General features: G+C 57.4%; 115 protein-coding genes, 1 other RNA gene and 1 riboswitch (1 of these 117 running past the window's edge). Of the genes, 41 read left to right on the top strand and 75 right to left on the bottom strand.

Features of this window, described 5'->3' with window-relative positions; all coding sequences use genetic code 11:
• Window positions 1–158: 158 nt before the first annotated feature.
• Together rplL and rplJ are read right to left on the bottom strand one after the other, a co-directional pair.
• Window positions 159–533 carry a 50S ribosomal protein L7/L12 gene (gene rplL, locus ACR0NO_RS09955; RefSeq protein ID WP_008204003.1) on the bottom strand — a complete coding sequence of 125 codons (375 nt, stop codon included), beginning with the start codon at window positions 531–533 and terminating at the stop codon, window positions 159–161.
• Window positions 534–612: 79 nt separating this feature from the next.
• Window positions 613–1,131 (bottom strand): 50S ribosomal protein L10, encoded by a 519-nt coding sequence (gene rplJ, locus ACR0NO_RS09950; protein WP_170375385.1) that lies wholly within the window; start codon window positions 1,129–1,131, stop codon window positions 613–615.
• A gap of 435 nt (window positions 1,132–1,566) precedes the next feature.
• Here rplJ and ACR0NO_RS09945 point away from each other — a divergent pair, with 435 nt between their 5' ends.
• Window positions 1,567–2,526, top strand: a complete 960-nt coding sequence (locus ACR0NO_RS09945) for an aminoglycoside phosphotransferase family protein (RefSeq protein WP_170638389.1) — start codon at window positions 1,567–1,569, stop codon at window positions 2,524–2,526.
• A 66-nt stretch (window positions 2,527–2,592) separates the two neighbouring features.
• Here the strand turns inward: ACR0NO_RS09945 and rplA are convergent, their stop codons facing one another.
• Together rplA and rplK are read right to left on the bottom strand one after the other, a co-directional pair.
• Window positions 2,593–3,291, bottom strand: coding sequence for a 50S ribosomal protein L1 (gene rplA / locus ACR0NO_RS09940; protein WP_170375389.1), 699 nt, complete (start codon window positions 3,289–3,291; stop codon window positions 2,593–2,595).
• 1 nt (window position 3,292) lies between these two features.
• Window positions 3,293–3,742 carry a 50S ribosomal protein L11 gene (gene rplK, locus ACR0NO_RS09935; RefSeq protein WP_113791694.1) on the bottom strand — a complete coding sequence of 150 codons (450 nt, stop codon included), beginning with the start codon at window positions 3,740–3,742 and terminating at the stop codon, window positions 3,293–3,295.
• A 240-nt stretch (window positions 3,743–3,982) separates the two neighbouring features.
• Here rplK and ACR0NO_RS09930 point away from each other — a divergent pair, with 240 nt between their 5' ends.
• Window positions 3,983–4,954, top strand: a complete 972-nt coding sequence (locus ACR0NO_RS09930; protein ID WP_480723834.1) for a hypothetical protein — start codon at window positions 3,983–3,985, stop codon at window positions 4,952–4,954.
• Window positions 4,955–5,062: 108 nt separating this feature from the next.
• Here the strand turns inward: ACR0NO_RS09930 and nusG are convergent, their stop codons facing one another.
• From nusG to ACR0NO_RS09895, 7 genes are all read right to left on the bottom strand, one after another.
• Window positions 5,063–5,596 carry a transcription termination/antitermination protein NusG gene (nusG, locus tag ACR0NO_RS09925; RefSeq protein ID WP_117872965.1) on the bottom strand — a complete coding sequence of 178 codons (534 nt, stop codon included), beginning with the start codon at window positions 5,594–5,596 and terminating at the stop codon, window positions 5,063–5,065.
• Between the two features lie 211 nt (window positions 5,597–5,807).
• Window positions 5,808–6,005: a preprotein translocase subunit SecE gene (secE, locus tag ACR0NO_RS09920; RefSeq protein ID WP_050605011.1), complete on the bottom strand. Its 198-nt coding sequence runs from the start codon at window positions 6,003–6,005 to the stop codon at window positions 5,808–5,810.
• Window positions 6,006–6,106: 101 nt separating this feature from the next.
• Window positions 6,107–6,265, bottom strand: coding sequence for a cbb3-type cytochrome oxidase assembly protein CcoS (ccoS, locus tag ACR0NO_RS09915; RefSeq protein ID WP_170375394.1), 159 nt, complete (start codon window positions 6,263–6,265; stop codon window positions 6,107–6,109).
• A 5-nt stretch (window positions 6,266–6,270) separates the two neighbouring features.
• Complete coding sequence (locus ACR0NO_RS09910; protein WP_480723833.1) at window positions 6,271–8,448, bottom strand: heavy metal translocating P-type ATPase; 2,178 nt, start codon at window positions 8,446–8,448, stop codon at window positions 6,271–6,273.
• Between the two features lie 4 nt (window positions 8,449–8,452).
• Entirely contained in the window at window positions 8,453–8,911 is a 459-nt protein-coding gene (locus ACR0NO_RS09905; RefSeq protein WP_170375399.1) for a FixH family protein, read from the bottom strand.
• Window positions 8,912–8,913: 2 nt separating this feature from the next.
• Window positions 8,914–10,341: a cytochrome c oxidase accessory protein CcoG gene (ccoG, locus tag ACR0NO_RS09900; protein WP_480723832.1), complete on the bottom strand. Its 1,428-nt coding sequence runs from the start codon at window positions 10,339–10,341 to the stop codon at window positions 8,914–8,916.
• A gap of 99 nt (window positions 10,342–10,440) precedes the next feature.
• Window positions 10,441–11,319 carry a LysR family transcriptional regulator gene (locus ACR0NO_RS09895; protein ID WP_480723831.1) on the bottom strand — a complete coding sequence of 293 codons (879 nt, stop codon included), beginning with the start codon at window positions 11,317–11,319 and terminating at the stop codon, window positions 10,441–10,443.
• 99 nt (window positions 11,320–11,418) lie between these two features.
• Here ACR0NO_RS09895 and ACR0NO_RS09890 point away from each other — a divergent pair, with 99 nt between their 5' ends.
• Window positions 11,419–11,577, top strand: coding sequence for a hypothetical protein (locus ACR0NO_RS09890; protein WP_480723830.1), 159 nt, complete (start codon window positions 11,419–11,421; stop codon window positions 11,575–11,577).
• Between the two features lie 142 nt (window positions 11,578–11,719).
• On the opposite strand, the gene ccoP is transcribed toward ACR0NO_RS09890, so the two are convergent.
• The 4 genes from ccoP to ccoN are packed head-to-tail and all read right to left on the bottom strand — an operon-like array spanning window position 11,720 to window position 15,148.
• Complete coding sequence (gene ccoP / locus ACR0NO_RS09885) at window positions 11,720–12,583, bottom strand: cytochrome-c oxidase, cbb3-type subunit III (protein ID WP_480723829.1); 864 nt, start codon at window positions 12,581–12,583, stop codon at window positions 11,720–11,722.
• Entirely contained in the window at window positions 12,580–12,786 is a 207-nt protein-coding gene (locus ACR0NO_RS09880; protein ID WP_170375409.1) for a cbb3-type cytochrome c oxidase subunit 3, read from the bottom strand. The genes ccoP and ACR0NO_RS09880 overlap by 4 nt, the downstream gene beginning before the upstream one ends.
• Window positions 12,787–12,797: 11 nt before the next feature.
• Window positions 12,798–13,526, bottom strand: coding sequence for a cytochrome-c oxidase, cbb3-type subunit II (gene ccoO / locus ACR0NO_RS09875; RefSeq protein ID WP_170375411.1), 729 nt, complete (start codon window positions 13,524–13,526; stop codon window positions 12,798–12,800).
• Between the two features lie 14 nt (window positions 13,527–13,540).
• On the bottom strand, window positions 13,541–15,148 hold the full coding sequence (gene ccoN / locus ACR0NO_RS09870) for a cytochrome-c oxidase, cbb3-type subunit I (RefSeq protein WP_170375413.1): 1,608 nt from the start codon (window positions 15,146–15,148) through the stop codon (window positions 13,541–13,543).
• Between the two features lie 193 nt (window positions 15,149–15,341).
• On the opposite strand from ccoN, the gene ACR0NO_RS09865 reads away from it, so the two are divergent.
• Entirely contained in the window at window positions 15,342–16,181 is an 840-nt protein-coding gene (locus ACR0NO_RS09865; protein WP_170552559.1) for a universal stress protein, read from the top strand.
• A gap of 73 nt (window positions 16,182–16,254) precedes the next feature.
• On the opposite strand, the gene fnrL is transcribed toward ACR0NO_RS09865, so the two are convergent.
• A complete protein-coding gene (gene fnrL / locus ACR0NO_RS09860; RefSeq protein WP_170375417.1) occupies window positions 16,255–16,998 on the bottom strand; it encodes a transcriptional regulator FnrL in 744 nt (247 codons plus the stop codon).
• A gap of 61 nt (window positions 16,999–17,059) precedes the next feature.
• On the opposite strand from fnrL, the gene hemN reads away from it, so the two are divergent.
• Window positions 17,060–18,415 carry an oxygen-independent coproporphyrinogen III oxidase gene (gene hemN, locus ACR0NO_RS09855; protein ID WP_480723828.1) on the top strand — a complete coding sequence of 452 codons (1,356 nt, stop codon included), beginning with the start codon at window positions 17,060–17,062 and terminating at the stop codon, window positions 18,413–18,415.
• 214 nt (window positions 18,416–18,629) lie between these two features.
• Window positions 18,630–20,558 carry an elongation factor G gene (locus ACR0NO_RS09850; RefSeq protein ID WP_480723827.1) on the top strand — a complete coding sequence of 643 codons (1,929 nt, stop codon included), beginning with the start codon at window positions 18,630–18,632 and terminating at the stop codon, window positions 20,556–20,558.
• Between the two features lie 19 nt (window positions 20,559–20,577).
• Here the strand turns inward: ACR0NO_RS09850 and ACR0NO_RS09845 are convergent, their stop codons facing one another.
• The 5 genes from ACR0NO_RS09845 to ACR0NO_RS09825 form a co-directional block, all read right to left on the bottom strand.
• Entirely contained in the window at window positions 20,578–22,155 is a 1,578-nt protein-coding gene (locus tag ACR0NO_RS09845) for an ABC transporter ATP-binding protein (RefSeq protein WP_480723826.1), read from the bottom strand.
• Window positions 22,152–23,258, bottom strand: coding sequence for an ABC transporter permease (locus ACR0NO_RS09840; protein WP_170375425.1), 1,107 nt, complete (start codon window positions 23,256–23,258; stop codon window positions 22,152–22,154). The genes ACR0NO_RS09845 and ACR0NO_RS09840 overlap by 4 nt, the downstream gene beginning before the upstream one ends.
• Entirely contained in the window at window positions 23,259–24,353 is a 1,095-nt protein-coding gene (locus tag ACR0NO_RS09835) for a microcin C ABC transporter permease YejB (RefSeq protein ID WP_170460207.1), read from the bottom strand.
• 1 nt (window position 24,354) lies between these two features.
• Window positions 24,355–26,262: an extracellular solute-binding protein gene (locus tag ACR0NO_RS09830; RefSeq protein WP_480723825.1), complete on the bottom strand. Its 1,908-nt coding sequence runs from the start codon at window positions 26,260–26,262 to the stop codon at window positions 24,355–24,357.
• 171 nt (window positions 26,263–26,433) lie between these two features.
• Window positions 26,434–26,949, bottom strand: coding sequence for a c-type cytochrome (locus tag ACR0NO_RS09825; protein ID WP_170471271.1), 516 nt, complete (start codon window positions 26,947–26,949; stop codon window positions 26,434–26,436).
• 120 nt (window positions 26,950–27,069) lie between these two features.
• Between ACR0NO_RS09825 and ACR0NO_RS09820 the strand changes: the two genes are divergently transcribed.
• Window positions 27,070–27,903, top strand: coding sequence for a prephenate dehydratase (locus ACR0NO_RS09820; protein ID WP_480540211.1), 834 nt, complete (start codon window positions 27,070–27,072; stop codon window positions 27,901–27,903).
• Window positions 27,904–27,928: 25 nt separating this feature from the next.
• Here ACR0NO_RS09820 and ACR0NO_RS09815 read toward each other — a convergent pair whose 3' ends face one another.
• Window positions 27,929–28,396, bottom strand: coding sequence for an SRPBCC family protein (locus ACR0NO_RS09815; RefSeq protein WP_480540212.1), 468 nt, complete (start codon window positions 28,394–28,396; stop codon window positions 27,929–27,931).
• A 39-nt stretch (window positions 28,397–28,435) separates the two neighbouring features.
• Entirely contained in the window at window positions 28,436–29,419 is a 984-nt protein-coding gene (gene nudC, locus ACR0NO_RS09810) for an NAD(+) diphosphatase (protein ID WP_480723824.1), read from the bottom strand.
• A 185-nt stretch (window positions 29,420–29,604) separates the two neighbouring features.
• Between nudC and ACR0NO_RS09805 the strand changes: the two genes are divergently transcribed.
• The 3 genes from ACR0NO_RS09805 to rsgA all read left to right on the top strand — a co-directional run bounded on the left by ACR0NO_RS09805 (window position 29,605) and on the right by rsgA (window position 32,776).
• Window positions 29,605–31,452: a bifunctional 2',3'-cyclic-nucleotide 2'-phosphodiesterase/3'-nucleotidase gene (locus ACR0NO_RS09805; RefSeq protein ID WP_480723823.1), complete on the top strand. Its 1,848-nt coding sequence runs from the start codon at window positions 29,605–29,607 to the stop codon at window positions 31,450–31,452.
• A 39-nt stretch (window positions 31,453–31,491) separates the two neighbouring features.
• Window positions 31,492–31,590, top strand: an RNA gene (ffs, locus tag ACR0NO_RS09800) — signal recognition particle sRNA small type.
• Between the two features lie 157 nt (window positions 31,591–31,747).
• Window positions 31,748–32,776, top strand: coding sequence for a ribosome small subunit-dependent GTPase A (gene rsgA / locus ACR0NO_RS09795; protein ID WP_480723822.1), 1,029 nt, complete (start codon window positions 31,748–31,750; stop codon window positions 32,774–32,776).
• A gap of 43 nt (window positions 32,777–32,819) precedes the next feature.
• Here rsgA and ACR0NO_RS09790 read toward each other — a convergent pair whose 3' ends face one another.
• Window positions 32,820–33,677 carry an alpha/beta hydrolase family protein gene (locus ACR0NO_RS09790; protein ID WP_480723821.1) on the bottom strand — a complete coding sequence of 286 codons (858 nt, stop codon included), beginning with the start codon at window positions 33,675–33,677 and terminating at the stop codon, window positions 32,820–32,822.
• Window positions 33,678–33,836: 159 nt separating this feature from the next.
• Window positions 33,837–34,057, top strand: a riboswitch (cobalamin riboswitch).
• An 88-nt stretch (window positions 34,058–34,145) separates the two neighbouring features.
• Between ACR0NO_RS09790 and ACR0NO_RS09785 the strand changes: the two genes are divergently transcribed.
• On the top strand, window positions 34,146–34,553 hold the full coding sequence (locus ACR0NO_RS09785; protein WP_480723820.1) for a hypothetical protein: 408 nt from the start codon (window positions 34,146–34,148) through the stop codon (window positions 34,551–34,553).
• Here the strand turns inward: ACR0NO_RS09785 and ACR0NO_RS09780 are convergent.
• The gene (locus ACR0NO_RS09780; RefSeq protein WP_480723819.1) at window positions 34,550–35,053 is read right to left on the bottom strand and encodes a protein-tyrosine phosphatase family protein; all 504 of its coding nucleotides are present in this window, start codon (window positions 35,051–35,053) and stop codon (window positions 34,550–34,552) included. The genes ACR0NO_RS09785 and ACR0NO_RS09780 overlap by 4 nt on opposite strands.
• 169 nt (window positions 35,054–35,222) lie before the next feature.
• On the opposite strand from ACR0NO_RS09780, the gene ACR0NO_RS09775 reads away from it, so the two are divergent.
• Window positions 35,223–36,980: a DNA polymerase III subunit gamma/tau gene (locus ACR0NO_RS09775; RefSeq protein WP_480723818.1), complete on the top strand. Its 1,758-nt coding sequence runs from the start codon at window positions 35,223–35,225 to the stop codon at window positions 36,978–36,980.
• 113 nt (window positions 36,981–37,093) lie between these two features.
• Here the strand turns inward: ACR0NO_RS09775 and ACR0NO_RS09770 are convergent, their stop codons facing one another.
• Window positions 37,094–37,282: a hypothetical protein gene (locus ACR0NO_RS09770; RefSeq protein WP_480723817.1), complete on the bottom strand. Its 189-nt coding sequence runs from the start codon at window positions 37,280–37,282 to the stop codon at window positions 37,094–37,096.
• 83 nt (window positions 37,283–37,365) lie between these two features.
• On the opposite strand from ACR0NO_RS09770, the gene ACR0NO_RS09765 reads away from it, so the two are divergent.
• Both ACR0NO_RS09765 and recR read left to right on the top strand, forming a co-directional pair.
• A complete protein-coding gene (locus ACR0NO_RS09765) occupies window positions 37,366–37,710 on the top strand; it encodes a YbaB/EbfC family nucleoid-associated protein (protein WP_170328851.1) in 345 nt (114 codons plus the stop codon).
• A 61-nt stretch (window positions 37,711–37,771) separates the two neighbouring features.
• The gene (recR, locus tag ACR0NO_RS09760; RefSeq protein ID WP_480723816.1) at window positions 37,772–38,365 is read left to right on the top strand and encodes a recombination mediator RecR; all 594 of its coding nucleotides are present in this window, start codon (window positions 37,772–37,774) and stop codon (window positions 38,363–38,365) included.
• Window positions 38,366–38,434: 69 nt separating this feature from the next.
• On the opposite strand, the gene ACR0NO_RS09755 is transcribed toward recR, so the two are convergent.
• The gene (locus ACR0NO_RS09755; protein ID WP_170666037.1) at window positions 38,435–38,932 is read right to left on the bottom strand and encodes a lactoylglutathione lyase family protein; all 498 of its coding nucleotides are present in this window, start codon (window positions 38,930–38,932) and stop codon (window positions 38,435–38,437) included.
• A gap of 198 nt (window positions 38,933–39,130) precedes the next feature.
• Between ACR0NO_RS09755 and ACR0NO_RS09750 the strand changes: the two genes are divergently transcribed.
• Window positions 39,131–39,619 (top strand): hypothetical protein, encoded by a 489-nt coding sequence (locus ACR0NO_RS09750; RefSeq protein WP_480723815.1) that lies wholly within the window; start codon window positions 39,131–39,133, stop codon window positions 39,617–39,619.
• Here ACR0NO_RS09750 and ACR0NO_RS09745 read toward each other — a convergent pair.
• Entirely contained in the window at window positions 39,616–40,257 is a 642-nt protein-coding gene (locus tag ACR0NO_RS09745; RefSeq protein ID WP_480723814.1) for a ribonuclease T2 family protein, read from the bottom strand. The genes ACR0NO_RS09750 and ACR0NO_RS09745 overlap by 4 nt on opposite strands.
• A 130-nt stretch (window positions 40,258–40,387) precedes the next feature.
• On the opposite strand from ACR0NO_RS09745, the gene ACR0NO_RS09740 reads away from it, so the two are divergent.
• Both ACR0NO_RS09740 and ACR0NO_RS09735 read left to right on the top strand, forming a co-directional pair.
• The gene (locus tag ACR0NO_RS09740) at window positions 40,388–41,152 is read left to right on the top strand and encodes a DUF1013 domain-containing protein (protein ID WP_480723813.1); all 765 of its coding nucleotides are present in this window, start codon (window positions 40,388–40,390) and stop codon (window positions 41,150–41,152) included.
• A 52-nt stretch (window positions 41,153–41,204) separates the two neighbouring features.
• The gene (locus tag ACR0NO_RS09735; RefSeq protein WP_480675141.1) at window positions 41,205–41,594 is read left to right on the top strand and encodes a hypothetical protein; all 390 of its coding nucleotides are present in this window, start codon (window positions 41,205–41,207) and stop codon (window positions 41,592–41,594) included.
• 53 nt (window positions 41,595–41,647) lie between these two features.
• Here ACR0NO_RS09735 and ACR0NO_RS09730 read toward each other — a convergent pair whose 3' ends face one another.
• Together ACR0NO_RS09730 and ACR0NO_RS09725 are read right to left on the bottom strand one after the other, a co-directional pair.
• The gene (locus tag ACR0NO_RS09730; RefSeq protein WP_170375460.1) at window positions 41,648–42,679 is read right to left on the bottom strand and encodes a permease; all 1,032 of its coding nucleotides are present in this window, start codon (window positions 42,677–42,679) and stop codon (window positions 41,648–41,650) included.
• The gene (locus ACR0NO_RS09725) at window positions 42,672–42,980 is read right to left on the bottom strand and encodes an ArsR/SmtB family transcription factor (RefSeq protein ID WP_170375462.1); all 309 of its coding nucleotides are present in this window, start codon (window positions 42,978–42,980) and stop codon (window positions 42,672–42,674) included. The genes ACR0NO_RS09730 and ACR0NO_RS09725 overlap by 8 nt, the downstream gene beginning before the upstream one ends.
• 132 nt (window positions 42,981–43,112) lie before the next feature.
• Here ACR0NO_RS09725 and pdxR point away from each other — a divergent pair, with 132 nt between their 5' ends.
• From pdxR to ACR0NO_RS09690, 7 genes are all read left to right on the top strand, one after another.
• Complete coding sequence (pdxR, locus tag ACR0NO_RS09720; RefSeq protein WP_480723812.1) at window positions 43,113–44,573, top strand: MocR-like pyridoxine biosynthesis transcription factor PdxR; 1,461 nt, start codon at window positions 43,113–43,115, stop codon at window positions 44,571–44,573.
• 129 nt (window positions 44,574–44,702) lie between these two features.
• A complete protein-coding gene (gene xsc, locus ACR0NO_RS09715; protein ID WP_170642664.1) occupies window positions 44,703–46,481 on the top strand; it encodes a sulfoacetaldehyde acetyltransferase in 1,779 nt (592 codons plus the stop codon).
• A gap of 5 nt (window positions 46,482–46,486) precedes the next feature.
• Window positions 46,487–47,524 carry a phosphate acetyltransferase gene (gene pta, locus ACR0NO_RS09710; RefSeq protein WP_480723811.1) on the top strand — a complete coding sequence of 346 codons (1,038 nt, stop codon included), beginning with the start codon at window positions 46,487–46,489 and terminating at the stop codon, window positions 47,522–47,524.
• A 55-nt stretch (window positions 47,525–47,579) separates the two neighbouring features.
• The gene (locus tag ACR0NO_RS09705) at window positions 47,580–48,611 is read left to right on the top strand and encodes a YeiH family protein (protein ID WP_480723810.1); all 1,032 of its coding nucleotides are present in this window, start codon (window positions 47,580–47,582) and stop codon (window positions 48,609–48,611) included.
• Window positions 48,612–48,638: 27 nt separating this feature from the next.
• Window positions 48,639–51,458, top strand: coding sequence for a molybdopterin oxidoreductase family protein (locus tag ACR0NO_RS09700; RefSeq protein WP_480723809.1), 2,820 nt, complete (start codon window positions 48,639–48,641; stop codon window positions 51,456–51,458).
• 103 nt (window positions 51,459–51,561) lie between these two features.
• Complete coding sequence (locus tag ACR0NO_RS09695) at window positions 51,562–52,311, top strand: 4Fe-4S dicluster domain-containing protein (RefSeq protein WP_480540229.1); 750 nt, start codon at window positions 51,562–51,564, stop codon at window positions 52,309–52,311.
• Window positions 52,311–53,198 (top strand): dimethyl sulfoxide reductase anchor subunit family protein, encoded by an 888-nt coding sequence (locus tag ACR0NO_RS09690; protein WP_480723808.1) that lies wholly within the window; start codon window positions 52,311–52,313, stop codon window positions 53,196–53,198. Before ACR0NO_RS09695 ends, ACR0NO_RS09690 begins: the two co-directional genes overlap by 1 nt.
• Before the next feature lie 71 nt (window positions 53,199–53,269).
• Here the strand turns inward: ACR0NO_RS09690 and dapA are convergent, their stop codons facing one another.
• Window positions 53,270–54,142, bottom strand: a complete 873-nt coding sequence (gene dapA, locus ACR0NO_RS09685; protein WP_480723807.1) for a 4-hydroxy-tetrahydrodipicolinate synthase — start codon at window positions 54,140–54,142, stop codon at window positions 53,270–53,272.
• 134 nt (window positions 54,143–54,276) lie between these two features.
• Here dapA and ACR0NO_RS09680 point away from each other — a divergent pair, with 134 nt between their 5' ends.
• Complete coding sequence (locus ACR0NO_RS09680) at window positions 54,277–56,250, top strand: lytic transglycosylase domain-containing protein (protein WP_480723839.1); 1,974 nt, start codon at window positions 54,277–54,279, stop codon at window positions 56,248–56,250.
• On the opposite strand, the gene ACR0NO_RS09675 is transcribed toward ACR0NO_RS09680, so the two are convergent.
• On the bottom strand, window positions 56,224–57,093 hold the full coding sequence (locus ACR0NO_RS09675; RefSeq protein WP_480723806.1) for a DMT family transporter: 870 nt from the start codon (window positions 57,091–57,093) through the stop codon (window positions 56,224–56,226). The genes ACR0NO_RS09680 and ACR0NO_RS09675 overlap by 27 nt on opposite strands.
• The gene (mnmC2, locus tag ACR0NO_RS09670) at window positions 57,090–57,755 is read right to left on the bottom strand and encodes a tRNA (5-methylaminomethyl-2-thiouridine)(34)-methyltransferase MnmC2 (protein ID WP_480723805.1); all 666 of its coding nucleotides are present in this window, start codon (window positions 57,753–57,755) and stop codon (window positions 57,090–57,092) included. Before mnmC2 ends, ACR0NO_RS09675 begins: the two co-directional genes overlap by 4 nt.
• A gap of 55 nt (window positions 57,756–57,810) precedes the next feature.
• Here mnmC2 and ACR0NO_RS09665 point away from each other — a divergent pair, with 55 nt between their 5' ends.
• Window positions 57,811–58,845: an NAD(P)/FAD-dependent oxidoreductase gene (locus ACR0NO_RS09665; protein ID WP_480723804.1), complete on the top strand. Its 1,035-nt coding sequence runs from the start codon at window positions 57,811–57,813 to the stop codon at window positions 58,843–58,845.
• On the opposite strand, the gene ACR0NO_RS09660 is transcribed toward ACR0NO_RS09665, so the two are convergent.
• The 5 genes from ACR0NO_RS09660 to ACR0NO_RS09640 all read right to left on the bottom strand — a co-directional run bounded on the left by ACR0NO_RS09660 (window position 58,837) and on the right by ACR0NO_RS09640 (window position 63,145).
• The gene (locus ACR0NO_RS09660) at window positions 58,837–59,631 is read right to left on the bottom strand and encodes an HTD2 family dehydratase (protein ID WP_480723803.1); all 795 of its coding nucleotides are present in this window, start codon (window positions 59,629–59,631) and stop codon (window positions 58,837–58,839) included. The genes ACR0NO_RS09665 and ACR0NO_RS09660 overlap by 9 nt on opposite strands.
• 11 nt (window positions 59,632–59,642) lie before the next feature.
• Window positions 59,643–60,188 carry an NADPH-dependent FMN reductase gene (locus ACR0NO_RS09655; RefSeq protein ID WP_170552461.1) on the bottom strand — a complete coding sequence of 182 codons (546 nt, stop codon included), beginning with the start codon at window positions 60,186–60,188 and terminating at the stop codon, window positions 59,643–59,645.
• A 126-nt stretch (window positions 60,189–60,314) separates the two neighbouring features.
• Window positions 60,315–60,986: a YiaD family glycine zipper/OmpA-like lipoprotein gene (locus ACR0NO_RS09650; protein WP_170471320.1), complete on the bottom strand. Its 672-nt coding sequence runs from the start codon at window positions 60,984–60,986 to the stop codon at window positions 60,315–60,317.
• Window positions 60,987–61,112: 126 nt separating this feature from the next.
• A complete protein-coding gene (locus ACR0NO_RS09645; RefSeq protein WP_170375494.1) occupies window positions 61,113–61,805 on the bottom strand; it encodes a helix-turn-helix transcriptional regulator in 693 nt (230 codons plus the stop codon).
• A 701-nt stretch (window positions 61,806–62,506) separates the two neighbouring features.
• Entirely contained in the window at window positions 62,507–63,145 is a 639-nt protein-coding gene (locus ACR0NO_RS09640) for a hypothetical protein (protein WP_480723802.1), read from the bottom strand.
• Between the two features lie 441 nt (window positions 63,146–63,586).
• Between ACR0NO_RS09640 and ACR0NO_RS09635 the strand changes: the two genes are divergently transcribed.
• Entirely contained in the window at window positions 63,587–64,060 is a 474-nt protein-coding gene (locus ACR0NO_RS09635; protein ID WP_480723801.1) for a type II toxin-antitoxin system HicB family antitoxin, read from the top strand.
• A gap of 6 nt (window positions 64,061–64,066) precedes the next feature.
• Here ACR0NO_RS09635 and ACR0NO_RS09630 read toward each other — a convergent pair whose 3' ends face one another.
• Window positions 64,067–64,486: a hypothetical protein gene (locus ACR0NO_RS09630; RefSeq protein ID WP_480723800.1), complete on the bottom strand. Its 420-nt coding sequence runs from the start codon at window positions 64,484–64,486 to the stop codon at window positions 64,067–64,069.
• Window positions 64,487–64,906: 420 nt separating this feature from the next.
• Here ACR0NO_RS09630 and ACR0NO_RS09625 point away from each other — a divergent pair, with 420 nt between their 5' ends.
• From ACR0NO_RS09625 to ACR0NO_RS09610, 4 genes are all read left to right on the top strand, one after another.
• Complete coding sequence (locus ACR0NO_RS09625; RefSeq protein WP_480723799.1) at window positions 64,907–65,224, top strand: hypothetical protein; 318 nt, start codon at window positions 64,907–64,909, stop codon at window positions 65,222–65,224.
• A 91-nt stretch (window positions 65,225–65,315) separates the two neighbouring features.
• A complete protein-coding gene (locus ACR0NO_RS09620; protein ID WP_480723798.1) occupies window positions 65,316–65,528 on the top strand; it encodes a hypothetical protein in 213 nt (70 codons plus the stop codon).
• 266 nt (window positions 65,529–65,794) lie between these two features.
• On the top strand, window positions 65,795–66,091 hold the full coding sequence (locus tag ACR0NO_RS09615) for a hypothetical protein (protein WP_480723797.1): 297 nt from the start codon (window positions 65,795–65,797) through the stop codon (window positions 66,089–66,091).
• 30 nt (window positions 66,092–66,121) lie between these two features.
• Window positions 66,122–67,168 carry a hypothetical protein gene (locus ACR0NO_RS09610; protein ID WP_480723796.1) on the top strand — a complete coding sequence of 349 codons (1,047 nt, stop codon included), beginning with the start codon at window positions 66,122–66,124 and terminating at the stop codon, window positions 67,166–67,168.
• A 159-nt stretch (window positions 67,169–67,327) separates the two neighbouring features.
• Here ACR0NO_RS09610 and ACR0NO_RS09605 read toward each other — a convergent pair whose 3' ends face one another.
• Complete coding sequence (locus ACR0NO_RS09605) at window positions 67,328–68,122, bottom strand: SdiA-regulated domain-containing protein (protein WP_480723795.1); 795 nt, start codon at window positions 68,120–68,122, stop codon at window positions 67,328–67,330.
• A gap of 354 nt (window positions 68,123–68,476) precedes the next feature.
• Here ACR0NO_RS09605 and ACR0NO_RS09600 point away from each other — a divergent pair, with 354 nt between their 5' ends.
• A complete protein-coding gene (locus ACR0NO_RS09600; protein WP_480723794.1) occupies window positions 68,477–69,235 on the top strand; it encodes a DUF4956 domain-containing protein in 759 nt (252 codons plus the stop codon).
• Here ACR0NO_RS09600 and ACR0NO_RS09595 read toward each other — a convergent pair whose 3' ends face one another.
• From ACR0NO_RS09595 to ACR0NO_RS09520, 16 genes are all read right to left on the bottom strand, one after another.
• Entirely contained in the window at window positions 69,236–70,177 is a 942-nt protein-coding gene (locus tag ACR0NO_RS09595; protein WP_480723793.1) for a metallophosphoesterase family protein, read from the bottom strand.
• Window positions 70,167–71,600, bottom strand: coding sequence for a hypothetical protein (locus ACR0NO_RS09590; RefSeq protein WP_480723792.1), 1,434 nt, complete (start codon window positions 71,598–71,600; stop codon window positions 70,167–70,169). The genes ACR0NO_RS09595 and ACR0NO_RS09590 overlap by 11 nt, the downstream gene beginning before the upstream one ends.
• Before the next feature lie 19 nt (window positions 71,601–71,619).
• A complete protein-coding gene (locus tag ACR0NO_RS09585) occupies window positions 71,620–72,264 on the bottom strand; it encodes a hypothetical protein (protein ID WP_480723791.1) in 645 nt (214 codons plus the stop codon).
• Window positions 72,265–72,384: 120 nt separating this feature from the next.
• Window positions 72,385–72,558 carry a hypothetical protein gene (locus tag ACR0NO_RS09580; protein WP_170355752.1) on the bottom strand — a complete coding sequence of 58 codons (174 nt, stop codon included), beginning with the start codon at window positions 72,556–72,558 and terminating at the stop codon, window positions 72,385–72,387.
• Window positions 72,559–72,599: 41 nt separating this feature from the next.
• Window positions 72,600–72,905, bottom strand: coding sequence for a hypothetical protein (locus ACR0NO_RS09575; RefSeq protein ID WP_480723790.1), 306 nt, complete (start codon window positions 72,903–72,905; stop codon window positions 72,600–72,602).
• A 52-nt stretch (window positions 72,906–72,957) separates the two neighbouring features.
• Window positions 72,958–73,572, bottom strand: a complete 615-nt coding sequence (locus ACR0NO_RS09570) for a hypothetical protein (RefSeq protein WP_480723789.1) — start codon at window positions 73,570–73,572, stop codon at window positions 72,958–72,960.
• Window positions 73,573–73,702: 130 nt separating this feature from the next.
• Window positions 73,703–75,316: an alpha/beta fold hydrolase gene (locus ACR0NO_RS09565; RefSeq protein WP_480723788.1), complete on the bottom strand. Its 1,614-nt coding sequence runs from the start codon at window positions 75,314–75,316 to the stop codon at window positions 73,703–73,705.
• Between the two features lie 242 nt (window positions 75,317–75,558).
• Window positions 75,559–75,978 carry a hypothetical protein gene (locus tag ACR0NO_RS09560; protein ID WP_480723787.1) on the bottom strand — a complete coding sequence of 140 codons (420 nt, stop codon included), beginning with the start codon at window positions 75,976–75,978 and terminating at the stop codon, window positions 75,559–75,561.
• A 244-nt stretch (window positions 75,979–76,222) separates the two neighbouring features.
• Window positions 76,223–76,522: a hypothetical protein gene (locus ACR0NO_RS09555; protein WP_170380609.1), complete on the bottom strand. Its 300-nt coding sequence runs from the start codon at window positions 76,520–76,522 to the stop codon at window positions 76,223–76,225.
• Between the two features lie 141 nt (window positions 76,523–76,663).
• Entirely contained in the window at window positions 76,664–77,335 is a 672-nt protein-coding gene (locus ACR0NO_RS09550; protein ID WP_480723786.1) for an outer membrane protein, read from the bottom strand.
• Window positions 77,336–78,741: 1,406 nt separating this feature from the next.
• A complete protein-coding gene (locus tag ACR0NO_RS09545; RefSeq protein ID WP_480723785.1) occupies window positions 78,742–81,393 on the bottom strand; it encodes a PriCT-2 domain-containing protein in 2,652 nt (883 codons plus the stop codon).
• 232 nt (window positions 81,394–81,625) lie between these two features.
• Window positions 81,626–81,913 carry a hypothetical protein gene (locus tag ACR0NO_RS09540; RefSeq protein ID WP_480723784.1) on the bottom strand — a complete coding sequence of 96 codons (288 nt, stop codon included), beginning with the start codon at window positions 81,911–81,913 and terminating at the stop codon, window positions 81,626–81,628.
• Window positions 81,913–82,134 (bottom strand): hypothetical protein, encoded by a 222-nt coding sequence (locus tag ACR0NO_RS09535; RefSeq protein WP_480723783.1) that lies wholly within the window; start codon window positions 82,132–82,134, stop codon window positions 81,913–81,915. Before ACR0NO_RS09535 ends, ACR0NO_RS09540 begins: the two co-directional genes overlap by 1 nt.
• Window positions 82,134–82,439, bottom strand: a complete 306-nt coding sequence (locus ACR0NO_RS09530; protein WP_480723782.1) for a hypothetical protein — start codon at window positions 82,437–82,439, stop codon at window positions 82,134–82,136. The genes ACR0NO_RS09535 and ACR0NO_RS09530 overlap by 1 nt, the downstream gene beginning before the upstream one ends.
• Window positions 82,440–82,622: 183 nt before the next feature.
• Entirely contained in the window at window positions 82,623–83,165 is a 543-nt protein-coding gene (locus ACR0NO_RS09525) for a hypothetical protein (protein WP_480723781.1), read from the bottom strand.
• The gene (locus tag ACR0NO_RS09520; RefSeq protein ID WP_480723780.1) at window positions 83,162–84,310 is read right to left on the bottom strand and encodes a tyrosine-type recombinase/integrase; all 1,149 of its coding nucleotides are present in this window, start codon (window positions 84,308–84,310) and stop codon (window positions 83,162–83,164) included. Before ACR0NO_RS09520 ends, ACR0NO_RS09525 begins: the two co-directional genes overlap by 4 nt.
• Before the next feature lie 178 nt (window positions 84,311–84,488).
• Here ACR0NO_RS09520 and ACR0NO_RS09515 point away from each other — a divergent pair, with 178 nt between their 5' ends.
• Entirely contained in the window at window positions 84,489–84,680 is a 192-nt protein-coding gene (locus ACR0NO_RS09515; protein ID WP_170471344.1) for a hypothetical protein, read from the top strand.
• Window positions 84,681–84,682: 2 nt separating this feature from the next.
• On the opposite strand, the gene ACR0NO_RS09510 is transcribed toward ACR0NO_RS09515, so the two are convergent.
• Window positions 84,683–85,330: an RluA family pseudouridine synthase gene (locus ACR0NO_RS09510; protein WP_480723779.1), complete on the bottom strand. Its 648-nt coding sequence runs from the start codon at window positions 85,328–85,330 to the stop codon at window positions 84,683–84,685.
• 95 nt (window positions 85,331–85,425) lie between these two features.
• Between ACR0NO_RS09510 and ACR0NO_RS09505 the strand changes: the two genes are divergently transcribed.
• A complete protein-coding gene (locus ACR0NO_RS09505; protein WP_480723778.1) occupies window positions 85,426–85,836 on the top strand; it encodes a nuclear transport factor 2 family protein in 411 nt (136 codons plus the stop codon).
• Between the two features lie 2 nt (window positions 85,837–85,838).
• Entirely contained in the window at window positions 85,839–86,549 is a 711-nt protein-coding gene (locus ACR0NO_RS09500; RefSeq protein ID WP_480723777.1) for an SGNH/GDSL hydrolase family protein, read from the top strand.
• On the opposite strand, the gene rarD is transcribed toward ACR0NO_RS09500, so the two are convergent.
• From rarD to ACR0NO_RS09445, 11 genes are all read right to left on the bottom strand, one after another.
• The gene (gene rarD, locus ACR0NO_RS09495) at window positions 86,540–87,445 is read right to left on the bottom strand and encodes an EamA family transporter RarD (RefSeq protein ID WP_480723776.1); all 906 of its coding nucleotides are present in this window, start codon (window positions 87,443–87,445) and stop codon (window positions 86,540–86,542) included. The genes ACR0NO_RS09500 and rarD overlap by 10 nt on opposite strands.
• Window positions 87,446–87,699: 254 nt before the next feature.
• On the bottom strand, window positions 87,700–90,153 hold the full coding sequence (locus tag ACR0NO_RS09490) for a GcvT family protein (protein WP_480723775.1): 2,454 nt from the start codon (window positions 90,151–90,153) through the stop codon (window positions 87,700–87,702).
• A gap of 89 nt (window positions 90,154–90,242) precedes the next feature.
• Window positions 90,243–91,226: a GlxA family transcriptional regulator gene (locus ACR0NO_RS09485; RefSeq protein WP_480723774.1), complete on the bottom strand. Its 984-nt coding sequence runs from the start codon at window positions 91,224–91,226 to the stop codon at window positions 90,243–90,245.
• Between the two features lie 17 nt (window positions 91,227–91,243).
• Window positions 91,244–92,137, bottom strand: a complete 894-nt coding sequence (locus tag ACR0NO_RS09480; protein ID WP_480723773.1) for a homocysteine S-methyltransferase family protein — start codon at window positions 92,135–92,137, stop codon at window positions 91,244–91,246.
• 12 nt (window positions 92,138–92,149) lie between these two features.
• Window positions 92,150–93,202 carry an alcohol dehydrogenase family protein gene (locus ACR0NO_RS09475; protein WP_480723772.1) on the bottom strand — a complete coding sequence of 351 codons (1,053 nt, stop codon included), beginning with the start codon at window positions 93,200–93,202 and terminating at the stop codon, window positions 92,150–92,152.
• 97 nt (window positions 93,203–93,299) lie between these two features.
• A complete protein-coding gene (locus ACR0NO_RS09470) occupies window positions 93,300–95,747 on the bottom strand; it encodes a GcvT family protein (RefSeq protein ID WP_480723771.1) in 2,448 nt (815 codons plus the stop codon).
• Window positions 95,748–95,763: 16 nt separating this feature from the next.
• Window positions 95,764–96,144, bottom strand: coding sequence for a GFA family protein (locus ACR0NO_RS09465; RefSeq protein ID WP_480723770.1), 381 nt, complete (start codon window positions 96,142–96,144; stop codon window positions 95,764–95,766).
• A gap of 4 nt (window positions 96,145–96,148) precedes the next feature.
• Window positions 96,149–96,772, bottom strand: a complete 624-nt coding sequence (locus ACR0NO_RS09460) for a LysE family translocator (protein WP_480723769.1) — start codon at window positions 96,770–96,772, stop codon at window positions 96,149–96,151.
• Window positions 96,772–97,341: a helix-turn-helix domain-containing protein gene (locus ACR0NO_RS09455; protein WP_170375545.1), complete on the bottom strand. Its 570-nt coding sequence runs from the start codon at window positions 97,339–97,341 to the stop codon at window positions 96,772–96,774. The genes ACR0NO_RS09460 and ACR0NO_RS09455 overlap by 1 nt, the downstream gene beginning before the upstream one ends.
• A 125-nt stretch (window positions 97,342–97,466) precedes the next feature.
• Entirely contained in the window at window positions 97,467–97,919 is a 453-nt protein-coding gene (locus ACR0NO_RS09450) for a GAF domain-containing protein (protein ID WP_480540248.1), read from the bottom strand.
• A 75-nt stretch (window positions 97,920–97,994) separates the two neighbouring features.
• Window positions 97,995–99,167, bottom strand: coding sequence for a thiolase family protein (locus ACR0NO_RS09445; RefSeq protein ID WP_480723768.1), 1,173 nt, complete (start codon window positions 99,165–99,167; stop codon window positions 97,995–97,997).
• Between the two features lie 100 nt (window positions 99,168–99,267).
• On the opposite strand from ACR0NO_RS09445, the gene ACR0NO_RS09440 reads away from it, so the two are divergent.
• The 3 genes from ACR0NO_RS09440 (at window position 99,268) to ggt (ending at window position 101,882) form a co-directional block, all read left to right on the top strand.
• Window positions 99,268–99,606 carry an STAS domain-containing protein gene (locus ACR0NO_RS09440; RefSeq protein WP_480723767.1) on the top strand — a complete coding sequence of 113 codons (339 nt, stop codon included), beginning with the start codon at window positions 99,268–99,270 and terminating at the stop codon, window positions 99,604–99,606.
• Window positions 99,607–99,620: 14 nt separating this feature from the next.
• On the top strand, window positions 99,621–100,076 hold the full coding sequence (locus tag ACR0NO_RS09435) for an ATP-binding protein (protein WP_170701174.1): 456 nt from the start codon (window positions 99,621–99,623) through the stop codon (window positions 100,074–100,076).
• 228 nt (window positions 100,077–100,304) lie between these two features.
• The gene (ggt, locus tag ACR0NO_RS09430; protein WP_480723766.1) at window positions 100,305–101,882 is read left to right on the top strand and encodes a gamma-glutamyltransferase; all 1,578 of its coding nucleotides are present in this window, start codon (window positions 100,305–100,307) and stop codon (window positions 101,880–101,882) included.
• Between the two features lie 25 nt (window positions 101,883–101,907).
• Here the strand turns inward: ggt and hspQ are convergent, their stop codons facing one another.
• Window positions 101,908–102,234, bottom strand: a complete 327-nt coding sequence (hspQ, locus tag ACR0NO_RS09425) for a heat shock protein HspQ (protein WP_170375556.1) — start codon at window positions 102,232–102,234, stop codon at window positions 101,908–101,910.
• An 80-nt stretch (window positions 102,235–102,314) separates the two neighbouring features.
• Between hspQ and ACR0NO_RS09420 the strand changes: the two genes are divergently transcribed.
• Window positions 102,315–103,196: an AEC family transporter gene (locus ACR0NO_RS09420; protein WP_480675203.1), complete on the top strand. Its 882-nt coding sequence runs from the start codon at window positions 102,315–102,317 to the stop codon at window positions 103,194–103,196.
• 61 nt (window positions 103,197–103,257) lie between these two features.
• A complete protein-coding gene (locus tag ACR0NO_RS09415) occupies window positions 103,258–103,839 on the top strand; it encodes a transglycosylase SLT domain-containing protein (protein ID WP_170375559.1) in 582 nt (193 codons plus the stop codon).
• Window positions 103,840–103,849: 10 nt separating this feature from the next.
• Here the strand turns inward: ACR0NO_RS09415 and ACR0NO_RS09410 are convergent, their stop codons facing one another.
• The 4 genes from ACR0NO_RS09410 to ACR0NO_RS09395 form a co-directional block, all read right to left on the bottom strand.
• Complete coding sequence (locus ACR0NO_RS09410; protein WP_170642640.1) at window positions 103,850–104,446, bottom strand: outer membrane lipoprotein carrier protein LolA; 597 nt, start codon at window positions 104,444–104,446, stop codon at window positions 103,850–103,852.
• Window positions 104,447–104,485: 39 nt separating this feature from the next.
• A complete protein-coding gene (locus tag ACR0NO_RS09405) occupies window positions 104,486–107,419 on the bottom strand; it encodes a DNA translocase FtsK (protein WP_480723765.1) in 2,934 nt (977 codons plus the stop codon).
• Window positions 107,420–107,433: 14 nt separating this feature from the next.
• A complete protein-coding gene (locus ACR0NO_RS09400) occupies window positions 107,434–108,615 on the bottom strand; it encodes an aminotransferase class I/II-fold pyridoxal phosphate-dependent enzyme (protein WP_480723764.1) in 1,182 nt (393 codons plus the stop codon).
• A gap of 109 nt (window positions 108,616–108,724) precedes the next feature.
• Complete coding sequence (locus tag ACR0NO_RS09395; RefSeq protein ID WP_480723763.1) at window positions 108,725–110,053, bottom strand: amidase; 1,329 nt, start codon at window positions 110,051–110,053, stop codon at window positions 108,725–108,727.
• Window positions 110,054–110,140: 87 nt separating this feature from the next.
• Here ACR0NO_RS09395 and ACR0NO_RS09390 point away from each other — a divergent pair, with 87 nt between their 5' ends.
• Window positions 110,141–111,367: an FAD-dependent monooxygenase gene (locus tag ACR0NO_RS09390; protein ID WP_480723762.1), complete on the top strand. Its 1,227-nt coding sequence runs from the start codon at window positions 110,141–110,143 to the stop codon at window positions 111,365–111,367.
• A 25-nt stretch (window positions 111,368–111,392) separates the two neighbouring features.
• Here the strand turns inward: ACR0NO_RS09390 and ACR0NO_RS09385 are convergent, their stop codons facing one another.
• Window positions 111,393–111,578 (bottom strand): Trm112 family protein, encoded by a 186-nt coding sequence (locus tag ACR0NO_RS09385; protein WP_170375578.1) that lies wholly within the window; start codon window positions 111,576–111,578, stop codon window positions 111,393–111,395.
• Window positions 111,575–111,765 carry the final stretch of an LON peptidase substrate-binding domain-containing protein gene (locus ACR0NO_RS09380; RefSeq protein ID WP_170552397.1) on the bottom strand. 451 nt of this gene lie beyond the right edge of the window, so the window shows 191 of its 642 coding nt (coding positions 452–642); the start codon falls outside the window, past its right edge — the gene reads right to left on this strand; the stop codon is at window positions 111,575–111,577. Before ACR0NO_RS09380 ends, ACR0NO_RS09385 begins: the two co-directional genes overlap by 4 nt.

Raw genomic sequence — 111,765 nt, 5'->3', positions numbered from 1 at the left:
GTGGCCACCGTCCCGAAGGCGGCCTCCCGATCCGAAAACCGTGTCTTAGAAAACGCCCCACGAAATGAGGCCCTTTCTAAGACAGGTTCGGCTGGACCCAGATTCCTCCGGACCCAGCCAAATTTTTCGGCACATCAGCGATGCGCCAGAGACTAAGCTTAGGCCAGCTCGACTTCGGCGCCAGCTGCTTCCAGCTTGGCTTTGACGTCTTCTGCTTCTGCTTTGTCTACGCCTTCTTTGATCTTGCCGCCGGCTTCGACCAGTTCCTTGGCTTCTTTCAGGCCCAGGCCGGTGATGCCGCGAACTTCTTTGATGACGTTGATTTTCGATGCGCCGGCGTTCTTCAGAACGACGTCGAATTCGGTTTTTTCTTCCTCAGCTGCACCGCCGGCGTCGCCACCAGCAGCCATGACAACTGCGCCGCCTGCTGCGGGCTCGATGCCGTATTCGTCTTTGAGGATGGTTTTCAGTTCTTGTGCTTCCAGCAGGGTCAGACCCACGATGCTTTCTGCGAGTGCTTTCAGATCAGCCATTTTATCAGCTCTTTCCGTTTACAGTGTGTGTTCCAACGTCAGGGGGTATCCCCTACGCAGATCATTCAGTGCCAACCGCTTACGCAGCTTCCGCCTTCTCTTCGATGGTGGAAAGGATGCTTGCGATGTTGCTTGCAGGTGCGCCAATTGCACCGGCGATGTTCGAAGCAGGCGCGCCAAGCATACCAGCGATCGTAGCAATAAGCTCTTCACGCGACGGCATTTTCGACACGGCTGTAACACCAGCCCGGTCCAGAGCGTTCTCGCCCATTGCACCGCCAAGGATTTCGAACTTTTGGTTCTCTTTGGCGAAGTCCTCGGCGACCTTGGCTGCTGCCACGGGGTCCTCGGAATAGGTTAGAACGGTCATCCCTGTCAGCAGGTCGGCCATGCTTTCACACGGCTTACCCTCAAGGGCGATTTTGGCGAGCCTGTTCTTGGCAACACGCACGGAGCCGCCCGCGTCACGAGCACGTGCGCGAAGGTCTTGCATCTCGGCAACTGTCAGACCGGCGTAGTGAGCAACCACTACGACGCCAGAGCTTTCGAAGATTTGGCCGAGTTCCTCGACCACTTTCTCTTTCTGGGCTCTATCCACAGTTCTCTCCAAGTTTGGGGCGATCACTCACCCCGGCTCATATTTGCCGAGGGGTTAACCCCGGCGTTCAGGTCCGTTGTTACGGGATTGGCCAAAATGCGCCCGAGGGTGGGACCCTCAGAATTCTTTGGTCTTACCCGTCTCAGGCAGGGAATTAAGGGGCCATATGGCACCACCCACCGTCTTGGACGAAACGAAATAAAGCGCACGACGAATCGCACGCTTTACTTCGCAGCTCTACTTAGGGCAGATGGAGGGGGTTTCCAAGGGGTAAATTGCCCCTATTTGCACTTGCGGCATCAGGTCCGAACCGCCCTTTGTATGCGGGGCGACCCGCAGAGCGGTCAATACACGCCAGCAATGTCATTGACAGTGGGTTTCAGCTACGGTCACCTCCGGTATGAATGCCCGAAAACACTCCGGGCTTGAGGCAAAATGACAGCGGTTACTCTGGAAGAATTCGACAAGGCCAGTGCCTACGCCCAAGAGTTGGCGCAGGACTGTCTGAGCACGCCCATCACACAGGTACGCTTTCACTGTCGATCCCACGCCTTCCCCGATACCCGTCTGGTGTGGAAGGTCGAAACCTCGAACCGCTCCTATGCGCTGAAGCTTGATACCTTGTCGCCGGAAACAGGTCGCCTGCGCAAAGAGTTCGACCTGCTGGAGCAACTGACCGACCACTTTAGGACGTCCAGAAACAACCGGGTCGTTCGTCCCGTCTACATCTCACCAAACGGCGCGTTCATGGTGACTGAGTTTGTCGAGCGCCCAACCGCGACCGATATCATCTACAATAGCGAAGACGACACCCAGGTGGCGCAAGTCTATCGACGGGCGGGGTCGTGGCTGCACGACCTGCACGGGGTTCAAAACGCCACGGACTACGCGTTTCGCCCGCGATGGATGATCGACAGCATACGCGAGCAGTCCACCCAAGTGCCCTCGCACGTCTCGGACATCAGCCAGCCCATGGTCGAGGAGTTTCTGGCCGAAGCCGCAGCCTTGAAAAACCGCCATGACCTGCGTGTGTTTTCCCATGGGGATTTTCACGGCCTGAACCTGATCATGGGCCAAGGCACCGCCATCGGGCTGGATTTCACCGAGGCCCGCGACAAGCTGGCCGTCTATGATATCGTCGACTTTCTGAAGGCGGATATCTTCCGTGACGGGGCCAATAGGGACATCGATCGAAGCGGCGTTCTGACCCGCAACAAGGAGATGTTCTTCCGCCAGTATCGCCACCCGATCGACACTCAGATCCTCGATTGCTGCCTGCGGGGCCGATTGCTGAAGGACTGGCTGCGCCTTTGGCAACCGGACTTCACCTGCAGCGAATTTGAACTGCGCAAACGAGAGCGGCTGCAATTGCGTCTGCAACAGGCCTTTCGCTAGGGCATCAAAAAACCCGAGCAGCTTGCGCTACTCGGGTTTCAAGGATTTCTACGTCTGCGTTAAGGCTTATTCGCCAGCTGCAGCCGCCACGTCCAGCGTCACACCCGGGCCCATGGTCGAGCTCAGAGCGATCTTCTTCATGTAAGTACCTTTCGCGCCAGACGGCTTGGCTTTCGCAACCGCCGAGATGAAGGCACGGACGTTTTCCGCCAGCTTGGCTTCGTCGAAGGACGCTTTGCCAACACCTGCGTGCACAACGCCACCTTTTTCGGCTTTGAACTGAACTTCACCGCCTTTGGCTGCTTCCACGGCCGCTTTCACGTCCATGGTCACGGTGCCAACTTTGGGGTTCGGCATCAGGTTGCGCGGGCCCAGAACTTTACCCAGACGACCAACGATCGGCATCATGTCAGGGGTCGCGATGCAGCGATCAAATTCGATGGTGCCGCCCTGGATGGTTTCCATCAGGTCTTCTGCGCCAACGATGTCTGCGCCAGCTTCTTTCGCTTCGTCTGCCTTGGGGCCACGAGCGAATACAGCAACGCGCATCGCTTTACCGGTGCCGTTCGGCAGGCCAACAACGCCACGAACCATCTGGTCTGCGTGACGAGTGTCAACGCCCAGGTTCATCGCGATTTCGATGGTCTCGTCGAATTTCGAGGTCGCGTTGCCTTTTACCAGGGCAACTGCTTCTTCAACCGACAGGTTTTCTTTGCCGGCGACAGCTTCGCGCGCAGCGCGGGTACGTTTACCGAGTTTTGCCATCTTACTTCACCTCGATGCCCATAGAGCGGGCCGAGCCCAGGATGATCTGCATTGCGCCTTCGACGTCGTTGGCGTTCAGATCTTTCATTTTGGCTTCGGCGATTTCGCGAACCTGCTTGGTGGTCACGGTGGCCACGGTCTCACGACCTGGGTTCTCGGCCCCACGAGGACGGTTACGCTTGCCAACCGGCTTCAGACCAGCCGCCTTTTTCAGGTAATAAGACGCGGGCGGCGTCTTGATGTCCATCGTGAAGGACTTGTCCTGATAATAGGTGATCACGGTCGGGCAAGGAGCACCTTGCTCCATGTCTGCGGTCTTGGCGTTGAACGCCTTGCAGAATTCCATGATGTTGATGCCGCGCTGACCCAGCGCCGGACCAACTGGAGGCGACGGGTTCGCCTGACCTGCAGGAACCTGCAGTTTCATTGTACCAGCAAGCTTCTTAGCCATTTGGTTTTCCTTTCAACGTAGGCAGGACGCGTCCCACCCGGTTTATGTTGCGTGGTCCGATCCGGGATCGCGATCCCTGAAACCTCCCACGAGAGAATCTCGCCCGAAGACGATAGAGGCGGCGTGTAAAGGGGAATGAGTGGGTTGGCAAGGGCATTTCGAATATCCACTTACGTACATCCAAACCGAACTCACAGTAGGGAATTCCAGCATCGCGCCAAATCTACTTCTGATTGAAGATTGCTGATAATCAATCAAACCATTTGCAAAAGGCAGCTTTTGTTCCCTCTGAATTCACCCACCGTCTTTTCGATTGCTCTAGCAGGCATCGCGTTGATTTCCGCGATAGCGTTTCGATTTGATTGGCGAGTTCGCGCTCCGCTCATGCTCGCTTCAATTGCTCTTCCCACGGGCTTCTTGGTGTACCACCCGATAGCGGGTCAATATGCTGGGCTAGGGTACCTCATTGTCATCCTGTCTTGCCTTGCCATGTTTGCACTTGGTGCCGGCTGGGGCAGTGTCGTGAGACTTTCGCGAGTTTCTCCGATCATATCCGTTTCAGCTCCGGTCATTGTAGCCTGCGCATATACGGGTCACGCCCTTTGGCTTCAGCACGTGCCAAAGGATTGCCTTAACGAAGACCTGCATGTTCGCATTGCTGGTGAAGTTGTAGTTCTACCACTGGAACTAAAACCCCGCCTCGAGATTGGGAATTCCGCAACCCATTTCGGAAGGATGGACCACAGATCTGGTTTTTCGAAAATATGCAGACTTAGCCAAAACGGCACACGAGCTATTGATATGGACGTGGTGTGGATAAACCCCGCATCCAATCATGCGGCTCTGACTTCTCTCTGTGAGGGCATTGATGAGCCTGAGTGGTGCGGTCGCTATTCCTCGTATCCGTACCGCCACGTGGGAAAGGTGCTGTTTGCGACTGAGGATGAACTTGGCTTTCCCAAACCGTATTGGAAAGAAGGAGGGTCGTTGAAGAATGAACGCCAAGGCGATCTGAACAAAGGCTCAATTTGTCTATTGTCAGACGTAGGGACAAAAACTCAATGCTGGGCTTGGCAGCCGTTTGGTGAAGGGTCGCGATTGACGGTCAGCACAAACAATCTTGACCCAATTTTTGTTGACATGCCCGTTGATGAAGCTCGCAATATGGCTCTTCAAGCCCTCAACACAACTCTCTCCATAGTCCAGCCGTAGGCTACCCGTGTGACTTGCGACACAGCAACCAAACCCAAGTAGTCCGAGGAAATGAAAACGCCCCAGTGTCTGTGGCACCGCGGCATCTGGAATTCTCCGAGAAGGTAATCAGCCCTGCTTGGTAACCTGCGTAAAGTCCAGCTCGACCGGCGTTTCCCGACCAAAGATCGAAACCGAGACTTTCAGCTTCTGGTTCTCGTCGTCCACGCCTTCGACCATGCCGTCGAAATCCTCGAACGGGCCGTCGTTGACCTTGACTTTCTCGCCGACCTCAAAGCTGATCATCAGCTTCGGCGCTTCTTCGCCTTCCTGAACGCGGTTCAGGATCTGGTTCACTTCGGCGTCGCGCATCGGCATCGGGCGGCCTTGGGGACCAAGGAAGCCGGTGACGCGGTTGATCGAGTTGATCAGGTGATAGCCCTGATCCGACATTTCCATATGCACCAGCACGTAACCGGGCATGAAGCGACGCTCGGTGGTGACTTTCTTGCCCCGGCGCACTTCGATCACCTCTTCGGTGGGAACCAGTACTTCGTCGATATCGTCCTCAAGGCCCTGTTCAGCCACCGACGTGCGGATCTGCTCTGCGATCTTCTTTTCGAAATTCGAAAGAACGCTGACCGAGTACCACCGTTTCGCCATGAACCTGTCGTCCTTGTTTGCCTTGGGCCAAGCCCCGCGTTGCGGGTTCGCCCTTTATTGAAATCCTGTCGCGGCCTGTCCGCGTGTTCCGGAATAAAAAGCGGCGCGCAGCCCGAATCGCCACACGCCCATTCCGAATAGTCTCGTGTGAACTACTCTGAGATTCCGCGCTGTGCAAGGGGGGCTGCGGTGTTTCCGCGCCTGAGGGCGGTTAGCTGAACGCGCCCAGGATCAGTTGCAAGCCGCCACGAATGCCCAGATCGACCAGAGCAAAGAATACAGCGGTCAGAGCAGCCATGATGAACACCATGACCGTGGTCAACAGCACCTCGCGCCGGGTTGGCCAGACGACCTTGGAAACTTCGGCTCGAACTTGCTGAATGAACTGGATCGGGTTGGTGGTGGCCATTTGGCGGGTTCTCTCTGCTAGCGGATAGGCCGGACATAGCCGGGCATTGCGGCAATTTCAAGGGCGGTTGGGATCAACTGTGATTTTGCATCCTCAGCCAGCTACTGCTTGGGTTTGTCGTCCCATTCATCGCTGAGGATACGGCGCGCATCGCCCTCGGGGTCTTCGTATTGGTTCGAGCGGACCGTGTAGACAAAAGCAACCAGGCCAATTCCGCCCAGAAACAGGGAAATCGGGATCAGATAGGCGAGCACTTCCATAACAGTTACCTCAGCCGCAGGGCATTCAAAGATACGGTAATCGACGAGGTCGACATCGCCAACGCCGCAATCAAGGGCGTTGCTAGTCCGATCACCGCCAGCGGCACCGCAATCACGTTATAGACCGTAGCAATCCGGAAATTCTCGCGAATCCGTTTCGTGGCTTTGACGGCAGTGTCGCAGGCATCCGCGATGGGGGACAGGTCCGTCCCCAGAAGAACGATATCTGACGCAACCCGTGCCGCATCCAGGGCCGAGGCCGGTGAGATAGACACATGCGCCGCCGCAAGGGCTGCCGTATCATTCAGACCATCGCCCACCATCAGGACCTTGTGGCCCCGTTCGCTGAGGTCCTGAATGCGCTGCGCTTTGTCCTGAGGCAGCGCTTCGGCAATCCAGTTCTCGATCCCCAGTTTCGCGGCCAAAGCTTTCACCGCACCGGTCGAATCGCCCGAAATCAGGATCACCTGCTTTCCAGCCTTGGCGAAGCCCGAGACCGCCTCAGCCGCGCCCGGTCGCGGTGCATCGGTGAACCGGTAAGCCACCGGCGCATTCGACCCAACCGACAGCCAGGCGGAAGTCTCGACCCCTTGATCCGCACCAACCCAAGCCGCGCGTCCCAGACGCACGCGCTGGTTTCGATACAGGGCCTCGGTGCCATAGCCCGGAACCTCAGTGATATCGCGCAGCGCGGCGGGTTTGATACCGGCCTCACGCGCGGCTTTGGCCAGAGCAACCGACAAAGGGTGCGCCGATGCTTCGGCCAGGGCCAGAGCGATCTCAAGATCGGCCGTGGTGTGATCGCCCAGATTGATCACCTCGGGCGCGCCTGAGGTCAGCGTTCCGGTTTTGTCGAAGACGACCGTGTCGACCTCGGCCAGACGCTCCAGCGCGGTGGCGTGTTTTATCAGCATCCCCTTGCGGAACAAACGACCCGAGGCCGCCGTGGTCACCGCAGGAACCGCCAGCCCCAGCGCACACGGGCAAGTGATAATCAGCACCGCTGCCGCGATATTAAGGGCCGTGCGCATGTCGCCGGAATAGATGTACCAGCCCACAAAGCTGAGCGCCGACAGGATGTGAACGCCAGGGGCGTAAAGCTTGGCCGCTTTGTCCGCGAGCGAGGTGTATCTAGACCGGCCGGATTCGGCGATGGCCACGAGATCAGCCATACGATGGAGGGATGTATCTTCGCCAACCGCCGTGGCGCGGATGGTCAGAGGGCCGGTCAGGTTGACCTCGCCAGCGCTGACGATCTGGCCTGCCTCAGCAAATACAGGCAGGGTCTCACCCGTCAGCAGGGAGCGGTCCAATTCAGACTGGCCTGAGACAATCTGGCCATCCACCGGCATCCGCCCTCCGGGCCGCACAAGGATCAGGTCTCCGACGGCCAGGGCGGATACAGCGACCTCTTCTTCAGAGCCGTCGATCAGCCGAAGGGCACGAGGGACCTCTAGCGCTGTCAGCTCCTCAGCCGCGGACCGCGCGGCGGCGCGGGTGCGGTAGTCTAAGTATCGACCTGCCAGCAGAAAGAAGGTTAGCGTCAGCGCGGCGTCGAAATAGGCGTGTTCGCCGCTCAGCGCTGTTTCCCAAAGCGACGTCACCAGCGCCAGCAGGATCGCCAGAACGATAGGCACATCCATGTTCAGCCGACGCACACGCAAAGCGGACCACGCGTTGGCAAAGAAGGGTTGCGCAGAGAAGGCGATCGCAGGCAGGGCGATCGCGGCAGAGATCCAGTGGAACATATCCCGCGTCGCGTCCGTCGCCCCCGACCAAACCGACACCGACAGCAGCATCACGTTCATCGAGGCAAACCCGGCCACCGCCAAGCGCATCAGCAGGTCGCGCCCCGCCTTGTCCGCACTTGTGGCCGACAGGGCTCCGGCATCCAGCTCATGCGCCTCATAGCCCGCTTGCTCCAGTACCGGGATCAGATCAGCAGCGCGCATTTCAGGCGCGGCTTTGATCATCGCACGCTTCAGGGTCAAGTTGACACGCGCGTCCTCCACCCCGGGATGGGCGTTCAAAGCCCGCTCGACATTGGCGATACAGGCCGAGCAATGAATACCCGGCAGAGACAGGGCGATCTGAACATCCTCAGGGATCGGCCGCGCAGGTTCCGCCGGGGCGGCGATACACCCCGGACAAGCCGCCGTACCTGAGGATAGCTGAGCCGTCACCGCCCTACCCTTTCACGTACAAAGGAACCCGCTGAGCGAACTCGGCCCCTGAATGATCGCGGGCGACCAGACGGATGTTCCAGTTCCCCTTGCCCAGCGTCGCAGGCGTTGCATAGGCAAGCCCGTCAAATGTGAAGTCGGGCGAGAAATCATCGCGCACATGGGTTGCACGGCCCACAACGGCCTGTAAGTCGGCGACTTGCACCGGCGCGCCGGTAGCGTCTGTGATGTGCAGGATCAGCAGACCGCCCGTGTTTTCAGCGCGTACTTCCCAACCCAAAGCTTGGTGTTCCTTCAGTCGGTCATTGAACTCCTGACTAGCGACGTAGGAGTTTTTGACCTCCAGCCCCGGGAAGGTTTTGACCGCGCTATAGGCCAGGATCAGGTTCACCGTGATGATCACACCAAAGGCACATACGAACACTGCAAGGGCGTGTTTACCGGTGAATTTCCGCTCGGACATGACTAGTTCCCTCGTCCGTTGAAGCTTGTGTCTTTATAGGCGCGCTCACCGCTGTCGAGGTCCTCTACCCAGATCCGAACGGCAGAAGTATCCGCGCGCGCAGGCCCTGTGTCAGGCGCCGCAGTAATATAGACCCGCACCAGTTGCGCAGTATCGGGGGCCACAGTAACAGTTTGCCCGTCAACGCCTTCGATTTCCAGTAGCATTGCCGGATCGCCGGTCAGAGACAGATTGAACGGACGTTCTTCGCCATGTTTGTTGCGCAGGCGCACGTCGTAGGTGTTGCGGATGGTGCCGTCAGACATAGTTACAAACGTCGGATTGCGCACAGGCGCGACCGTCAGGTCGATATCAGACCGGATGAACAGCGCGAACAGCAGCGCGAACCCGACCAGAGACCACAACGCGGTGTACATGATCGTGCGGGGACGCAGAATGTGTTTCCAGATATTCTTAGGAGGCTGACCTGCGCGTTCATGCGCCTCATCACTCAGCGCCATATAGTCGATCAAACCCCGAGGTTTGCCGATCTTGGCCATCATGTCGTCGCAGGCGTCGATGCAAAGGGCGCAGGTGATGCACTCCAACTGCTGACCATCGCGAATGTCGATACCAACGGGGCAGACATTCACACAGGCCATGCAGTCGATGCAATCGCCCAGCTCGGAATCGGCCGTGCGCTTGCCTTTGCCGCGCGGCTCACCGCGCCATTCGCGGTATCCGACGACCAGAGTGTCCTCATCCATCATCGCGGCCTGAATGCGTGGCCATGGGCAGGCATAGATGCAGATCTGTTCGCGCGCGAAGCCACCAAAAAGGAAGGTGGTGCCGGTCAGGATCAACATGGTCGTGTAGGCAACCGGGTGCGCGTTTCCGGTCACAAGATCACGCAGAAGGGTTGGCGCGTCGGCAAAGTAGAAGACCCAGGCTCCGCCGGTTGCGAGGCCGATCAGGAACCATGCGGCCCATTTCGTCAGACGCAAACGGGCCTTGCGGAGGTCCATCTTCTCTTGCCGGTGCAGGCGCAAGCGGGCGTTGCGATCGCCCTCGATCCAGCGTTCGACCAGAATGAACAGGTCGGTCCAGACGGTCTGAGGGCAGGCATATCCGCACCACACCCGGCCCAAGGCCGATGTGAATAGGAACAGACCAAGGCCGGCCATGATCAGAAGGCCCGCAACAAAGTAGAATTCGTGCGGCCAGATCTCGATCCAGAAGAAATAGAAGCGGCGGTTGGCAAGATCCAGCAGCACAGCTTGGTCCGGCAGGCTGGGCCCTCGGTCCCATCTGATCCATGGGGTGACGTAGTAGATCCCCAAGGTCACAATCAGGATAATCCATTTCAGGTTCCGGAACGGACCTGAGACACGCCGAGGAAAGATAGGTTCTCGGGCGGCATACAAGCTGGGGGCGGGATCGGAATCGCTCACTGGCTGGCTCCAAGGATGGGTCTTATGGAAGTGTGTTCTTCCAGATCATGGACGCGCAAACATTGACATGGGTCAAAACGCGCATCGGACAAACACCTTTTACCGCGCGTCACCCGCCTGCCGCCTCAACCAGCTGACAAATGTCTTTACCGCCGGTCTTAGAGGCGTTTTGGCCGTCAAAACGTGGTATCCGCTGCTTTCAGGTTCAGTATGGAGCTCGACAAGGCGGCCCGCCTTGATGTCCTGCTCGACGAAATGTCGCACCGTGGCTGTGACGCCCTGCCCCGCACGCAGCCCTTCAAGCAGCAAGGTCCCCGGCAGCGAGATGCGCCGCCCCTGAGGCGGATGATCCACTCCACGTCTGGCCAGCCAGGTCGAGGCCTCGGTGGTGCCGAACTCTTCCAGCCAAGGCAGCTGGCTCAACTCTTCCGGCGTCCAATCCGATCGACCGCCCAGCAGGCTGGGGGCCGCGACGACAACAAAAGGGGTTTCAAGCAGCATTTCGCAGTCCACACCGGGCCACCCTCCGGAGCCGTACCTGATCGCGACATCGACGCCGCCCGGCGTCAGTTCCACCAGATGCGGAGAAGGGTCGATCGTCAGGCTGATTTCAGGGTATTTGGCCTGAAATTCCGGCAATCGCGGCATCAACCACGAGGCGGCGAAGGTTGGTGTCAGAGACACGTGAACCGGACGGGCGCCGCCTGCGCTCATCACCTCTTCCACGGCTGCGCCGATTGAACCGAACCCAAGCTGCACGGCACGGGCAAGATGCACGCCTTCTGGTGTCAGGGAGAGGGACTTTCCATCGCGCCGGACCAGAGCGACACCCATGTGCTTCTCCAGCACGCGCAACTGCTGGCTTATGGCAGCGTGACTCACATTCAACGCAGCACCGGCCTGTACCACACCACCCTTCTCAGCAAAGGCCGAAAATGCGCGAAGGGACGAGAGCGGAGGCAGTTTCAACCAGTTCATATGTAATCCTAGCTTACATATAGAAATAGCAATTGGCTCGCATCCTGTACAGGGAAACATCATCCTAGACGCATACAGAAAACGCGAAAGGAAAGCCCCATGCTGAGTGTTTTTGCGAAATCGTTCATGACCGCGACACGGATCAACGAGCCCCATCTCAGGAACGCTCCGAAACCAACCCGCAGCAAAGCGCGCTGGTTGCCCGAGCATCATTGGTGGAAGAAACACCCGCGTACGGTCGATCTTGACGACCTTTGAAACGCGGCCTGTTCTGGATTGGCCAATGGCCCTATGATGGTTTTGGAAATAGGCACCGGCTGTTCAGGAAACGCGCGAACAGATGGAACAGCCGGTGCCGGGACCAAGGGGCAGCAAGCCGCCCCAAGGTATTCTTTTAGCCTTACTGACCGCCACCCAATTGGTGGACATAGGCGGTCACGGCGCGGATCTGCGCCTCGGTCAGGCGGGTATCCCAAGGGGGCATCACGCCAAAGCGGCTGTAGGTCACCGTTTCGGTCAAGGCCTCTTCGCTGCCGCCATAGAGCCAGATGGCATCTGTCAGGTTCGGCGCGCCCTGGAAGACGTCGCCTTTGCCGTCCTCGCCGTGACAAGCGGCACAATTGTCCTCAAAGACAACCTTGCCTGCCTGCGCGGCCGCATCGTCGGTCTGCGCATTGGTCAGCGACATCACGTACTGAACCACCTGAGTGATCTCTTCCCGTTCGAGAATTTCGCCAAAGGCCGGCATCTCGGAGTAGCGCGCATCGTCGCTTTCCTCGTTCCGGATCCCATAGCTGACGGTGAAATGGATATCCTCCATCGTACCGCCCCAAAGCCATGCGTCATCCAGCAGGTTCGGAAAGCCCGCCGCGCCCTGCGCGCCCGAGCCGTGACACTGCGCGCACCAGGTGCGGAACACGGCGCTACCTGCGTTGACGGCATATTGCTGCAACTCAGGGTCCGCCGAGATTTCCTCGAGCGGGGTTTCGACCAGCTTGGCATTCCACGGGGCGTTGGCCTCTTCGAACGAGACCAGCTCCTGCTGGACTTCGGCCCTAGATGACCAACCCATGACGCCTGCCGTCGCCGACTGAACCAGTGGCCATGCGGGATACATGATCGTGTAGATCACACCCCAAAAGATCGTGGCGTAGAAGGTCCACAGCCACCAGCGGGGCATCGGGTTGTCAAATTCTTCGATGCCGTCCCAGCTGTGACCGGTTGTATTCGGGTCACCCGGCTGTTTTTCAGGTGTCTTAGTCATTTCCGCGCCTCCTCGGATGTGGCGGGTTGGTCTTGCTGCGGTGCGGGTGCATCAACGTGCCGGAAAGGGATGTTGGCGGTGTCGCTGTATTCCTTGCTGGCGCCTGGGCGGAACACCCAGACAATGATGCCAACGAAGAAGGCGAACAGCAGAAGCAACATCCAGCTATCTGCAAACTGCCTCAGGAGAGTATATTCTTCCATTGCACCCTCCCTCAGCGGTTTGCGTCAGGCGTGAAGGTCGAGAAGTCGACCAGCGTGCCCAGCATTTGCAGATAGGCGATCAGTGCGTCAGCCTCGGTCAGGTCGGATTGACCATCGAAGTTGCGGACATTGACCTTGTCACCATAGCGCTCCAGCAGCCCGTCATAGTCGCTGTCGGGATCGGCCTGAGCGCGGAAGTCGGCTTGCGCGTTCTCCAGCATCTCGTCGGTGTAAGGTGTACCGACCACCGCATTTGCCGCCATGATGTCGCCGATATACTTGCCATCGATCTTGCGGTTTTCGAGGAAGCCATATTTCGGCATCACCGATTCCGGCACCACTGATTGCGCATCGCGCAGGTGGCGAACATGCCAATCGTCCGAGTAACGGCCGCCGACACGTGCCAGATCAGGTCCGGTCCGCTTGGATCCCCACTGGAACGGGTGGTCATACATCGACTCAGCCGCCAGCGAGTAATGGCCATAGCGTTCGACCTCGTCCCGCATGGGACGGATCATCTGGCTGTGGCAGACATAGCAGCCTTCGCGAATGTAGATCTCGCGGCCCGCCATCTCGAGAGGGGTGTAAGGGCGCATGCCCTCCACCTTCTCGATGGTGTTCTCAAGATAGAACAGCGGGGTGATCTGAACGATGCCACCGATGGTCACGACCAGAAAGCTGAAGATCAGCAGAAGGGTCGCGTTGGTCTCAAGCACTTTGTGTTTGTCAAGAATTGCCATTGCTCCGGCCTCCTTTATTCAGCCGGGACTGCGACGGTCAGGCTGGCCTCTTTGGCCGGTGCCTTACGCACAGTCATCCACAGGTTGTAGCACATGATCACCGAGCCAGCGAGGAATAGAACCCCACCCAGACCGCGAACCACATACATCGGGAACTTGGCGGCAACGGTGTCAGCGAACGAGTTCACCAGGAAGCCGTTGGCATCCACTTCGCGCCACATCAGGCCTTCCATGATACCGGTGACCCACATCGACGCGGCATAGAGAACGATGCCGATCGTGGCGAGCCAGAAGTGCCAGCTGACCATCTGCAAGGAGTACAGACGCTCACGCTTCCACAGGACGGGCACCAGATAGTAAAGCGCACCAAAGGTGATCATGCCGTTCCAGCCCAGCGCGCCCGAGTGTACGTGACCAATGGTCCAGTCGGTGTAATGGCTGAGCGAGTTCACCGCACGGATCGACATCATCGGACCCTCAAAGGTGGACATGCCATAGAAGCCAACCGAGATGACCATCATACGGATGATTGGGTCGGTGCGCAGCTTGTCCCATGCGCCCGAGAGCGTCATCAGACCGTTGATCATACCACCCCAGGACGGCATCCACAGTACGATCGAGAACACCATGCCCAGCGTCGAGGCCCAGTCAGGCAACGCAGTATAGTGCAGGTGGTGCGGACCGGCCCAGATATACAGGAAGATCAGCGCCCAGAAGTGGATGATCGATAGCTTGTAGGAGAATACGGGACGTTCGGCCTGTTTCGGGATGAAGTAGTACATCATGCCCAGGAAGCCCGCAGTCAGGAAGAAGCCCACAGCGTTGTGGCCATACCACCACTGGATCATGGCATCTTGCACACCCGACCAGACGATAACCGATTTCGAACCCCAGATGCTGACCGGGATGGTCATGTTGTTGACCAGATGCAGCATCGCGACAGTCACGATAAAGGCCAGATAAAACCAGTTGGCCACATAGATATGCGGCTCTTTCCGTTTGATGATCGTGCCAAGATAGACAGCCAGATAGGCGACCCAGACGATGGTCAGCCAAAGGTCCACATACCATTCAGGCTCGGCATACTCCTTGGACTGCGTGCCGCCCAGAACATATCCGGTAGCTGCCAGAACGATGAACAGCTGATAGCCCCAGAACACGAACCATGCCAGGTTTCCACCCCACAGCCGCGCCGCGCTGGTGCGCTGAACCACGTAGAAAGAGGTCGCGATCAGAGCGTTGCCCCCAAAAGCAAAAATCACCGCCGAGGTGTGCAGTGGACGCAACCGCCCAAAGTTCAGATAGCCTTGTGCCCATTCGAAGTTGAGCGTCGGAAATGCCAGCTGGAACGCAATAAAAGTTCCCGCCAGGAACCCGACCACGCCCCAGAAGGCAGTTGCGATCACGCCGTAGCGGATCACGCCGTCCATGTACTCGCCGGAGCGATCGACAAGAATATCTGGCTCATCCGTGTTTCGAAGCGTCCAGATGAACAGACCACCGGCGATGATCATCACCAGTATCGCATGCACCTGATACGCCAAATCGCGTGCATAATTGGACCCGATCGCGGCAAACAGCACGACCAGACCAAGCACGATCAGCTTGATGTAATTCGACATATTGCGTCCCTTTACCCTGCCCTGCGCGATTTACGTGCCGCACAGAACCTTTTTGACTGTGGTTCGTAATGTAGAAGAACGTCCTCTGCCGCTTTGATCTGAGTCAAGACAATCCGTTGTTTTCTGTGACACCCATAGTCAAGTGGAGGGGCGCTGGTCGCATTGGATCGGCTGCTCGAAAGACGAGGTCGATATGGCTTACAAATCAATTCTCACAATCATGACGGAAACTACGAATGCGCAGGCAGCGCTGTCTCAGGCGGTGGCATTGGCCGAGGCGCAGGATGGTCATGCCGAGGCCCTGTGCCTGGGCGTCGATCGCAGTCAGACAGGGTATTACTACGCCGGGGCGAACGCTCTTATCCTTCAGGAAACCCTCAGCCGGGCCAATGCCGAGGCCGATGAGTTGCTTAGCTATGCCGAGGATTTTCTGGGAAAAACCGGTGTGCGGTGGTCGGCCGAAAACGGAGTCGCCCAGATCGCAGACATAGGACGCCACGTTGCGCATCGGGCGCGGTTCTCGGATCTGGTTGTCCTTCCGCATCCCTATGGCGAAGGGCGCGGTGCCGAGGCAGAACCGATTGTCGAAGCCGCCATGTTCGAAGGCCACGCTCCGGTCATGGTAGTCCCAAACGCGGGGCAACCTGTTTCGAAACCCAAAAACATCATGATCGCCTGGAACGAAAGCGTCGAGGCCATGCGCGCGGTACGCTGCGCTCTGCCGTTTCTGAAAGAGGCCGATCTGGCACGTATCGTGGTGATCGACCCGCCACGCCATGGGCCCGACCGCTCTGACCCGGGCGGCATGCTGTCCCAGATGCTCGCGCGGCACGGTGTCCGGTGCGACATCGAAGTCCTCAGCAAAACCATGACGCGCGTGTCGGACATTCTGAACCGCCATGCTATGGACACGGAATCAGATATGATTGTCATGGGCGCCTACGGCCATTCTCGCTTTCGCGAAGCGATCCTTGGCGGTGCGACGCGCAACATGCTGGAACAATCGGCCGTGCCGGTCTTCATGGCGCACTGATCGCATACTGAACCAAAAAGCCGCCCTGCGGGGCGGCTTGATCACCTTGGTATATGGCTGGCAGATGGCGTCGCTAAACGAGGAACCCTCCGTCCGAGTCGTCTCCGGCCTCTTCCATCAGACGACCCAAATCTGGGATGGTCACGTGGCGCTTGCCTTCCAGCACGATAACCCCGTCCTTTTTCAGGGCCGAGATCTGACGGCTCACCGTTTCAAGCGTCAGACCGAGGTAGTCCGCCATCGCCTCACGCGTCAGCGGCAGGTCGAACACGAGCGGGCCTGACAGCCCTTTCTGCGTGATCGACGCATCCCTGCGCGCGATGATCGAAAGCAGGCTGGCGATCTTCTCCCGCGCCGTCTTGCGGCCCAGAACAAGCATCCATTCCCGCGCGGCGTCCAGTTCGTCCAGAGTCATCTGCAAAAGCCGATGCGCGATGTGAGGGGTCTCACTCAACAACCCTTCGAACGGCTTCTTGCGAAAGCAGCACATCACCACATCCGTGGTGGCCTGAACGTCATATGGCGCAGAATCACGCCCCGGACGCCCAACGAAATCACTGGGCAGCAACAGACCCACCATCTGGGTCCGCCCGTCCTCCATCGTCTGGGTCAGGGATGCGATACCCGACACGACCGAGCCGACAAAGTTCATCTGATCGCCGGACCAGATGATTGTCTGACCCGCTTCGAAACTGCGATAATATTTAATCTCTTCAAGGGACTGCAGCTCATCCGCATCGCAACGGGCACAGACGGCCCGATGACGAATCGGGCATTCGTCACAGTTGGAATGATCAAACTTTATCTCTACTGACATTCGCTTTCCTACTTGATCTCTATCAAAGCAACCAAGACTTGGGTCCCTTAAAGGTATCTCCATGATAGATAAATCACAATTGGCAAGGCTTGGACTTTTTGACGCGAAGGTGCCTCGCTACACCAGCTACCCGACCGCCCCCCATTTCAGCAATGACGTGGGGGCTGATCTATTTGGTGACTGGATCGCCCGGATTAAACCCGGCAGCGCCATTTCGCTTTATGTCCATGTCCCCTTCTGTCGGCGTCTATGCTGGTTCTGCGCCTGCCGCACGCAAGGCACGCAAACCGACAGCCCCGTGGTCGCCTATGTCGACGTGCTGAAGGCTGAGCTGGACCTATTGGCCGCGCGCCTGCCCGAGGGGGTGGTTCTATCCCGCCTGCATTGGGGCGGCGGCACCCCAACCCTGCTGAATGTCGACCTGATGCGCGATTTGGCGCGCTACATTCTGGATATCGTGCCGCTAGGACCGGATGCCGAGTTCTCGGTCGAGATCGACCCGAATGAGATTGACGAAGCGCGTCTGGATGTCCTCGCAGACGCGGGCATGAACCGCGCCTCGATCGGAGTGCAAGACTTCGATGATGAGATCCAGAAAACCATCGGGCGCATCCAAAGCTACGATACCACGCGGGATGCGGTGGATATGATCCGCGCGCGCGGGATCACCAGCCTGAATGCCGATATCCTGTTTGGCCTGCCGCATCAGACCAAGGCGCGGATGACTGAAAGCGTTCAGAAGCTTCTGTCGCTCAGCCCGGATCGCGTCGCGCTTTATGGCTATGCCCATGTGCCGTGGATGGCGAAACGGCAGCAACTGATCCCGTCCGAGGCGCTGCCAACGCCCGAGCAGCGTCTGGATCTTTTCGACACCGCCCGCCGTCTGTTCATGTGGGACAACTACGCCGAGATCGGAATCGACCACTTTGCGACGCAAGAAGATGGGCTGACCAAAGCATTGAAAGCGGGCCAACTGAAACGCAACTTCCAGGGCTATACGGACGATCAGGCCGAAGTTCTGATCGGCGTCGGTGCAAGCTCGATCTCGCGCTTTCCGCAGGGCTACGCGCAAAACAACCCCGCGACCTCGGCTCATACAAAGGCAATCCGCGACGGTCAGTTCTCGACCTCGCGCGGGCATATGTTCAAGGGACAGGACGTGCTGCGCGCCCGCTTGATCGAAGCGTTGATGTGCGATTTCCGGGTCGACTCGGCCGAGATTCTGCGCAGCCATGATGTATCCATCGCAGAGCTGAACAAGATGTATGCTGAGGTAAACGCAAGATTTGACGGCCTGCTGCGCGTCACCGATGACGGGCTGTTTATCCCGCCCGAGGCGCGTGCTCTGACCCGGATGATCGCCCGCAGTTTCGATGCCTATGACCTGAGCAAAGCCGGACATAGCTCTGCGATCTAACCTCGGGCAAGCGGCCCGGTTTTCGGCAGACCCAAGCCGATCCCGAACGGGGGCTTGACGCAAGGCTGGTGTTTTCTCCACACTCGGGGCGTGGGTCTTCGATCAGGTCCACAGCCCGAGGCAGGCAAATCCGCAGACAAACCATGCCAACGCATTTGCGCAAGGCAGCCCCTTTCGTGCAGCCACTCTGCAACCTGAAAGAGGGACAGCACATATGCGCGTTTTCACCGTCCTAGGCCCCAGTCAATCGGGCAAATCCACTCTGGTCGAGGCCATCAGCCGCCTCGACGGGCGCCCGACAACATTCGACATCTCCGGAACCGTGCATTTGCACGGTTTTTCTTATTTGGACGAACCGTGGTGCGCGGTTGACGTGGATGGCGGCGGCGATGCGCTGGCCTATGTTGGACCAGCTATGGCGATCTCGGACGCCGCCGTGGTTGTCGTCCCGCCAGACCCCGATGCTGCCGTTCTATGCGCGCCGTACCTGCGGCTGGTGGAAGAGGCGGGCATCCCTTGCTTTCTATTCATCAACCGAATGGACAACCCCAACGGCCGTATCCGTGACATCATCGCGGCCCTGCAGACCTATTGCACCCATCACATCGCCTTGCGGCAGGTCCCGATCCGTGACGGCGATACAATCATAGGCGCGGTCGATCTGATCTCGGAACGCGCTTGGAAGTATCAGGAGGGCCAGCCCTCGGCCTTGATCGAACTGCCTCAATCCGTCGAGGACCGTGAACAGGAAGCCCGCACTGAATTGTTGGAAACGCTGTCGGATTTCGACGACCATCTGCTGGAGCAGCTTATAGAGGACAAGCAGCCCCCCAGCGCCGAGATTTACGATCTGGCCGCTCAGGTCCTGCAAAATCACCAGTTGATTCCGGCCTGCCTGGGGGCTGCGCAACATGGCAATGGGCTCACCCGCTTGATGAAAGCGCTTCGACACGAAGCGCCCGAATTCGATATCGCCGCTGGGCGAGATGAGGCCGCGGACAATGCACGCGCGATTGCGGGCTTTGCCGATGTGAAGAAACATATCGGCAAGATCACCGTGCTGCGCGGGCTGGGCGATGGCGTCAAAGCGCATGAGGCTTTGGGAGGCGAAACGGTCGGCAATTTGACGAGCCTGGACGCCAAAACACAGATCGGTGCGGTGGAGGCCGGACAGATCGGGCTTGCGGTCAAGTCTGACCACCTGAACCCCGGATACATCTATGACAGCCGGTCGGCTACGCCGCTTCCGGATTGGGCGTCTTCGCATCCGGTTGCGCACCGGCAGGTCGTCTCACCCGCGCATGAGCGCGACGACGTGCGCCTATCAAACGCTCTGAGCCGTTTGGTCGAGATCGACCCGGGGCTGCATATGGAGCAAGACGAGCTGAGCGGTCATTCCGTACTGGGTTCGCAGGGTCCGCAACATATGCGGCGCGTGACGGCCAAGCTATTGGAGGATTTCGGCATCGAGATCGAAACCGACCCCGTCGAGACCGCCTATCGCGAAACCATCCGTACGCCGGTCGAACATCGCCACCGTCATCGCAAGCAATCGGGCGGCGCCGGACAATTCGCCGACGTTGTGATCTCGGTCGCGCCTCTACCCCGTGGCTCGGGCTTTCAATTCGAAGAGGTTGTGAAGGGCGGCGCGGTACCGAAGAACTACATCCCATCCGTGGAGCACGGGGCCAAAGACGCGTTAGTACAAGGCCCCGAAGGCTTCCCGGTCGTGGATGTCAAAATCACCCTCAGCGACGGCAAACACCACAATGTCGATAGTTCGGACTACGCGTTCCGGACGGCGGGCAAGAATGCGGTGCGCGAGGCGTTGCCGCAGGCCAAGCCCGTGGTGCTACAGCCGATTCTCACGGCCGAGATTCATCTGCCGTCAGATTTCGTCGGCGATCTGGTCCCTACGATCAGTTCTCTGCAAGGTCAGGTTTTGGGGTTCGAAGGCAATCCCAATGCCTCCGGTTGGGAAATCTTCAACGCCCAACTTCCTGCTGTAGCGCAGGATGAGCTTCACCGAACCCTCGCCAGTGCCACGCGGGGAACGGGTTGGGTCAAGCTGAGCTTCGATCACTATGAAGAGCTTCGCGGCCCTGTCCCCAAACCCGCCGATCGCGAAAAAGCAAGCGCCTGAGGGAAACGCGAGGCGGGCCTTAGCCCGCCGCCGCAATCAGTTCACGAGTGTAATCTGTTTGCGCATTTTCAAACAGATCCTCGGATGCGCCCATCTCAATCACGTCGCCGTTGCGCATGACGATGACCTTGTGGGACATCGCCCGCACAACTTTCAAGTCGTGGCTGATGAACAGATACGCCAAACCGTATTTCCGCTGCAGATCGCGCAAGAGATCAACGATTTGCACCTGCACCGTCATGTCCAGCGCGCTTGTCGGCTCATCCAGTACCAGTAGTTTCGGACGCAGCACCATGGCCCGCGCAATTGCAATCCGCTGACGCTGCCCGCCCGAAAACTCATGCGGGTAGCGGTCCATTGAGGCCGGGTCCAAGCCCACCTCTGTCATCACTTCGGCCACTAGCTCGCGCGGGGCGCGATGGGGGTCGACATTGTGAATAGTGAGCCCCTCGGAGATGATCTGCTGGCATGTCATACGTGGGCTCAGGCTGCCGAACGGGTCCTGAAACACGATCTGCATGTCCTTGCGCAGGCGCCGCAACTCTCGCGTGGACCAACGGCGCACATCCTGATCGCGGAAGGTGATCCCACCCTCGGACGCGATCAACCGCATGATGGCCAGCGCCATCGTTGTCTTGCCTGAGCCACTTTCGCCGACAATCCCAAGTGTTTCCCCAGCCCGCACACTGAACGTTGCATCGTTGACGGCTTTCACATAGCCGACCGTGCGTTTCAGAAAGCCGCGCTGAATAGGGAACCAAACCTTCAGGTGGTCGGTCCGGGCGACCTCTTCCGCGTCTGCGGCGACTGGATCGGGGTGCCCCGAAGGCTCGGCCTCCAGCAGTTTGCGCGTGTAGGGATGCTGTGGGTTGTTGAAAATCTCAGCCGTGAACCCGGTTTCGACAATCTCACCGTCTTTCATCACACAGACCCGGTCGGCGATCCGACGTACAATGCCAAGATCATGGGTGATGAACAGCATCCCCATGTTCTCGGATTTCTGTAGCTCAGCCAGTAGCTCGAGAATTTGCGCTTGAATGGTTACATCCAAGGCGGTCGTCGGTTCATCCGCGATCAGAACATCCGGTTTGTTGGCCAGCGCCATGGCAATCATCACACGCTGCCGCTGCCCGCCCGACAGCTGGTGCGGATAACTGTCCAGACGATCTTCGGGGTCGCGAATGCCAACCTTGTTCAGCAACTCCACAATTCTGTCGCGCGCGGCATCCCCTGCCAAGCCCTGATGCAGCGCCAGCGATTCCGCCATCTGCTTCTGGATCGTATGAAGCGGGTTGAGAGAGGTCATCGGCTCCTGAAAGATGAAGCTGATATCGTTGCCGCGCACCTCCATCAACTTGTCCTCGGACGCCCCGATCATCTCGGCCCCGTCATATTTGACCGAACCTTCGACCATGGCGCTGTCGCCCAGCAGCGACACTGTCGACAATGCCGTCACCGACTTGCCCGAGCCGGACTCACCCACCAGGGCAACCGTCTCCCCCCGATCCACGGTGAAGGAGACGCCTTTGACCGCAGCCGATACCTCTCCGTCCTGGCGGAATGAGACCTTGAGGTTGTTTACATCCAAAAGGCTCATGAGAAGGTCTTTCTGGGATCAAACGCATCGCGGACGCCTTCAAAAATGAAGACCAACAGCGACAGCATGATGGCAAAGGTGAAAAAGGCGGTGAAGGCCAGCCACGGGGCCTGCAGGTTCTGTTTGGCCTGCAAGGTCAACTCACCCAGAGACGGGGCCGAAGAGGGCAGACCGAAGCCAAGGAAGTCCAATGAAGCCAACCCGCCAATTGTGCCAGTCACGATGAAGGGCATGAAGGTCAACGTCGCAACCATCGCATTGGGCAGCATGTGGCGGAACATGATCGTCATGTTACCCACGCCCAGCGCCCGCGCGGCGCGGACATATTCCAGATTGCGCGCCCGAAGGAACTCGGCCCTTACAACGCTGACCAATCCGGTCCAACTGAACAGGATCATCAGGATCACCAGAAGCCAGAAACTTCGACCCAGAATCGCGAACATAATGATGATGACATAGAGCGACGGAGTAGCGGACCATATCTCGATGACCCGTTGAAAGATCAGATCAAGCCAGCCACCGAAGAAGCCCTGTATGGCCCCCGCGAAAATACCGATCAGGCTCGCCACGCCGGTCACCATCAGCGTGAATAGGATCGACAGACGGAAACCGTAGATCACCCGCGCCAGCACGTCCCGTTTGGTATCATCCGTACCCAGCAAGTTCTGACCATTCGGCGGCAAGGGGGCCGCACCAGGGCGATCGACGCTGGTGTTGTAGGAATAGGGGATCAGCGGCCAGATGGCCCAGCCGCGCTCGAACCCTTCGGCTTGAAATGTCCCTGCCTCGATCTGCTCGACTATACCTTCGGGGTCGTCGAAACAGTCCTCAAGCCCGCCACTGTCGATCAGGCAGCGGACCTCGGGGTCGCGATAGATCGCCTCGGTCTGGAAATCGCCGCCAAATTCAGTTTCGGGATAGAAGTTAAAAATCGGCGTGTAGAATTGACCACGATACTGCACGAGGATCGGTTTATCGTTGGCAATGAATTCGGCGAATAGGGACAGGCCGAACAGCACCGAGAAGATGATCAGAGACCAGAAAGCGCGGCCATTGCGTCGGAAATTGCGCCAACGCCGTTGATTCAGGGGGGACAGCGCCATTTACCCCTCCCTCTTCTCAAAATCGATACGCGGATCGACGAGCACATACATCAGGTCGCTGATGATACCGACGACCAGCCCCATCAAACCAAAGATGAACAGAGTGCCAAAGATCACCGGATAGTCCCGCGCCACGGCGGCCTCGAACCCGAGGCGACCCAGACCGTCCAAAGAGAAGATCGTTTCAATAATGATCGAACCGCCAAAGAAGACACCAATGAACACCGCCGGGAAACCCGCAATCACGATCAGCATCGCGTTGCGGAAGACATGACCATAGAGGACCTTGCGTTCCCCCAACCCCTTGGCACGGGCGGTCATGACATATTGCTTCTTGATCTCATCCAGAAACGAGTTCTTGGTCAGCAGCGTCAGCGTCGCAAAGGCCGAAATGGTCAAGGCAATGATCGGCAGCGCGATGTGCCAGAAATAGTCGGCGATCTTGCCCAAAAGGCTCAGGCTGTCCCAATTGTCCGAGGTCAGCCCCCGAAGCGGGAAAATCTGCCAATAGGATCCACCGGCAAACAGTACCAGCAGAAGGATGGCAAACAAGAAACCGGGGATGGCGTAGGCCACGATGATGGCTCCGCTCGTCACGGTATCAAAACGCGACCCATCTTTGACTGCTTTGCGGATGCCCAACGGGATCGAGACCAGATAGGCGATCAGCGTCGACCATAGACCCAGTGAGATAGACACGGGCATCTTTTCCAGCACCAAATCAATCACGCTGATCGACCGGAAATAGCTCTCACCAAAATCGAGCGTCAGATAATTACCCATCATGCCAAGAAAACGCTCAAGCGGCGGCTTGTCGAAACCGAACTCCTTTTCCAATTCGGCAATGAACTCCGGAGGTAGGCCGCGCGCACCCACATATTTGTCGTCGAAGACACCGCCTGCAGGCTCAGACCCGGCACCGGCGTCTCCGCCCCCAGCGAAGCCCGCGAAGACATCGCCCTGTCCTTCGATCTGAGCGATGATTTGTTCAACGGGTCCACCCGGAACAAACTGCACAAGCGTGAAGTTGACAACCATTATGCCCAGCAAGGTCGGAATGACCAAAAGCAGGCGTCTTAGAATATAGGCGCCCATTTTACCGCAGCGCGCCTTTGGCCTTCAAATCGGCTTCTTTCTCGGGATTGATCCACCAAAGGTCCAAATGACCCAATGAATAGGGTGGCAGGTTTTCAGGGTATTCGTACATGTCGTAGTAGGCTGTCCAATAGTCCGCGATGTAACCCACGGGGATCACGAAAAACTCATATCTCAGGGCACGGTCCAACGCCATAAGTGCTGCGTCCTGATCAGCCTGATTGTCGGTTTCAAAAGACGCTTCAATAATCGCGTCGACCAACGGGCTTGCCAGGCCAGCGGGATTGAACAGGCTAAAGGCTGCCTCTTCGGACCCATACATCTGGCTCAATCCGCCGCCCGTCGACAGGAACGACCCATACCGCGTGGAATATACCATATCATAGTCACGCTCTCGGCTACGCAATGTGTATTGTGCCGGATCAACCTTTTCCGCAGATGCATCTACACCCAATGCCTGAAGGTTCTGAACATAGGTTTCGATCATCGTCGCCGTGGATGTCGGCAAGTTCGAAGGGTATGGGATGTTTACTTTCAGCGTCTGCCCTTCGGCATTGCGACGCACGTTGCCTTCGCCAACTGGCCAGCCCGCCTCGTCCAGCATCTTCGACGCTTTGCGCAGGTTGCGCCGGTCGTTCAGGCGTGCTGGGTTGGATTCATGAGCAACGACGACATCCTCGGATAGAAAATCGGCTGGGACGGCATCGCCAAGCGTTTCCAAGAAAGCCAGCTCTGGGCCCGATGGGGTGCCCTGCGCTTCAAGCGGTGTGCCTTGCACAAAAGAGTTGCGCGGTGAATTCAAGCCAAACAACAGAGATTCGTTTGCCCATTCGAAGTTGAACGCCAGAGCCAACGCTTTGCGGACATTCTTGTCTGCGAATTGGGGCTTACCGAGATTGAACACAAAACCAGACGGCGTCGGCGGGCTGCCATCCTTGATTTCGTCGCGCACAACGGAACCTTCTGTCAGCTTGGGGAAGTCATAGCTTGTCGCCCAGAGCTTGGGATCGCTCTCGATCCGCATCGTATATTCGCCCGCCTTGAAACCTTCGAAAGCGGCAGTCTGGTCAGCGAAGTACTCGACGCGAATAGTGTCAAAGTTGTTGCGGCCTACGTTGAATGGCAGGTCTTTGCCCCAATAGTCATCGCGGCGCTTGTAGACGATGCGGCGATTGATGTCATAACTGTCCAGCTTGTATGGACCCGAACCAACCGCCACTTCCAGCCGAGGTTCATCCAGACGACGCGACTCGTCGGCTTCAAACCATGCTTTCGAGAAGACGGGCGTCGATCCTACGGTTTCGATCAAGCTACGGCGCGTGACTTCTGGGTTGAACGTGAACCTTACAGTGTGATCATCTAGCGCCTCGGCCCCGGTGACCATGCGCCCGACAGCCTGCGCGTAAGATGGCAGGCCCTGCTCAATGAACAAACGATGGCTGTAAACAACGTCTTCAGCCGTGACCGGTGTTCCATCCCAGAACATAGCTTCAGGGCGCAAGTTGAAGACGACGTAGTTGCGGCCCTCGTCGTACTCGAGACTTTCCGCCAGCACTCCGTAATACTGACCGACACTGTCATCCGCGCTTTCGAACAAGCGATCGTATTGGATTGTGGTTAACGCTCCGCTACGACCCTTTCGTGAGTAAGGGTTCAGCGAGTCAAAGGTTCCAGACGCTGCCAGTGACATCTCACCGCCTTTAGGGGCGTCGGGATTGACGTAATTCAGGTGCGGATAGTCAGCTGGGTAGTCCAGATTTCCAAAATAGGAGTACCCGTGACTGGTTGTAACGTTTTCATCATTCGCTTGGGCGACCTCGGCTGATCCGAGCGTCACGGCGACCAACCCTAAGACCACCCCCCAATGCCGAATACTCATGTCGCGCGCAGCAGGCAGGAGGGGTTTCATATGGCTCATCCTCTGGATTGTTGTCGTCATCTATGTCTGTTCCGCCAGCTAAATCGCCAGTCCTGGCTGATTCAAGTTTAGAATGCGTGAACGCTTTGTGAAGATTTTCGACATAAAAAAAGCCGCTGCACAAGGCAGCGGCTTTGGGTTTTTTCACAAACGTGATGGCAATCAGTTGCCGATGGTTTGCAGATAGGCAATCAGGTCAGCACGTTCTTGAGGCTTTTTCAGGCCGGCAAAGCTCATGGATGTACCCGAGATATATGCATTGGGTCTTTCAACGAAGGCATCAAGCGCTTCGGGAGTCCAGTTGCCGCCATGCGCCTGCATCGCCGCCGAATAGCCGGTGAAACCTTTTGCTGACGCAACGGGCCGGTCTACAATGCCGTACAGGTAGGGTCCGGTGCCGTTCGCACCGTCTTCCAGTTTGTGGCACGCAGTACATTTGCGGAAAACTCTGGCGCCCTTTTCAGGGTCTGCGGCGGCCAGCAGGTCTTCAAAGACCACCTCTTCGCCATCGGCGCTTTCACCCGAGCTTTCGGTCTCGATGATGTAGGCAGCCTGTGCATCCCCATGGCCCCCATGCGAATGGTACAGGATGTCACCACCCCATTTGGCAAGAAGCAGCACAAGGAACGTGCCGAACAGGCCCGCAGCGGCCTTGGTAACTGTCATCGTGTCGAACATTGATCGCTAGTCCATTTCAGCTGTCTGAAAAGGTGTCTAAGGCTTCCCCTTGCGAGAGGCAAGGTATAGACACCGCGACGAAACGCCCAATTTTGTAACTTGTTGCACGGGACCGACCAAATGACCAAACGCATTGCCTTTCAAGGCGAACCCGGCGCCTACAGCCACGAGGCCTGCCGCAACGCGCGACCCGATATGGAGGCGCTGCCCTGCCGTACTTTCGAGGATGTGATCGAATCGGTTCGGTCCGGCGCGGCTGATCTGGCGATGCTGCCGGTCGAAAACACGACCTATGGGCGGGTGGCCGATATCCACCGGCTGTTGCCGCATAGTGGTCTGCAAATCATTGATGAGGCCTTCGTGCGTGTCCACATCAACCTGCTGGCGGTGCCCGGTGCGACGCTGGACGACATCACCGAGGCGCATTCCCATTTGGTGCTGCTGCCCCAATGCGCGGGCTTCCTGCGCCAGCACGGTATTCATGGGCGGGTCAGCCCCGACAACGCCCGCGCCGCGCGTGAGGTGTCCGAGGCGGGTGAAATCCATTCCGCCGCTCTGGCTAGTGAACTGGCCGGAGAGATCTACGGCCTGAACGTCTTGGCCCGCCATATCGAGGATCATGGCGACAACACCACGCGTTTTCTGGTCATGTCACCCGAGGCCGACCTGTCGCGTCGGGGCGAGCACGGCATGATCACCAGCTTTGTCTTTCAGGTCCGCAACATTCCAGCGGCGCTCTATAAGGCGATGGGTGGGTTTGCGACCAACGGGATCAACATGACCAAGCTGGAAAGCTACATGGTCGATGGCTCGTTCACGGCGACCCAGTTCTATGCCGATATCGTCGGGCATCCGGAAGACCGGAACGTGCAACTGGCCATGGACGAGCTTGAGCATTTCACCACCAATGTGGAAATACTTGGCGTCTACCCGGCGGCCCAGACACGCGGCTAGGCCCGCGCTTCAGGTAAATGTGAGCTTAGGCGCCATGCCGGTGGCGCTGCTCCAGTTCTCGGGCGAATTCCGCCAGGCGCATTTGGAAGCGTTTGCGAAACCGTGCCTGTCCCAGCTTCATCGACTGCAGCAGCAACCGCGCGGGCAGGGACTTGGCGCTGAGTGACAGGTCCACACTCAAGCGGGTCCGACGCTGAGACAGGGCCATAAAGTCAACCACTGTAACCCCGGTCATGCCCTTGCCTGTCGCCTCGAATCGCATTTGCGAGGGGTGGTCGCAATCGGTCAGCAACACAGACATCTGGCGGGGTTTGCCGCGCAGCTTGAATTCGGTCTCCCACGCCATGCCTGCAGCAGGTTCGACCCCGCCGGTGGTACGGCGCACGTCAACGCCACGGCGCATCGCCAAGCGTTCGAACCGATCGAAATCGGCAACCATGTCAAAAACCGAGTGGATGGGAGCCTCGATATCTTCGCGCGCTGAAAACTGCATGTGGGCCTTCGCTGCTCGTTCTTTCCGTTTAGTGTTTCTTTAGTCCAGCGTATCTGCAAGCCAGTTCTGCAGCAGGAAATGCGCAATCGCGCCTTTGCGTGCGGGCAGCAGGCGCGGATGCTCCCCCGCGAAGGCCTGCATCATCTCGGATTTGCTGACCCACATTGCCTCTTCGATCTCAACCGGGTCGATCTGGATGTCCCGAGACAGAGCCTCGCCAGCGCAGCCGAACATCAGCGACGCGGGAAACGGCCAGGGCTGGCTGGACAGATAGGACACTGCGCCGACGGGAACGCCCGCCTCTTCCATCACCTCGCGTCGCACTGCGGACTCGAGTGTCTCGCCCGGCTCGACGAAGCCTGCCAACAACGAGAACATACCCTCGGGCCATCCCGGCGAGCGCCCCATCAGCACGCTGTCGCCATGGGTGATCAACATGATCACAACCGGGTCGGTGCGTGGGAAGTGTTGACCGCCACAGGACGGGCAACTGCGCTGCCATCCGGCTTGCGATACGTCGCTTGGCGCGCCGCAGCGGGCACAGAAGCGGTGCGTCTCGTGCCAGCCGATAACCGCCTTGGCTGTCGCCGCAAGCTCGGCATCGCGGGCGGATAGGCGCGTCATGATCCGACGCAGCTCGGCAAACACATGGCCCTCAGGCAGATCGGGATGTTGTTGCTCGGACGGGTCGATGAAATTGCCCAAGCTCGACAGATCCAGCCCCTCGGCCTGCCATTCAGAGATATCTGCGGCAAACATCGCCGCCCCGTCATCGGAGCAGCCAAGCAAGATCGGAGCCTCAACCACTCCACCTAGGCCATTCGCGACCAGAGGATGCGCCATGTTGACCAGACCCAACCGATCCAGAGCCTCGCCCTGCACCAGCACTTTTCCACGCCACAGCAACAGGCAGCGGGCGTTTGGATCTTGGGCCGCTTCGGTCAGCTTGTCCGCGTCTCCCCGCAGATGGGCCGCTCGTTCAAGGCCTGAACTGCCGAATGTCACGTTTTCTGCGTTTTTCATTGGGGTCCCCTCGGCCTTTTGCGCCTAGGGCTGCCATGTCCGCGCAGGTGTTGCAATGTCAATTCACTACTGCGGCATATCGACAGGTGCCACCGAAACACCGCATGACCGCCTCGGATTTTTCACTTATTTGTCCTCTTGGTAAATTTTCTTAACTCTCATAGCACAAAAGTAGACAACCAAACGTGAACGCAATTTCCCCGCGCATGAAAGACGCGCAGGACGCTGGAATGCATATCCGCATTTTAGCAACCACAGATCTGCATATGACACTGACCGGGTTCGACTACTATGCGGACAAACCAGACCCGACCATCGGGCTGACTCGTACGGCGTCGGCGATCCGAAACGCCCGTCAACAGGTCGAGGACGTTTTGACTCTTTTGTTCGACAATGGCGACGCGCTGCAAGGAACGCCGATTGGGGACTGGGCGGTGGAAAACGATGTCCCGCACCCGATGATGCAGGCCTTCAAGGCGCTAGAATATGACGCGATCGGCTTGGGCAACCATGATTTCGGGTTCGGGCTGGATGTTCTAGAGCGCGTAATAACCCAAGCCCCTTGCCCGGTGATTTGCAGCAATCTGAACCATGTGAGCGACCGGCAGCCTTGGCTGCGCAGTGTCGTTCTGACCCGGTCCATTACGCAGGAAGAAACGATCCGAATCGGCGTATTTTCAGTGCTTCCGCCTCAAACCACGATGTGGGAGGCGCATCACCTAAAAGACACGTTCATTGCCGAGGATATCCTGACCGCCGCCCAACGAACGGCTGAGGCGTTGCGCGCGCAAGGCTGTGATCTGGTCATCGCGCTGGCCCATTCGGGGTTGGAGCAATCGACGACTCAGCCGGGGCTTGAGAATGCTGTGATTCCCCTCGCCGAGATTGAGGGCATTGACGCGATTGTTGCCGGTCACACGCACCTGACACTGCCGGGCGCGGGGCATCTCGGGCTTGACGGCGTTGATGCCGAAAATGGTCTGGTCCACGGCACACCTGTGGTCATGGCCGGGTCTGCCGGATCTTTTCTGGGGGTGATGGACCTGCGCCTGACCAAGTCGCCCGAGGGGCGCTGGCAGATCACAGATCGCCACTGCGACCTAGTTGAAACAGCCGATGAGGTCGAAGACAAGGACCTGAACGAGATGTTCAAGCCCGCTCATCTGGCCACGCGCAAGATGATGGCCGAACCTGTCAGCCATACCAAGCAGAGCCTGCACAGCTATTTCAGTTTCTGCGCGCCAGATCGAGGGCTGGCCCTGGTGGCGGCGGCGCAAGCTGCGGGTTTGCGCCCGTTTCTGCACGGCACCGCCTTCGCTGGAGTTCCACTTCTGTCAGCAGTGTCTCCTAACAAATTCGGCGGCCGGGCTGGACCCCGAAACTACACGGACGTGCCTGTGGGTGAGATTTGCCTGCGTCACGTCGCTGACCTGCATGTTTTTCCCAACGAGTTGCGGGCCGTCGATATCACTGGCGCGCAACTGCGGGATTGGCTTGAGATGTCGGCGGGTGTTTTCAACCAGATCCACCCAGACGCCGAAGCCGAGCTAACCGATTCCCGCCGGGCGGGGCATAACTTTGACGTCGTGTTTGGCGTGACCTATCAGATCGACCTGTCCAGCCCGGCGCGGTTCGATAGCAACGGCGCCTTGACCGATCCAACCGCGCGGCGCGTCCGCAAACTGCGCTTTGATGGGCAAACAATCCGCGACGATCAGAACTTTGTCGTCGCCCTCAACAACTACCGCGCCAGCGGCGGTGGGCATTTCCCTTTCGTTGGCAAGGCCCGGACCATTCCGCTGCCGTCCAGGGATATCAAAGAGATACTACGCGACTACCTGTCAGATCGTCTACCCGCAGACCCTCTGGATCAGGCTCCTTACCCGTTCTCCTTCGCTCCAATGAATCGTGCGCACACGATCCTCAGAACCGGCAGCGGAGCGTTGAAGTATTTGCCTGAGCTCAGCGCGTACTCCCCTGACTTGCTAGGGCGGGATGCCGATGGCTTTGAAAGGATACGACTAACCTTGTGACGGGTTGTCATTTTCACATCCCTTCCCTATATCAGGCCCTGAGAGGTTGGCGCGGGCGAGCGCCTCGCCAACCTGGTCAGGTCCGGAAGGAAGCAGCCACAACGAGCCCCGCTTGGGTCGATGTCCAACCTCTCACTTTATATAAACCATCAGCCGCAGGAGGGCGTTATGATTGTAGCAAACACCCTTCGGGCAGATCGGTTCTAAACCCAACTCTCCGATTGCCTGAACACATCACCAACGGATGCGTGTCTGCCATCCGATGGGATTGCTATATCTGAACACAGGCAAACCAATGTCTTTTACTCTTTCAGACCTGGGATGGTCCTCTCACTTCGCCGCACAGCACGCGGCGCACGCACAATTCATGCCTTTTCGTATCACCGCCGTTCACCGGGACCGTCTGGTCGGGATGAACGAGTCCGGTGAAATGCCTCTGTTGGCCCCTGGTCATTCCACTGGCGATTTTACGGTTGGCGATTGGGTGCTGGCCGATGACAAGAATCGCGTTCAGCATCTGCTTGACCGGCGCAGCCTGTTGCAACGCCGTGCTGCCGGAACCGGGGCCGAGGCGCAGTTGATCGCAGCCAATGTTGACGTGCTGTTCATCGTCAGCTCGTGCAATGCGGATTTCAATGTGCCCCGGCTCGAACGGTATCTGGCACTGGCGCATCAGGCGGGCTGCTATCCTGTCGTGGTCCTGACCAAAGCAGATAGCTGCTCGGACGCCGCAGCCTACGCCAAGCAGGCCGAAGCGCTGGCAACGTTTTTGACAGTCCTGACGGTCAACGCGCGCGACGAATCCGACCTGCAGCAGATTCTGGCATGGTGTCCGACAGGTCAGACAGCAGCTTTGGTCGGGTCATCCGGGGTTGGCAAAACAACGCTCGCCAACGGGATGACCGGGCAGGATCAGGCAACGGCCGCAATCCGCGAGGATGACGCCCGAGGCCGCCACACCACGACCTCTCGTGCCTTGCATCCGATGCAAAACGGCGGTTGGCTGGTCGATACCCCCGGCATGCGCGCCCTGCGGCTGCTCGACGCGCAGGACGGGGTGGACGAAGTGTTCTCGGACATTCTGGAGCTGGCCCAAACCTGCCGGTTCTCGGATTGCCAGCATGAGGCCGAGCCCGGTTGCGCTGTGCAGGCGGCGATTGAAGCAGGCACACTGGATGCAGATCGGTTGGAACGCTGGCGCAAGCTGAGGCGCGAGGATCAGCGTAACTCTGAGACCGTGGCCGAAGCGCGGGCACGCGACAAAGCCTTCGGCAAAATGGTCCGATCCGCGATGCACGGAAAATCCGCGCGGCGCGGAGATTGAAACACGGGCTGAAAAAGGGGCGTCGGTCCGCCGGCGCCCCCCATCAAGCGATCAATCGGGGCCAGAGCGCCGCATTTCGGCGAGCAAACACACCGATATGGCCGATTTCCGGAACGTCAAACTCTTCCGGTGACAACATGTGACGGCGTGCCTTCGGCCCGTATAGCTCAGCCAACCGCCAAACGGCAGCTTCTGGGACCATCTCATCATCTGTGAAAGCAAACAGGTCGACGGGAACGTTAGCCTCTTTCCATGTAGCTTGCGGCAGTGTGTCTCCGATCTCGGGCAGATAGCTTTGCGGCGCGGTGCACCATTTGCGCCATTGCCAATAGACCTTAGGCGGTAGGTCTGTTCCAAACCCAAGTGCCTTGCCCGGCAAATACCCCAGGCCGCTCACGACCAGAGGCACATGCCCATACCAGAACAACCCGGCCAGAGCGCGGTACGGCCAAGGATGATCGCCCAATTTCACAAGGCCAGAACAGACGCAGATCATGCGATCAATCTTGTCGATATCCGGCTGCACTGGCCCCAGCATCCCTCCAAGCGAATGACCAACTGACCATTGCTGTGCCAGCGGGAACCGTCGGCGCATTTCGGCCCGCGCGGCGGGCATGTCCTGCAACGCCCAATCCGCCATCGAGATCTTCGACCGACGCTGTGGCCCCGATTTCGAATGACCGAATTCCCGGTAGTCATAGATCAGACAGGCGATATCCCGATCCGACGCCAACCACTGTGCGAAATGCTTGTAGTAGTCACGCGGAACTCCCGTCGCACTGTTGATAACCACTACGGTTTCGGGCTGCCCTACGGGTCGGTAGATCCGCCCGGACAGGGTGCCATCCCCCACCGGGATCTGAACATCTTCGATCAGCACTGTTTGGTTTGAATCCAACATGGGCATCCTCGGCGGAAAACTGAACTGATGAGTTCACATCGCAACTTGAACTCAGACAGCCCATGCGAGTCAACTGCGATCCAACTTGACCACGCGTCCACTTTGCGGATCGGCTTTCCGCAGCGCAGAAAGTTCAACTTGACTCAGGATGGTTATGAACGCTAGCGATGATGCGATGGTTCCCGGCTTTCACAAGAGGTCGGGATGAAAAGGGAACACGGTGCGGTTTTCCCCGGCTTGCTCGGGACGAACCAAATCCGCGACTGCCCCCGCAACTGTAAGCGGTGAGCGATGTCGAAGATCCACTGGCCGAAAAGCCGGGAAGGTCGGCAAAGCGATGACCCGCAAGTCAGGAGACCTGCCATCGTCTACATAACCCAAACTCGGGCGGGGTGTCCGGGCAGGCCGTGACAGACCCTATCTGCCCCACCTGATCCCAGCCCCAGTCCAGCGCGCGGAGGGCGCAGGATGATCTGGAAGACGAAGACACATAGGTTCTCAGCAACCATCTGCCAACATACCGGCAAGACTTGCCCAGCGTTGGCACGGCTGGCGCGTTCGATGGTTGACGCGCTGGACCAAGCCGGTCCGGCGACCACATCGGATTTCGAAATCGAAGGCAGTAGCGACCTGACCCATTGCTCGGATGGATGCCACGCCCGGTTTCGGGCCAGCCGGTCTCGGGTGCGGGTCTATTGCGGAGCGGACCCTGATGCCGATAGCGAGACCCTCGATCGCTATGCCGACCTGATGTTCGGTACCGACACGAGCAGCCTGCCTGCCGCAGCCACGACTTCCCTGCCCTGCGCCATGCTCGAGGCTTCGGCGATTGCGCCGCGCAAACCGGCACAGGCGGAACTGCAGCCGTCGGCTTAGGAGTCTGCCAAAGCTCGGGCGGGCAAGGTTGCCCAGTGCTTCTGCGCATCGGTTTCGACTGCGCAGGGGCGTAGCTTGCGCAACCGGTCCAGCGCTTGGGTTGGAAGCTCGCCGCATTCGATCATCAACCGCAACACAACCATGCCAGAGCGACCACATCCGCCCTTGCAATGGACAAGCACGCGCCCTCCGCCCGATAAAGCCTGTCGCGCCGCGGCACTTACATCGGGCCACTGCGCATCAACCTCTGCCGGTGGCACGCCGAAATCCTGAATCGGCAAGTGTACCCAGCGGCTGGCACGTCCCTGAACGTCGCGGCCAAAATCGCGGGCACCGAACTGGACCAGCTCCGCCTCGGTTGTCATCGACAGCACGAGGCCCGGCCTCCAATCTCCGATCGTTTCAAGGTCGCCTGCATAGTCGCCACCCTTTCCCGGCATCGACGTTAGGGCAAGTGTGCCCCCGCCCACTTGCAAAGCATGAATGACCAAATTCGTCATGACAGCATCCCCCCGGAAGCGTTGATCCTGACTTTAGGCTTGATTCACAATCTGAAGAGTGTACCCCTGACGCGCCAGTTTCCAAAACAAAATCGTTCTTCAACTCATGTGGACGCGGGCGGCGCGGGCCTCTACGCTGCGGTGACGTTCCGAATCCGCCAGAGCAGACATGACCGACTCAGACAGCCCCGCCTATCAGGTTCTCGCCCGAAAATACCGCCCGGAAACCTTTGCCGATCTGGTGGGTCAGGATGCGATGGTCCGCACGCTCAAAAACGCGTTCGAGGCGGATCGCATCGCGCAAGCCTTTGTCATGACAGGCATTCGCGGAACCGGCAAAACCACGACCGCGCGGATCATTGCGAAAGGCATGAACTGTATCGGACCGGACGGAAATAGCGGACCCACGACCGAGCCTTGCGGCCAATGTGAACACTGCGTCGCCATCATGGAAGGTCGTCATGTCGACGTCATGGAGATGGACGCCGCCAGCCGCACCGGCGTCAATGATATTCGCGAGATCATCGACAGTGTCCGCTACCGCGCAGCCTCGGCCCGCTACAAGATCTACATCATCGATGAGGTCCACATGCTGTCAACCAGCGCCTTCAACGCGCTGCTCAAGACGCTTGAGGAACCGCCGGCTCATGTGAAGTTCATCTTCGCCACTACAGAAATCCGCAAAGTGCCGGTGACGGTGCTGTCCCGCTGCCAACGTTTCGACCTGCGCCGGATCGAACCCGAGGATATGATCGGCCTGCTGCGCAAGATCGCCACGGCCGAAGGCGCTGAAATCGCCGAAGATGCGTTGGCCCTGATCACCCGTGCTGCCGAGGGATCTGCCCGCGACGCCACCTCATTGCTGGATCAGGCGATCTCACACGGGGCCGGAGAGACGTCGGCAGATCAGGTGCGCGCTATGCTGGGCCTGGCGGATCGTGGCCGGGTTCTGGATCTCATAGACATGATCCTACGTGGCGATGCAGCTGGGGCGCTGACCGAGCTTGGTGGCCAATACGCCGAAGGGGCTGATCCACTGGCCGTGTTGCGTGATCTGGCCGAAATCACCCATTGGGCTTCGGTCGTGAAGATCACACCGGACGCAGCCGAAGACCCCACTGTTTCCCCGGATGAGCGCGCCCGCGGTCAGCAAATGGCTGAGGCTCTCCCCATGCGGGTGCTGACTCGGATGTGGCAGATGCTGTTGAAAGCGCTGGAGGAGGTTTCAGCCGCACCCAACGCCATGATGGCCGCCGAAATGGCGGTGATCCGACTGACACACGTGGCCGACCTGCCCAGCCCGGAAGAGCTGATCAAACGGCTGCAGGATACGCCTCCGCCCTCTAACGGAGGGCCGGGCGGCGGGATGCCAATCCAAAGCAACGGCGCAGCTCCGGTCAAAGCCCGCGCCGCTACGAGCTACACCCCTGCGCCACGCGGGTCCGGCGGCGCACCAGTCGCTGCTTTGGCGCAAGATACACAGACGGCACTGGCGCGATACCCGAGTTTCGAACATGTGGTCGAGCTGATCCGGAACAACCGAGACGTCAAGCTTCTGGTCGAGGTCGAAAACGGCGTGCGGCTGGTGTCTTACCAGCCGGGACGGATCGAATTCACCCCATCGTCGCAAGCCCCAACCGATCTTGCACCACGACTGGGATCGGCCTTGCAGCGTTGGACTGGCAACAGATGGGCGGTATCCATCGTGTCGGATGGCGACGCTCCGACGATCGCCGAAATTCGCGATAAAGCCGAACTGGCTCTGAAAGAAGAGGCCTCGGCACATCCGCTGGTTCAGGCCGTTCTGGCGAATTTCCCCAAGGCCAAAATCACCCGGATCGAGACGCCGGAACAACGCGCCGCCCAGGTCGAGACCGAAGCTCTGCCCGAGGTCGAAGATGAATGGGATCCGTTTGAGGAGGATTGATAGGTGCATTTCGCACGTATCGATGCGGTCTATCACGAAGCATGTGACGTCTTTAACCCCGGATGGAACGGCGAAGCGGTCAGCGAATGGCACGAGGCACTTGTTCTAGCGTCTCATCCCGTGTCGCTGTCCTTGGTGATCATTTCTGCTTTTGCCATTTGGAGCAGGAGCCTTTGGATCGCCTTGGCGACATCGCTGTTGTGGGCGATCTGGACGGGCCATATTTTCGTTGCCGACATAATGAATGATGCGCGCAGCACGGCCGCCGACCTCGGGTGCGTCGGCCATTCTACCCTGTTCATTGGCTTGGCAATTGCGCTATGTGCTGGGATGACACTTCACAGCATATATTCGCCTGAGGCGATCACACTTGAGGAGACACTAAATGCTCAAAGGACTAGGCGGCCTGGGCGATATGGCCAAAATGATGAAATCCGCGCAGGATCTTCAGACCAAGATGACCGAGATGCAGGAAGAGCTGAACAACCTGATGGTTGTAGGCGAGTCCGGCGCGGGGCTAGTCAAGGCGACGGCAACCGCCAAGGGAGAATTAAAGGGGCTGGATATTGACCCGTCGATCTTCAATGGCGACGACAAGGAAGTGGTCGAGGATCTGATTCTTGCGGCCATCAAGGACGCTCAGACCAAAGCCGCCGAGCGCTCGCAGGCTGAAATGGCCAAACTGACCGAAAGCATGGGCCTGCCCGCAGACATCAAGCTGCCGTTCTGATCTCCATCTTTTCAATAATACTCCCGCCGGAGGTTCCCTCCGGCGCCATACAGGACAGGCCGTGAGTTCCAACAGCGACATCGACAATCTGATTGACCTGATGGCCAAACTTCCCGGCCTCGGCCCTCGCTCGGCCCGCCGCGCGGTGCTGCACCTGATCCGCAAACGCGCCCTGCTGCTGACGCCTCTGTCCGACGTGATGCAGCAGGTCGCCATCACCGCCCGCGAGTGCCTGAATTGCGGCAACGTAGGCACCACCGACATTTGCGACATCTGCAACGATGAGGCCCGCGCAACCGGAGAGCTTTGCGTCGTCGAAGACGTCGCCGACCTCTGGGCGATGGAGCGTTCAGGCGTATTCAAAGGCCGCTATCACGTATTGGGCGGCACGCTGTCGGCGCTGGATGGCGTCGGCCCGGATGAGCTGCGCATTCCCCGCCTCAAGGACCGGGTGGTGGCCGAAGGCGTCTCCGAGATCATTCTGGCCCTGAACGCCACCGTCGACGGCCAGACCACGGCGCATTACATCGCCGATCAGTTGGAGGGGCAGGTCCGCCTGACCTCACTAGCGCAGGGCGTGCCGATTGGCGGAGAACTGGACTATCTGGATGACGGGACGATTACGGCGGCGTTGAGGGCGCGGAAGGAGCTTTGAGCAGTGCAAAACACAGCAACCGGAACGCTTTCACCCCTTCCGGTTGCACACGAGACTCCGCCTCGCATGTCAGGTGTAAGCACCCGACGAGTAGGTCAATTCGTAGGAATGGCTGTAGATCTCGAAGACAATACCAAAGGGGTCTTCGACGTAGACCATTCGGTAAGGTTTCTCTCCGGGATAATAGTATCGAATCGGCATCCGTTGTTTGCCACCCGCTGCAACGATCTTTTCTACTAGGCCTTCGACATCCGGGTCTTGGACGCAAAAATGGAACGTACCATTCTGGCGAAAGTCGATATTGTTTTCCGGTACATAATTCCCGTCAAACTCGAAAAGCTCGAACCCGATGCGATCAGCAGTCGCGAGATGCGCGATACGTAGTTTTTTCCATTCCGGACCAAACACATCAGTGCACATGACACCAATATCCGTGTCATCCTCTACCACATCAGTCGGTGGCATGATCACGTAGAAACCAAGGACTTCGGAGTAGAACTTTACAGCATCGTCAACGTTTGGGACGGACAATCCGATGTGAGAGAACGTTCTTGGATGTTGCGGCATGGCTCGTTCCTTGTCTTATGGGGCAAAAACTATTGTGCCACAGCCGAGTTTCAAGCGCCTCCCCCGGCGAGACATAGCCGGGTTCGGCCATGCACATAGGTCTTCATTCGCGGCGACCTCAGTCAAGAATGGCCTTTGCCTGCCGCACGCGGCGTGTACTATGGCTATGACCTTATCCGTTTGATTTTGGGAGCTGTTATGAAACGCCTTTTCGCCCTGGCACTTGCCGCCTTTACAGCCACTGCAGCGTTTTCCCAGCAACTGATCGACAAAGGCTTTGTCGACGGCTGGAACATCATGATGGACCCCGCTCTGGGCAATGGGTGCCTGATCCAGACGGTGTATCAGGACCTCTCGGTCGTGCGGATCGGTTATGACGCGCTAGGCAATCGCGGATATTTCGCCGTCTACAACAAGGCCTGGGGCGATATCGAACAGGGCAAATCCTATCCGATCCGATTTGCTCTGGACGGCAAAAGCTATGACGCCACCGCCATTGGCTTCAACGAGCGTGACGTCCCCGGCGCGACCGTCTTTTTCACTGACCGGAATTTCGTCACCGCGATTGCTCAGAACAAGACGATGACCGTTTACAACCCGGCTGGCGACGTGGTGATGGCCATCGACCTCAAAGGCACCGCCAAGGCGCTGGAATACGCGCGGGACTGTCAGAACAAAAAGCTCTAACGAATCGGGTCGAACAGGGCGTCCTTGGCCGTGCAGTCCCGGATGACATCGCGGCCACAGGGCACGGGATCAAGGTCGCGGGACAGGCACAGGCGAACCTCTTCGATATAGCCCTGTTTACAGGTGATGGTGATCATGTCGCGCTCGAGCTTAGGGTTGGCTTTTAGAAAGGCCTCTTCGACGATCGACGCGGGCAGTTTGACCGAGGTATCAAGCTGGCGGAACACCTCAGGCCGGGTCACGCGACCATAGGCTTCGCGCGACAGATCCATATAGTCCCGCGCCGACAGGCCCGAACAGGTGCCGTGTTTCTTCCATTGATGCCATGCAAGGCCCGCACTGCCCTGAATATCCTCCATCGCGCGGGTCATCGCGCGCGACGGCGGAGCCTCGGGCGTACGGCAATAGGAGGGCCAGCCCTGATGGAACTGAGGCCAAAGCCCGTGCAATATCCAACCATGGTCATGCCGGGCGTCGCATTGATCTGATCCCCGCGCATCCCCTTCGCGCGCGCACCAGTTCGGAGACCAGCTCAGCGCCAGAACGTAGTAGTCGAACTCACCGGCCTTTTCGCCCTCGGCCAGCGCGGCGACTGCGCTTATGGCCCACAAAACCAGCGCTAAAAACCCATGGCGCATTCGCCTCTTCCCTTCTTGCGTCGCGGCGACTATATACACCCCAAGTTCCCCGACAACGGAAACCTGCCCCAAAACCCCGGGGCCGCCGAATTCCGGCGACGGGACAGATGTATGTATAGGAGACGGGCTGATGGCAAAACCGCTTATGGCCAAGGCAACAGCCGTATGGCTGGTGGACAACACCACGATCAGCTTTAAGCAGATCGCGGATTTCGTAGGGATGCACGAGCTTGAAGTGCAGGGCATTGCCGATGGCGATGTGGCCGCTGGCGTCAAAGGGTTCGACCCGCTTGCCAACAACCAGCTGACGCAGGAAGAGATCGATGCGGCGCAGAACAACCCGCTGCACAAGCTGAAGCTCAAGTTCAACCCGTCGGCAACGGGCGAAGAAAAGCGCCGTGGCCCGCGCTATACCCCGCTGTCCAAGCGTCAGGACCGTCCGAACTCGATCCTGTGGCTGGTCAAGTTCCACCCCGAGCTCAGCGATGGTCAGATCGCCAAGCTGGTTGGCACCACCAAGCCGACCATCCAGTCGATCCGCGAGCGCACGCATTGGAACATCGCCAACATGCAGCCCATCGACCCGGTTGCCTTGGGCCTGTGCAAACAGTCCGAACTGGACGCCGTGGTGCAGAAGGCCGCTGCGAAGAAAGCCGCCGAAGGCGGCGTGATGAGCGATGACGAGCGCCGCAAGCTGGTCTCGACCGAGCAGTCGCTGGAAATGGACGCAGCACCGAAGATCCCGACCGCGATTGAAGGTCTGGAAACCTTCTCGCTGTCGGACGAGCCGGAAGCCGAGAAGGAAGGCAGTGATCCGATCGTGGACGCCGACAGCTTCTTCAACCTGCCCAAAGGTGGCGGGGACGACGAAGAAGAAGACGATCTGCGCCCCTGATTTCTGGCCCGCCCCGGTCTAAACTGGCCGGGGCGTTTTCTTGGGACCTCTCATGCTCAGCATTCTATCTGCCATCTTTGGCCCACACCGCGCCGTAACGATCTATGCCTTCCTAAAAACCTGGGGTTTGGGTCTGGCCGCTGCTGTGGTCATGGCGGTCATTGTCGGCGGCCTGTTCCTGCTGGGGGATGACGGCGAGCATGAGCATCATTCTTTCATGACCGTCCCGGTTTTGTCGGCTACAGCGATCAACGGGGATCTAAAGAACGGGGTCATCGCTTCGGTTCGTCTGCCCGATGGGACGGCTACGTCGATCACCTCGACCGAGGCGCCGGTTTCCCAATCGGTCGGCACCAGCGCTTGTGTGGAAAAACGCGTCTACGTGGAAAGCGGAGAGGCAAGATACCGGTTCAAACTGCCTCGGTTCTGCGAGGCTGGTTGATCCCTAGCGAACCAGAGGAAAACGCCCGGGCACTGCGCCGGGCGTTTTCTTTTTCAGAGCATCTGGAAAAGGATCCCGGCGACAATCGCGCCCCCAACCCCAAGGGTCAAATAGGTTGCAAAGACGCGCGGTTTCACCAGTGACCAAACCGCAGCCATGGCCGGGATTGAGCTGACCGCCCCTGCCACCATGAAGGACATGGCCGCCCCCGCCGTCATGCCTTGCTCCATCAGCCCCGCCAAAAGCGGTGGCGCGACGTAGGAGTTCAGATAGGCGGGCATTCCGACCAGCGCGGCAACGACGATGGGCAGAACGCCTTCTCCGCCGACAACGCGTGCGATCAGGTCTGCTGGCACATAGCTGACCAGAAGCGCCTCAAGCACATAGGCCAGAGCCAGCCATTTCAGCAGGAAGATACCGTTATGAACGAACTCAGAGCGGAAACGCTGACGTCGTTCGGGTTCCTGCCAAAACTTCCAGACGGGTTTGTCATCCAGCTTGGGGCCGCAGCCACAGCAACCGGCGGGTTTGTATTCGCGCAGGGGCTGAACGAAGGCTCCGTTGCGCATCAGAAGACGCACGGCGAACCCGCCGAACAGACCTAAGGCAACCGCTGCAACGGCCTTGCCGATGGCAAAGGGCCACCCCAATGCGCCTGCGGTGATCAGCAATGTCGGCGGGTCGATCAGAGGAGAGCTGAGCCAGAAGGCCATCACCGCAGACAGCGGCGCACCCAGTGCCAGAAGCCCGGCGATGAACGGGATCACCTCGCAGGAACAAAACGGCGCAAGCCCTCCGAACAAGGCAGCCAGAAAGATCATCCGGGTTTCCCGCCCCTCAAAAGCGCGCGCCACCATGACCTCGGCCCCAGTGGCCTTGAGATAGGACAGCAGAAGTACGGCGAACAGGATATACTGGCCCGTATGAGCCAGCGCCTTGGCGGCGAAGGTTACGACCTCAGCCCAGTTGCCCGGATCGAAAACTGCGACCAACGCCAGTATCGCGACGATCAAAGCCCAAGGCGTTTTGATCACATCCAGCGCGAGTTTGGCCGAGGCTTTTGGGTTTTGTGATAGTTCAGCCATCGTTTGCGGCCTTTCCTACTTCGTCTGCGCAGCATTCGCTTAGAATAAACTGCGCCAGGTTTCGCAACTCGTTGAAACAGGCGCGATTGATCGTCGTGCGCCCGATCTTTTCCTGTTCAACCACACCACCTGCAGCCAGAAACCGAAGGTGATGCGCAAGGGTGGAGGGGGCGATGCCGGTACGTGTCTGGATCTCACCCACGGTCAGACCGGCCTGCCCGGCCCTCACAAGTGTTTTCAGAACCTTCAACCGGGCCTCGGACCCCATGGCCGAAAATCCTGCTGCAGCGGTTTCCCACATCTGAATTCTCCATTAAACTAGATTTCTAGTTATTTAGGTGATTCGAATTTCCTCGTCAAGCCACATCACAAATTCACTCCGAGGCATGTAAGTCCAGATTGCCACCGCCTTAAGTCCAATCTATAAGCGCTCATGGCTATCTCGGTTGACACTTTCTTTCTTGAGCTGAACGGACAAGGGACGCTGCAGGCGCAAATCCAGCAGATGATCGCCGAAGGCATCCTGTCGGGCCGGTTCCACATCGGGGAAAAGCTGCCCTCGTCCCGCAAGCTGGCAACCCATCTGGGCGTCAGCCGGATTACGGTGACGCTGGCCTATACCGAGCTTCTGGCCAATGACTATCTGACCGCCAAAGGGCGTTCGGGCTACTATGTTTCAGAAAATGCGCCGGTCCCGCCAAAATACACGCCCGTCCCGCGCAGCGAAGAGACTGTCGACTGGGACAACGCCCTGGCCCGGCGGTTCTCGGGCGGCAATGTGCTGACCAAACCTCAGGACTGGCGTAATTACAAATACCCGTTCATCTACGGGCAGGCCGACCGGACGCTGTTTGACCACGCGAACTGGCGGCTTTGCGCGGTTCGGGCGCTGGGACATAAGGATTTCGAGTCCCTTACGACTGACTACGCTGATCAGGACGATCCTCTGCTGGTCGAGTTTATTGCCCGCCACACCCTGCCACGCCGAGGCATCACCGCCCGCCCCGAAGAGATCCTGATCACGCTGGGCGCGCAGAACGCGTTGTGGCTGGCCTCGCGCATTCTTTTGAAAAAAGGGCGCACCGCGGCAATCGAAGACCCCTGCTACTACGCTCTGCGTGAGCTGCTGAGCCACTCGGATTGCACCATGGCCCCGATCCGCGTGGATGGTGACGGGCTGCCGCCTGAGGCTCTGCCAGACGACACCGACGTGATCTTTTCCACCCCCAGTCACCAAAGCCCGACAACGGCCACCATGCCCGTCAGCCGCAGAACCGCCCTGCTGGAACGCGCGAGCGAGTTGAACGCCATGATCGTTGAGGACGACTACGAGTTCGAGATGGCCTATCTGGGCGCGCCTTCACCTGCGCTCAAATCGATGGATCGGGACGGGCGCGTGATCTATGTGGGCAGCTTCTCGAAATCGCTGTTTCCGGGGTTGCGTCTGGGCTACATGGTCGGGTCCGAGACCTTCATCCGCGAGGCACGCGCGCTGCGGTCGCTCGTGTTGCGGCATCCTCCGGGGCATGTTCAGCGAACAGCGGCCTATTTCCTGTCCCTCGGGCACTACGACGCCCAGATCCGACGCATGTCGAACGCCCTGGCACAACGGCGTGAGGCGTTGGACAAAGCCGTTCAGACCCATGCGCTACAGGTCGCGGGGCGCGGCGTGCTTGGCGGGTCGTCCATATGGATGCAGGCCCCCGAACATGTAGACACCGCGCAACTTGCGGTCACATTGCAGACGCAAGGGGTGCATATCGAACCCGGTGCGCCCTTCTTCTCAGGGCCGAGGCCGCCTCGGAATTTCTACCGTCTGGGGTATTCCTCGATTGCGCCTGACCGCATCGAGGCCGGGGTGAAACTGATCGCGGATGGGATCCGGACCAGTTAACCTCCGGCTGGACGTATTCCGCTGTCGCATCTGGCCCTAACGCCATACGCAGCCTTGCGCCAAAACCGTATCAAAGGCCGGGCTGAACCCCCCCGGCCAATTCACGCATTCAGTTTTGGAGAGCCACCGATGAAAATGACCACGGAAGAAGCCTTTGTTAAGGTTCTGCAGATGCACGGAATCGAGCATGCCTTTGGCATCATCGGTTCGGCCATGATGCCGATCTCGGATATTTTCGGGAAAGCGGGCATCACGTTCTGGGATTGTGCACATGAAGGCTCGGGCGGGATGATGGCCGACGGCTACACCCGCGCCACCGGCAAAATGTCTATGATGATCGCGCAGAACGGCCCCGGCATCACCAACTTTGTTACCGCCGTCAAAACCGCCTACTGGAACCACACCCCGCTGCTGCTGGTCACTCCTCAGGCCGCGAACAAGACCATGGGTCAGGGCGGTTTCCAGGAAATGGAACAGATGCGGATGTTCGCAGACTGCGTCTGCTATCAGGAAGAAGTGCGCGACCCGTCGCGTATGGCCGAAGTCCTCAGCCGCGTGATCACCAAAGCCAAGCGCGCCTCAGCCCCGGCACAAATCAACGTGCCCCGTGACTTCTTCACTCAGGTCGTCGATATCGAACTGCCAGCCGTGGTCGAATTCGAACTGCCTTCGGGCGGCGCCTCTGCCGTGACCGAAGCCGCCGCTCTGCTGTCCGATGCCAAGAACCCGGTCATTCTAAACGGTGCTGGCACGGTGCTGTCCGCAGGAGGCATCGAAGCGTCGAAAGAACTGGCCGAGCGTCTGGACGCCCCCGTGTGCGTTGGCTACCAGCACAACGACGCTTTCCCCGGCTCGCACCCGCTGTTTGCCGGCCCTCTGGGTTACAACGGCTCGAAAGCCGCGATGGAGCTGATCAAGGAAGCGGACGTTGTTCTGTGCCTTGGCACCCGTCTAAACCCGTTCTCGACCCTACCCGGATACGGTATGGAATACTGGCCGACCGAAGCAAAAATCATTCAGGTCGACATCAACCCGGACCGCATCGGCCTGACTAAGAAGGTCTCCGTTGGTATCGTTGGCGACGCAGCCACCGTTGCAACAAGCATCCTGGCACAGCTTTCGGGCACTGCGGGCGATGAAGGCCGCGATGCGCGTAAGGCGAAAATCGCTGAAACCAAGTCGCGTTGGGCGCAGGAACTGACCTCAATGGACCACGAGCAGGACGACCCGGGCACCACCTGGAACGAACGCGCCCGTGCGGCCAAGCCAGACTGGATGAGCCCGCGCATGGCATGGCGTGCGATTCAATCCGCTCTGCCGAAAGAGGCGATCATCTCGTCCGACATCGGCAACAACTGCGCCATCGGCAACGCTTACCCCTCGTTTGAGGAAGGCCGCAAATATCTGGCCCCTGGCTTGTTTGGCCCCTGTGGCTATGGTTTGCCGTCGGTGATCGGCGCCAAGATCGGCTGCCCGGATGTGCCCGTTGTTGGTTTCTCGGGCGACGGTGCCTTTGGCATCGCCGTAACCGAGCTGACGGCAATCGGCCGTGAAGAATGGCCCGCCGTGACCCAGATCGTCTTCCGCAACTACCAGTGGGGAGCGGAAAAGCGGAACTCGACCCTGTGGTTCGACGACAACTTCGTCGGCACCGAGTTGGATACCAAGGTCTCCTATGCCGGTATCGCGGAGGCCTGCGGTCTGAAAGGCGTCGTTGCACGTACGCAGGACGAACTGACAGCTGCGCTGAACCAAGCGATCGAAGACCAGAAGAACGGTATCACCACTCTGATCGAAGCCATGATCAATCAGGAACTGGGTGAGCCGTTCCGCCGTGACGCGATGAAGAAGCCAGTTGCGGTTGCGGGTATCGAAGCAGCAGACATGAAGCCGCAAGTCGAGGCCTGATCGCGGTGAAGCCCCTACATCAAATTCTCGGGGCTGCGACCAGTTCCAAAAAGATCATCGCCCTTGCTGAGGGCGATGATCCACGCGTTGTAGAAGGCGCGTTGAAAGCACGTGCCGAAGATGCAGCCGATATTATCCTGGTCGGCGATCAGACCAAAGTTGCCTCTTTGCTGGCTGAAAAAGGCGGAACCGATGTAGCCGGGATAGACATTCACGATCCGACAACTTCGCTACACTTGGATCGCTTTGCCGATGCCTATTTCGAACTGCGCAAACACAAAGGCGTAACGCCTGAGACTGCGAAGTCGCTGGTCCAAAATCGTCTGAACTACGCCGCTATGTTGGTCCATATCGGGCTGGCTGACGGCACGGTCGGCGGTGCTGTGGAAACAACTTCGGACACTGTTCGTGCCGCTTTGCAGATCATCGGCAAAGCACCTGACGCCCATATGGTGTCCAGTTTCTTTCTGATGATCTATGACCGCGACCACCACACGGTTCAGGGCGCCCATATTTTCGCCGACTGCGGGTTGGTCGTTGATCCGAACGAACGCGAGTTGGCTGAGATCGCTCAGGCGTCGGCCGCGTCCTATCGCACGCTCACCGGGAAAGAGCCTCGTGTTGCGATGCTATCTTTCTCGACGAGCGGCAGCGCCAGCCATCCGAAAGTGTCAAAGGTGGTTGAGGCCACACAAATCGCCAAAACCGCCAATCCGGACCTGATCATCGACGGAGAGTTGCAGTTCGACGCGGCCTACGTGCCAGAGGTCGCCAGTAAAAAGGCCAAGAACTCACCTCTGGAAGGGAAAGCAAACGTGTTTGTATTTCCCAACCTAGATGCGGGCAACCTGGGGTACAAGATCGCCCAACGCATTGGCGGTGCCGAAGCCATTGGGCCCGTTCTACAAGGCTTGGCCAAACCCGCAAACGACCTGTCGCGCGGCTGTTCTTCGGACGATGTGTTGCACATGATCGCCGTGACCGCCGTGCAGGCACAACAAGTGGGTACATCGCAAGAGCCAGTTCATCCAGCTACTGCATAACCTCTGCGGCTTCGCTGCTAAACTGTAAACGTGTTCAAGAAAGATCAACGAACCGATGCTGGGTAATACTGAACTCAAAAGCTCCTTCGGCACGGATGTCGCCCAGACGGCTCGAACATTGTTCCCCGGGGTTATGGTGGCGATCACTGTTGCTGTAACGGCAAAATTCCTGTCGGAACACTACGCGACCCCGGCCATGCTGATGGCCTTACTGCTTGGCATCGCGCTCAGCTTTCTGGGCGAAGAGGGCAAGACCGTCCCCGGCATTGGTTTTGCAGCCAGATCCCTTCTGCGCCTCGGCGTGGCACTTTTGGGTGTGCGGATCTCGATGACGCTGATGATGGGTTTGGGTTGGGACCTGATCGCCCTTGTAGTTGGCGGCGTATTGGCCACCATTGCCTTCGGTCTTTTGATCGCACGGTTCTTTGGTCACAAATGGCGCTTTGCGTTCCTGACGGCGGGTTCTGTCGCCATCTGTGGCGCGTCTGCGGCAATGGCGATCAGCGCCATACTGCCCAAAGACGAACGCTCAGAAGAGCGGCTGATCTTCACCGTTCTGGGCGTTACGGTCCTGTCGACCATCGCCATGATCGCCTATCCGATTCTGGTGCGGACGCTGGGCATGGATGACGTGGCGGGCGGTGTGTTTCTGGGTGGCACGATCCACGACGTGGCCCAGGTTGTCGGTGCAGGGTTTTCAATCTCGGAACAGACCGGCGACACCGCCACACTGGTCAAACTGTTCCGTGTGGCGATGCTGGCCCCGGTGGTTCTGGTCGCCTCGCTGATCATCCGCAGCGTCACCGACATGGACGAAGCGGGCAAGCGCCCTCCGATCCTACCCGGCTTTGTGATCGGGTTTCTGGTGCTGGCTGCGGCCAGCTCGTTCGGCCTTATCCCGGCCTTCCTGTCCGAGTTGCTCAGCCAGACATCCCGCTGGTTGCTTCTGATCGCGATCGCTGCGGTTGGAATGAAGACGAACCTGAAACAAATCCTCTCGGTCGGAGGCGCAGCCATCGCTCTGATCGTCGTGGAAACTCTTTTTATTGCAGGAATTATCCTCGCCGGACTAACATTCCTAACCTGACCCGCCGCCCCGACATAAGGACGCCAGATGACAATCCAGCAACCGAAGATCGACACCAGCCCGAAAGTCTCGGACGAGATCCGGCGCACCACCTGTTACATGTGCGCCTGTCGCTGCGGCATCAATGTTCACATGAAGGACGGAAAGGTTGCCTATATCGAGGGCAACCGTGACCACCCGGTCAATAAAGGCGTCCTTTGCGCCAAGGGCAGCGCCGGCATCATGCAGGTCAACGCGCCCTCACGTCTGCGCAAGCCACTGCGACGGGTCGGTCCGCGTGGTTCGGGTGAGTTCCGCGAGATCGAATGGGACGAGGCGATCAGCACTGCCGTCGGCTGGCTGAACGAATTGCACGAGACCGCCCCGCACAAGCTGGCCTTCTTTACTGGGCGCGACCAGAGCCAGAGCTTCACCAGCTTCTGGGCACAGAATTTTGGTACACCCAACTATGCGGCCCATGGCGGGTTCTGCTCGGTCAACATGGCAGCGGGCGGCATCTACACAATGGGCGGCGCGTTTTGGGAGTTCGGCCAGCCCGATTGGGACCACACCAAGCTGTTCATGCTGTTCGGTGTGGCCGAGGACCACGATAGCAATCCAATCAAGATGGGCATCGGCAAGATCAAGGCGCGCAGCGCGCGAGTGATCGGGGTGAATCCGATCCGCTCCGGCTATAACGCGGTGGCTGACGATTGGGTCGGGATCACGCCGGGCACCGATGGGCTGTTCATCCTGTCGCTGATCAATGTGCTGATGAAGGCTGGCAAGATCGACCTCGACTACCTTGCCCGCTACACAAACGCGCCGGTTCTGGTGAATGCTTCTGACGGCCCGGAGAAGGGCCTGTTCCTGCGCGATGCCGACGGAAAGCCTTTGGTGATCGACCGTGTGACCGGTGAGCCGACCGCCTTTGACAAACCCGGCGTGCGCCCGGATCTGTCCGCCACCTACGACAAGGATGGCGTAACTCACCGCCCTGTATTCCATCAGATGGCCGAGAAATACCTCTCGGACGATCACGCCCCTGAAAAAGTGGCCGAGCGCTGCGGCATACCGGCCCAGAAAATCCGCGCCATCGCCGCCGAAATCGCGCGCGTCGCCTTTGATGAGGCCATCGAGCTCGACCAGGAATGGACCGACTTCCGGGGCGAAAAACACTCCAAGATGACAGGCCGCCCGGTCAGCTTCCACGCCATGCGCGGAATCTCAGCCCATGCCAACGGTTTCCAAACCTGCCGCGCGCTGCACGTGCTGCAAATCCTGCTGGGCACGGTTGAGGTCCCCGGCGGCTTCCGCTTCAAACCGCCCTACCCCAAACCTGTCGAGGCCCACCCCACCCCGCACGGAGATCGCCGCCCAGGCCGCCCTCTGGAAGGCCCTCACCTTGGCTTCCCGCGCGGTCCCGAGGACCTGCTGCTAGACGAAGACGGTACTGCTCAGCGTATCGACAAGGCCTTTACGTGGGAAAACCCGATGTCGGCCCACGGGCTGATGCATATGGTGATCTCGAACGCCGCCGCGGGTGATCCCTACAAGATCGACACGTTGTTCATGTATATGGCGAATATGTCGTGGAACTCCTCCATGAACACCAAAGGTGTGATGGAGATGCTGTCGGCCAAGACCGAGGACGGCAAATACGTCATCCCGCATATCATCTACTCGGATGCCTATTCATCGGAAATGGTCGCTTATGCCGACCTGATCCTACCAGATACCACCTATCTGGAACGGCACGACTGTATCTCGCTGCTGGATCGCCCGATCTGCGAGGCAGATGCCGCCGCCGATGCCATCCGCTGGCCAGTGGTCGAACCCGACCGTGACGTGCGCGGGTTCCAATCGGTGCTGATTCAACTCGCCAACCGCATGAGCCTGCCGGGCTTCACCAACGAAGACGGCACAACCAAGTGGAAGGACTATGCCGACTATATCGTCAATCACCAGCGCAAGCCGGGCATCGGCCCTCTGGCCGGGTTCCGTGGCGAAGATGGCACCAAAGAAGGCCGCGGAGAGGTCAACCCGGACCAACTGAACCGCTATATCGACAACGGAGGCTTCTACGTCGCGCATATCCCCGCAGGTGCGGATTACTACAAACCGTGGAATACCGCCTATCAGGACTGGGCCGTTGGAATGGGCCTCTATGACAGTCCGCAGCCCTACCTGTTCCAGCTGTACTCCGAGCCGATGCGCAAATTCCAACTGGCCGCCGAAGGACACGGACCGAACCAGCCCCCCGACCACCTGCGACAACGCATCAAGGATGCCATGGACCCTCTGCCCATTTGGTACGAGACCGACCAGCAAGGCAACGAGGGCTTCACTGTCAACGCCCTGACTCAGCGCCCAATGGCGATGTACCACAGCTGGGGCACCCAAAACGCCTGGCTGAGGCAACTTCACGGGCGCAACCCGCTTTACGTCCCCACGAAGCTGATGCGCGAACACGGGCTGCAAGACGGCGACTGGGCCAAGGTTACCTCTCCTCACGGCGAGATCACCGTGCCCGTGATGGAGATGGCCGCGCTGAATGAAAACACCGTCTGGACATGGAACGCCATCGGCAAGCGCAAAGGTGCCTGGGCGCTGCAAGAGGACGCACCCGAGGCCACCAAGGGTTTCCTACTCAACCACCTGATCCATGAATTGCTACCGCCTAAAGGCGACGGTATGCGATGGGCCAACTCAGACCCGATCACCGGTCAGGCCGCGTGGTTCGACCTGAAAGTCAGGATCGAAAAGGCGGCCCCTCCAGCAGATACCGAAAGCCAACCCGAATTTGCCCCGATCAATTCCCCCGTAGGCACCGGCCCGAAGGATATCGCGTGGAAGGTAGGCAAATGATCCAATCTTCATCTGGCCAAAAATATCTCGGGGGTGAATTGAGCCAAAGGCTCAAGAGGGGGCTGGCCCCCTGCCCCGCCCACCAAAGCCGAGGTTCCCTGATATGACGCAACTTCCCCAATCTACCGAACGCAAAATGGGCCTCGTTATCGACCTCGACACCTGTGTCGGGTGCCACGCCTGCGTGATTTCCTGCAAAGGCTGGAACACCGAAAACTACGGTGCACCCTTGTCTGATCAGGATGCCTATGGCGGCAACCCCTCGGGCACATTCCTGAACCGTGTCCACTCCTACGAGGTCACACCGACCGAGGGCCCTGCCCAACTGATCCACTTCCCCAAATCCTGCCTGCATTGCGAAGACGCACCCTGCGTTACGGTCTGCCCAACCGGGGCCAGCTACAAACGCGTCGAGGATGGGATCGTGCTAGTCAACGAAAGCGACTGCATCGGTTGCGGCCTCTGCGCCTGGTCCTGCCCCTATGGCGCGCGGGAAATGGACATGGCCGAGGGCGTGATGAAGAAATGCACCCTCTGCGTCGATCGCATCTACAACGAAAACCTGCCCGAAGTGGATCGTGTTCCGTCCTGCGTCCGCACCTGCCCAGCCGGAGCGCGTCATTTCGGGGACCTCGGCGATCCTAACAGCGACGTCAGCAAGCTGGTCGCTGAACGGGACGGCATGGACCTGATGCCAGAAATGGGCACCAAACCAGTCAACAAATACCTGCCGCCCCGCCCCAAGGATCAGATCGAGGACCAGATCGACATTCTGGCCCCGCTGCTAGCCCCCGTCGCGGAAGAGCCCAAAGGGTTCCTCGGCTGGCTGGACAAAACTCTGGAGAAGCTCTGATGCATCCGGCCCCTTCCGTTATCATCTTCACCACCTTGTCCGGCCTTGGCTTTGGGCTGCTGTTCTTCCTAGGCCTCGGGATGCCAAACGTTACAGGCTGGGTCGCCTTTGTCTTTTTCCTGATTGCGTACGGGCTGGCCGTCGGCGGGCTGCTGGCGTCAACCTTCCACCTCGGTCACCCGGAGCGGGCATGGAAAGCGTTCACGCAATGGCGCTCTAGCTGGCTCAGCCGCGAGGGCTGGTGCGCGGTGATCGCACTGGTCCTGATGGGCCTGTTCGCAATCGGTTCAGTTTTCATGGGTGAACGCTGGAGCTTTTTGGGTTGGCTCGGCGCGTTGTTCTCGCTGACCACAGTGTTCACCACATCGATGATCTACACCCAGCTCAAGACGATCCCCCGTTGGAACATGAAGCTAACTCCAGCCATGTTCCTCAGCTTCAGCCTAGCCGGAGGGGCCTTGATGGCCGGACAAACCTCGGTCGCGCTGCCTTTGCTGTTGATCGCCGCTCTGGTGCAGATTCTGTACTGGCGTCAGGGAGACAAGGCGCTTGCCAGCTCGGGGACTGACCTTGGGACAGCAACAGGGTTGGGTCAGCGCGGGTCGGTGCGGGCGTTTGAGCCTCCGCATACCGGGACCAACTACTTGCTACGAGAGTTCGTCCACGTGGTTGGCCGCAAACATGCCGAGAAGCTGCGGATCATCTCGTTCCTGTTAGCCTTTGCTCTGCCCGTCGTCTTCATCGCGATCCCATTAGAGGGGCTCGCGCTAAAACACCTACTTGCGCTGCTGGCAGTGGTTTCGCACCTGGCAGGGGTTGCCGCGTCACGCTGGCTGTTCTTCGCGCAGGCGGAGCATGTGGTTGGGCTCTACTACGGCAAACGTTGAGCACCTTTGCAGCAAACAAAAAAGGGCGGCGCTCGATATTCGAGGCCGCCCTTTTCACTAGAACGTCGAATTTAGATCAGACCTGCATGCGCCATCGCGGCTTCGATCGCAGTCTTGGTGCTGTCTTCCAGTTCAGTCAGAGGTGAGCGAACTTCGGTGCTGCACAGGCCCAGTTTACTCAGCGCGTATTTAGCGCCGACTAGGCCGGGCTCGATGAAGATCGCTTCGTGCAGAGGCATCAGGCGATCCTGATAGTCCAGAGCCTTGGCATAGTCGCCCGCCAGCGTGGCCTGTTGGAACTCGGCGCAAAGTTTCGGAGCCACGTTGGCCGTGACCGAAATACAGCCTACCCCGCCATGCGCGTTGAAGCCCAGCGCGGTGGCGTCTTCGCCCGACAGCTGACAGAAGTCGGTGCCACAGCTTGCGCGCTGCTGGCTGACGCGCGCCAGATCGCCCGTCGCGTCTTTGACACCGACAATCCGTGGCAGTTTTGCCAGTTCACCCATGGTCGCGGGGGTCATGTCGATGACCGAACGGCCCGGGATGTTGTAGATGATGATCGGAATCTCGGCGCAATCGTGCAGGGCGCGGAAATGGGCCAACAGGCCATTCTGTGTCGGCTTGTTGTAGTAGGGTGTGACCACTAGTGCCGCATCGGCCCCGACATTCTTGGCAAACTGGACGAATCGAACTGCCTCGACCGTGTTGTTTGAACCTGCGCCCGCAATCACCGGCACCCGACCCGCAGCAGCTTTGACCACTTCGGCCACAACGGTTTCGTGTTCCTCATGGCTCAGCGTCGGGCTTTCACCAGTGGTGCCTACGGGAACCAGACCGGTCGAGCCGTCCTTTATCTGCCACTCTACCAAGTGTTTGAGCGTATCCAGGTCCAACTCGCCGTTGCTGAACGGGGTGACGAGGGCTGGCATTGAGCCTTTGAACATGGGTCGCGCTCCTTGAAGTGCGGTTGCAGTATTTGCGCCATCCTCGCTCACGTTTTTGGCTTTGTGAGTTGATACTGGCGGCGCAAGGTTTATCCTGAATGGCTCTATCCTCGGTTGGTTGGGAAATGCAAGGGATGACACGCGTTCTGGCCTTTTTGGCAACAGTGATTCTGTGTTTTGGGATGCAGGCAAGCGCCGCGCGGGCCGATGCTGCCGGTGATCTGCGCGCCGGGCTGGCCGAAATGCGCAAAGGTGACTGGAACGAAGCGCTAGCGGTTTCTGGCGCACGCGGCTCGGTTACGCGTGACATCATCGTGTGGCATTGGCTGCGAGAGGGCTTTGGCAGCTCAGGCGATGTGCTTGTGTTTCTTGAGCGCCGCCCCGACTGGCCCGGACTGGCCTGGTTGCGCCGCAAGAGCGAGCCGTCTTTTACCGGTGCTGATCCTGATCGGGCGTTGAACTTTTATGCCGATCAGCCGCCGCAAACGGCCGAAGGCGCGCTGAACTACGCCGTTGCCCTGAAAGCCAAAGGTCGGATTGGGGACGCCGAGGCCGATATCGTCACAGCCTGGCGTACCATGCCCATGGGCTCGGGCTTGCAGAAGGACTATCTTGAGAATTTCGGCAAATTACTAAAACCGCACCACACTGCGCGGCTAGATCGGATGTTGTGGGACAATCATTTGGTCAGCGCCGGGCGTATGCTGCCTCTGGTCAGCGCCGATCAGCGCAAGCTGGCAGAAGCCCGTATTGCCTTGCAAAAACGCGAACCGGGCGTGGATGGCAAGATTTCTGCCGTACCCAAGGCTCTGGCAGGGTCTCCGGGACTGGCGTTTGATCGCTTTGTCTGGCGCGACAAGAAAGAACTGGACGACAGCGCCATTGATTTGATGTTGGCGCGCTCGACCGGTCCGGACGCCCTAGGTGAACCAGACAAATGGGCCGAAGGGCGACGCCGACTGGCCCGGCTTGAGATGCGGCAGGGCAGTGCGGCCCGTGCCTATGAGGTAGCCGCAAATCATCATATGACCCCCGAAATGGGCTATGGATACGCCGATCTGGAATGGCTGGCCGGGTTTTTGGCTTTGCGCAAACTGAACGACCCCGCGACGGCGGTTCGGCATTTCCAGAACTTCGAAGGCGCAGTGAAGTCTCCGATATCACGTGGCCGCGCTGGCTATTGGCTGGGTCGCGCCTACGCGGCACAAGGAAATGCCGAGAAAGCCTATGACGCTTATGCCATGGGAGCAGACTATCAAACGTCATTCTACGGCATTCTGGCAGCCGAGCAGATCGGGCGGCCGTTCGACAGCACCCTCGCCAACCCGCCCCGCGCCGCGCATTGGCGACAAGCCGAATTTGCGAACTCCAGCGTTTTGGAGGCCGGTCTGCTGCTGTTGAAAGCAGGGGAGGCCAACCTCTCTGAACGGTTTCTGACCCATCTGGTCGAAAGCCTCGATACAGCGCAAGCCAATCAGCTGGGAGATCTGGTCATCGAGTTGAAAGAGCCGCATCTGGCCGTGATGATCGCCAAACGCGCCGCGACCACGGGAACGGTTTTGCCCGCAGCCTATTACCCCGTGCATCCGGTCGCAGATATCGGCTTGCCGATGGCTAAAGAGATGACCTTGGCCATCGCCCGGCGTGAAAGCGAATTTGATCCGGTGGTGATCAGTGGCGCAGGCGCGCGAGGCTTGATGCAGGTGATGCCAGCGACCGCCAAACTGGTCGCGCAGGAGTTGGGGATCCTAAGCGGACATCAGACCGGTCGCCTGACCACAGACTGGGAATACAATGCCAAGCTGGGGGCCAACTACCTGTCCAGCCTTGCGGCGGATTTCAACGGCAATGTGGTCATGATGGCTGCCGGGTATAACGCCGGACCGCGGCGGCCGATCTCATGGATGGAGCGCTATGGCGACCCTCGCGCCGGTGAGGTGGATGTGGTCGACTGGATCGAGACCATCCCCTTCAGCGAGACACGCAACTATGTGATGCGCGTGACCGAAAGCCTTCCGGTTTATCGCGCGCGTCTGGGTAAACCCGCCCTGCCCGTGCCCTTCTCACAGGAGCTGACCGGGTCAACCCTTGCGGCGTTCGCGCCATAGGGTGAACAGCCCCGCCGCGACAACGAGCCCAGCGCCGATGACGACCTGGGGGCGTAGGACCTCGTTGAAGATTGCGATGCCAAGGATCGCCACCCAGACCAGATGCAGGTAGGCAAAGGGCTGCACCGCGCTGGCCTCGGCCGCCTCGTAGCATTTGATCAGCAACCAATGGCCGAAGGCACCGCTAACACAAAGCGTTGCCATCCAGGCCCAATCCGCCTGTGCCATCGGCTCCCAGAACCACATGCCGACCAGCGTCATGGCAACGGCTCCGCTGACACCGGTCCAGAAGAAGCTGGTGGCGGCGCTGTCACGGCGGGCGGCATAGCGGGTGAGCAGCGAATAAACCGCAAACATAAAGGCCGAGATCAGCGGTATTATCGCCCAGGGGTTAAACACGCCGACCCCCGGTTGAAGGATGGTCAACACGCCGACGCAGCCAACCCCGATCGCCGTCCAACGTCGCCAGCCCACGCTTTCACCCAGAACCGGGCCGCTGAGGGCCGCGACCAGAAGGGGGTAGCAGATGAAGACCGCCATGCTGTTGATCAGACCTAGCTTGGTGAAGCCGAAAACGGCCACGCAAATCTCGGTCACGAGTAGAACGCCGCGAAAAATCTGCAGTTTTGGCTGGTCGGTGCGCGCCGCCGCCTTCAACCCACCCGGAGCGCGGGCCGCCATTGCGATGACAAAAGCGGCGAAGAACCAATAGCGGACCATCACCACCATATAGGTGTTATACGTCCCCGCCAGATGGCGCGAGATCCCGTCCTGCAAGGCAAAAACCACCGTTGAGGCGACCATCAGCGCGATCCCGGCCGAGATATTGTTCTGCTGCGTCACGCTTTCCCCGCCCGTGTCATATGCCGTTTGCGACCGTATCCGGGTGCGCGGGTGACCGAGAAACCGGCCTCTTCCAACCCGCGGCGGACAAAGCCTGCTGCGGTGTAGGTGGCCGCGGAGCCGCCCGGCGCCGTGTGATCGGCCACATGCTGCATCAAATCCGCGCCCCAGAGTTCGGGGTTTTTGGCAGGTGAGAAGCCGTCCAGAAACCACGCATCGGCCTTGCCGGTCCAGCCCGGCAGCGCTTGGCGAGCGTCGCCTTCGATCACCTCAAGGTGCAGCGTGTCGAAGTGACAGGACCCGCCGCGCCATTGCGACAGGAAGCGGTCGGCCCAGGGTTGCACCTCGGGGAAAGCGGCCAGCGCGCGCGCCATATCCTCGGGGGCCATGGGGAATGCCTCAAAACTTGTGAATCGCAGCGGAGTGGTCTGGCCTGCGGCCTCCCACGCGGACCAGGCGGTCAGCAAGTTCAGGCCGGTGCCGAAGCCCAGTTCGGCAATATGAAACCCCGGCGCAAAGCGTGCGGGCAGGTCGTTGCCCGACAGAAATACATGCCGCGTCTCCTCCAACCCGTTCTGCAACGAGAAGTAGGGGTCATTGAACTGGTCCGAGACCGGAATCCGGTCCTCTCTCCATGTCAATTCGGCGTGCTGGTCTGCCATCGGGGAATCCTGTAGCTAAGCGGCGCGACACTGAACAAGGAAGAGGGGTTTGGCAATGGTCGATGTGACGGTACGCGGCGCTGGCATTTTTGGCCTGTCCATCGCCTGGACCTGCGCCCGGCGCGGCGCAAAGGTGCAGGTTGTCGATCCCTTTGGCCCCGGCGCGGGCTCCAGCGGAGGGTTGGTCGGCGCCCTGGCTCCGCATGTGCCCGAGAACTGGAACGCCAAGAAAGCCTTTCAGTTCGACAGTCTGATCATGGCCGAACCCTTTTGGGCGCAGGTCGAAGCGGCCGGAGGGGTCTCAGCCGGCTATGGGCGACTGGGACGTCTACAACCGATCATGGATGAGCGCAGCCTGCAGCTGGCGCACCAACGGCATGCCACCGCGCAAGAGCTCTGGCAGGGCCTGGCCGAGTGGACGGTGCTGTCCACGTCGGAGGCAGGCCAATGGTGCCCGCCCAGCCCAACCGGCTATGTTATCCACGATAACCTGACCGCGCGCTTGCACCCGCGCCGGGCCTGTGCCGCGCTGGTTGCGGCGCTCTCGGTCATAGGGGTTCAGGTCGTCGCCGAGGCCCCGGACAAGGGCCATGTGCTGCATGCGACAGGTGTCGCCGGGTTGCAGGAGCTCAGCCAAAGCTTCGGGAAAACCGTCGGCAATGGCGTCAAGGGACAGGCGGCATTGCTGCGCTTTGATGCGGGCGCGGTGCCGCAGCTATTCGCCGATGCGATCCATATCGTGCCGCATGCAGACAGTACGCTTGCCATCGGCTCGACCTCTGAGCGAGACTATGATGATCCGACCAGCACTGACGACGCGCTTAACGATTTGATCGACCGCGCCACCCGCGCCGTTCCTGTGTTGCACGGAGCCGAGGTGATCGAGCGGTGGGCCGGTGTTCGCCCCCGCAGCAAAAGCCGCGCTCCGATGCTGGGCGCGCACCCGCTGCACGACGGTCAGTTCATCGCCAATGGCGGCTTCAAAATCGGCTTCGGCATGGCCCCGAAAGTAGCCGAGGTGATGGCGGACCTCATGCTGGACGGTCGCGATGAAATCCCCGAGGATTTCCGACCCGAAGCGTCACTCTGACCGCGCTTCTGCCTGCATGCACTGTCGCCCATCGGGGCCTCGAACCCATAGGTCCGGCCCATTGCGGCAGAGTGTGGCGGTCTCGAAGTGTAAAAGCGGCGCGGTTGCCCTGAACGAAAAGCGCGTCAGCGGGCCGGCCATCTCCTCCGCAAACAGCATCAGAAGTTGCGCCAATAGCGGCCCGTGTACGACCAGCCCGCCATACCCTTCGACATCGCGCGCATAGTCCAGATCGTAGTGGATACGGTGGCCGTTGAAGGTTAGCGCGGAATACCGGAACAAAAGGGTGCTGTCGAAGCGCACCTCGCGGCGCTCAGTTTCGTCACGTCGCGCCATGGGCGGCGTTGGCTTCACCTCGTCCAGAGCGGGATCTTCACGATAGACCAGATCCTGCCATTCGGTGACGCAGAGCGCCCCATCCTGCCAGATCTCATGCTTGAGCGTGACAAACCCCAATGGCCCAGTTCGCCCGGCTTTGCGGCTCTGCTTCTCGAGAACGGAATGCCGCTCGGCCTCTGCACCTGCCCGCAGGGGGGTATGGAAGTGCAACCGCCCTCCGGCCCACATCCGGCGCGGCAGGCTCATGTCCGGAATCAGGCCAATCCCGACCCGAGGGTGCCCGTCACGCCCCAGATCAGATGGCGTGCGCGGGGACCAGAAATAAAGCTGATGAAAGAACGGCGGCAACGCGGAACCGTCCGAGATCATAGGCTCCACCCCCAGCGCAACCTGCAAGGCCGCAGCCCGGGCCGAGTCCATCACATCGCTTTGCCGATCCCCCTGCATACCGTATCCGCCTAAAGACGCCCGACCTCAGCCCGCAGTTTTTGCATCAACGCATGGATGGTCTTTTCATAGCGCTCACTTGTCAGCCGTCCCCCGTCATCAAACGCGTTGGAGCTGTCGGCCAGATGGACCTCGGGGCCTTGTAGAATGCGTGGCTGGAACGGCACCAAATAGGCGCGAAGGACCATCTGGGCGCGCTCCCCTCCGGCCCGACCCGCCGCGGCGGACATCACCGCAACCGGCTTGTCGGCCCAAGGTTTGCCCGACGTGCGACTGACCCAGTCCAGAGCATTCTTCAGCACGCCCGACGGCCCCTTGTTGTATTCCGGTGTGGAGATAATCACCGCATCCGCTTGCGCGATCTGGTCAGCCAGCGTTTGCACGGCGGCTGGGATACCCTCACCCTCTTCCAGATCCCCATCATAGAGGGGCAGGTTCAGATCCGCTTCGACAAAGCTGGCAGGATCAAAAAGGCGTGCCGCCTCGCGCAGAAGCTTACGGTTTGTTGCTGACTGACGCAGGGAACCGGACAGGCCAAGAAGGGTCGGTTGGGACATTGCGGGAAACTCCGTTTCAGTGTTTCCCAATAGGTAGACCGAGACGCGCCCGATCCAAACCCCATTTCTTGCACAGGTCGTGCGCACACAGGGGCAGCCAGAAGGCCGCCCGAAATGCTCACGGGATTACGAGTTCGCGCTGGGTACGATAACGATCTCGACCCGGCGGTTCTGTGATTTGCCTTCCGGCGTCAGGTTCGAGGCAACCGGGTTATCTTCGCCACGCCCGATGGTGACGATCCGGCTGTAGTTCACACCGTTTGCCTGAAGGACGTCAGCAACCGCATTGGCGCGACGCTCGGACAGGCCTTGGTTGTAAGAAGCCTCGCCATCACTGTCGGTGTGACCGATGATTTGCACGTTGGAGTTCGGATAATTCACGAGGTTCTGACCAACCCGCACCAGATCGGCGCGCAAGGCCGGGCGGACCGTCGCACTGTCAGTGTCGAAGGTGATGTCATTGGGAACGGTCACAATCAGCCGGTCGCCCGAGTTGACAATGGTGATCCCGTCATTGGCCAGCTGCTGACGCAACTCTGCCGCCTGTTTATCAAGTTGGTTGCCGATCAGGCCTCCACCAGCCGCACCGATCGCACCGCCTGCTACCGCGCCCAAAAGAGGGTTCGAGTTGTTCGCGATTGCGCCGACACCAGCACCAACCAAACCACCCAAAACCGCGCCCTGCTTGGCATTCTGATTCGGATCGGAGGGCAGGTTCAACGTGCCCGGATCGGTACAGGCCGCCAGAGTCATGGCCGAGCATAGCCCGGTTGCCAGAAAAAACTTGGAAATCGTCATGGTATCACCTTCTGCTCGGGCACCCGTTGATCGGGTTTGCCTTGTTGCAGATCAGTATATCACGGCAGCGTTGCGCGGGCTCAAGCAACAAAGCGGTGAAGTCGGCGAATCCCCGCCCATACTTGTTCAGACGGTCTGCGCGGCCGGATCTTTGCCCTCCTGCTCGTTCCACAAATCCCGGAGCGAACTGCCTTGGCCACGGAAACTTTGGCCCGTGTCTTCACAGGCCCAGATACGGTCGGTCCGGAAATGCCGGAACCCGCCCCGCAGCTCGCACCACCCGGCCAGCATCGTGCATTCGATGTGGTAGATCAGAGCCACAGGCCGAATGACTCGCTCAGAGCGTTCGCCCGCACCGTTGACATAGGTGATGCGCAGTTTCTGCTCGGCCCGTATCGCTTCGCGGTAACTGGCCACAGGGATGCATCCTTTCGCGGGATCATCAACCGGCGCACCCCAGGTCGAGACCTGCAGCCAATCGGCAGGACAATGGAGCGCGTCGATCTTGTCACAGATGCGCCGCGCTGCCCGTTGCAGATGACTGTCACCGGTGCGCGCCAGCATCGATAGCCCGACCCACAGCGCCTCAACCTCTTCGGCGTCGAAATTCAACGGTGGCAGATCATAGCCGCGCCGCATCAGATAGCCAACGCCTGCCTCGCCCTCGATCGGCGTGCGCTGCGCCTGTAGCTCGGCGATATCACGGTAGACCGTGCGCGTGGAGACCTCGAGCTTTTCGGCCAGTTGATCGGCCGTCACGGGCGCATCTGCGGCCCTGAGCATCTGGATGATTTCGAACAACCGGGTCGAGCGGCTCATGTCGGGGTCTCCTGTCAAACTGCTGACAACCTAGCACATCCCCCTGACAACGTGGTGTCAGGAGTAGCAAGGGGTTTGAAACTATTGGAAGTTTTCCAGTGGTCTTCGTAAATGGCTCAAAAATTGGTCTAATTTCTTGGTGTAAGGCCAATGAGGGCGTCTAAGGGTTAATCCGGCTTAGCTGGGTTTGTTTGTCTAAACGGCGATACTCTATCAACTTCAATCTTTTCCGGCTGCGTTCGTTTGTATTCAGCTTTCTTGGGTTTGGGCAGCCTGTCTACTTCTGCCCGAGAATGTTGGGTAGGTTTGAACTCACTCATCCGTTTGTCACGTCGTGGGCCGACCTGAAGCATCGTGGTCACCCACCGGTGGCAACAGTTACAAAGAGTAGTGAAGTCGCTGGCTAGTGGATTGTCCGGTCTTGGGTAGAAATCACTGCTGTCCGCTTCTGGACGGTGGTGCAGTTCAAGGCGATGGGTTGAACCACACAGAACGCAGCGGTTTCCGTCACGATCCAAGACGGCCTTTCGAAGTGATTTGGACGGGTTTTTGACCTTGGTTGTTCTGGGTTTGGGTGGCTGCTTCATATGCCCCTCGAATAATATGTAGGGACCGGACGAACCGGCCCCACTTTGCTATGCTGAGCTGTGCTCTGCTAAGCTTGGCTTAGCTAAGCTGAGCTTTGCTCTGCTGCGAAAACTCTATTCAGCAGCCACATCCAAAGACTGTTCAACCTTTTCCCAGCTATCAACAAGCCAGCGACCGTGTTTTCCGCCTTTCAGCTTAGGACGCCAAGAGCCAATCCCTGTATACCGGCCAGCGTTTTCCAAAAACGACCGGGCCTCGTCTGGGTTCACCATATCTGTGTCAATTTCTACCAGCACTTCGGCTGACCACTTCTTAAAGATTGGACGGCAATCGAAGATGCGGACACGTTGGCGAGTGACCATCGACTTAAACCAAAAGGCCTCGTCTTTAGCCAGTTCGGTTGCTGTGTCTGGTCCGTCGTATTCCAACAAGGCGTCTTCGAGAACAGTCATTCCTGCAACGCGTTTGCCAGCGGTCATAGCTTTTTCAACAACGCCGCCTTCGTACAATGCTTTTGAAAGCATCGCCACTGGGATAACTGGCCGGTCTTGCTCGTCCACATACATTTTAAGTCGGGCTGATGTTTCGCAGTATTGGCGGCGTGCCTCTGCGTTTTTCAGATTTTTCACATTGGAAATGGCTTTCTGCATTTCCTTGTGTTCGGGGCTTTCTTCGTCTGAAAGAATACCATTCTGCGGCATAAATCCAGGTCGAAGGCCGACGAGTTTAGCTTTGTAAATCTCTAGTGCCATATCCTGATCTCCTAATGGCTATTACTAGGTAGGATTAGAATGTTTCGTCCTGACGACCGTTTGTAAATCCATAAAATATAATAAAATCAATAACTTATGCAAGGTTTTAACTCTGTCGCATCAACGGATTTGACCGTTGTGTAAGCAAAGAAAAACCGCCCCGTTTTAAGTGCCGGGACGGTCTTTCTGAACTTCCAGACGGAGAATTAAGCAATGTCTTACTTAACACATTGCCAGTATATCACAGTTCGCCTAAATCTTCCGAATAAATTCGAGAAAAATCATAGAGTTAGGGGATGTTTATAGGTGGTCAAAGGGGATACAATTTAACTGCGATTATCCCATTCGGGGATACCGCGACCCACTGGATCGGTTGCTGAGTTTTCTGATCAAGGTTTCCTCAGCAACCGATCTAGCAAATCACCTACAACTGAGAACACTATGCAACTCCACTACCCAGCAATTTTGAACAAAGACCCAAACAGTGCCTATGGAATAACGTTTCCAGATTTACCGGGTGTTGTCTCAGCGGCTGACGATTTTGCTGATGTGGTTCGAATGGCAAACGAAAGCCTTGCACTTCACTTCAAAGACGCCAGAATTGTTCGACCAAGTCGGGTTGAGGACGTTTATGAAACCGATCCATCGGCAATCAGAAACGGTGGCGTCCTAATTTCCATTCCGTTCGAAGGTTACACTTGGGAATACCGGCTGCTGCAACACATAGACAATTCGACCGAGTTGATAGAGGCATATTTCCACAGCGGTCGGTTGGTGGGGTGGCACTGCCTCGACGGTGTCACTGGAAGCAGCAAAACCCGCGAAGCATTCGACTTGGGGCCAATGGGTCTGGCGATCATAAAGCCAACTATCTCGTACAAAGAAATATCCAGATTGATCCGGACAGCCAGCTAAGCCGCTTTACCGCCTCTGACGGTGGCAGTTCCAAATCGGACGATGCTCAACAGTCAAACGATCTTCCTCAGCCCTGCGTTCCTCAGTCGTGCCAGAGAACGGACGAACCAGAATTTCCAGCTCACAGCCATCAACCATTTCCCGCCATTCACGCTGCTTCTTGCGTTCGTTTTCATATTTCTTCACGAGGTGAGGCTTATCACCAGCGGGATAAACACGTTCCAGCCATTTGCCATATCTGAACAACGTGTGAAGGCTGCTATTGCCTTTGCCGCCTTCGCCAAGGTTGAAGATACGACCATCAGCAAACCGGAAGATATACAAGCCCGCAACTTTTGGCACATCAGCCTTAGTGAACGAATACTGCGATCCGTTCAGCGTGCCAACTGACGTGAAACCGTCAAGAAATGTTGATGCGTGTTCCATTTGAGGGATGTATCTGTTTCTGTGTTGTTTTAAACCCCTACGTTTGGTCTTGACGAAATGAGAACAAAAATAGAACATTTTAGGTTATGAATAAGTGGCCCCGAACCATCCCATTCGATCTACGCAAACGGCTTGAGAGCCTTCAAGAGCATCGCTCCCCACCATCGCTGCAGTCTCAGTGGGGTGAGGTTCTGGAATGGTTGGAAAAGCACGGCATTGAACCACCCGACCACCCCTTGCCAATTGAACCAGAGCTAAAGGGTCCAGTCGGCCACAGGTAAATTGGCAGAAACCCACACAACTTTGGCTTATTTTAGCAAGCAAAGTTGCTCGAATAACCCCACGTCAGTGGTGGTTAAAAGAACCAGTCTCAAATTGAAATATCCCCGACTGGTCTAACAGTGAAATCGGAATATGAAAATGAGCAAGCTACTTATAGCAGCGGGTGTGCTGTGCGTTGGAGCAATTGCTGCCTACGGAAGCGGCTATCGCGTCATAGACACGCATGAGGGCTACGTTGTTTTGAACGCGTCCGAAAGCTGCGTCTATGAAACCCTGATTTATACAATGAGCGGTGAGAGCGAAGTAGATGAATCGAACCCGTACGCTAGCTTCGCCAAAGGTAAAATCGCCGACATTGCCAAGAAAGTTGGTGCCTACGAAAGAGCGGGTTTCTTAGACAGTGATGGTGGTCTTTTGATGGGTGGAGACAACAGTTTCTCCCACTGCTTTAACTGATCACAAACACAGGAATAACTGAGTGTTAAAGGGTATTCGTCCAAGGCGAACTCTTAATTCATTTGTGTCAAACAACACAAGGATTAGACCAATGAAAAAGTCTTTAGTCGCGTTGACAGTGGCCGCACTGACCGTTGCCGGTTGTTCAGATATGACACCCGAAGAGCAAGAGGCCATGCTCGAAGCAGTTGCCGCCGGATTGGAAGGTTTCGCAGACGGGTATAACGAAGCCAACAACTACAACCGGACAATCCACTGCACTTCGCATCACTACGGAAATATGACTTCTACCAGTTGCTTTTAAGGGATGTACCTATGCTTAAGAAAATCCTGATTGGTGCTTCCGCAATTGTTGCTGGCTTTGTCGGCTATGAGGCGTGTTATTAGGAGTTCAATCCTACGACCAAATGCAACTTGGCTTACAAAGAACTCTAAAACGAAGCGTTAAAAAAACTTGGGGCAGGCATCGATGGCACATGCGTCTCGGATCTAAGGCTACCGTATTTGATGCCGGACGGCAGCTTGCATAGTGTGTAGAATTGAAGACCGCTTAAGCAAATGGAGAGTCCAATGATTGCCCTGATCACAGCAACGATTTTGGTGATTGGCTTTGCATCGTCTGCCCATGCATTTGATCGTCAAACGACTGACGCGCTTCAACTGTGCCACGACTATTTGTGGGATGTACCCAAATATGCTGACCTGCCAAACGCCGCGATTTCCGTATTTCCCGGCATTTTGAACGATCAAAGTATCGTCGTTTTCTGGAATGTGTATTGGGATGACCCAACAGTGCGCGCAGCTGGTAACTGTACGATCATTGACGGCGCGGTGAAGGGTTTTGAAGATTATCTGGCGCAGGAATAGGACAAGACCCGTGCCGTCTTTTGCAAAAACGTGGCGCGGGTCGAAGACTTCATGAAGCGGTCAGCGTTTCTCTGGCTAGCGGCTGCTCTTCTTATAGCGGCGGGCACGACCTGGCTTGTATCTCGCCCTCTTTTACGGATTGAAACACTCAGAGACTTGGCGGAGGCGGTACTGCCTGAACCGGCGCTCCTTAACGCATCAGAGTTGGAGCAGCGCCTTCTGGCAGTCGGCCTTCACCCGACCGGTCTGCTAAGCGATCTCGGCGTCGATGACCACCTGGCTCGGCTGGAAGCCGACAAGGTCGACGCAGCTACACTGAGCGCGTATGCCGATGCCATAGGGGTATTGTCGGCAGTCAGCGCGGATCGCGGTCAAGCCTTGCCGCCGACGCTTTGGGATGTGAGCACGCCAGCGCTTCGTGAGGCGGGCTGGACTGTATACACACTCACCGAAGCAATGGCATCAGATGCCGGAGTGATTCACGTCGCACTTCTATCTGATGCTTACGCGGCTTTTCTCGAGCGCAAGCCCAATGCATTGGAAGGCGCATTGGCGCTGCTGCCGCTTTCCCGTAACTATGTCGAAACGCTGCCAGAGAGTGCGCGAGCAGAGCGCGAACGCCATGCCAAGACTGACGGACAGGCCACCCTGTTGATCTGGCAAGCTCTGTTATCAGGCACAAGCAGGCACAATCCTTTAACGCACCGCCCCCTGTGGAGCCACGGCTACATCGGCCACTTTAGTGTGCCGCACATCCATCAATATGCAACGGGCGAGGGCCTTACCGCGAGCCAGGTTTGGGGAGTTGACGGGTTCAATCCCGCGTTCGTCGGCCCAGCTACCAATAGCAACCAAGTAGAACATTTGGGCATTAGCGCATTGCTGCAGGGCGTGGCGCATGTGCCGGGCGCGGTCTTAACCGCCACTGAAGCATTCGAAGTCTTCGTTGATCACGACGACCCAGCCGCTGCCCGAGCGGATAGGGCATTGAACGACGCCGTGAGAACGGTACTCCTCCCCCGCATTGAGGAAGATCCGAACGCGCTGGTCTCTGCATTGACTAATGCACTCCGATAGCGTTGCTGCTTTTCGCTACTTTTTTGCATCCATGCCCGGTTGCAACCCTAAGCGGACATTCGAAACTAGGAGTCGCAACTCCCAAGGTGCGGGAAGAGGTGGTGGTTTCGTTTTTTCTGTAATTAAATGCGACAAGCCAATGCGAGTTTGTTTCGGGAATCAAACTTGCGGTAAAACAAATGCGTATAGGCGTGATTTTTTTCCATCATCGGTCAAGATGTAAAGAACGCCACCACTTTCATCCAAAGCTATCCCCTCAGGGTTCTTCACTTCCTTTACTTCATCCTTTTTGGAGTAAATTAAGTCGATAGATTTGACTGTTTGAATTTCAGGATCAAAAACGAATATTCGGCGCCCTTCATCGCTGAGTATCCATAAAGACTTGGTCTCGCCGGACCAGGCGATCCCGCTGATGTCTAATTCGTCATCGTCGGCACTAGATGAAACGAAACCAGCCTCAGCCGTTAGTGGAACTACTCCAACAATCTCATCAATTTCCGAGGAGATGACGAGCAGCAGCCTTGGTTGGCCCTCAATGACTACGAATACTTGCCCAGAGTCTTGATCTACTGTGATCCCTTCTGGACCCTTGTTCAAAGGGTTCTCAGCAAGCATTTCAGCAACTTTGCCGTAGCCCCTGAGTGAAGAAATCGGGGTAGAATTGACTTTGATTGGGTCTGTAGGTTGGACAGCTAGGATAGATCGGTCAGTTTCTTGTAACAGCAATACAGACCCATCATTTCTTCCAGCGACACCTTCCAAGTCTGTGCCCAGATGTTCTGGAAGTTTGAACGAATTCTTTAGCTCTCCATCTACTCCTAGAAGGTGCAGCTTCGATGCTTCATCGCTTACTGCCCACAAGAATCCATCAACGCTGGAAAGCGATAACCCAGATGGCTCAGAAAAGCCCTCTGATTTATCTGCCACTTTGTAAGACTCAATAAGTTCCAACATATCAGTCTGCGCTCTCACTGGGCTCGTTGACGCTACAGTGTTGGCGAGCAGAGCCAGGCTCGCGCAAATTACCTTCGCTACTCTTCGTTTGTGCCGATCATTTGGCTGGTTCATTCGAGTAAAATCTGCGTTCGTTTGGACTTAGTTCATACTCGATCAAAAATCGATGTTGTCCAACCTAACACAGTATTTCGCGGAAGTATGATGTTTGACCCCGCAAGGCTTTACCGGAACTAAATTCATAAGGTTGAATTAGTCTATGGTAGTGCGGCTTAGTCGCGAGGTGTGGTGCGATTAAGCCAAGTTACTCACTACAGAGCGACTATTCGACGATTCAGCGGGAGGGAAAGTCTGTTGAGTAAGCTATTTTCGATTGCATCGGTCCTTTCGGCCGTGCTTTTGCCTAGTATTGGCTATTCTCAAATTGATCCTGCTTCCTTGCTCGCGGGAACGTCCGAATCAGAGATAGTGATTGAAAGAGGCTGGACTCAGTTCCGCGGCAAGCAGGAACTCTACTTCTTCACGCTAGACGTTATTGTAACGATCATTTTGACCGCTTTGATTGTCTATCATCCCGTACGACGTAAAGCACGCCGAAGTGTCAGCGATCTGGTTATGCCCAGACTGTTCTTCCTTTACGCGCTAATTGGAATGGCTGTGGGATTCCTGGTAGTCCAGCACGGTTCAATGATTGGTTTCGTTATTTTTGGCATCGGTGCGTTGCTCAGGTTCCGCTCCAATCTGGATGATCCGGTCGATACAGTCGAAATGATAATCGTAACGGTTCTTGGTCTTGCCGTCGGTTTGGGCTTACCGCTGATGGCCACACTGGTGGCGATTGTGTGTTGGTGCTTCATTTGGCTCGGAGGGCGAAACAAGGGCGTGGAAGTTTCGCTCAAGGCTTCAGATGAAGAACACTCATTGAAAGTCAGCGGAGACATTGAAGCCATGGCCGCAGACGCTGGCTGGAAGTTGGTCAGAAAACACCACGTCCCCGGAAAATCTCGCGTTTCATTGCTTTTCATCACCTCGGGAGGACTTTCAGAAGCTCGGATCGAAGAGATGGTAAACGATCTGGTCCCTGAAAAAGTCGAACTGAAACTCAACCTCTAGTCATTTCACAAGGTCTAAGCGCTTCAACACCGCATTCGGGGATCTGATCTCTTTCGGGAGCGACTTGAAGTTTACCGATCTTTCGAAATCAGGCCCTCGATAAACTGCTATCCCAAACTCTCCGTTCGGCTGGAACTTAACATGAGTGAAGCTGTGAGGTGATCTGGCGCTATCGCCAATAAGCCGCCGCGGACCACCTCCCAAACAAGCTTGAGAGACGTAGGCCACACCGTCCTTCCAACCAGGGTAGAAGGCATGATGGTGGCCTGACAGGTGCAGAACGACACCGCTTTCCAGGTAGATTTTCTCAAGTGTTGGGTCACCGATGATTTCGCGTTCGCGCTGGATCGCAAACGGCCAAAGTGGGAGGTGACTGAAAGTGACAATCGGGTCTCCGTCTGCACCCAGTTCCTGTAGGCGGTCCTGCTGGTCACCGGACAGGGGTCCTAGGGTTGTTGCATCCAGAGACGCAAACGTAATGCCCTGCATCTCAAATGCGTAGAAGAACGGGTAGTCATTTGAAACCAAGAAATCGACGTCTGGTTTTCTCGGAGTCCATTCCGCTGCGTATATTTTTCTTTCACGCTCGAACCCACTGTAGGCGGAAGCATCATGGTTTCCAGGCGTGACCGCAAATGGAATTCCGGCAGCCGCTAGAGGATCTGATACGGCCACGTGAAACGCCTTCCACATCTCCCTGACCTGTTTGTCGGACAAGTTGGGAATGCGCTGTCCCGCAACCATGTCTCCGGTCGAAATCACCAAATCGGGATCAATCTCGATTATGCGCTCAATCGCTTTGTCGACGCGGGCATCGTATCTTACCGAACCATAGCTTCCATTCAGATCCGATATTACGATGACATCCAATGCCGCCGCTTTGCAGGCGAGCAGAGTGGTCCAAATGAACGCCGCAAAAAGGGTGGAAAGCTTACGGGGCATTACAGTCCACAGCCTCTACCTCGGTGTCGTTTCTCAAAAAGAATGCGACAGGATCCAAGTCGAACATCAACTCACCATTAGAACAATTGTCCTGGAGAATGGACGTTGCCAGCTCGGTGTTTTTCACAACTTGGGCAATCTGCCTATCTGACAACCCAAAGCTTTGCGATAGCCAGTCAAAGACCGAGCCTTGGGTTTGAAGGTCACTATTCAATGCAACCAAGCTCCGATATGTGCTTGGAGAGAAGTGGCGAATTTTCTCCAGCATTTGTGTAGATTTCGCGAAGTTGGCATACTCGACACGCCCACCAGCATCGTTGTCGTTTAGATTGCTGCGACGGATCAATAACGCGTCGGCGGGAACGTCTCCATCGTTTGGCTCATGGTGCTTGGCTTTCTTATGCTTCAGCTTTCCGTCTTCGACCCAATACCAATAGGGTGTGAAGTCTATGTTTCCTACGCGGTCCTGCTGGCTAAAGATGAAATCGAGGAGAACAATCTCGGTAAGTTCTTGCATCCAAAATGCCATCTGTTGTTCGCTGACATCGGGACCGAGATCCTTGTTGATCATCCGGTCTCTTCGACCTTCTCTGACGCCCTCTGCGATTGCCTCTGACAATGGTTTTGAAGAACGCAAAGCCAAGAAAGCGGGGGTTTCCTGAAAATCACGGTTTTGTCCTTTTCCCCAACCAGATTTGCGGGTGCCGTTGATTTCCGAGCCGTATCGATGTCCAGGGCTCTCAAGCAGAACACCATATATTTGCGTTCGATCTGCGGTGAATAGATCATCGGTCGGTTGGTATGAGTCCGGGTCCGCATCCGCAGCTGCGAAGACCCGCCAGCCTTCGTGGTTCATGCGCCCGCCATGAGAGCCACCGGAAATCGCAAGGCCGGGCTCTGCGACCTCGGAAAAATGCGCCCGGGCGTCCATGCTGCGCCAAACGGCGACTGGGACTTTGACAGTCGCGTCGAAATATCTGGAGAAATGATAGTAAAGCAACGACGAGGTGGAAAACGTTCCACTGGTGCCTTTTTGGTTCATGGTGGACTTGAATTTAGCCACCCTATCCTTGGCCAGATCTTTCGCGGCCTTCCCCTCTTTGCAAGCGTTTCTCTCGAACTGAGAACGGTTCCCCGTGTAGGGTCCTTCCGAAATATCGTAGACGGCCATTCCTGGGCTGGTGCTCCAGGTTTTTGGGCAAATAGCAATTTCGGAGGCATAGAAATCGATCTCGCAATAGGCAGTTTCTTCCTCAAGATCGCTGTTCTTGTACACGCCCGTTGGAACTTTTTCGATACGAATACAGCGTTCAGTAACGCCGTTGGGACTATCAAATGTCGTGGCTTCACCGAGAACATCGTCGCTCGCCCACAAGGCATTGGGTGCAATGAGAGCAAGTGACCCCAGAAGATTGAACTTCATTTGGATAGTCCTCCTGGATTCATTTAGGGCAAATCGCGGCCTGTTGTTCGGTGGAGATTTTCAACTTTGGGTCGACACTGAAGCTGGAGAATTTTGCGTCAATCCACTTGTCGCATCCGCCTGAACATGGGGCCCCGTTTCGGGCATCATTCCAATATTCCTTGGCCCTTTCTTCCGTCCAACCGCAAAACTGAACGAGCGCCATTGCCGACAATGCCCCCGAGGAATGAACGCCCCACATGCAGTGCACCAGGACAGGGCCTTTTCCAGGGTTTTCAATCACTTCGTGTATGGAAGCCATAACAGCACCGGGTCGGGAGGATCTGGCACTTTGATAGTCAAAGGATCCGTTTCCACAACTGGTGCGACCGTATTCGGTGTTTTTGCCAAAGTCGGCATAAAACCCGGTTGAAAACCCTTCATTGCACAGAGTTTCGCGTTGACCTTCACTCAGGCCAGTTCGATCCTTGTCGCCGCCCTTGAAACCAGAGCGATACAATACTCCGCTCAAGACTGGGCGAAAGAAAGCGACACCATCAACGCCTCCGTCACCCCCCTTTGAAAGCATTTGACTGTTGGTTGGACCGCCATTTCGACTGGTCACGTCAGAGTTCGCAGCGGTTGCGAGAACACCAATGAATATGAGGGACGCAAAAAACCGCATGCCAACTCCTTTCTATTCTTGAACCTCTAGTGCTCAAACTCTTGCGACCTGATAGTCTCTCGGAAAGGCTAATTCACGACAACCATATCAAGTCGGCAGTTAGCTTTCCGCTGTGAAACTTTAAATAGGCCACACCAGATTGATGATAACGACGACCACGAAGTAGGCTAGAAAAACTTTCCAGTTCCATTGGTGCTTGTTTTCTTCGTTGATCACGCCAGCCGATTTCAATGCCAGGTTAGTGATGATTAAGGCGACTACGATGACCGCCGCGTGTGCCAGGTCGAAATGCAAGTTTGAGCTCCTTCTTCAAGATTTGGGATTGATGGAATTTGTCAGCAATCACCTGACGGCAGCATAGTTACATCTGAGTACCTTCCCTCAGACGTCGTGATCCGTGCACATGCACCAGTATCTTTGTTAAACCAGTACGAGGTCAGCCCTTCGCTTCGGATGAGTTCAAATCCGAGACTTTGGATGCCCATTTCAGCTTGGCCCGCTCTTGCACCTTCAAATGAAGAAAGATCGCTTGAGCTGCCCACAGTTGGTGTATTTTCATCCACCGATCCGCTACTGTCGTCGCATGCTGCAAGCGCAGTGGTACACGCCGTGCCGATCACCAACAGGACCTTGGGTTTCATCTGTTTTTCCCTCTCTTTTTATACTTGCGTTCCAGGGTTTCTAGTCGATCACCTATTCAATTCCGAAAATGACGTTGTAGCTGACGGAAGAGTTGCTGCGATTGATAACCTCCACAACATGATCACCGGATTGCCAAAGCTGTCCTCGATACTCCTTGTCCGCCGACATTAATCCCAACAGTTCAGAACCATCGGGGTTACGAATAACGTAGTCCAAAGAGCCATTTCGCGGAGCAACGCGGACGTAGAGAAACTGTTCGTTTTTGGCACCGAGAACATATTGCTGCGACGCTCCGGGCGCGAGTTCACCGACGAGTTCTGCGCCAGTTGAACCAGAATCAAATTTGACACGTTGGCTACTAGTAGATCCGGCTGCGCCTGCCATGGCTCCTCCTCCATCATCCATCGCTTCAACAACCGACATCTCGCCGATGCTTCCATCCTTGTACGCGATGCAGCGCCAGATTGTTCCACCTGCATCACGCAGCATGACGAGCGTACCAGCTTCCGAGAACTGCGAGCTTTCAATTGTACCTGATTGACCGTCTGGTCCTCCCACCTGCCGCAAATGGTCAATACACGCATCGTCGGCTTCTGATATTGCAAAAGCAGCTGTACCCGCGATTGCGAAGACGGGTGTAAGGAGTTTGAGTATCTTAAGCTTCATCAGTTGGCCCCTGTTTAGTGATCGTTTTAGTTTCGTTTGGCCCAAGGTTGTGGCGGGCATATTTCTGACTTCAGATTTGCCTTTCTGGATTGCTTAGCTTTTTAATGAAGATCAACGTTGCCCAGAATTATTAATCCCTCGACAAAGACCCGTCTGGCAAAACGAAGTTCACTGGCTCAAGTTCGTTTAGGCAGGGCGCAGAAACCACGTTCGAGACGTCGGCGAGAAACTTCACCACAAGTGAAGCCGCGCAACGGTTGAATTCCCCAAGTTGGACATGCGTGCCAGACGGAAAAACAAACTGTTGCGCGTTCGGTAGCGCCTCCGCGATCTTGTCGGCGAGGAACGCTGGTGTTCTAGCATCTAGCTGACCTGTCAGTATCAGCGTCGGAACGTCAGTTCTGAGCGGCTCATCTGTATCAGGCGGAAGCTCTGGAAGCGCCAAAACCTCACACGCAGTCTTATACTGTTCAACTACCAACCCAGAAAACAACGCGGCATATTCACTCGTGTCAGGAGTTGTCTTGACCTCGTCGGTAGGTTTGACCGGATCTTCAGAGCAGACGACTGCGAAATGCATCAGCGAAGCAAGACTCCCAGCCGGTGCGTCTCTCGCTTCTAGTGCTGCCTGTCCAATGATTGGGCCGAGCCCTTCAGACAAACCCGCCCGGCCTTCGGAAAGTAAGAGTGTCAATACGGCCGGTAGACTGCCAACTGAGATCTGACCGCTTTGCCGCTCAAACACAAATTCAACGAAACTTTTCTTGGAGATGCTGAAGGTTAGAGTATCTGTCTCGTCTTTCGGGTTCGCATAGGTTGTTGGGATCGGGCCCTCTTGAAAGAGATCAATACCTTCTTGAACCAGAGAAAGCAGATCAAACTCTGCCTCGCATTTTGGCTCGGTGGAACATTGCGTTGCGAGTTGCATAATCGAGAAATCTACGCCAATCGCCCGGTTTTCCGCCCAATTTTTGGTCGTCGGTGTTTCTGCGCCGTCAAGGATGAGAGCTTCAATGTTGTTGCTGAACATACGAGCGTAGTGTTGGGCCAGAAGTGTTCCATAAGACGCACCGTAGACGGCTATTTTTTTGTATCCGAAGGCCTCTCGGGCAGCGTCCAAATCCTGCGCCATTTGCAGGCTATTGAATTTGGTCAAATCAATACCGTCGGCTTCAGCATCTGATTTGCAAGTTTGAATAGCGTCGCGAAACCAATCCCCATCGTCAGATGCAGTTTGATCTTCAGAGACAGCCCGCCACGGTAGACGATGAAAGGGTGTGCAATCCAAAGAAGGAATACTGTGTTTGGAACCGCGCTCTTCAAGGATAAAGATATCTCGGGTCGCGACCAACGGGCCGAGCATTGGATCTGAGAAGACAGCGTAGATCCCTTCCGTCAAAAGCGAGGATCCGGGTCCGCCCGACAGCATAAACACGGGCGGGGCGGCAGTTTCCCTTTTTTGGGAGACACGGACGAAAGGTAGGCCAATTAAGTCATCGTTGGGGTAGGAGCGGTCCTGTGGAACATAAAACGTGCCGCAAGACACATCCGACGCAATTTCTGCTTCATTTGGGGCGGGTACAATGCAGGGACCAGGAACAATCTCAAACGCACTTTGCGCGAATGCTGATCCGCTTAAAGCGATCATCGTCAACATGCCCAATGTGCACATCAAACGCAGCTTGCCGACAGCGGATAGAGCAAATTGGTAACAAACAGTAGGTTTTAGCGTCCTGCTGCTCATCAGGTCATGGGCCGTACGGCCATACTAAATTCAGCAGGAAAACAACAACGGCCATCGCGACAACTACTTTCCAATTAAACTTGCGACGTTCCTCTTCTTCAATGATCCCTGTCATTTGAAGTACAAAGAGTGTTGCCACTAGTAGTAGTACGGTTACGACTGCATGTGCCAAGTCAAAGTGCATTCAACAAGTTCCTTTCGTTTAGAAATCAATCCCTTCTTTGAATTAGGATCAGGGGATTTCACTTCGCTTCTCTTAACTTTGACAGAAACTCATCGCATGCCTGTGCGCTACCCACGATCTCGCCCGTCGTTTCAATTCCTTGCAGCGACGCCATCTCGGAATTCACGCGATTGAGGATCTGGTCCGCTTGCTCAGCGGTGATCAGGTTCTCGGCCTGTGCTCCTTTCAATGTGGAGCAGACACCGGCGGACAAGCCAGTCGCTACGCCAACACCCACCGCGGCACCGCCACCCATGGTCATCGCCCCAATCACGCCGAGAACGAGTCCGATCACAACTCCCAAGATTACTTTTCCCATTTTTTCCTCCCTGTTGGTGAGAACGAGCTCAGCTTTCACTACTGCCGCGAACCGCTTGCCAATCTGCAAATCAAAACCAGCATCAAAAGGTTGAGAACCGGTGCAAGCGCCGCGAACCACGGTTTGGCCGACTCTGAGACCAACTCCGCTACGAGTATCCAGGGCAATCCCAACGGCAGTAGGAACACGCCGGACAAAGGGTCTCTTTCTTGTCCCGACCAGCCAAAAGTACCCGTCAAGAACAGAAACAAAGCCAGCAGGTAAAAGATCGCGAATACGATTGTGGCTATTCTACAAACCAAGTCGAACTTTCCGAAATGCGAGCCAGTTCTGCGTAGCCGTATTCAGCTACGCACCAAACTGGTCACAATGCCCCTTCATCGCCTAGGAACTCGATACCAGCTGTCGCGCCATCACTGTAAGCAATGCAATTCCATGGTGCACGATCCTCGCCAACGCCGACAGTGACTTGTGTTCCCGCCTCGCTAAACGCAGATGAGAGCACCACGACCTGCGAATTGTTCGTTGTGTTGGCCACATCCCGTAAACATGCTTGCTGGGCCGGGGTCACTTCTGACGTTGCAGACGAGCTTCCTGTTTCGTCACATGCTGCAACAGCTAGAGATCCCAGTAATAGTGCAGCTGGTGTAGACAAATATTTCATCGTGGCCTCCTCATTTTTTCGACTAGTGCCGGTGCAAGTATCCAATCCAAAACCAACTATTCGTTCTCTGGTCTTGTCTCCGTGCTCAGCAATATGGACTGTTGGAGTTTCTTGGCATCGACAATGTTCAGTAGCACAATGCTAAAACTTGTAGTTATAGCCGATCTGAAGCGTCTGGCTTTTGTAGTCGATCTCGTCAAAAGCGATATCGGTAGTTGAGTCACTAACAAGCTTTAAATTTGGTGTCTCCCGGTAGCGGTAACCAATGTCGATTTCGCCGGAATTACCTACCGGAATTGTGGCCCCAAAACCGATCTGGTACGAAAATCCACCATCCGAGTCGTCAAATCTGCTGATACCTGCGGCAGCGTCCACTTGTGCATCCAAACTTGTATAGCCGATCCCGCCACCAACATAGGGGCGCCACGCGCTGTTGGTTTCAAATTCATACCAGGCATTGATCAGAAACGAGGTAGCGTCTAGATCGCCGTTTGCATTGAATGAACTGGTTCCACCAGACGTTTCAAAACTCGTGCCGTCGACATCTGAACTCGAATACGATAGTTCAAATTCAGCGCGGACCTGAGGCGCTACACGAGCACCCAGCACTAAGCCAGCGATGTAATTTCCGTTTGGGTCAAAATCCAGGGCGGCGGTTGAACTTGGGAATACGCTGTCGTTTTCCCCTTTCGCATCAACGCCAAAAACTGCACCGCCAAAAGCACCAAAATACATATCTTCAAGTTGCATTTGTGCTGAAACAACGTTGGGGATGATCAAAGCGGCAGACAAAACAACTATTTTAGTGCGCATTTCGAACCTCTTAGAATCTAAGCCATAGCCCAATGTTTTTCGCCTCGCGCCGCCTCGAAGATCAAGATTTAGTAGAATATTTGAATGCGATATGAGGTAGATCGGCAACATAGAAAAGTTCAAACCACCGATCCGTGTCGCACACTTTTCAAGGGGATATGGTCGACCTTTCGCGGGTCAAGCTTTTCCCACCAGTTAGGTAATTTTCTGAAAGCCTGAATTCATGGATTCGGGGAATTGTCGCTTACGGATCGTGTTCGCAACATCGATGCCATCGATTGAGTGACATCCATCGAAGGCCCTAACAATTGCTTCGAGTTTTTGCATCAAATCATCGTATCTTTTCTTCGCTTCGGCGAGCTTGCTGCGCTACCCTTGAATCCACCGTATGTGCCAAATCCATATGCCTCGGTTTGCCGACCTATTTCGACGTGGAGTAGGTAGTCTCGCAACATCATCGGCGGTCCGCTTTGTTTCTCTAAGGTCAGGATCCGTTGATTTACGTTAAGCCCGCAACGGACATCAGACATTATTGTTCGGATGACTGGTGCTAGGTTTAATCAGGAACCCGCTAAAGCGGTGCCTGAAACCTCGCGAGGCTGCGTTGGGGAAAGCTAAGCACAAGCGAGGCCCCACTCAGACAGCGTTTAAAGCCGTGCAGACTAAGCTGGGTCGACGTCACTCACTACCGACGATCCAGCAACGTGGGTACCTTGCTCCGAGACCGCGAGCGACCGCAAAGGTAAAATTTTAGATCACGAAAGCAGTCTTTTTTGCAAGGGTAACCAGCGAATTAGACTGCAAATCAAAAGCGTCAATGCTGTTTTTCCGAACGTACGTTGCCTCTTCATCTCTGTGTTTAGCTTTGGGCAAATGTTAAAGATACTTTGCAGAACGGCACACTATCGGATGAGTGCTCGCTATTCCAATATTGCTTTATGACCACAAAAGCCCTTGCAGACTTTTTCAAGATAGTTTCCCCCGCCGACGTTACGGGTTTGTGCATCCCTTTTAGGTTTCCCTCCCCCATACTGAGAGACGTCCGCCGATCCCTGCTCCCTAACAATGAAAGTGTGATCACATTGGTTATGTTCTCAGATGTTCTCGAAGTGGTGGCGATTTCTAAGGCAACCTACCTGCCTTAGGGCAACCCAAAGGCAACTGACCTGCCTTAGGTAAACCCTTGCGAGGATTGAGAAAAAAAGCAATAAGGCAACTAAGGCAACCTTCCTTCTATAACTTCCCGAAAAAGAATTTGGAAAACCAAAAAAAGTAATAGAAACTTTTCCACTTCTACCTGCCTTGTCTGCCTTTCTAAGTTTTTATGTAATGATAACATAGGTTTGCTTAAGGCAACCTGACTGCCTTAAGACACCTTGAGGTTGCCTTAGATGCTCTGAGATTGGTTAGACTATGATGTCGTCTGACGTGTTCACCCCTACCATTCGGGCAAACTCTGGATACTCTTCTGCCTTAATGAGCAACATACGTTCTTGTTTGTAAGGTGCGTTCGGACTGTCTTTCCTGCACCAAGGACGAACGTGAGTGGATGCGTTCAAGTGTTTTGCTACTGCATCGTAATGCAAGACCAATCTGCCTGCTTTGCTTGGTTCGACACTGTGTAGAAACCGTTTGAACAATTCACGTGGGTAACTCACACCCACCACAATCGAACCGTCCACTTCCATTGGATTGCCGTCCTTGTCGAATAGGGTATGCGTGTGTTCCCGAACGAACTTATCCAATCGGTCGTTGCTCAACACATCGTCGTTGCGTCTGCCCATCCAATGCGTCCAATCATACGCCAATTCATCAATACGGTTTTCAATCGCATCTTCGACGCCAGTGAGTGGATATTCTGCACGGAATGTTTCGATTACCTCGTAAGATTTCTTAGACGCCACATTTTCAGGCATACTGACGTATTGCTGCATCTCAGCATTGAGCAAACGTCCAATGTGATAGAATAGGGCAAGACGATATGCTTCCTCACCCACCTTTTGGAAAACCGGACGATGTTTGATGCTGCCTGACGATGTTCGATTGATGTAACTGAACCGATTGAGCAACTGTTCCGACGGATCATCGAACGACGCAATGGGATCGGCAGAGGTGAACAACTTCGTATACACTGGGGCATTGTTGTTGGATCCGTATTTGACGTTCACACTAATGTCGTCACTCCACTGCTTTGCCTGATCGTTCATTGACCTAAACTCGTCCAACGCCAACACCCACGAAGTCACAAAGTCACTTGGTGACAGTCCGGAAGGTTGCCCCTTGGTCAATCGGTCCATTTCTGCTTGGTCAATCTCAGTACAAATCCCCAAAGTCTTTATGATTTTGATCAGTTCAGACTTGCCAAAATCCGAACTTGCCTGAAGGAACACAAATCCCCGTTTGCCATTCTCGTTGACACGTATAGCAACGATGAACCTGAGCAAATCTTCCAACTCTGGGAAATGCTCTCGATAGTCGTCCCAAACTGCGTCATTTGCCCATTTCGCATATTTGTTGATGTCAGGGAATTTGAGTTTCGTCCTCACTGTCATAACGGATTTCCTCGGGTCAAAATATACGTCGAGACCTATCGCAGTTTGCGGTCTCAGCGTCTCACGTTGCGTCAAATTGATGAAACGCCGGTTTGCTGCTGCGTAGTCCAGAATGCCGGCAACTGCCGCCTGAGACGCGATATTGTGCATTCTGTCCGCAACGGCAGCAGTTATTCCGTTGCCCATTCTAGTGATTGCTTCATCCACCAAACCCATCAGGCGTTCCCGTGCTCCCTCTTTAAAAAGGTGAACGCCACTTCTTCGAAGGCGTTCTGGGATTTGGGCGTGGGCACGTTTCTCTTCGATAACCCAACCGGGATCGGAATTGCGTGCAAAGCAAGTGAACTTGTTGTGGACTGCGTTCCACGCCACCAAACGGCACGCCTTGACAACTGCTGCCTTGTTCAGCAACTCGGTCGCATAGTCACGGTCTGGGTCACCTAAGATTTCCCCGATGGTGTGATTGAACCCACTAAAGACTTTCATTGCTGCCTTCGTAGAGGTTTTGACCTCTGCCAATTCCTCAGGCGTGGCGTCCCGGCGTTGGTGAACGCCTGTGTCTTCGTCAGTCTCTTCTGACTGCATACCTTCAAACGCAGTGTCTAACTCGTCTGCCGTGACTTCGTTTTCTGGCCCCCAACCTGCCAAAAAGAAAATCGTGCCAACCCCGACACCTTCACCCTTCGCACCCTTCCAAACGTCGGCAACTGCATCGGGTTCGTAGTTGTGTGGGGTTTCGAAATGGAAGTCACCCCGTGACCATTCCTCTGCCAATTCGTATCCGTCTTGACCGCCGTCAAACCAGTTGTGCAGGGCAAAGACGACACGCAACCATTGCTCACGATCTGAACTCGGATCAATCCGTTCCAAAGCAGTCCGAACATCGTCAACCACTGCGTGAGACCAGTCAGAAACGCCCTCTGACCCTTCCTGCCAGTCTTCATCCCGTCCAATCCGGTCAAACGCCGTTATGCGAGCGTTTTTGGCACCGTTAACCGTGACTGGTGACCCTTTTATTTTGTCGAAAGTGAGGGCAATGCCGCGACCATCACTCGAATAAATTCCTGCTCCGTTGCGTTCACGTATATACGTTGGATCGTCAGGTTGTCGTTCGGTGAGTGTGTGCAAACCTGTGCCACTGACACTGAGTTCGGTATAACTCTCTGACACGATAGGTTTGACCCAATGGGCAAGTGTTCCGTCCTCACTTACACAACCGTCCCAGTCTAGGATGATCAATGCTGATCCCGGTCGAGGCAGATAACCAATGCAGAAATCATCAGTCTCCCCAAATCGTTCGAGAAGACGTGTGCAGGCGTTTGCTGCCTCGTCAAAGGTCAGTCTGGCAGCAGTGGTGGTTTTGCGGTTTCGACCAGTCTCAGGATTGCACGGGATTTTAGGTCGTTTGCCGTCTGGTTTTGGCGGGTCGATGCGATAGACGAACCAATTGGTTTCCCGTTTTGCCCGCTCCCATACATCTCCCTGAGGTTCAACTGGATTGGTCATCAGTCACAACTCCGTCTGCCCGCTCAGAAAGTTAATTCCGAACGAAATAAGGGGTGTTACTGCCTGTGAGGAATTGCTTAGTATACAAGCAGCATCGAAAATGGACCAATCCCTAGATACGCAAATCTATGATGGGATTGGTCCAAGCATCGTATCTCAGCACGACCACTCGTAATACCCTCTACTTTAGGGTATACTTTTGATTTATTTAAGTTTTCTACGTGTCAGAGTTTTACCAATTGACCACACTTTCGGGTTTGTGACCTTTTAGTTCGCGTTTGTAAGCAGCACGTGCTTTGCTAAAGCGTTCATTCGCAGTCGCCACTTTGATGATTTTCTTTGCTACCTTTTTCACGTCCTTTTTGTGAGCATTGTAAAACCCTGCTAACCACAAAGCACGATGTGCCAATTCGTACACGTCTCGGTCTTCATTTCGGTAACCTAGAAACCAACCTGCTTCCCCGATTTGATCGCAAAGAAGGTCCATTTCTCCGAGTTCATATTTTCCGGTCAGTTTCATCACGCTTCCCCCTCACGTTCTTCCAGACTTTCTTGGCGTGCTCGATTTAAATGAAACGATACTCCCTCAACAAACGCTGGGTCGGTTTCCTCTGAAACTGTCACCCCAATGGCGGCGGCAATGCTATACACCAAAGTTCGTTCGCACGCGTCGGGGTAATCAGTCACTACAAGTTCGGCGATTTTGTATGCCTTCGAGAACATCTCTGCTGGATTTGCCATCACGCTGCCTTTGCGTTTTGTGCTCGACGCCATTCTTGCTCGTCGCGTTGCCACGATGCTTCGTCTGCGTAGAAATCAATACGTGCCTCGATGTAGTTGCAAATTTCCTCTTCTTCTTCGAGATTTACACCTAGGAAATAGGTGATGAAAAACGCTGCCCCATACGATGGCATTTCACCACACCAGCAACTGTATTCTGCTGCACGGATCAGATCGTCGAGCGTGCGTTTTTCTTTCTTGCTCAGATATTTGAACTTTGGACGCTTAGGTTCCGTCGGCGGTGCAATTGGATATTCTTTAGACATTACTCATTCTCCTGACTAGTTAAGGTATCTTCGAGCCAAGCGACTACCCACTCAGGACGCGCAATGATGCGACGACCCAGCACAATGTGCCGGGGGAAACACCCCTGCTTTTTCAGGGCTTCCAAAGTTGTCCGAGGAACACCGATTGAAGCTGCGATTTCGTCAAACCCGTAGGCCAATCGTTCAACGACCTCGGGCTCCTCTGGCAGTTCGACAACTTGCGTCCGTTTGATGCGTGGTAGCTTGCTCATGCCCATCAGGTAGCAAACGGACAAATGCGACAGTCAGAGGATGTCGCAAAGGTTTTTCAGTTTTTTTAGCCGACGTATATCTTTGGATTTGCCGACGCGACTTTATTATTCCCTTTGCAGCCAAGGCAGCTTGGATTTCGGCAGTAGATTTGCCTTGCTTCTTGAGGTTTAAGGCTTGCTGTCTATAAGACAAGGAAATCCCGGATCGTTCTCGGTTTCGGGTATCCCAACCAGAAATATCCGCCCAATCGTAAACTGCTTGAGTTGCACCAAGCCAAATGCTGTCATCTGGCACACGCTTCTGTTCAAGAATGGTCTTGAGACGATCAATTCGCCAATCGTCTACTGGTATATCTTGGACCAACTCAAGGGCACTGCCAGCAGTGTCAGTCAGGCCATTGACCTCAACAAAATCAAAACAGATTTCAGCTTGGCTAAGCAGTTCCATCATTGGCTTTATGTTTCGACGGGTCATAGGAACGCTCTGATGTCGTTGGCTGCTATGTGCGAATAGGCCGCATCTAACATCCTGATTGATGTGCCGGCGTATTTGGCAACAATAGCTGGTGAAACGCCTCGCTCCAACATTTTGGTCAATGCTGTATGTCTCAGCGTGTAGAACGCTACTCCCTTGGGCAGCCCAGACGCTTTGACCGCCGCCCACATTGGTTTGATGTGTGAGTGCTCAATCCACGGTGTTCCATTTTGACGTATGAACAAATTGGCGTCCTGACTTCGGCCATTGGCAATGCGGTGTAGGAAGTCTGCAGTCTCAGGTTTAAGCGGGACAGAGCGTTCGCCAGTCTTTCCTGACACAACCAGAATGTCGTCTTTCAGATCACCTACCTTGGCGTCACGCAATTCGCCCAATCGACAAGCTGTCATTGAGGCCGCTTGCATAAGCAAGCTCAGGTCAGGACGTGCTGCTGCGTAAAGCCGTCTCAGCTCGTCATCCGTCAGGCAGATAGCTCTGGGTGCAACCACTTTGCCCGTCTTGAGCTTCTTAACGTGGTCCCAATGTCGAGCCCCAACATAGCCAACCTCATTGGCAGATTTGGTCAGTGCAGCTTTGACGATTGCACAATCCCTGTTCCACGTTCCCCGCCGCGATGGTGTGTCCGGTTTGGCCGCCAAGAACGACTTTTGCCAACGTGAGAAGTCCAAGGCACGCACCGTGGACAATTTGCGGCCTTTGAAATGCTGTCCCAGACGGTTGGGCGTTTGTTCAAGATCACGCTTAACCTTTTGCGATGTGGTGGTCAGCAGCTTGGCTTCGCTCCACCGTCCCAACGCCGCGTAGACTGTGATATCTGTTGTGGCTTCCTCAAGATCAAATTCGGATGCTTTCTTGAGTGCGTCGGCAAATGTCAGACCCTCACCAAAATCATCAGCAACACCAATCGAAGCGAAGGAATAGCCATCGGGTGCTTTGGTTCGAACCTCCCAGCGTCCAGCAGAGGTGGCTGTTCTACGTCTGTATGTCAGCGATTTGCTGGGTGCGATCTTGAGGGCGTATCGGGCTGACCGCGGCTTAAGGTTCAGTCGGGCTTCAGGTGTTGATAGTGCGTTCGCTTGCATCTCAATGGTCCATTTTTTGGCTAAAAACTCATTGAGGGACAATTGGGATTTACTGGGGCGTAGAGTAAATCCCCTAATCCTGACACAAGGATAGCTAAGGATAACAAGGGTTTACTGGGGTGTAGGTTTGCTACTGACAGCTAGGGTAATCGCACTGACAAGGGGGTGTCAGGAGTGGTGCGCGAGATTGGGTCAGATTTCAAAAACCCGGAGGCCCAATATGCCCAGTCTAGACAACCATGTTCTGATGCACCTGAAACTTGAACGTTGGTCGCAGGATCACACCCTTCGCGCCTATGAGATCGAGCGTGAACTAGCCGCAGATCGACACCGCGCACAACCCGCGCGCCGCAAAAGATCGCGTAGGTTTTCCCTCGGGAACCTGAAACTGTTGTGGACCAACGTGGCCTGAGGCTAGAAGTCCGCCTTGGCACGAAACTTCATCGCCACGCCGCCCTCGGGGCTTTTCAGGCGCAATTCCTCGGAATGCAGCATGAGGCGTGGGAAATCGCGCGCTGCGCCTTCGGCGTAAAACGGGTCACCCAGAATCGGGTGGCCCAAGGCCAGCATGTGAACACGCAACTGATGCGAGCGGCCGGTTTTCGGAAACAGACGAACGCGCGTCGTATCACCTTCGTATTTGACAACACGCCAATCGGTGACGGCCTGTTTGCCCGTGTTATGGCACACCATCTGGCGCGGTCGGTTCGGCCAGTCGACGATGAGCGGCAGATCAACCGTGCCCGTCTTGGCCTCCAGCCGCCCCCAAACGCGGGCTATGTAGATTTTACGGGTTTGGCGCTGCTCGAACTGCATGCTCAGATTGCGTTGCGCGTGGGGCGTCTGCGCAAAGACCATCACGCCCGAGGTATCCCTGTCCAACCGATGCACCAACAGGGCCTGCGGAAACACCGCCTGCACGCGGGTCATTAGGCAATCCGCCAAATGCGCTCCACGCCCCGGCACCGACAACAAGCCCGAGGGCTTGTTCACCACAATCAGTTGCGCATCTTCATGCAGCACATCCAGCGGTGTCTGGGGGGGATCGTAAGTCTCGCTCATTCCCGCGTGCCTATCCCACAGCGCCACTTCCCGCAACGTCGTCCTTGCGTGCGGCGCGCGTATCGTGAACCGTTGAGGCAAAAAGGGGAGAGGTCATGCATCCAACAATCGAACGTATGCAAGAGGTTGTCGCCAAAGGGGACGAAGCCCTCATTCACGAGCTTTTGGCCGAGGACGTCCGCTTCATGCCGCCCACCTACTACAGCACATGGACCGGCCGCGCGCCGGTTGCGGCCGTATTGAGCCATGTGGGCAAGGTATTTTCCGACTTCCGCTATCGACGGATCATGGGCAGCGGCAATGACTGGGCGCTGGAGTTTCAATGCAAGGTCGGAGATCTGGATGCGGTCGGCGTGGACCTGATCACGCTAAACGACGAGGGTTTGATCCAGCAGTTCGAGGTTGTGATGCGCCCTCACAAGACCATTGGTGCCCTGCGTGAAGCGATGATGGCCCGTGTGATGACCGACCCCCGGTTTCTGGAATTCAAATCCGCCCTAAGCTGATCATGTCAAATCCGCTTGCCGCCGATCAGATTCTGCGTGTGCCCCTGCTGCCAGTTCTGGCGGCGCAGGGCTTGGCTGTACGCCGCAAGGCCCAGCTGCTGCCGGAACCGATTGGTCCGCGCGAAGGGCGAACGGGCCGTGGGCCTCGCCTACGCCTGTTGATTGCGGGCGACAGTTCTGCCGCCGGCGTAGGCGCGGGCACGCAAGAACAGGCGCTGTCAGGCCATTTGGTCAAACACTTGGCGCGGCATCACTCGGTCGAATGGCGGTTGGAGGCAACAACCGGACACACGACACGAGATACGCTTGAGAGGTTGCAAACGATTGAAGGCACATACGATGCGGTCGTCACCGCGCTCGGCGTGAACGACGTGACCCGAGGCGTGACCTATAAACGCTTCGTTGAACGGCAAAACCAGTTGGCCAGGACGCTGACCCAACGCTTCGGTGCGCGACGCGTTGTGGTAACGGCTGTACCGCAGATGAACCGCTTTCCGTCCCTGCCCCATCCTTTGGCATGGGTATTGGGTCGACAATCCGAGCGCCTGGATCGTGGTCTGCAACAGGTCGTTGCTGCCCATCCGCAACTCCGACACTTGTCACTGGATTTACCGAATGATCCCGCTCTGGCCGCGCCGGATGGATACCACCCCAGCCCCAAAACCTACGCGATTTGGGCCGAAAGCGCCGCGCGTCTTCTGCTTCAGGCCTGAGCCCTCGCCTGTCGGATCATCGGGATCGAATACACCACAAGCGCCGCCCAGATCAGAGGAAAGGCAATCATACGGCCCCGGTCAATCTGTTCTCCGAACACGGCGACTGCGGTGATGAAGATCATGGTGGGCGCGATGTATTGCAGGATGCCCATCGTTGACAGCCTGACGAGTTTGGCCCCGTTGGCATAGACCAGCAAAGGCACCGCCGTCACGACACCAGCGCAGGACAATAGGAACGTATCCGATGCCAACACCCCGAAATGCCCAGTCCCTTGAAACGCCAGCCAGGTCACATAGGCGATCGCCGGGATCAAAAGGATCAGAACCTCAAGCAGAAACCCCTGATTGGGGCCAATCGGCAGAGACCTTTTGAAGAACGCGTAGAATCCCCAACTCACCATCAAACCCAGCGCCGCCCAAGGAAGACGCCCAGCCTCGACCACCAGAACCAAAACGCCCAAAGCTGCCAGACCGACAGCCACCAGTTGTATGCGCGTCAGAGGTTCTCGCAGCAGCACAGCGCCCAAGGCGATACTGAACAATGGGTTGATGTAATACCCTAGCGCCGCATCCAACGCATGGCCGGTTGAGATCGCCCAGACATAAATCGCCCAGTTCACCGAGATCAGCGCCGCCGTCAAAGCCGCCATGCCCAACATCTTGGGATTGCCCAACGCCGCCCTAAGGTCGCGCGTCCGCCCCAGAATGACCAGAAGAAGCCCTGCGACCGGAACCGACCAGATGACCCGATGCGCCACAACCTCAACCGGGCCAATATGGCTCAGCGCTTTCATATAGAGAGGCAGGAAACCCCACATGACATAAGCAGAAACTGCCAGCACAAAGCCTTTTGGGGTGTCCGCATTTTGTGAAGGTGAGGAGGCAGTCGCCACGGTAAATCTCCGACAAGTATCGGACCCATTTACGGCAGTTTCGGAAGGGTTGAAAACTCTGAAAACAGTGAAGTCGCGCATAACGAATTGTGATGGGTCGACTTCGAAACCGTGCTTTTGAGCGAGGCTCTGCCTCGCGCTCCGGGATATTTTTTTAGCCAGTTGAAGACCGGATTCCCTGCTTCATCTGGCCCTAAATATCCCGGGGGAGTCGCGGCTTGCCGCGGCGGGGGCAGAGCCCCCAGCTCTGCGGGTCAAACCTTCACGCGCTCCGACTTGGGATCATACATCGGCTTCAAAGACGCCTCGGCCTTCACTTTGACACCACAAACGTCGATCTCATAGCTCGATGCCAGAAAATCCGCAGCTTTTTCGCCTTCGCACGGCACGTAGCCCAGACCGATAGCACCACCCAGCGTGTGTCCGTAGTTGCCGGAACTCAGGTAGCCGACATACTCTCCATTGCGCACAATTGGTTCGTTGTGGAACAACAGCGGCTCGGCCTCGGTCAGTTTGAACTGCACGAGACGGTTTTTGGGACCAGTCTCTTTGCGCGCAATCACGGCTTCGCGGCCAATGAAGTCACAGCCCTTGTCGACCTTCACGGCAAAACCAAGCCCGGCATCAACCACGTGGTCTTCACAGGTGATGTCATGCCCAAAATGGCGGAAGCCCTTTTCGATTCGGCAGCTGTCCATCATGTGCATACCGCACAGCTTTAGACCCATATCCTGCCCAGCCGCGTGCAGCGTCTCGAAGGCATGTCCTGCCATGTCAGAAGAGACATAGATCTCCCATCCCAGCTCTCCCACATAGGTGACGCGATGCGCGCGGGCGAGGCCCATGCCAAGCTCGATCTCTTGTGCCGTACCAAATGGGTTGGCCGCGTTTGAGAAATCGTTGGGCGAGACTTTCTCGAGCAAAGCGCGCGCGTTCGGTCCCATGACGGCCAAAACGCCTTCGCCGGCGGTCACATCTGTGATGACGACGTTGAAGTTGCCCGCGTTGCGCTGCATCCATGTTTGATCCGACAGACGGGTCGCGGCTGGTGTGACGACCAGATAGGCGGTCTCGGTCAGGCGGGTCACGGTTACGTCGGCCTCGATCCCGCCGGTGCGGTTCAGGAACTGGGTGTAGACAATCTTGCCATTCGGCACCGAGTAGTCGCCTCCGCCGATATAGTTCATGAATGCCTCGGCATCCGGACCTTCGACGCGGATTTTCCCGAAGGAGGACATGTCATACATGCCGACATTCTCGCGCACAGCGCGGTGTTCTGCGGCAGAGTTTTCGAACCAGTTTTGACGCTTCCAGCTATATTGGTATTCGCGTTCTTGCCCAGCTTTCGCAAACCAGTTGGCCCGCTCCCAACCGGCCAATTCCCCCATGACCGCGCCTTGATCCAACAGGTGATGGTGGAACGGAGTTCGCCGCACCCCGCGCGCGGTGGCTTTCTGACGATATGGGAAGTGATCGGCGTAGAGCAGGCCCAACGTCTCTTTCGAGCGCTCGAACAGGTACTGCTTGTTGCCTTGGAACGGCTGCATACGGCTGATGTCGACATCGCCCAGATCAAACGGCTTCTCGCCGCTGTCCATCCATTCGGCCAGCGCCATGCCCGCGCCACCGGCCGACTGGATACCGATCGAGTTGAAGCCTGCCGCAACCCAGACATTGTCCATCTCGGGCGCAAGACCCAAGTGATAGGCATCATCGGGAGTGAAAGATTCAGGTCCATTGAAGAAGGTGTGGATACCGGCTTCGGCCAGCATCGGCATGCGGTTCACCGCGGCTTCGAGGATTGGTTCAAAATGGTCGAAATCCTCGGGCAGTTGATCAAACTCAAAGCTGTCAGGGATACCATTCATGCCCCAAGGCTTGGCGTTGGGTTCAAATGCACCCAGCAGGATTTTGCCAGCGTCTTCCTTGTAGTAAGCGCATTCATCCGGAACGCGCAGAACCGGCAGCTGTGTCAGGCCATCAATGCCCTCGGTCACGATGTAGAAATGCTCGCAGGCATGCAGCGGAACGTTCACGCCCGCCATGCGACCCACTTCGTGGCCCCACATCCCAGCGCAATTCACCACCATATCGCATTCGATGTGGCCGGAGGCGCTTCCATCGTCGGCAACCCAGTCAACGCCGGTGACCTTGCGCCCTTGCCTGACGACATCGGTGACCTTCACACGCTCTTTCACGATGCCACCGCGCTGGCGCGCACCTTTGGCCAGAGCCAGCGCGATATTCGCCGGGTCACCCTGCCCGTCCAGCGGCAGATACACAGCCCCTTTGACGTCTTCGATATTGAGATGTGGATACAGCTCGGCCACGCGCTCGTTCGAGATCTCTTCGACCTCGACGCCAAAGGCGCGGGCCATAGCGGCCTGGCGGTAGATCTCTTCCTTACGCTCTTCGGTCAGCGCGACAGTGATCGAACCGCAGCGTTTGAAACCTGTCGCAACACCGGTTTCTTCCTCGAGCGAGCCGTAGAGCTCCTGACTGTACTTCGCCAGCTTGGTCATGTTCGCCGTCGCGCGCAGCTGCGCGATCAGACCGGCTGCATGCCAGGTGGTGCCGCTGGTCAGCTGCTTACGCTCAAGCAGTACAACATCTTTCCAGCCCTTTTTGGTCAGGTGATAGGCAACCGAGCATCCGATCACGCCGCCGCCGATGATGACCACGCGGGCCTTGCTGGGAAGATCAACCATAGTGAAGACTCCGTTCGTTCAGGTTTGTCCCTGAATGGCATGAAAAATCGGCGCGGAATCCATCAAAAACGTCATCGCATCCGCAAAAATCATCTCTGCGCGGCTTGTCTCTTTTGTTGGCGCATCACAAATGGCGTCACCCCGAAAAAACTCCGGTAAACCGATGAGAACCCGTTCGGGAAACCGCAGGCCAAGCCTATTTCACGCACGCTCATGGTGGTGTTCAGCAAAAGGTTGTTGGCCTTGGCCAACCGCATTTCGCGATAGAACCCGTTGGGAGTGGTGCCGAAGAACGCCTTGAACTTCCGCTCAAGCGATCGGTTCGAGATATTCAGGCTGTCCACGAGATCCTGGATCGGCAAAGGGTCTTCGATGTTGGCTTGCATCAGCTTGATGCAATGATCCAGTTTCTTGTCTCCAGTCGCTGTGTTTTTCGCGCCCGAGAACGGCTGCATCGACGAAAAATCGCGGATGTTTTCATGCAGCATGACGTCCGCCACGGTCAATTGCGTGGGCCCCGAGATATGCCGCCCGATCACGACCAGCGCGATATCGGTGGTGGCCCCCATACCTGCACAGGTGACAACTGCGCCGCGCTCGGTTGCGATGGACAGTTTCGCCTCGAACCGTGCACCGCGCTCACGCAGGAATGAGGCGTTTTCCCAATGGGTTGCCAGATCGGCTGTACCCTGCTCGTCGATATACCGGCTTGCCGCTTCGGCCAGCAAAAACACCTGTGCACCGCGATAGGTATAATTCGACACCACCCGGCCCAAAGACAGGTCAGGGTGATCCGGGTTCGAATTGCCGATCACAAACAGATAGGTGGCATCGGGTTGGTTCGGGATGGTTTCGGTCTGAACCGTTGCGTCGCTGCTGCTGGCGATCGGACCGCCGCGCAGAGATCGGTAGGTATAGGTGAACGGCGGCGTTGCAGACACCCGATTGGAAATCCTTAGAACATCTACCAGCGACGCGAGTTCCAGCAGCACAAAGCCCGGCGCGACCAGAATGTCGAAATGCACGGGGTTGGTCTGACGCGTGGTGGGGGCTGGTGATGGTGTCTCGGACATACCGTTCCCTTGTCGGTTCAGACGATCCGATGACCGGCTGACTGCAGACGATGCGCGAGGGCCTCGATATGATCCGGGCCGATCTCGCAGCATCCGCCAACGATTGTTGCGCCTTGCTCGACCCAGGCCATCGCGTGGTCGGCATAGGCCTCAGGGCTTAGGTCGTGGCGTTGGGCGAGACTATCAACCGTAGGGGCGTCTTGCAAAAACCCCTCGGCGATATGTGTGAAGCCGTTGGCATAGGCGCCATAGGGCAGTCCCATCCCTGACAAAATCTCAAGCCCGGCTGGAACCGCTTCGGGACGGGTGCAGTTGATCAGCACCGCTTGCGGATTGTAACGCTCGACCAAGGGGGTAATCTGATCCAACGGCTCGCCGGATCGCAGACGCGTTCCGTCCTCATCCATCGGAGACAGGGCCAGCCACACAGGCTTCCCGCAACCAGCTGTGCCCCGCAAAGCGCCTTCGGCCTCCATCACCGACGAGACGGTTTCGATCAGGATCAGATCCACACCATCCCCCATAAGCGCGACCAGTTCAGCGAATTTGCGCCCGGCCTCTTCTGGATCAGGCTCAAGATCGGGTCTGTAAGAGGCCAATAGCGGCCCAAGCGCCCCAGCGATGCGCCCTTCGTTTCCTGCGCGCGCCAGATCGGCCTGAGACACGGCAGTGTGGATCAATTGCGCCAACTGATCCTCGATCCCTTCGCGCACAAGGCGCGAGCGGTGGACGGCATAGGTGTTGGTTGTCGCGACTGTGGCCCCGCGTCGGAAGTATTCCGCATGAACCTCGCGCACCAATTCCGGTTGATCCATCATCACCCGCGTCGACCAGAGCGGCGTTGGTTGTTTACCGCTGCGCTTGACCAGCTCCTGCCCGATCGAGCCATCTAACAGAGTAATTTCGGCCATGTCATAAACTCCTTACGGGATCAGCACCAATTTCCCCGGCAACGCTTTGGATTGGAAATCCTCTTGTGCCTTAGCAATATCCCTTAGGGGATAGGTGCGGGAAATCAAAGGCTTGATCCGACCGGCATTCATCAGCTCAACCAAACGGCCAAACACCTCAGGCGATTGGTGAGTGCAGCCGTGAATGGTGATATCGCGCAGGTAGATGTCGCGCAGATCGGCCTGCACCATCGGGCCTGCAATCGCACCTGATACAGCGTAGTGCCCGCCGGGTTTCAGGGCCAGCACGAGGCCCGCCCATCTAGGGCCGCCAACCACGTCGATCACAACGTCGAACATATCTGCAGGCAACGCAGCATCGCGATCAAAGGTCTCAACCGCGCCTTGGGATTTCACAACCTCGGCCTTGGCGGCCCCGGTCACACCCCATACAGACGCGCCGCGCAGGCGGGCCAGTTGCACTGCCGCCAGACCGACACCGCCCGAAGCCCCAGTGATCAGCACCTTGTGGCCAGCGGTGACCCCGGCGCGGGTCAAAAGGTTCTCGGCAGTGCCAAAGGCGCAGGGAATGGCCGCGATCTCGGTATCTGACAGTGGCGAGGCAGAGACATCGTAGAGATCATCCGCCTCGACCAGACAATATTGGGCAAAGGCGCCATCAATCTCAGAGCCTAAGGCAATAAACCCCTGCGGATGGCCAGGTCGCGGGCGCGGCAAATTGATGGGGCAGGTCACGCGCTGACCGGGTTGAAACCCTGAACCCGGACAGACCGCTTCGACTATACCGCACAGGTCGCCGCCTTGAATTCGAGGGAACTGCAGCGCGCCGCCCCACCCTCCGGCATCGACATCCTGATCGACATCATCGGTGGCCCCGGTCACGTCCGAAGAGTACCACCCGACCCGCGTATTGATATCCGTGTTGTTGACCCCGGCAGCCGCGACGCGCACCAGAACCTGCCCGGGACCGGGCGTTGGAACGGGAATATCCTCGCGCCACTGCAAAGCCTCCGGCCCGCCGTGATGAGTGAGGTAAACGCCGGACATATGTGCAGGGATCGTCATTTCAGCCTTCCGATTTGGACTTTGGTGAAAGGCAGACTGGGGCCCGCCATGGGCCCCAGCTTGGAGTTTTGTGCCAATTTGGCAATCCCCAAAGGGATCAAGCGCGCAGACGCTCGTTGGCGGGATCCCAGAGCGGCTGGTCTTCCTGAACAACGGCGCGGTACTTATGGCCGTAGATCTCAACCTCAAGCTCAGTACCCGGGTTTGCGACGTCTGTCTTGACCATGCCCAGCGCGATGGACTTGCCAACGCGATAGCCCCATGCGCCCGAGGTCGTCTCGCCCACGATCTGATCGCCCTGCCAGATGCAGGACATGTAAGGCGCGTCGCAATCGCCTGCGTCCACTGTCAGCGTGACAAAGGATTTCTTCACGCCCTGTTGCTTTTCGTTCAGGATCGCGGCCTTCCCGGGGAAGTCCTGCGGTTTGTCCAGTTTAACGAACCGCTCCAGCCCGCCTTCCAGTAGCGAGTAGTCGGTCGACAGATCGCCCTTCCACGCACGGTAGCCCTTCTCGATCCGCAGCGAGTTCAGGGCGTACATACCGAACGGGGTTGCACCCGCGTCTAGGATGGCGTCGTAGATGGCTGGCATGTCTTCGTTGAGGGCGTGAACCTCCCAACCCAGCTCTCCGGCAAAGGAGACGCGGATCAGGAAGGCTGGTTTGCCCGCAACCGTCGCGGACTGATGCGTCAGCCAGCCGGTGGACAGATCCGCATCGCTGAGTCCCGAGAGGATCTCGCGCGATTTCGGGCCGGTCACGATCAGCGTGTCACGAGTGGTAGTGACGTCCTCGACTGAAACGCTAGAGGGCATGGCGGACATCAGGATGTCGCGGTCGTGCCACTGCGCGGTGGCGGCTGTGATCATCACGAACTCATCCTCGCCCAGTCGGATACAGGACATCTCGGTCAGGATACGGCCACGGTCGTCCGAAATGTAGACGAGGTTGATGCGGCCAATCTTGGGCAGACCACCGGTGATCAGGCCACGCAGAGCTTCGGCCGCGCCTTCACCTTTTACCATGAAACGCGAGAAGCCCGGCAGGTCCAGCACACCGCAATTGTCGCGGACGGCTTCGCACTCTTCCTTGATGCGCTGCTCCCAAGGGCCAGAGCGGCCCCATGTATGCGTGGCCTCAAGCGAGGTGTCGTCGCCCGGCTTGGCAAACCAGTTGGCACGTTCCCAGCCGTTATAGACCCCCATGACACCGCCGAGCTCTTTGACCTTGGCATGGACCGGAGACAGCTTCTTGTCGCGCGCAGCAGGCCATTCGTGGTGCGGGAAGTGCATGGCGTATTCGTTGCCGTAGACCTCCATGCCCTTCTGGTTGCAGTAGTCCTGATCGGTGTAGTCGGTGTAACGGCGCGGATCGACGGCCCACATATCCCATTCAGTGTGGCCATCAACGATCCATTCGGCCAGCACTTTGCCTGCACCACCGCCTTGCGCGATGCCGAAGGTAAAGCTGTGCGCTTCAAACGCGTTCTTCACACCGGGCATCGGGCCGATCATCGGCAGACCGTCCGGCGCGTAAGGGATCGGGCCGTTGATCACGCGACCAACCCCCGAGGTTGCCATCAGCGGAACGCGTTCCATCGCGTCGGTGATGATGTCCTCAATCCGGTCCAGATCGTCGTTCCAAAGCTGGAAGCTGAAATCCTCGGGCATCGGATCGTCTTCGGTCATCCACTCGCCCTTACAGTTGGGCTCATAGGGGCCAAGGTTGAAGCCGTTCTTTTCCTGACGCAGGTAGTATGAGATATCCACGTCGCGCAGCAGAGGCAGTTTGCCACCGTTCTCCTTCGACCATGCCTCAACCTCGGGGACTTCATCGGTCAGCAGGTACTGGTGGCTCATGACCATGGCGGGCACCATGCGGCCGCCATAGGGTTTGAACATCTCACCGACGCGCTGCGCGTAGTATCCGGCCGCGTTGACGACATAGTCACAGGCAATGTCGCCCTTTTCGGTGTGAACGGTCCAAGTGCCGTCATCGTGTTGCGTTACATCGGTGGCCGGGCAGAAGCGGATGATTTTTTGGCCCAGATCACGCGCGCCTTTGGCGAAGGCTTGTGTCAGCTGCGCCGGATCGATGTCGCCATCGGTCGGGTCGTACAGCACGCCTTCAAGGTCATGGGTTTCGAGGAACGGGTAGCGCTCTTTCGCCTGCTCCGGGGTCCACATCTCCATCGGAATGCCCTGGTAAAGGCCCATCGACATCGCGCGTTCGAATTCCTGCATGCGCTCTTTGCTATGCGCCAGACGGATCGACCCCGAAACGTGGTAGTTCATCGGATAGTCGACTTCTTCAGCCAGACGTGAATACAGCTCGGTCGAATAGCGCTGCATGTTCATGATCGCCCAGGAGGTCGAAAACGTCGGCACGTTACCCGCCGCGTGCCATGTAGATCCCGCAGTCAGCTCGTTCTTTTCCAGAAGAACGCAGTCGGTCCAGCCCTTCTTAGCCAGATGATACAGGGACGAGCAGCCGACAACGCCGCCACCGATGATGACCACACGGGCCTTGGTTGGAAAATCACTCATGTGTTTTGATCCTCTGTTACTGTGCCCGCTGGGGCAGATCGTCTGAGATGTCGTAGTAGTCACCTTTGTCCGCGACAAAGATGTGCTTTGAGAGTTTCAGGCCCGTCGGTGCGCTGAGCGCCCCCATCGAGATCGAAATCGTGTCTTCTTTGTCGTGCTGCCAGAACAGGAATGAGCCGCATTCGCTGCAGAACCCGCGCCGGGCGGTCTCTGAGGCGCGGAACCAACGCAGCGTGTCACTGGCGGTGAAGCTCAGGTTGTCCTGATGTGTCGAGGTCGATGACCAGACATGACCCGATTGTTTGCGGCACTGACCGCAATGGCAGGCGGAGGGCGGCGAGAGGTCTCCGTTAATCGTAGACGCGACTTTGCCGCAAAGGCAGGATCCCGTCTGCATATAGCTACCCCCTTGCTGCGGGCGCAGAGCTGGCACCCAACAACACGCCATAGATGATGAAACAGGTCGCCATGATCCGGCGGACCCAGATATTGAACACAGCCCCCAACGCCGCCTTGCCCATCAGCGCGCCCAATAGGGTGAAGCCGGTATAGCTGAGCGTCGTGATGATCAGAGCGGTCGGCATGATCACCCCCATCTGCTGCCAGATCGGCACGTCGGGCTGCACGAATTGCGAAAAGGCCGCCAGATAGCCAGCAACGCTTTTTGGATTGATTGTCGCCACCGCAAGCGCATGCAGATAGACATGCCGCGCAGGGCGCTCAGTGGCAGGCGCCGGCCGTTTCGCGTTGATCCATCCGCGAATACCGACCCAGATAAGAAACACCGCACCGATCAGTTTAGCGAAGAAGAAGGCGGTAGGTGAGGCTGCGATCAGGGCCGTTACACCCAATGCTGACAAGATCAGAAATGCGCTGGCCTGTGTCAGGATCGCAAGAACACCAAGCATCGCCTTCGGGAAGGGCAAGCTCATACCGTTTGAGATACAATTGACGGCATTCGGCCCCGGAGTGGTGACGAACACCACCCAGAACAGCGCGAATATGGTCCAGGCCTCAAAGCTCATCAGTATACCGGTGGTGCAATGACCCAGATGGCCACGGCGGGCTCATCATAGGGGTTTGCCCATTGATAGGGTTCGTGCTTGATGCGGAAACTATCGCCCGGCCCGACCGTGAAGTGCCGTGCACCGATCGTCAGGTCCAGTTGGCCCGAGATCATATATCCGACCTCCTGCGTTGGCCGGTCCGCGGGTTTTTGCATTTTGGATCGGGGCTCAAACGTGGAATGCACCATCTCGAAATCATCGGTCAGGTCTGGCGACAGCAGTTCTTCGATCAGACCTTCTTCACCCGAGCCCATAGGACGTCGTGAAACGGCGCGAACCACATAGCCTTGCTCCTCAACCGGAGCGGCAGAATGCGAAAACAGCATCGACATGGGAACACCCAGACATTCCGCGATCTGACGCAGGTCCGAGATTGAAGGGTCGGACATGTCCCGCTCGACCTGACTCAGCCAGCCGACCGAGCGGTTCAGGCGATCGGCAATTTCAGTCAGCGTCAAACCCCTTGCCTTTCGCAAGGCCCGCAAGTCCGCTCCGAGCGTCGCGCGCTGAGGGGTTTGCGTGTTCAAAGCCAGACTCCGATTCTCGTGAAATTCCTTCTACGTTTTTCACGATGCCTCAGTTCCGTGAAATTTCAAAGCATTTTTTCATGACAGGTCGTAAGTCAGCGACCAAACCCAAACATAACAAAGGCTTAGGCAGAGAACACGTCTTGAAGAATTTTCGTCAGTTCGGACGCGTCCACATCCGTGAAAGCATCCGGCTGGTCGCTGTCGATGTCAAACACGGCAATAACCGCGCCCGAGTCATCGCGAACCGGCAAAACAAGCTCTGACCTTGTGGAAGATGCGCAGGCGATATGACCAGGAAAGGCATCCACATCCGGAACCAGCTGCACCTCACCCGTGCGCGCGGCTGCGCCGCACACGCCGCGCTCGAACGGGATGACTAGACAGCCGTGACCGCCTTGATACGGGCCGATCTTCAGCAGGCCCGGTTCGGTGACGCGGTAGAACCCCGTCCAATCAAAGCGATTATCGGCGTGATGCACCTCGCACGCGATGGTCGCCATCAGGGAGACCTGATCGGTTTCGCCTTCGGTCAGGGAGGCGATGGTTTTGGCGAGGGTGTCATAGTCGACGGTCATATTGGCACTGCTCCGATCCGGGTCTTGGGGTGGCGACGCCCCCAGTCCCCGGAGTATTTGCAAAAGCGCGAAGGGTCAAACGCGTTCGATGGCGATCGCCGTGCCCTCTCCGCCACCGATACAGATCGCAGCGATCCCGCGTTTCAGGTCGCGTTTTTCCAGAGCGTTCAGAAGGGTGACCATGATCCGGGCACCAGATGCGCCGATTGGATGGCCCAGGGCGCAGGCTCCGCCATTGACGTTGACCTTGTCGCGCGGCAGGCCCATTTCGTGCATGAAAGCCATCGGGACGACGGCAAAGGCCTCATTCACCTCCCACAGGTCCACATCATCTTTGGTCCAGCCCAGAAGCTCCAGCAGCTTTTGCGCGGCAGGAACCGGAGCAGTTGTGAACAGGCCCGGGGCCTGCGCATGGCTGGCGTGGCCCAAAACGCGCGCGCGGACGGTTAGTCCTTTCGCCTCAGCGGCGTCCGCAGATGCCAGAACGAGAGCGGCTGCTCCGTCAGAAATGGAAGAGGAATTGGCCGCCGTCACCGTGCCATCCTGACGGAAGGCTGGTTTCAGCGTCGGGATTTTCTCGGGTCGGGCGGATTTGGGTTGCTCATCTGACTCAAGCACCAACGCCCCCTTGCGGGTTTGCACCGTGACCGCGGCAATTTCCCCGTCAAACGCGCCACTGTCCTGAGCGGCCAGCGCGTTCGAGAGGGATTGCAGCGCGTATTCATCCTGCGCCTCACGGGTGAACTGATAGGTCTCGGCGCAGTCTTCGGCAAACGTTCCCATCAGGCGGCCTTTGTCATAGGCATCCTCGAGCCCGTCCAGAAACATATGGTCTACGACCTGTCCGTGCCCGATCCGCGCTCCGCCGCGCATCTTCGGCAGCATGTAGGGCGCGTTTGTCATACTCTCCATCCCGCCCGCGATCATGGTATCTGTGTAGCCCAACGCGATCTGATCAAAGGCGATCATGGCGGCCTTCATGCCAGAGCCGCACATCTTGTTGAGGGTGGTGGCGGGCACTTCTTCTCCCAACCCGGCAGCAAACCCTGCCTGACGCGCTGGGGCCTGCCCTTGCCCCGCTGGAAGCACACAGCCCATCAGGACTTCGTCGACAGTTTCCGCACCGGCCTGCTGCAAGGCGGCGCGAATCGCGGTTCCACCAAGTTCGGCAGCGGGAACACCATTGAACATACCCTGGAACCCTCCCATAGGTGTACGGGCCGCGCCTGCGATCACTACGTCTTTCATCGAAAATCACTCCTCTTGCCGGAACTTGAATACCGAATGGTAAGATTTGCCGTCTAGCGTATTTCTACGACGCAATTTCAGCTGAAAAGGGCGGTCAATCATGGGGCTGACCAGCACAACTACCGAAGAGGCACAGATCATCACCGTTCATTCGGAACGGATAGATGCGGCCATCGCGATCCAGTTCAAGGAAGACATGCGTCGCGAAACAGAAACCGACGCAACGCGCATCGTTCTGGATCTGGCAGGCGTGGAATTCATTGATTCAAGCGGATTGGGGGCCATCGTCGCCTCGATGAAACAAATCGGCGGCGAACGCCGGCTGGATCTGGCCGGGGTGCAACCCGTGGTCGAAAAAGTGTTTCGCCTAACGCGAATGGACACCGTTTTCAGGTTGTTCGACTCCCTCGACGACGCGTTGTCGGCGAAGCCAGAGTAATGCGGCCAACGTAGATGTGTGTAACGCCGTCCAGTGATCAAACCTGCCTGCAACTGAGTTTTCCGGCGATTGAAGCGGAAGCCAGCGCTGGCATTGCGGAGTTGAGCGCAGGCCTGGCCCACCACGGCTTGCCTGTCGAAAAAGCGGACGACGTGAAGATTGCCTTGGCGGAAGCGATCAACAACGTCGTCGAACATGCCTATTCTGGTATTGAACCCGCCAAAGTGCAGGTCTGTTGCCGGTTGGAGCACAACCAGCTGGACATTCTGATATCGGATACGGGGCGGCCACTGCCCGGATGCAAACCTCCAGATGGGACCCCGGCCTCGGTTGAGACCAGCCTGCAGGACCTGCCAGAAGGGGGTTTTGGTTGGTATCTGATTCACGAACTGACAAGCGAGATTCGGTATGAGCGTCGCGATGGTTGCAATCTGTTGTCACTGCGGTTCGACGTCCCTATGCCAGAATGAACCGAGGGATTTGACGCGAAATGGCCACAATAAGGCCTTTTTCGAACCATTACGCCGCCCCAAACGACTGTCAAATATATCATCGTAGCTCAGATAGCTTCCCTCGGCGCCGAGTGTCACAGCCCCCACCCAGTGAACGGCGCCGAGGAACCTCCCTCCCCTCATTGAAGAACTGGACAATCATTCCCTGCGCGATAGTTTCGCGTTGTTCAAAATAGGGGGGTGATGATGCGGGATTTACACAAGCCGGGCCGGTCCGAAGTTCTGGCCACAAACGGGATGTGTGCGACTTCGCACCCCCTTGCGGCGAAAACCGCCGTCGACATTCTGGAACGTGGCGGAAACGCCATGGATGCAGCCATTGCCGGAGCGGTCTTGCTGGGGATTTGCGAGCCGCAGATGACCGGTTTGGGTGGCGATTGCTTTGTCCTCTACAACCGTGCGGGGGAAAACCAGATCCGAGCGTTGAATGGCTCGGGCCGGGCACCTGCTGCTGCGCAAGCCAGCGCGCTACGGGATCAAGGCTTGACCTCGGTGCCTTTGACCAGCCCAGACGCGGTTACAATTCCGGGCGCAGTCGACGCGTTCTGCCATCTCAGCCAAACCGAAGGCCGACTGGGGCTGGATGCAGTTCTGCAACCGGCCATTCGCTATGCGGAACAGGGGGTACCGGTTGCTCCACGCGTTTCTTTCGACTGGCACAACGGCGAACCGACCCTCCAAGGGGCCGCGCGGGATCACTATTTGATACAGGGGCAAGTACCCAAGACAGGTCAGGTCTTTCGAGCGCCAAAACAGGCCGAGGTTCTACGACGGGTGGCAAAGGATGGCCGGGATGCCTTCTATTCTGGTGAAATCGCGGAGGATATGATCGCCGCCCTTTCCGCCTTGGGGGGCCTCCACACCGCCGAGGATTTCCAATCGACCCAATGCACCCCCTCCGATCCGATGCGCGGCACCTATCAGGGCGTTGATCTGGTCGAGCATCCCCCCAACGGCCAAGGCGCAACGGCGATTTTGCTACTGAATATCCTCAAACATTTTGACCTTGCCAGCATGAACCCATTGGGCGCGGAACGGGTCCACATCGAGGCCGAAGCTACGAAACTGGCCTATGACGCACGCAACCGCTTCATCGCAGATCCCGATCATATGGCGCGGGCCGAGCAGTTTTTGGACAAAGACATCGCCACATCCCTCGCGGCTTTGATTGATCCGAAACAGGCCATGCCCGCTGCCGCCCCGCTGACCGAAGCGATCCACAAGGACACCGTCTACATTACAGTCGTCGACCGCGATCAGATGGCCGTGTCGTTGATCTATTCGATCTTCCACAGTTTCGGCTCGGGGATCGCATCCGAGAAATACGGCATCTTGCTGCAAAACCGCGGCGCAGGCTTCACCCTGCAAGCCGGGCACCCAAATGAGCTGGGTGGCGGCAAACGCCCGATGCACACGATCATTCCCGGCATGCTGGCCGAGAACAACCGCGTTACAATGCCCTTCGGCGTCATGGGTGGGGCGTATCAACCCACAGGACATGCGCGGTTCGTGTCAAACCTGATGGATTTCGGCTTTGACCTACAAGAGGCCATCAACGCCCCCCGCGCCTTCGCCGACGGAGGCATCCTGAAGCTCGAGCGCGGGTTCCCCGAAGCGGTTGCTCAACAATTAAGCGAAATGGGTCACACTGTGGAGGTCCCAGAAACTCCACTGGGTGGCGCACAGGCCATACGATTCCGTGAAGACGGTGTTTTGGAGGGGGCCAGTGACCCCAGAAAGGACGGTTGCGCGTTGGGGTATTGATCAACGCGCAGGCGCGTCGCCCCGCTCAGTTCAGATGGAAGTGCAGCGGGTAGGATCCATCTTCGAATGGGCCGAACATGTTGGGGATGTCGGGATGCTCAACCGGCTCACCCGATCGGTCCTCGATCAGATTTTGTTCTGAAACATAAGCTACATAGAAGGATTGGTCGTTCTCAGCCAACAGGTGATAGAACGGCTGATCCTTGATCGGCCGACTGTCTTCGGGGATGGCTTCGTACCATTCCTCGGTATTCGAAAACTCTGGATCCACGTCAAAAATCACCCCTCGGAAGGGATGTTTCTTATGTCGCACAACTTGTCCCAGGCCGTACTTGGCATGTGTCTTTAGCATTGTTTCAGCCCCCAAAGAGGTTACTACCTCTTTCCGGGCAGAAAAGCCAATCATTGATGTGAAATTAAGGGAAACAGTCTGTGAACCTCTTACTGACAGTGTTCGAAATTGCGGCACCCGTGTTCCTTTTGTCAGCAATCGGCTTTGTCTGGGTCAAGCTTGGTTTTGAATACCGCCTACAATTTGTGACGCGTTTCGCTATGACGCTAGCAGTCCCCAGTCTGATTTTCGTGGCCTTGATGCAGACCGAAATTCCGGGGGGTGATCTGTCACGGTTCACGCTGGCCACCATTGCGGCCAATCTGGTTCTCGCGGTCGTTTTCTGGGTCATTGTAAAGGTGCTAAAGCTTGAGCAACGCACCTACCTTTCGCCGCTGATCTTCGGAAATACCGGCAATTTGGGTCTTCCATTATGCATCTTTGCATTTGGTCAGGCCGGTTTGGGATATGCGGTTATCTTTCTGGCCGTGACCGCACTGTTTTCCTTTACCTACGGGATCTATCTGGTCGCGGGCAAAGGCGCGTTCGGACAGGTCATCCGACAACCCATGGTCTGGGCCACGCTGCTGGGGGCGCTTTTCCTGTGGCAGGATTGGGAAACACCTCAGTTCCTGACCAACACCTTGGATTTGCTGGGGCAAATGGCTGTTCCGATGATGCTTGTGACCGTTGGAGTTGCGATCGCGCGCCTGACCTCTCGCAGTCTTCACCAAGCCATTTGGCTGTCACTTCTCAAGCTGGCGGTTTGCTTTTCCTTGGGATGGGGCGTTGCGATCCTCTTCGGGCTTGAAACCATCGCATTCGGTGTTCTGGTCTTGCAAATGTGTACCCCGGTCGCGGTCACCTCATACCTGCTGGCCGAGCGGTTTGAGGCCGACGCAGACGCCGTAGCAGGCATGGTTATGGTCTCGACAGTGCTGTCTGTCGCCGCGTTACCGGGTGTTTTGGCTATCGTTCTGTAACGATTGTGATTTCCTCAGCGCTCAATCTGCGCTAGAATGCCAGAAAAAAGGCACGAGGCACATGAGCAGAATTCTATTCGTACTCCTAGGGGTGCTGCTTTTGGCATCCTGTGGTGGCGGGTCTAAACAGCCACCCAGCAGACTAAATGACGCGTGCAGCATTGCGCGCGAGAAACCTGACTACATCAAAGCCTTCAAAAAAACCGAGCGTAAATGGGGCGTCCCCGTTCACGTTCAGATGGCGACGATCTATCAGGAAAGCCGTTACCGTCACGATGCGCGGACCCCGCACCGCTATGTGCTGGGCGTAATCCCAATGGGACGGCAAAGCAGCGCCTTTGGCTACAGCCAGGCTCTGGACGGCACGTGGGAAGAATACCAGCGTGAAACCGGAAAACGCCGCGCCAAGCGGGACCGAATTCGCGACGCGTCCGATTTCATCGGCTGGTACATGAACAAAACCTACGAGCGGAACGGCATCAACCTGGGCGACACGCGCAACCAGTATCTGGCCTATCACGAAGGTCATACAGGCTATGCGCGCGGCAGCTACAACCAGAAATCCTGGCTATTGAATGTGGCCAGCGATGTCGATGCACGGGCCAACCTGTATCAAGCTCAGCTGGCCAGCTGCCGCTACTGAATTGGGCGGGTCAGCGATCGCTGGACCCGACCCGCTTTCCGTTCGAGAACAAGCTCTGATCGAGGCGTCCGCCCTCGGTCAGTTCCCCCAGAAGAACCGTGGTTTGGGTGCCTGCGTTGTCGTGGATCACCCATTTCCGCAGCTCGACGGGGTTGTCCGTAAACATCAGCTCAATTCGCCCCGACTCAGGGTTTTTAGGGTCTTGTGCCGTCACAACGGTTGCGGTGCCGTCAAAGTCGTGACCAACGACCATATTGGCCTGCCCCAGATTTACGTTCCGAGCCAGCACAAGTGACAGAGGCGTCCTTTTCAGCGGGTATTGTTCAGGTGGCTGGTTGGATTTCGGATCAAAGATCTGAACACTCCCCGAACGCGCAAGAACAACAGCACTGTCGGGCGGATCATATTCGAACCGCATCTTACCGGGTCGTTGGATCCATAGCTTGCCGGTACTGAGCGAGCCATCATCGTTTACTTGGGTAAAGCTGGTCTGAACCGTTTTCATCTTGTTCAGATAATTGGAGATCTCCGACAGCGGCAGCTTGTCTGCCGCCCATGCGGCAGGCGCGGCCAGTGTCAAAGCAAGGGCAAAAGCAATCTGTTTCATACGACTCAGATAAGGCTTCTGCCCTTGTTATTAAATATCCTACTGCTCGGGGACGAGGATTTCCCGCTTACCGACGTGATTTGCCGCCGAAACAACACCTTCGTCCTCCATCTGTTCGACCAGACGGGCGGCCTTGTTGTAGCCGATGGCAAGTTTCCGCTGGATGTAAGAGGTCGAGCATTTGCGATCCTTGATCACAATCGCCACCGCCTGATCATACAGCGCATCTTCGCCATTTGTGTTGCCACCGGTGTTTAGGCCCAGAACGGCGTCGATATTGTCGGCTTTTTCCTCAGCCGGGCCATCGACCACACCGCTCATGTAATCGGGCGGACCAAATTGCTTCAGGTGGTTGACAATTTCCTCGACCTCTTCGTCCGAGACAAACGGGCCGTGGCAGCGGGTGATCTTGGCACCGCCAGCCATATACAGCATGTCACCCTGCCCCAGAAGTTGCTCGGCGCCCATCTCACCCAGAATGGTGCGGCTGTCGACCTTCGATGTCACCTGGAACGAAATCCGTGTCGGGAAGTTCGCCTTGATCGTACCGGTGATCACGTCGACCGAGGGGCGCTGCGTGGCCATGATCAGGTGGATACCCGAAGCCCGCGCCATTTGCGCCAGACGCTGAATGCAGGCTTCGATCTCCTTGCCTGCGACCATCATCAGGTCAGCCATCTCGTCGACGATGACGACGATATAGGGCATCGCCTCAGGCGCGAACTCTTCGGTCTCGAAGGTGGGTTCGCCGGTCTCATCGTCAAAGCCCGTCTGGACCGTGCGGCTGAACATCTCGCCCTTCGCCAGCGCGTCCTTCACCCGGCCGTTGTAGCCTGCTATGTTGCGGACACCCATTTTGGACATCTTGCGATAGCGATCCTCCATCTCTCCCACGACCCATTTCAGAGCGACAACCGCTTTTTTCGGGTCGGTCACAACGGGCGACAGCAAGTGCGGGATGCCGTCATAGACCGACAGTTCTAGCATCTTGGGGTCGATCATGATCAGGCGGCATTCGTCCGGCGACAGCTTATAGAGCAGCGACAGGATCATGGTGTTGATCGCCACCGACTTACCCGAGCCAGTCGTCCCCGCGATCAGCAGGTGAGGCATTTTCGCAAGGTTCGCGACAACCGATTCACCACCAATATCCTTGCCCAGCGCAAGAGGCAGAGCATGGTTGCCATCACCGAAATCGCGGCTGGCGAGGATTTCGCGCAGCACCACCATCTCACGGTTTTCATTGGGCAGTTCGATCCCGATCACCGAGCGGCCCGGCAAGGTCGAAACACGCGCCGACAGCGCCGACATCGAGCGTGCGATATCGTCGGCCAGACCGATTACGCGGCTCGCTTTCAGACCCGGAGCAGGCTCCAGCTCGTACATGGTGACAACCGGACCGGGGCGGACGCTGACGATCTCACCCTTCACGCCGTAGTCGTCCAGCACGTTCTCCAGCATCCGTGCGTTTTCTTCCAACGCTTCGTCGCTCAGGTGATGACGTTGAATGCTGGCAGGGTTGGACAAAAGGCCCAAGGGGGGCAATTCGAAATCGGAATGCCGTTCCTCGAACGACAGGGTCGGCTGCGCTTCGGCCTGTGCCCGACGGGACGGCGGCGGCGTGCGACGGACAGGTTGGGCAACAACTGGCTTGCGCGGCTCGGCCACTGGGATCTTCACAGCTGGGCGCTGCGGCACAACGGGTTCCGGTGTCGTCGTATCTTCGAACACCGCGTCATCATCGTAGGCATGCGCGGCATAGTCATCCTCGGGCATGTAGTCTGCATCGGGCGCGTAGTCGGGCTCGGGCTGATAGTCATGCGCCGTGTCTTGCCACGTCGGCTCAGCCGACAAAGCAGGCTCGGGCGGCAGGCCAGCAGCGGTCATGGGCGGCTCGGGGGGCAGTTCACCCGCCCCTCTGGGATTGAAGATCAGCGGGTCCGGCCCACGACCGCGACCCTTGGTCAGGGGCAGGTTGGGGTCATGTTCAGGGGCCATCTCGCCGGTCGCCACCTTGCGATTGCGCACAGCGGCCGAAATCTTCGAGCGGATACGATCTTCACCCGGCATTTCATCAAAACCCTGCACTGGCATGGCTTCGACCAATTCAGGCTCTGGCAGCGGCTCTGGGCGACGGATCAGGGCTGGCATCCGGGCCAGCAGGCCGGTTTTGGGGGCGGGTTCGGGTTCTTCCTCGACCTCTTCGAAGATTGGGTCTTCAAACGCGATCTCATCGTCGAAAACGGGTTCGATCCGCGCGGCACGGTGCTCTTTCCATTGTTCACGACGCTCTCGCGCTGATTGTACCGTGGCCGAGGCACCCCGACCCAGCAGGTTCATCAGCATGTCGTAGGACATCACCAGCCCCAGTAGGAAAGCACGCGTTCCACGCGCGACATCAACTTTGGTGAAGCCCAGAACAAAAATACCCAACGACAGCATTCCGACGGCCATGGCCAGCGACATCAGCTTGACCAGGAAATGCGAGGATATCGGCAGAAGCGTCAGCAAAGCCCCCATGACGGTGTCGCCAAACAGTCCGCCCAACCCATAGCTATGGGTCGCGCGCCAGACCTCGCCTGGAACCAGAGTGGCGGCGTAGACGGACACGATGGCAATCCAGATCGGCGCAAAAATCAGCCGCGCCACGGCGCGGTCTTCGCCGAAATGTCCGGCGAAACGCACACCCCAGCCGATCAAAACCAGCGCGATCCCCCAGCTGCCCCAGCCAACGATCATGAACAACGGCGCAGCGATCGAGGCACCGATCCGCCCCATCCAGTTCTGTACCGGCGCATCGGTCGAGACCATCCAGTTCGGATCTTCCGGCGTGTAGGACCAGATCATTGCCGCAGCGGCCAGCCCCAACAGAATCAGAGCGATCCCGATCAGTTCCTTGGTGCGCCGCTCAATCGCGGCCTGAGTCGTGCTGTCCAGTAATGGATCGCGGTTGCGCGCGTTCAATGATGCCATTTTGCCCTCGTACCTCACGAATAGATGCAGTCACGAAGCTTGATCAGCCCCTGCTGCAACTCTTTTTTTGGAGCCACCAAAGCGGCCCGGATAAATTGCTCGCCCGGGTTTTGCCCCGGATCACCTTGAGAAAGATATGCACCCGGCAAAACCCGAACGCCGGTCTCCTGCCACAGCTTCAAAGCGGTTTCTTCGCCGTTCTCGACGGGCAGCCACAGGAAAAACCCAGCCTCGGGCGGCATATAGCCCTGCAGGCCCGAGAAGACCTCATCCGCGATGGCGTATTTTTCCCGATAGAGCGCGCGGTTCTGGACGACATGCGTCTCGTCGTCCCAGACGCGCGCGGCGGCAGCCTGCAGCGGCAGCGGCAAAGGCGCGCCCGCATAGTTGCGCAGCTGTTTGACCCGTTTGATACTGTCCGGCCCGCCCGCAATCAGGCCCGAGCGCAACCCGGCCAAGTTCGACCGTTTCGACAGAGAATTGAATAGCACGACCCGCTCAGGATCAGCGCCCAGCTCTTGCGCGACGGTCAGAGCACCTGTTGGTGCCTCATCGCGGTAGATCTCGGAATAGCATTCATCGGCGAAAATGCGGAAATCGTATTTCTCGGCCAAGCCGATCAACTCGGCCCAGTAGTCACGCGAGGCGACGGCCCCCTGCGGGTTCGCAGGCGAGCAGATATAGGCGGCAACCGTTCGGTTCAGCACATCGTCAGGCAAGCTGGCATAGTCCGGCAAATGGCCGGTCGCGGCGGTGGCGGACACGAAGTAAGGCTGCGCCCGGACCGAGATCGAAGCGACCATATAGACCTGATAAAACGGGTTCGGACACAGAATGATGGGATCTTGCCCGTTCTTCTGTTCGGGGCACAGCGCCATGGCAGCATTGTAAAGCCCCTCACGCGTGCCGTTCAGGGCCATCACGTTGGTATCGGGGTCCATCGTCACGCCATAGCGACGCTTGATCCAGTCGGTGATCGAACCTCGCAGCTCGGGCGAGCCTTCATTCGGGGGGTAGCCCTGAAACCCGGCCGCGTTTTCTGTGATGACGTCTGTGACCCAAGCGGGGAAATCATGCATCGGCGCGCCGATGGTCATGTGAATCACGTCTCCACCCGGTTGATGATGGTCCAACAGGGTGCGCAGACGCGGGAATGCGTATTCCGGTAGGTTCGAAAACCGCTCGGGGAAATTCATATCTACTGCCTCAATATCGGGATCGTTTTCGCCCCGTTTGATTGGCAGATTACAGATCAGACCCCGTCCCGTCCAGACAAAGAGGTTCCGAATCAGGGGATTGTGGCATTCACGCCAATGCAGATTCCGCCGCCGAACCCAACCGCAGCAGCGCTTCTTCCGAGCCGGGATAGCCCAGCATCATCAAGCCACAACCCGCAGTTCCCGTCGGCAGGGTCAGTGCCACAAGCCCCATCAGATTGCCGATACGCGTGTTGCGCAAGGCCAGCAGGTTCTCGGTCACGTAATAGTCGTGATCGCTGAGGAGTCTTTCCAGATTGGGCGGTAAGATAGGTGCGGTTGGGGCCAGAACCGCATCGAACCCGGCGGTCGCCGCATCCCACGCTGCGCGGCAGGCCTTGAGCTTGGACCACGCGGCCACATAGTCGGGGCCTGAAACATCTTTGCCGGTGCGGAACCGTTCAAGAATTTCGGGATACATCGCCTCGGGGTTGGCTTCGATGACGTCTTTCCACAGCCCGTATGCCTCGGTCGTGTAGAGAACACCCGAAAGCGCCATTGCGTCGTGCAGTTCAGGTACCTCCAGCGGTACAATCTCGGCCCCGGCATCGCGAAGTCGGTCCAGCGCATCGTCGAACGCCTGTCGCGGCGCATCGCGCAGGTCGTCCTTGGCGACGTTTTGCAACTCGGCAAAGCGGCGGCCTTTCAGGCTGGCACCACGCATGTCCGCCGGCGTGCCGCCTTCCAGCAAGGCCAGCATATGCGCGGCGTCTTCGACGGAACGTGCAAGAGGGCCAACCGTGTCGAACCGCAAACAGAGCGGCACGACCCCTTCAAGGCTGAGCCGACCGGCCGTAGTTTTCAGCCCCACCAGGTTGTTCCAGGCTGCAGGGATTCGCACCGACCCACCTGTGTCGGAGCCAATCCCGCAAGCCGCCAGCCCCCAGGCTACCGAGGCCCCGGCCCCCGAGGATGACCCGCCCGGCACGGCATCTTCATCGTCCACACAGGGCGGCGTGTCTGTGATCGGGTTCAGACCAAGCCCTGAAAACGCCAGTTCGCTCATGTGGGTTTTGCCGAGGCACACGGTGCCCATGGCCGTTGCGTTTCTTAGGACCAAAGCATCCGCGTCCGGGATACGTCCTTTCAACAAGGCCGAGCCCGCCTCGGTTCCAATACCAGCCGTGTCGAACAGATCCTTCCAGCTGATCGGCACGCCATCCAGCAAGGATCGACGCAGGCCCAAGGCGGCGCGCTCTTTCGCGGCTTTCGCCTCAGCCCGGGCGCGGTCATGGGTGACGCGCGCATAGATACGGTCGCGGTGGGGATGGGCGTCAATGGCGGCCAGATAGGTCTCGGTCAGTTCAACGGGGTCGATTTGCCCCATACCGACCCCACGGCCCAAATCACAGGCCGTCATGGTTAGCCATTCCTGCATCACACCCCTCCTTGCGTCTGACTTTCTGGGACGGTAGCGACAGGACCGCACATGGACAATCCCGAAAGGGCGCGCATATTGCAGGGCATGACACAGGCATCGAAAATCCTGATCGTGGGCGGAGGCCTGAACGGCGCGGCCCTTGCATTGGCACTGGCGCAAACCGGGCATTCTGTTTGCGTGATTGACACGTTGGGCGAAAAGGTCCGCAAGAACGCGGCATTCGACGGGCGGTCTTATGCGCTGGCGCTGGCGTCCAAGCGGTTGCTTGACGCAATCGGTGTGTGGGAGCGGGTCGAGGAACATGCCCAGCCCATGCTTGAGATCAAGGTAACCGATGGCCATGCGGGTATCGGGCCGTCACCCTTTTTCATGCATTTCGACCATACCGAGATCGAGGAAGGCCCGATGGGCTACATGGTCGAAGATCGCCACCTGCGCCGCGCGTTTCTTGAGGCGATGGTGCAAGACAAAGCGATCACACAGATCAACGGCAGAACGGTCGTTTCGCAACAGGTCGATGCAACCGGCGTGACGTTGACGCTGGATGATGGTGCGAGTGTTGAGGGTCATCTGATCGTAGGCTGCGACGGGCGCAGCAGCGGAACCGCGTCCCGCGCAGGGATCAAGCGTACCGGCTGGGATTACGGCCAAACAGCCCTTGTCTGCGCGATTGAACACGACCTACCGCATCACGGCATTGCCCATCAGTTCTTCATGCCCCCCGGCCCACTTGCGATCCTGCCACTGACCGGCAATCGCAGCTCGATCGTCTGGAGCGAACGCACCGAGGCAGCGCAGCGCATCAACGCCCTACCCGAGGCCGAGTATCTGCAGGTCTTGCGCCCTCGGTTCGGGGACTTTCTAGGCGACATCCGCCTGCAGGGCGACCGCTTCACCTATCCGCTGAACCTGACCATCGCCAATTCCTTCATCTCGAATCGCCTTGCCCTTGTCGGGGACGCCGCACACGGGATGCACCCCATTGCAGGCCAGGGCCTGAACGCCGGGCTGCGGGACGTGGGTGCCTTGGCCGAAGTGCTGACCTTGGCCGGACGGCGTGGCGAGGATATCGGGTCGGTTCTGGTGCTGGAGCGCTATCAGGAGTGGCGGCGGTTCGACACGGCCTCGCTGGCGATGGCGACCGATGTGTTCAACAAGCTGTTTTCGAACGACAACCCGCTGCTGCGCCTTGGGCGGGATATCGGGATGGGCATTGTCGGATCCCTGCCCGGCCTGCGCCGAGGGTTTGTCCGCGAGGCCGCCGGGTTGACCGGCGACCTGCCGAAGCTGTTGCAAGGACGGGCAATCTAGGGTGCACTTGAGCGCTCAGAACCGCTCAGTCCAGCGCGCGGGCCTCATCTACCAGCATCACGGGGATGCCGTTGCGGATCGGAAAGGCCAGACCCGCGGCCTTTGACACCAGTTCCTGCTTATCCGCATCATAGTGAAGCGTCGTATGCGTCTGAGGGCAGATCAGCGCCTCAAGCATGTGGCGGTCAAAAGCGTGTTCGGTCTCGCTCATTGCAGTTTTTCCTCGTTTGATCCGCCCCGCAGCGCGAATTCGATCAATGTCACCAGCGTCTCACGCCTTGTGCGTAGACAAGGGGCCTCTAACAGGGCCTGTTTGTCCTCCGGATCGAAATCCATCAGCATCGACAGTGAATTCACCAAAAGCTCATCATCTGCTTCTTTCAGCGAATCCCAATCCG

It is taken from the genome of Ruegeria sp. CL3 (genome assembly GCF_056536505.1).
The sequence above is the reverse complement of the archived record's forward strand: the minus strand, read 5'-3'. Positions and strand labels throughout refer to the sequence as shown.

Excerpts from the sequence above, each read along its gene's own strand:
- rplL (WP_008204003.1), bottom strand. The coding sequence starts at position 533 with ATGGCTGATCTGAAAGCACTCGCAGAAAGCATCGTGGGTCTGACCCTG.
- ACR0NO_RS09945 (WP_170638389.1), top strand. The coding sequence starts at position 1,567 with ATGACAGCGGTTACTCTGGAAGAATTCGACAAGGCCAGTGCCTACGCC.
- rplA (WP_170375389.1), bottom strand. The coding sequence starts at position 3,291 with ATGGCAAAACTCGGTAAACGTACCCGCGCTGCGCGCGAAGCTGTCGCC.
- rplK (WP_113791694.1), bottom strand. The coding sequence starts at position 3,742 with ATGGCTAAGAAGCTTGCTGGTACAATGAAACTGCAGGTTCCTGCAGGT.
- nusG (WP_117872965.1), bottom strand. The coding sequence starts at position 5,596 with ATGGCGAAACGGTGGTACTCGGTCAGCGTTCTTTCGAATTTCGAAAAG.
- secE (WP_050605011.1), bottom strand. The coding sequence starts at position 6,005 with ATGGCCACCACCAACCCGATCCAGTTCATTCAGCAAGTTCGAGCCGAA.
- ccoS (WP_170375394.1), bottom strand. The coding sequence starts at position 6,265 with ATGGAAGTGCTCGCCTATCTGATCCCGATTTCCCTGTTTCTGGGCGGA.
- ACR0NO_RS09905 (WP_170375399.1), bottom strand. The coding sequence starts at position 8,911 with ATGTCCGAGCGGAAATTCACCGGTAAACACGCCCTTGCAGTGTTCGTA.
- ACR0NO_RS09895 (WP_480723831.1), bottom strand. The coding sequence starts at position 11,319 with ATGAACTGGTTGAAACTGCCTCCGCTCTCGTCCCTTCGCGCATTTTCG.
- ACR0NO_RS09890 (WP_480723830.1), top strand. The coding sequence starts at position 11,419 with ATGCTGAGTGTTTTTGCGAAATCGTTCATGACCGCGACACGGATCAAC.
- ccoP (WP_480723829.1), bottom strand. The coding sequence starts at position 12,583 with ATGACTAAGACACCTGAAAAACAGCCGGGTGACCCGAATACAACCGGT.
- ACR0NO_RS09880 (WP_170375409.1), bottom strand. The coding sequence starts at position 12,786 with ATGGAAGAATATACTCTCCTGAGGCAGTTTGCAGATAGCTGGATGTTG.
- ccoO (WP_170375411.1), bottom strand. The coding sequence starts at position 13,526 with ATGGCAATTCTTGACAAACACAAAGTGCTTGAGACCAACGCGACCCTT.
- ccoN (WP_170375413.1), bottom strand. The coding sequence starts at position 15,148 with ATGTCGAATTACATCAAGCTGATCGTGCTTGGTCTGGTCGTGCTGTTT.
- ACR0NO_RS09865 (WP_170552559.1), top strand. The coding sequence starts at position 15,342 with ATGGCTTACAAATCAATTCTCACAATCATGACGGAAACTACGAATGCG.
- fnrL (WP_170375417.1), bottom strand. The coding sequence starts at position 16,998 with ATGTCAGTAGAGATAAAGTTTGATCATTCCAACTGTGACGAATGCCCG.
- hemN (WP_480723828.1), top strand. The coding sequence starts at position 17,060 with ATGATAGATAAATCACAATTGGCAAGGCTTGGACTTTTTGACGCGAAG.
- ACR0NO_RS09850 (WP_480723827.1), top strand. The coding sequence starts at position 18,630 with ATGCGCGTTTTCACCGTCCTAGGCCCCAGTCAATCGGGCAAATCCACT.
- ACR0NO_RS09845 (WP_480723826.1), bottom strand. The coding sequence starts at position 22,155 with ATGAGCCTTTTGGATGTAAACAACCTCAAGGTCTCATTCCGCCAGGAC.
- ACR0NO_RS09840 (WP_170375425.1), bottom strand. The coding sequence starts at position 23,258 with ATGGCGCTGTCCCCCCTGAATCAACGGCGTTGGCGCAATTTCCGACGC.
- ACR0NO_RS09835 (WP_170460207.1), bottom strand. The coding sequence starts at position 24,353 with ATGGGCGCCTATATTCTAAGACGCCTGCTTTTGGTCATTCCGACCTTG.
- ACR0NO_RS09830 (WP_480723825.1), bottom strand. The coding sequence starts at position 26,262 with ATGAAACCCCTCCTGCCTGCTGCGCGCGACATGAGTATTCGGCATTGG.
- ACR0NO_RS09825 (WP_170471271.1), bottom strand. The coding sequence starts at position 26,949 with ATGTTCGACACGATGACAGTTACCAAGGCCGCTGCGGGCCTGTTCGGC.
- ACR0NO_RS09820 (WP_480540211.1), top strand. The coding sequence starts at position 27,070 with ATGACCAAACGCATTGCCTTTCAAGGCGAACCCGGCGCCTACAGCCAC.
- ACR0NO_RS09815 (WP_480540212.1), bottom strand. The coding sequence starts at position 28,396 with ATGCAGTTTTCAGCGCGCGAAGATATCGAGGCTCCCATCCACTCGGTT.
- nudC (WP_480723824.1), bottom strand. The coding sequence starts at position 29,419 with ATGAAAAACGCAGAAAACGTGACATTCGGCAGTTCAGGCCTTGAACGA.
- rsgA (WP_480723822.1), top strand. The coding sequence starts at position 31,748 with ATGTCTTTTACTCTTTCAGACCTGGGATGGTCCTCTCACTTCGCCGCA.
- ACR0NO_RS09790 (WP_480723821.1), bottom strand. The coding sequence starts at position 33,677 with ATGTTGGATTCAAACCAAACAGTGCTGATCGAAGATGTTCAGATCCCG.
- ACR0NO_RS09785 (WP_480723820.1), top strand. The coding sequence starts at position 34,146 with ATGATCTGGAAGACGAAGACACATAGGTTCTCAGCAACCATCTGCCAA.
- ACR0NO_RS09780 (WP_480723819.1), bottom strand. The coding sequence starts at position 35,053 with ATGACGAATTTGGTCATTCATGCTTTGCAAGTGGGCGGGGGCACACTT.
- ACR0NO_RS09775 (WP_480723818.1), top strand. The coding sequence starts at position 35,223 with ATGACCGACTCAGACAGCCCCGCCTATCAGGTTCTCGCCCGAAAATAC.
- ACR0NO_RS09770 (WP_480723817.1), bottom strand. The coding sequence starts at position 37,282 with ATGAACAGGGTAGAATGGCCGACGCACCCGAGGTCGGCGGCCGTGCTG.
- ACR0NO_RS09765 (WP_170328851.1), top strand. The coding sequence starts at position 37,366 with ATGCTCAAAGGACTAGGCGGCCTGGGCGATATGGCCAAAATGATGAAA.
- ACR0NO_RS09755 (WP_170666037.1), bottom strand. The coding sequence starts at position 38,932 with ATGCCGCAACATCCAAGAACGTTCTCTCACATCGGATTGTCCGTCCCA.
- ACR0NO_RS09750 (WP_480723815.1), top strand. The coding sequence starts at position 39,131 with ATGAAACGCCTTTTCGCCCTGGCACTTGCCGCCTTTACAGCCACTGCA.
- ACR0NO_RS09745 (WP_480723814.1), bottom strand. The coding sequence starts at position 40,257 with ATGCGCCATGGGTTTTTAGCGCTGGTTTTGTGGGCCATAAGCGCAGTC.
- ACR0NO_RS09740 (WP_480723813.1), top strand. The coding sequence starts at position 40,388 with ATGGCAAAACCGCTTATGGCCAAGGCAACAGCCGTATGGCTGGTGGAC.
- ACR0NO_RS09735 (WP_480675141.1), top strand. The coding sequence starts at position 41,205 with ATGCTCAGCATTCTATCTGCCATCTTTGGCCCACACCGCGCCGTAACG.
- ACR0NO_RS09730 (WP_170375460.1), bottom strand. The coding sequence starts at position 42,679 with ATGGCTGAACTATCACAAAACCCAAAAGCCTCGGCCAAACTCGCGCTG.
- ACR0NO_RS09725 (WP_170375462.1), bottom strand. The coding sequence starts at position 42,980 with ATGTGGGAAACCGCTGCAGCAGGATTTTCGGCCATGGGGTCCGAGGCC.
- pdxR (WP_480723812.1), top strand. The coding sequence starts at position 43,113 with ATGGCTATCTCGGTTGACACTTTCTTTCTTGAGCTGAACGGACAAGGG.
- xsc (WP_170642664.1), top strand. The coding sequence starts at position 44,703 with ATGAAAATGACCACGGAAGAAGCCTTTGTTAAGGTTCTGCAGATGCAC.
- ACR0NO_RS09705 (WP_480723810.1), top strand. The coding sequence starts at position 47,580 with ATGCTGGGTAATACTGAACTCAAAAGCTCCTTCGGCACGGATGTCGCC.
- ACR0NO_RS09700 (WP_480723809.1), top strand. The coding sequence starts at position 48,639 with ATGACAATCCAGCAACCGAAGATCGACACCAGCCCGAAAGTCTCGGAC.
- ACR0NO_RS09695 (WP_480540229.1), top strand. The coding sequence starts at position 51,562 with ATGACGCAACTTCCCCAATCTACCGAACGCAAAATGGGCCTCGTTATC.
- ACR0NO_RS09690 (WP_480723808.1), top strand. The coding sequence starts at position 52,311 with ATGCATCCGGCCCCTTCCGTTATCATCTTCACCACCTTGTCCGGCCTT.
- dapA (WP_480723807.1), bottom strand. The coding sequence starts at position 54,142 with ATGTTCAAAGGCTCAATGCCAGCCCTCGTCACCCCGTTCAGCAACGGC.
- ACR0NO_RS09680 (WP_480723839.1), top strand. The coding sequence starts at position 54,277 with ATGACACGCGTTCTGGCCTTTTTGGCAACAGTGATTCTGTGTTTTGGG.
- mnmC2 (WP_480723805.1), bottom strand. The coding sequence starts at position 57,755 with ATGGCAGACCAGCACGCCGAATTGACATGGAGAGAGGACCGGATTCCG.
- ACR0NO_RS09665 (WP_480723804.1), top strand. The coding sequence starts at position 57,811 with ATGGTCGATGTGACGGTACGCGGCGCTGGCATTTTTGGCCTGTCCATC.
- ACR0NO_RS09660 (WP_480723803.1), bottom strand. The coding sequence starts at position 59,631 with ATGCAGGGGGATCGGCAAAGCGATGTGATGGACTCGGCCCGGGCTGCG.
- ACR0NO_RS09655 (WP_170552461.1), bottom strand. The coding sequence starts at position 60,188 with ATGTCCCAACCGACCCTTCTTGGCCTGTCCGGTTCCCTGCGTCAGTCA.
- ACR0NO_RS09650 (WP_170471320.1), bottom strand. The coding sequence starts at position 60,986 with ATGACGATTTCCAAGTTTTTTCTGGCAACCGGGCTATGCTCGGCCATG.
- ACR0NO_RS09645 (WP_170375494.1), bottom strand. The coding sequence starts at position 61,805 with ATGAGCCGCTCGACCCGGTTGTTCGAAATCATCCAGATGCTCAGGGCC.
- ACR0NO_RS09640 (WP_480723802.1), bottom strand. The coding sequence starts at position 63,145 with ATGGCACTAGAGATTTACAAAGCTAAACTCGTCGGCCTTCGACCTGGA.
- ACR0NO_RS09635 (WP_480723801.1), top strand. The coding sequence starts at position 63,587 with ATGCAACTCCACTACCCAGCAATTTTGAACAAAGACCCAAACAGTGCC.
- ACR0NO_RS09630 (WP_480723800.1), bottom strand. The coding sequence starts at position 64,486 with ATGGAACACGCATCAACATTTCTTGACGGTTTCACGTCAGTTGGCACG.
- ACR0NO_RS09625 (WP_480723799.1), top strand. The coding sequence starts at position 64,907 with ATGAGCAAGCTACTTATAGCAGCGGGTGTGCTGTGCGTTGGAGCAATT.
- ACR0NO_RS09620 (WP_480723798.1), top strand. The coding sequence starts at position 65,316 with ATGAAAAAGTCTTTAGTCGCGTTGACAGTGGCCGCACTGACCGTTGCC.
- ACR0NO_RS09615 (WP_480723797.1), top strand. The coding sequence starts at position 65,795 with ATGATTGCCCTGATCACAGCAACGATTTTGGTGATTGGCTTTGCATCG.
- ACR0NO_RS09605 (WP_480723795.1), bottom strand. The coding sequence starts at position 68,122 with ATGTTGGAACTTATTGAGTCTTACAAAGTGGCAGATAAATCAGAGGGC.
- ACR0NO_RS09595 (WP_480723793.1), bottom strand. The coding sequence starts at position 70,177 with ATGCCCCGTAAGCTTTCCACCCTTTTTGCGGCGTTCATTTGGACCACT.
- ACR0NO_RS09590 (WP_480723792.1), bottom strand. The coding sequence starts at position 71,600 with ATGAAGTTCAATCTTCTGGGGTCACTTGCTCTCATTGCACCCAATGCC.
- ACR0NO_RS09585 (WP_480723791.1), bottom strand. The coding sequence starts at position 72,264 with ATGCGGTTTTTTGCGTCCCTCATATTCATTGGTGTTCTCGCAACCGCT.
- ACR0NO_RS09575 (WP_480723790.1), bottom strand. The coding sequence starts at position 72,905 with ATGAAACCCAAGGTCCTGTTGGTGATCGGCACGGCGTGTACCACTGCG.
- ACR0NO_RS09570 (WP_480723789.1), bottom strand. The coding sequence starts at position 73,572 with ATGAAGCTTAAGATACTCAAACTCCTTACACCCGTCTTCGCAATCGCG.
- ACR0NO_RS09565 (WP_480723788.1), bottom strand. The coding sequence starts at position 75,316 with ATGAGCAGCAGGACGCTAAAACCTACTGTTTGTTACCAATTTGCTCTA.
- ACR0NO_RS09555 (WP_170380609.1), bottom strand. The coding sequence starts at position 76,522 with ATGAAATATTTGTCTACACCAGCTGCACTATTACTGGGATCTCTAGCT.
- ACR0NO_RS09550 (WP_480723786.1), bottom strand. The coding sequence starts at position 77,335 with ATGCGCACTAAAATAGTTGTTTTGTCTGCCGCTTTGATCATCCCCAAC.
- ACR0NO_RS09545 (WP_480723785.1), bottom strand. The coding sequence starts at position 81,393 with ATGACCAATCCAGTTGAACCTCAGGGAGATGTATGGGAGCGGGCAAAA.
- ACR0NO_RS09540 (WP_480723784.1), bottom strand. The coding sequence starts at position 81,913 with ATGAAACTGACCGGAAAATATGAACTCGGAGAAATGGACCTTCTTTGC.
- ACR0NO_RS09535 (WP_480723783.1), bottom strand. The coding sequence starts at position 82,134 with ATGGCAAATCCAGCAGAGATGTTCTCGAAGGCATACAAAATCGCCGAA.
- ACR0NO_RS09530 (WP_480723782.1), bottom strand. The coding sequence starts at position 82,439 with ATGTCTAAAGAATATCCAATTGCACCGCCGACGGAACCTAAGCGTCCA.
- ACR0NO_RS09525 (WP_480723781.1), bottom strand. The coding sequence starts at position 83,165 with ATGACCCGTCGAAACATAAAGCCAATGATGGAACTGCTTAGCCAAGCT.
- ACR0NO_RS09515 (WP_170471344.1), top strand. The coding sequence starts at position 84,489 with ATGCCCAGTCTAGACAACCATGTTCTGATGCACCTGAAACTTGAACGT.
- ACR0NO_RS09510 (WP_480723779.1), bottom strand. The coding sequence starts at position 85,330 with ATGAGCGAGACTTACGATCCCCCCCAGACACCGCTGGATGTGCTGCAT.
- ACR0NO_RS09505 (WP_480723778.1), top strand. The coding sequence starts at position 85,426 with ATGCATCCAACAATCGAACGTATGCAAGAGGTTGTCGCCAAAGGGGAC.
- ACR0NO_RS09500 (WP_480723777.1), top strand. The coding sequence starts at position 85,839 with ATGTCAAATCCGCTTGCCGCCGATCAGATTCTGCGTGTGCCCCTGCTG.
- ACR0NO_RS09490 (WP_480723775.1), bottom strand. The coding sequence starts at position 90,153 with ATGGTTGATCTTCCCAGCAAGGCCCGCGTGGTCATCATCGGCGGCGGC.
- ACR0NO_RS09485 (WP_480723774.1), bottom strand. The coding sequence starts at position 91,226 with ATGTCCGAGACACCATCACCAGCCCCCACCACGCGTCAGACCAACCCC.
- ACR0NO_RS09480 (WP_480723773.1), bottom strand. The coding sequence starts at position 92,137 with ATGGCCGAAATTACTCTGTTAGATGGCTCGATCGGGCAGGAGCTGGTC.
- ACR0NO_RS09475 (WP_480723772.1), bottom strand. The coding sequence starts at position 93,202 with ATGACGATCCCTGCACATATGTCCGGCGTTTACCTCACTCATCACGGC.
- ACR0NO_RS09470 (WP_480723771.1), bottom strand. The coding sequence starts at position 95,747 with ATGAGTGATTTTCCAACCAAGGCCCGTGTGGTCATCATCGGTGGCGGC.
- ACR0NO_RS09465 (WP_480723770.1), bottom strand. The coding sequence starts at position 96,144 with ATGCAGACGGGATCCTGCCTTTGCGGCAAAGTCGCGTCTACGATTAAC.
- ACR0NO_RS09460 (WP_480723769.1), bottom strand. The coding sequence starts at position 96,772 with ATGAGCTTTGAGGCCTGGACCATATTCGCGCTGTTCTGGGTGGTGTTC.
- ACR0NO_RS09450 (WP_480540248.1), bottom strand. The coding sequence starts at position 97,919 with ATGACCGTCGACTATGACACCCTCGCCAAAACCATCGCCTCCCTGACC.
- ACR0NO_RS09445 (WP_480723768.1), bottom strand. The coding sequence starts at position 99,167 with ATGAAAGACGTAGTGATCGCAGGCGCGGCCCGTACACCTATGGGAGGG.
- ACR0NO_RS09440 (WP_480723767.1), top strand. The coding sequence starts at position 99,268 with ATGGGGCTGACCAGCACAACTACCGAAGAGGCACAGATCATCACCGTT.
- ACR0NO_RS09435 (WP_170701174.1), top strand. The coding sequence starts at position 99,621 with ATGTGTGTAACGCCGTCCAGTGATCAAACCTGCCTGCAACTGAGTTTT.
- ggt (WP_480723766.1), top strand. The coding sequence starts at position 100,305 with ATGCGGGATTTACACAAGCCGGGCCGGTCCGAAGTTCTGGCCACAAAC.
- hspQ (WP_170375556.1), bottom strand. The coding sequence starts at position 102,234 with ATGCTAAAGACACATGCCAAGTACGGCCTGGGACAAGTTGTGCGACAT.
- ACR0NO_RS09415 (WP_170375559.1), top strand. The coding sequence starts at position 103,258 with ATGAGCAGAATTCTATTCGTACTCCTAGGGGTGCTGCTTTTGGCATCC.
- ACR0NO_RS09410 (WP_170642640.1), bottom strand. The coding sequence starts at position 104,446 with ATGAAACAGATTGCTTTTGCCCTTGCTTTGACACTGGCCGCGCCTGCC.
- ACR0NO_RS09405 (WP_480723765.1), bottom strand. The coding sequence starts at position 107,419 with ATGGCATCATTGAACGCGCGCAACCGCGATCCATTACTGGACAGCACG.
- ACR0NO_RS09400 (WP_480723764.1), bottom strand. The coding sequence starts at position 108,615 with ATGAATTTCCCCGAGCGGTTTTCGAACCTACCGGAATACGCATTCCCG.
- ACR0NO_RS09395 (WP_480723763.1), bottom strand. The coding sequence starts at position 110,053 with ATGCAGGAATGGCTAACCATGACGGCCTGTGATTTGGGCCGTGGGGTC.
- ACR0NO_RS09390 (WP_480723762.1), top strand. The coding sequence starts at position 110,141 with ATGACACAGGCATCGAAAATCCTGATCGTGGGCGGAGGCCTGAACGGC.
- ACR0NO_RS09385 (WP_170375578.1), bottom strand. The coding sequence starts at position 111,578 with ATGAGCGAGACCGAACACGCTTTTGACCGCCACATGCTTGAGGCGCTG.